The sequence below is a fragment of the Variovorax sp. PDC80 genome (assembly GCF_900115375.1).
Lineage (GTDB): Bacteria > Pseudomonadota > Gammaproteobacteria > Burkholderiales > Burkholderiaceae_C > Variovorax.
The window spans coordinates 733,259-845,450 of the sequence record NZ_FOWG01000002.1 but is presented as its reverse complement, the minus strand read 5'-3'; the positions used below and the strand labels follow the sequence as shown (position 1 = coordinate 845,450).

109 protein-coding genes and 3 tRNA genes (2 of these 112 cut by a window edge) are annotated in these 112,192 nt (G+C 68.4%); 65 read left to right on the top strand and 47 right to left on the bottom strand.

The genetic code is table 11. From position 1 onward, the window contains the following. A protein-coding gene (locus tag BM109_RS09470; RefSeq protein WP_093342313.1) for an adenosylcobinamide-GDP ribazoletransferase crosses the window boundary here: on the top strand, positions 1–106 show its 3' end. 689 nt of this gene lie to the left of the window's left edge; only the last 106 of its 795 coding nucleotides appear in the window; the start codon falls outside the window, past its left edge; it ends in the stop codon at positions 104–106. Next, entirely contained in the window at positions 103–669 is a 567-nt protein-coding gene (locus BM109_RS09465; protein ID WP_371268790.1) for a histidine phosphatase family protein, read from the top strand. Before BM109_RS09470 ends, BM109_RS09465 begins: the two co-directional genes overlap by 4 nt. Before the next feature lie 7 nt (positions 670–676). Here BM109_RS09465 and nth read toward each other — a convergent pair whose 3' ends face one another. Then, positions 677–1,321 (bottom strand): endonuclease III, encoded by a 645-nt coding sequence (nth, locus tag BM109_RS09460; protein WP_093342312.1) that lies wholly within the window; start codon positions 1,319–1,321, stop codon positions 677–679. Positions 1,322–1,428: 107 nt separating this feature from the next. Here nth and BM109_RS09455 point away from each other — a divergent pair, with 107 nt between their 5' ends. Next, entirely contained in the window at positions 1,429–2,616 is a 1,188-nt protein-coding gene (locus BM109_RS09455; protein ID WP_093342311.1) for an aminotransferase-like domain-containing protein, read from the top strand. 9 nt (positions 2,617–2,625) lie between these two features. On the opposite strand, the gene BM109_RS09450 is transcribed toward BM109_RS09455, so the two are convergent. After that, positions 2,626–2,853, bottom strand: a complete 228-nt coding sequence (locus tag BM109_RS09450) for a hypothetical protein (RefSeq protein ID WP_093342309.1) — start codon at positions 2,851–2,853, stop codon at positions 2,626–2,628. A 72-nt stretch (positions 2,854–2,925) separates the two neighbouring features. Between BM109_RS09450 and BM109_RS09445 the strand changes: the two genes are divergently transcribed. Further along, a complete protein-coding gene (locus BM109_RS09445; RefSeq protein WP_093342308.1) occupies positions 2,926–3,261 on the top strand; it encodes a DUF6172 family protein in 336 nt (111 codons plus the stop codon). Here BM109_RS09445 and BM109_RS09440 read toward each other — a convergent pair whose 3' ends face one another. Both BM109_RS09440 and BM109_RS09435 read right to left on the bottom strand, forming a co-directional pair. Continuing rightward, positions 3,262–4,341: an Ldh family oxidoreductase gene (locus BM109_RS09440; RefSeq protein WP_093342492.1), complete on the bottom strand. Its 1,080-nt coding sequence runs from the start codon at positions 4,339–4,341 to the stop codon at positions 3,262–3,264. Between the two features lie 14 nt (positions 4,342–4,355). Then, positions 4,356–5,330, bottom strand: a complete 975-nt coding sequence (locus tag BM109_RS09435) for a Bug family tripartite tricarboxylate transporter substrate binding protein (RefSeq protein ID WP_093342306.1) — start codon at positions 5,328–5,330, stop codon at positions 4,356–4,358. Between the two features lie 143 nt (positions 5,331–5,473). Here BM109_RS09435 and BM109_RS09430 point away from each other — a divergent pair, with 143 nt between their 5' ends. The 7 genes from BM109_RS09430 (at position 5,474) to BM109_RS41175 (ending at position 12,836) form a co-directional block, all read left to right on the top strand. After that, the gene (locus BM109_RS09430) at positions 5,474–6,256 is read left to right on the top strand and encodes an enoyl-CoA hydratase/isomerase family protein (protein WP_093342305.1); all 783 of its coding nucleotides are present in this window, start codon (positions 5,474–5,476) and stop codon (positions 6,254–6,256) included. An 18-nt stretch (positions 6,257–6,274) separates the two neighbouring features. Beyond that, a complete protein-coding gene (locus BM109_RS09425) occupies positions 6,275–7,369 on the top strand; it encodes an acyl-CoA dehydrogenase family protein (RefSeq protein WP_093342303.1) in 1,095 nt (364 codons plus the stop codon). Position 7,370: 1 nt separating this feature from the next. After that, on the top strand, positions 7,371–8,564 hold the full coding sequence (locus BM109_RS09420; RefSeq protein WP_093342302.1) for an acyl-CoA dehydrogenase family protein: 1,194 nt from the start codon (positions 7,371–7,373) through the stop codon (positions 8,562–8,564). Between the two features lie 20 nt (positions 8,565–8,584). Next, positions 8,585–9,802: a CaiB/BaiF CoA transferase family protein gene (locus tag BM109_RS09415; protein WP_093342300.1), complete on the top strand. Its 1,218-nt coding sequence runs from the start codon at positions 8,585–8,587 to the stop codon at positions 9,800–9,802. A 10-nt stretch (positions 9,803–9,812) separates the two neighbouring features. After that, the gene (locus tag BM109_RS09410) at positions 9,813–10,982 is read left to right on the top strand and encodes an acyl-CoA dehydrogenase family protein (RefSeq protein WP_093342299.1); all 1,170 of its coding nucleotides are present in this window, start codon (positions 9,813–9,815) and stop codon (positions 10,980–10,982) included. Positions 10,983–11,007: 25 nt separating this feature from the next. Beyond that, the gene (locus tag BM109_RS09405) at positions 11,008–11,997 is read left to right on the top strand and encodes a Bug family tripartite tricarboxylate transporter substrate binding protein (RefSeq protein ID WP_093342297.1); all 990 of its coding nucleotides are present in this window, start codon (positions 11,008–11,010) and stop codon (positions 11,995–11,997) included. A 68-nt stretch (positions 11,998–12,065) separates the two neighbouring features. Further along, a complete protein-coding gene (locus BM109_RS41175) occupies positions 12,066–12,836 on the top strand; it encodes an IclR family transcriptional regulator (RefSeq protein ID WP_177239289.1) in 771 nt (256 codons plus the stop codon). 4 nt (positions 12,837–12,840) lie between these two features. Here BM109_RS41175 and serB read toward each other — a convergent pair whose 3' ends face one another. The 4 genes from serB to mfd are packed head-to-tail and all read right to left on the bottom strand — an operon-like array spanning position 12,841 to position 17,736. Further along, on the bottom strand, positions 12,841–13,554 hold the full coding sequence (gene serB / locus BM109_RS09395) for a phosphoserine phosphatase SerB (protein WP_093342296.1): 714 nt from the start codon (positions 13,552–13,554) through the stop codon (positions 12,841–12,843). Continuing rightward, complete coding sequence (locus BM109_RS09390) at positions 13,555–13,953, bottom strand: type II toxin-antitoxin system VapC family toxin (protein WP_177239288.1); 399 nt, start codon at positions 13,951–13,953, stop codon at positions 13,555–13,557. Beyond that, positions 13,950–14,201, bottom strand: a complete 252-nt coding sequence (locus BM109_RS40705; RefSeq protein ID WP_143129128.1) for a CopG family transcriptional regulator — start codon at positions 14,199–14,201, stop codon at positions 13,950–13,952. Before BM109_RS40705 ends, BM109_RS09390 begins: the two co-directional genes overlap by 4 nt. A gap of 49 nt (positions 14,202–14,250) precedes the next feature. Then, a complete protein-coding gene (gene mfd / locus BM109_RS09385) occupies positions 14,251–17,736 on the bottom strand; it encodes a transcription-repair coupling factor (protein WP_093342293.1) in 3,486 nt (1,161 codons plus the stop codon). A 122-nt stretch (positions 17,737–17,858) separates the two neighbouring features. Between mfd and ispD the strand changes: the two genes are divergently transcribed. Both ispD and ispF read left to right on the top strand, forming a co-directional pair. Further along, complete coding sequence (gene ispD, locus BM109_RS09380; RefSeq protein WP_093342490.1) at positions 17,859–18,581, top strand: 2-C-methyl-D-erythritol 4-phosphate cytidylyltransferase; 723 nt, start codon at positions 17,859–17,861, stop codon at positions 18,579–18,581. Beyond that, positions 18,578–19,066 (top strand): 2-C-methyl-D-erythritol 2,4-cyclodiphosphate synthase, encoded by a 489-nt coding sequence (gene ispF / locus BM109_RS09375; RefSeq protein ID WP_093342291.1) that lies wholly within the window; start codon positions 18,578–18,580, stop codon positions 19,064–19,066. Before ispD ends, ispF begins: the two co-directional genes overlap by 4 nt. 21 nt (positions 19,067–19,087) lie before the next feature. On the opposite strand, the gene BM109_RS09370 is transcribed toward ispF, so the two are convergent. Together BM109_RS09370 and ompR are read right to left on the bottom strand one after the other, a co-directional pair. Then, the gene (locus BM109_RS09370) at positions 19,088–20,500 is read right to left on the bottom strand and encodes a sensor histidine kinase (RefSeq protein WP_093342290.1); all 1,413 of its coding nucleotides are present in this window, start codon (positions 20,498–20,500) and stop codon (positions 19,088–19,090) included. Between the two features lie 73 nt (positions 20,501–20,573). Further along, complete coding sequence (ompR, locus tag BM109_RS09365; RefSeq protein WP_093342288.1) at positions 20,574–21,305, bottom strand: osmolarity response regulator transcription factor OmpR; 732 nt, start codon at positions 21,303–21,305, stop codon at positions 20,574–20,576. Positions 21,306–21,502: 197 nt separating this feature from the next. Here ompR and BM109_RS09360 point away from each other — a divergent pair, with 197 nt between their 5' ends. Both BM109_RS09360 and BM109_RS09355 read left to right on the top strand, forming a co-directional pair. Further along, a complete protein-coding gene (locus BM109_RS09360) occupies positions 21,503–21,826 on the top strand; it encodes a hypothetical protein (RefSeq protein ID WP_256222452.1) in 324 nt (107 codons plus the stop codon). Between the two features lie 103 nt (positions 21,827–21,929). Continuing rightward, a complete protein-coding gene (locus BM109_RS09355; protein ID WP_177239287.1) occupies positions 21,930–22,640 on the top strand; it encodes an SIMPL domain-containing protein in 711 nt (236 codons plus the stop codon). A gap of 45 nt (positions 22,641–22,685) precedes the next feature. Here BM109_RS09355 and BM109_RS09350 read toward each other — a convergent pair whose 3' ends face one another. Continuing rightward, positions 22,686–23,456, bottom strand: a complete 771-nt coding sequence (locus tag BM109_RS09350) for a 3-hydroxybutyrate dehydrogenase (protein WP_093342285.1) — start codon at positions 23,454–23,456, stop codon at positions 22,686–22,688. A 68-nt stretch (positions 23,457–23,524) separates the two neighbouring features. On the opposite strand from BM109_RS09350, the gene BM109_RS09345 reads away from it, so the two are divergent. From BM109_RS09345 to rimO, 6 genes are all read left to right on the top strand, one after another. Then, on the top strand, positions 23,525–24,475 hold the full coding sequence (locus BM109_RS09345) for an alpha/beta fold hydrolase (protein ID WP_256222451.1): 951 nt from the start codon (positions 23,525–23,527) through the stop codon (positions 24,473–24,475). 37 nt (positions 24,476–24,512) lie between these two features. Further along, positions 24,513–26,717, top strand: a complete 2,205-nt coding sequence (locus tag BM109_RS09340) for a RelA/SpoT family protein (protein WP_371268788.1) — start codon at positions 24,513–24,515, stop codon at positions 26,715–26,717. 67 nt (positions 26,718–26,784) lie between these two features. Beyond that, positions 26,785–26,861: transfer RNA gene (locus BM109_RS09335), tRNA-Val, on the top strand. Positions 26,862–27,288: 427 nt separating this feature from the next. Next, positions 27,289–27,657, top strand: a complete 369-nt coding sequence (locus tag BM109_RS09330) for a hypothetical protein (RefSeq protein ID WP_093342281.1) — start codon at positions 27,289–27,291, stop codon at positions 27,655–27,657. Positions 27,658–27,738: 81 nt separating this feature from the next. Continuing rightward, complete coding sequence (gene phaR / locus BM109_RS09325; protein ID WP_057591651.1) at positions 27,739–28,299, top strand: polyhydroxyalkanoate synthesis repressor PhaR; 561 nt, start codon at positions 27,739–27,741, stop codon at positions 28,297–28,299. Positions 28,300–28,338: 39 nt separating this feature from the next. Continuing rightward, a complete protein-coding gene (rimO, locus tag BM109_RS09320; protein ID WP_093342280.1) occupies positions 28,339–29,745 on the top strand; it encodes a 30S ribosomal protein S12 methylthiotransferase RimO in 1,407 nt (468 codons plus the stop codon). An 87-nt stretch (positions 29,746–29,832) separates the two neighbouring features. On the opposite strand, the gene BM109_RS09315 is transcribed toward rimO, so the two are convergent. Both BM109_RS09315 and BM109_RS09310 read right to left on the bottom strand, forming a co-directional pair. Beyond that, positions 29,833–29,917, bottom strand: a tRNA-Leu gene (locus BM109_RS09315). Positions 29,918–30,135: 218 nt separating this feature from the next. Next, positions 30,136–30,220 (bottom strand) — tRNA-Leu (locus tag BM109_RS09310). Between the two features lie 81 nt (positions 30,221–30,301). On the opposite strand from BM109_RS09310, the gene rnr reads away from it, so the two are divergent. Further along, positions 30,302–32,569: a ribonuclease R gene (rnr, locus tag BM109_RS09305; protein WP_371268787.1), complete on the top strand. Its 2,268-nt coding sequence runs from the start codon at positions 30,302–30,304 to the stop codon at positions 32,567–32,569. A gap of 65 nt (positions 32,570–32,634) precedes the next feature. After that, complete coding sequence (locus BM109_RS09300) at positions 32,635–33,396, top strand: SDR family oxidoreductase (protein ID WP_093342279.1); 762 nt, start codon at positions 32,635–32,637, stop codon at positions 33,394–33,396. A 7-nt stretch (positions 33,397–33,403) separates the two neighbouring features. Here BM109_RS09300 and BM109_RS09295 read toward each other — a convergent pair whose 3' ends face one another. Then, positions 33,404–34,873: an NAD(P)H-hydrate dehydratase gene (locus BM109_RS09295; RefSeq protein WP_093342277.1), complete on the bottom strand. Its 1,470-nt coding sequence runs from the start codon at positions 34,871–34,873 to the stop codon at positions 33,404–33,406. A 32-nt stretch (positions 34,874–34,905) separates the two neighbouring features. Here BM109_RS09295 and BM109_RS09290 point away from each other — a divergent pair, with 32 nt between their 5' ends. Beyond that, complete coding sequence (locus tag BM109_RS09290; RefSeq protein ID WP_093342276.1) at positions 34,906–35,337, top strand: hypothetical protein; 432 nt, start codon at positions 34,906–34,908, stop codon at positions 35,335–35,337. A 3-nt stretch (positions 35,338–35,340) separates the two neighbouring features. Here BM109_RS09290 and BM109_RS09285 read toward each other — a convergent pair whose 3' ends face one another. Then, positions 35,341–36,594, bottom strand: a complete 1,254-nt coding sequence (locus BM109_RS09285; protein WP_093342274.1) for a D-amino acid dehydrogenase — start codon at positions 36,592–36,594, stop codon at positions 35,341–35,343. Positions 36,595–37,039: 445 nt separating this feature from the next. Between BM109_RS09285 and rpsB the strand changes: the two genes are divergently transcribed. The 21 genes from rpsB (at position 37,040) to BM109_RS09180 (ending at position 58,975) form a co-directional block, all read left to right on the top strand. Beyond that, a complete protein-coding gene (gene rpsB / locus BM109_RS09280; RefSeq protein ID WP_093342273.1) occupies positions 37,040–37,792 on the top strand; it encodes a 30S ribosomal protein S2 in 753 nt (250 codons plus the stop codon). Positions 37,793–37,871: 79 nt separating this feature from the next. Further along, positions 37,872–38,795 (top strand): translation elongation factor Ts, encoded by a 924-nt coding sequence (tsf, locus tag BM109_RS09275; protein ID WP_093342272.1) that lies wholly within the window; start codon positions 37,872–37,874, stop codon positions 38,793–38,795. A 102-nt stretch (positions 38,796–38,897) separates the two neighbouring features. Next, a complete protein-coding gene (gene pyrH, locus BM109_RS09270; protein ID WP_057591659.1) occupies positions 38,898–39,620 on the top strand; it encodes a UMP kinase in 723 nt (240 codons plus the stop codon). A 12-nt stretch (positions 39,621–39,632) separates the two neighbouring features. Beyond that, a complete protein-coding gene (gene frr / locus BM109_RS09265) occupies positions 39,633–40,193 on the top strand; it encodes a ribosome recycling factor (RefSeq protein ID WP_093342271.1) in 561 nt (186 codons plus the stop codon). A gap of 8 nt (positions 40,194–40,201) precedes the next feature. Continuing rightward, positions 40,202–40,939, top strand: a complete 738-nt coding sequence (gene uppS, locus BM109_RS09260) for a polyprenyl diphosphate synthase (protein WP_093342269.1) — start codon at positions 40,202–40,204, stop codon at positions 40,937–40,939. Between the two features lie 29 nt (positions 40,940–40,968). Further along, positions 40,969–41,814: a phosphatidate cytidylyltransferase gene (locus BM109_RS09255; protein WP_093342268.1), complete on the top strand. Its 846-nt coding sequence runs from the start codon at positions 40,969–40,971 to the stop codon at positions 41,812–41,814. After that, positions 41,811–43,001 carry a 1-deoxy-D-xylulose-5-phosphate reductoisomerase gene (ispC, locus tag BM109_RS09250; protein WP_093342267.1) on the top strand — a complete coding sequence of 397 codons (1,191 nt, stop codon included), beginning with the start codon at positions 41,811–41,813 and terminating at the stop codon, positions 42,999–43,001. Before BM109_RS09255 ends, ispC begins: the two co-directional genes overlap by 4 nt. A gap of 39 nt (positions 43,002–43,040) precedes the next feature. Further along, positions 43,041–44,471: an RIP metalloprotease RseP gene (gene rseP, locus BM109_RS09245; RefSeq protein ID WP_093342265.1), complete on the top strand. Its 1,431-nt coding sequence runs from the start codon at positions 43,041–43,043 to the stop codon at positions 44,469–44,471. 39 nt (positions 44,472–44,510) lie between these two features. Continuing rightward, positions 44,511–46,961, top strand: a complete 2,451-nt coding sequence (gene bamA / locus BM109_RS09240) for an outer membrane protein assembly factor BamA (protein WP_093342264.1) — start codon at positions 44,511–44,513, stop codon at positions 46,959–46,961. Next, positions 46,961–47,524 (top strand): OmpH/Skp family outer membrane protein, encoded by a 564-nt coding sequence (locus BM109_RS09235; protein WP_093342263.1) that lies wholly within the window; start codon positions 46,961–46,963, stop codon positions 47,522–47,524. Before bamA ends, BM109_RS09235 begins: the two co-directional genes overlap by 1 nt. A gap of 14 nt (positions 47,525–47,538) precedes the next feature. Continuing rightward, positions 47,539–48,516 (top strand): UDP-3-O-(3-hydroxymyristoyl)glucosamine N-acyltransferase, encoded by a 978-nt coding sequence (lpxD, locus tag BM109_RS09230; RefSeq protein ID WP_093342261.1) that lies wholly within the window; start codon positions 47,539–47,541, stop codon positions 48,514–48,516. 23 nt (positions 48,517–48,539) lie between these two features. Next, positions 48,540–48,992, top strand: a complete 453-nt coding sequence (gene fabZ / locus BM109_RS09225; RefSeq protein WP_057591688.1) for a 3-hydroxyacyl-ACP dehydratase FabZ — start codon at positions 48,540–48,542, stop codon at positions 48,990–48,992. Between the two features lie 10 nt (positions 48,993–49,002). Continuing rightward, a complete protein-coding gene (gene lpxA / locus BM109_RS09220; protein WP_093342260.1) occupies positions 49,003–49,791 on the top strand; it encodes an acyl-ACP--UDP-N-acetylglucosamine O-acyltransferase in 789 nt (262 codons plus the stop codon). A gap of 10 nt (positions 49,792–49,801) precedes the next feature. Then, positions 49,802–50,962 carry a lipid-A-disaccharide synthase gene (gene lpxB, locus BM109_RS09215; protein WP_093342258.1) on the top strand — a complete coding sequence of 387 codons (1,161 nt, stop codon included), beginning with the start codon at positions 49,802–49,804 and terminating at the stop codon, positions 50,960–50,962. After that, complete coding sequence (rnhB, locus tag BM109_RS09210) at positions 50,934–51,650, top strand: ribonuclease HII (protein ID WP_093342257.1); 717 nt, start codon at positions 50,934–50,936, stop codon at positions 51,648–51,650. Before lpxB ends, rnhB begins: the two co-directional genes overlap by 29 nt. Before the next feature lie 4 nt (positions 51,651–51,654). Continuing rightward, positions 51,655–52,440, top strand: coding sequence for a TrmH family RNA methyltransferase (locus BM109_RS09205; protein ID WP_093342255.1), 786 nt, complete (start codon positions 51,655–51,657; stop codon positions 52,438–52,440). A 232-nt stretch (positions 52,441–52,672) separates the two neighbouring features. Next, positions 52,673–53,881 carry a glutamine-hydrolyzing carbamoyl-phosphate synthase small subunit gene (gene carA / locus BM109_RS09200; RefSeq protein ID WP_093342253.1) on the top strand — a complete coding sequence of 403 codons (1,209 nt, stop codon included), beginning with the start codon at positions 52,673–52,675 and terminating at the stop codon, positions 53,879–53,881. Then, a complete protein-coding gene (carB, locus tag BM109_RS09195) occupies positions 53,874–57,122 on the top strand; it encodes a carbamoyl-phosphate synthase large subunit (protein WP_093342252.1) in 3,249 nt (1,082 codons plus the stop codon). Before carA ends, carB begins: the two co-directional genes overlap by 8 nt. A gap of 8 nt (positions 57,123–57,130) precedes the next feature. Continuing rightward, complete coding sequence (locus tag BM109_RS09190; protein ID WP_093342250.1) at positions 57,131–58,000, top strand: Kdo hydroxylase KdoO; 870 nt, start codon at positions 57,131–57,133, stop codon at positions 57,998–58,000. A gap of 64 nt (positions 58,001–58,064) precedes the next feature. Then, on the top strand, positions 58,065–58,544 hold the full coding sequence (greA, locus tag BM109_RS09185; protein WP_057591673.1) for a transcription elongation factor GreA: 480 nt from the start codon (positions 58,065–58,067) through the stop codon (positions 58,542–58,544). An 11-nt stretch (positions 58,545–58,555) separates the two neighbouring features. Continuing rightward, positions 58,556–58,975, top strand: a complete 420-nt coding sequence (locus BM109_RS09180) for a DUF4149 domain-containing protein (RefSeq protein ID WP_093342249.1) — start codon at positions 58,556–58,558, stop codon at positions 58,973–58,975. 13 nt (positions 58,976–58,988) lie between these two features. On the opposite strand, the gene BM109_RS09175 is transcribed toward BM109_RS09180, so the two are convergent. Both BM109_RS09175 and BM109_RS09170 read right to left on the bottom strand, forming a co-directional pair. Continuing rightward, on the bottom strand, positions 58,989–59,747 hold the full coding sequence (locus BM109_RS09175) for a glycosyltransferase (RefSeq protein WP_093342248.1): 759 nt from the start codon (positions 59,745–59,747) through the stop codon (positions 58,989–58,991). 2 nt (positions 59,748–59,749) lie between these two features. Then, entirely contained in the window at positions 59,750–60,229 is a 480-nt protein-coding gene (locus tag BM109_RS09170) for a YhbY family RNA-binding protein (RefSeq protein ID WP_093342246.1), read from the bottom strand. Between the two features lie 87 nt (positions 60,230–60,316). Between BM109_RS09170 and BM109_RS09165 the strand changes: the two genes are divergently transcribed. The 5 genes from BM109_RS09165 to BM109_RS09145 all read left to right on the top strand — a co-directional run bounded on the left by BM109_RS09165 (position 60,317) and on the right by BM109_RS09145 (position 65,881). Further along, a complete protein-coding gene (locus BM109_RS09165) occupies positions 60,317–60,979 on the top strand; it encodes an RlmE family RNA methyltransferase (RefSeq protein ID WP_093342245.1) in 663 nt (220 codons plus the stop codon). A gap of 160 nt (positions 60,980–61,139) precedes the next feature. Then, on the top strand, positions 61,140–63,062 hold the full coding sequence (gene ftsH, locus BM109_RS09160; RefSeq protein ID WP_057591678.1) for an ATP-dependent zinc metalloprotease FtsH: 1,923 nt from the start codon (positions 61,140–61,142) through the stop codon (positions 63,060–63,062). Positions 63,063–63,151: 89 nt separating this feature from the next. Then, the gene (gene folP / locus BM109_RS09155) at positions 63,152–63,988 is read left to right on the top strand and encodes a dihydropteroate synthase (RefSeq protein ID WP_093342243.1); all 837 of its coding nucleotides are present in this window, start codon (positions 63,152–63,154) and stop codon (positions 63,986–63,988) included. A 76-nt stretch (positions 63,989–64,064) separates the two neighbouring features. Beyond that, positions 64,065–65,402: a phosphoglucosamine mutase gene (glmM, locus tag BM109_RS09150; protein ID WP_093342242.1), complete on the top strand. Its 1,338-nt coding sequence runs from the start codon at positions 64,065–64,067 to the stop codon at positions 65,400–65,402. Further along, positions 65,399–65,881 (top strand): GNAT family N-acetyltransferase, encoded by a 483-nt coding sequence (locus tag BM109_RS09145; protein ID WP_093342240.1) that lies wholly within the window; start codon positions 65,399–65,401, stop codon positions 65,879–65,881. The genes glmM and BM109_RS09145 overlap by 4 nt, the downstream gene beginning before the upstream one ends. Before the next feature lie 69 nt (positions 65,882–65,950). Here BM109_RS09145 and BM109_RS09140 read toward each other — a convergent pair whose 3' ends face one another. The 9 genes from BM109_RS09140 to lexA form a co-directional block, all read right to left on the bottom strand. Continuing rightward, positions 65,951–67,222, bottom strand: a complete 1,272-nt coding sequence (locus tag BM109_RS09140; RefSeq protein WP_093342238.1) for an acyl-CoA dehydrogenase family protein — start codon at positions 67,220–67,222, stop codon at positions 65,951–65,953. A gap of 172 nt (positions 67,223–67,394) precedes the next feature. Next, the gene (locus BM109_RS09135; RefSeq protein WP_093342237.1) at positions 67,395–68,483 is read right to left on the bottom strand and encodes a phosphotransferase; all 1,089 of its coding nucleotides are present in this window, start codon (positions 68,481–68,483) and stop codon (positions 67,395–67,397) included. 1 nt (position 68,484) lies between these two features. Further along, a complete protein-coding gene (locus tag BM109_RS09130; protein WP_093342235.1) occupies positions 68,485–69,204 on the bottom strand; it encodes a Crp/Fnr family transcriptional regulator in 720 nt (239 codons plus the stop codon). Between the two features lie 77 nt (positions 69,205–69,281). Continuing rightward, entirely contained in the window at positions 69,282–70,061 is a 780-nt protein-coding gene (locus tag BM109_RS09125; protein WP_057596382.1) for an oxepin-CoA hydrolase, alternative type, read from the bottom strand. A gap of 8 nt (positions 70,062–70,069) precedes the next feature. Next, positions 70,070–71,590 carry a 3-hydroxyacyl-CoA dehydrogenase gene (locus BM109_RS09120; protein WP_093342234.1) on the bottom strand — a complete coding sequence of 507 codons (1,521 nt, stop codon included), beginning with the start codon at positions 71,588–71,590 and terminating at the stop codon, positions 70,070–70,072. A gap of 168 nt (positions 71,591–71,758) precedes the next feature. Next, complete coding sequence (locus BM109_RS09115; protein ID WP_093342232.1) at positions 71,759–72,916, bottom strand: MFS transporter; 1,158 nt, start codon at positions 72,914–72,916, stop codon at positions 71,759–71,761. A 4-nt stretch (positions 72,917–72,920) separates the two neighbouring features. Then, positions 72,921–73,928, bottom strand: a complete 1,008-nt coding sequence (locus BM109_RS09110; protein WP_093342231.1) for a D-2-hydroxyacid dehydrogenase family protein — start codon at positions 73,926–73,928, stop codon at positions 72,921–72,923. A gap of 257 nt (positions 73,929–74,185) precedes the next feature. Continuing rightward, positions 74,186–74,569, bottom strand: coding sequence for a hypothetical protein (locus tag BM109_RS09105; protein ID WP_093342229.1), 384 nt, complete (start codon positions 74,567–74,569; stop codon positions 74,186–74,188). Between the two features lie 177 nt (positions 74,570–74,746). Further along, positions 74,747–75,421 carry a transcriptional repressor LexA gene (gene lexA / locus BM109_RS09100; protein WP_057596370.1) on the bottom strand — a complete coding sequence of 225 codons (675 nt, stop codon included), beginning with the start codon at positions 75,419–75,421 and terminating at the stop codon, positions 74,747–74,749. Positions 75,422–75,493: 72 nt separating this feature from the next. Here lexA and BM109_RS09095 point away from each other — a divergent pair, with 72 nt between their 5' ends. Next, positions 75,494–76,456 carry an asparaginase gene (locus tag BM109_RS09095; RefSeq protein ID WP_093342228.1) on the top strand — a complete coding sequence of 321 codons (963 nt, stop codon included), beginning with the start codon at positions 75,494–75,496 and terminating at the stop codon, positions 76,454–76,456. Between the two features lie 73 nt (positions 76,457–76,529). On the opposite strand, the gene adk is transcribed toward BM109_RS09095, so the two are convergent. The 6 genes from adk to BM109_RS09065 all read right to left on the bottom strand — a co-directional run bounded on the left by adk (position 76,530) and on the right by BM109_RS09065 (position 80,561). Beyond that, a complete protein-coding gene (gene adk / locus BM109_RS09090) occupies positions 76,530–77,186 on the bottom strand; it encodes an adenylate kinase (RefSeq protein ID WP_093342226.1) in 657 nt (218 codons plus the stop codon). Between the two features lie 304 nt (positions 77,187–77,490). Then, positions 77,491–78,258: a 3-deoxy-manno-octulosonate cytidylyltransferase gene (kdsB, locus tag BM109_RS09085; protein WP_093342224.1), complete on the bottom strand. Its 768-nt coding sequence runs from the start codon at positions 78,256–78,258 to the stop codon at positions 77,491–77,493. Continuing rightward, on the bottom strand, positions 78,255–78,437 hold the full coding sequence (locus BM109_RS09080; protein WP_057596378.1) for a Trm112 family protein: 183 nt from the start codon (positions 78,435–78,437) through the stop codon (positions 78,255–78,257). Before BM109_RS09080 ends, kdsB begins: the two co-directional genes overlap by 4 nt. Then, positions 78,418–79,359, bottom strand: coding sequence for a tetraacyldisaccharide 4'-kinase (lpxK, locus tag BM109_RS09075; protein ID WP_218159368.1), 942 nt, complete (start codon positions 79,357–79,359; stop codon positions 78,418–78,420). Before lpxK ends, BM109_RS09080 begins: the two co-directional genes overlap by 20 nt. A gap of 88 nt (positions 79,360–79,447) precedes the next feature. Further along, the gene (locus BM109_RS09070; RefSeq protein ID WP_093342484.1) at positions 79,448–79,873 is read right to left on the bottom strand and encodes an ExbD/TolR family protein; all 426 of its coding nucleotides are present in this window, start codon (positions 79,871–79,873) and stop codon (positions 79,448–79,450) included. Between the two features lie 55 nt (positions 79,874–79,928). Continuing rightward, on the bottom strand, positions 79,929–80,561 hold the full coding sequence (locus BM109_RS09065) for a MotA/TolQ/ExbB proton channel family protein (protein ID WP_093342221.1): 633 nt from the start codon (positions 80,559–80,561) through the stop codon (positions 79,929–79,931). Positions 80,562–80,874: 313 nt separating this feature from the next. On the opposite strand from BM109_RS09065, the gene xseA reads away from it, so the two are divergent. Both xseA and BM109_RS09055 read left to right on the top strand, forming a co-directional pair. Then, positions 80,875–82,179, top strand: a complete 1,305-nt coding sequence (gene xseA, locus BM109_RS09060; protein WP_093342220.1) for an exodeoxyribonuclease VII large subunit — start codon at positions 80,875–80,877, stop codon at positions 82,177–82,179. Between the two features lie 59 nt (positions 82,180–82,238). Continuing rightward, positions 82,239–82,820: a superoxide dismutase gene (locus tag BM109_RS09055; protein WP_093342218.1), complete on the top strand. Its 582-nt coding sequence runs from the start codon at positions 82,239–82,241 to the stop codon at positions 82,818–82,820. Between the two features lie 108 nt (positions 82,821–82,928). Here the strand turns inward: BM109_RS09055 and BM109_RS09050 are convergent, their stop codons facing one another. The 3 genes from BM109_RS09050 to BM109_RS09040 form a co-directional block, all read right to left on the bottom strand. Then, positions 82,929–83,399 carry a DUF192 domain-containing protein gene (locus BM109_RS09050; protein ID WP_093342217.1) on the bottom strand — a complete coding sequence of 157 codons (471 nt, stop codon included), beginning with the start codon at positions 83,397–83,399 and terminating at the stop codon, positions 82,929–82,931. A gap of 104 nt (positions 83,400–83,503) precedes the next feature. After that, positions 83,504–83,698 (bottom strand): hypothetical protein, encoded by a 195-nt coding sequence (locus BM109_RS09045; protein ID WP_093342215.1) that lies wholly within the window; start codon positions 83,696–83,698, stop codon positions 83,504–83,506. 167 nt (positions 83,699–83,865) lie between these two features. Further along, positions 83,866–84,189, bottom strand: coding sequence for a hypothetical protein (locus BM109_RS09040; protein ID WP_057594841.1), 324 nt, complete (start codon positions 84,187–84,189; stop codon positions 83,866–83,868). 223 nt (positions 84,190–84,412) lie between these two features. On the opposite strand from BM109_RS09040, the gene icd reads away from it, so the two are divergent. The 9 genes from icd to BM109_RS08995 all read left to right on the top strand — a co-directional run bounded on the left by icd (position 84,413) and on the right by BM109_RS08995 (position 98,115). Beyond that, on the top strand, positions 84,413–85,672 hold the full coding sequence (gene icd / locus BM109_RS09035) for an NADP-dependent isocitrate dehydrogenase (RefSeq protein WP_093342214.1): 1,260 nt from the start codon (positions 84,413–84,415) through the stop codon (positions 85,670–85,672). A gap of 343 nt (positions 85,673–86,015) precedes the next feature. After that, a complete protein-coding gene (gene tssH / locus BM109_RS09030; RefSeq protein WP_093342212.1) occupies positions 86,016–88,721 on the top strand; it encodes a type VI secretion system ATPase TssH in 2,706 nt (901 codons plus the stop codon). Between the two features lie 743 nt (positions 88,722–89,464). Next, complete coding sequence (gene clpS, locus BM109_RS09025) at positions 89,465–89,824, top strand: ATP-dependent Clp protease adapter ClpS (RefSeq protein WP_093342210.1); 360 nt, start codon at positions 89,465–89,467, stop codon at positions 89,822–89,824. A 68-nt stretch (positions 89,825–89,892) separates the two neighbouring features. Continuing rightward, on the top strand, positions 89,893–92,214 hold the full coding sequence (gene clpA, locus BM109_RS09020; protein ID WP_093342208.1) for an ATP-dependent Clp protease ATP-binding subunit ClpA: 2,322 nt from the start codon (positions 89,893–89,895) through the stop codon (positions 92,212–92,214). A gap of 180 nt (positions 92,215–92,394) precedes the next feature. Beyond that, complete coding sequence (cls, locus tag BM109_RS09015; RefSeq protein ID WP_093342207.1) at positions 92,395–93,840, top strand: cardiolipin synthase; 1,446 nt, start codon at positions 92,395–92,397, stop codon at positions 93,838–93,840. Between the two features lie 46 nt (positions 93,841–93,886). Next, on the top strand, positions 93,887–95,329 hold the full coding sequence (gene sbcB, locus BM109_RS09010; RefSeq protein WP_093342205.1) for an exodeoxyribonuclease I: 1,443 nt from the start codon (positions 93,887–93,889) through the stop codon (positions 95,327–95,329). A 64-nt stretch (positions 95,330–95,393) separates the two neighbouring features. Next, positions 95,394–95,789 carry a DUF3574 domain-containing protein gene (locus tag BM109_RS09005; RefSeq protein WP_256222449.1) on the top strand — a complete coding sequence of 132 codons (396 nt, stop codon included), beginning with the start codon at positions 95,394–95,396 and terminating at the stop codon, positions 95,787–95,789. Beyond that, positions 95,776–96,336, top strand: a complete 561-nt coding sequence (locus BM109_RS09000) for a GNAT family N-acetyltransferase (RefSeq protein WP_256222448.1) — start codon at positions 95,776–95,778, stop codon at positions 96,334–96,336. Before BM109_RS09005 ends, BM109_RS09000 begins: the two co-directional genes overlap by 14 nt. A gap of 96 nt (positions 96,337–96,432) precedes the next feature. Further along, positions 96,433–98,115 (top strand): cyclic peptide export ABC transporter, encoded by a 1,683-nt coding sequence (locus BM109_RS08995; RefSeq protein ID WP_093342202.1) that lies wholly within the window; start codon positions 96,433–96,435, stop codon positions 98,113–98,115. 4 nt (positions 98,116–98,119) lie between these two features. Here BM109_RS08995 and BM109_RS08990 read toward each other — a convergent pair whose 3' ends face one another. Further along, on the bottom strand, positions 98,120–98,530 hold the full coding sequence (locus tag BM109_RS08990) for a GFA family protein (RefSeq protein WP_093342201.1): 411 nt from the start codon (positions 98,528–98,530) through the stop codon (positions 98,120–98,122). A gap of 114 nt (positions 98,531–98,644) precedes the next feature. Between BM109_RS08990 and BM109_RS08985 the strand changes: the two genes are divergently transcribed. After that, positions 98,645–99,487 carry an NAD-dependent protein deacetylase gene (locus tag BM109_RS08985; protein WP_093342199.1) on the top strand — a complete coding sequence of 281 codons (843 nt, stop codon included), beginning with the start codon at positions 98,645–98,647 and terminating at the stop codon, positions 99,485–99,487. An 85-nt stretch (positions 99,488–99,572) separates the two neighbouring features. Here the strand turns inward: BM109_RS08985 and BM109_RS08980 are convergent, their stop codons facing one another. Next, positions 99,573–100,853 carry an amidohydrolase family protein gene (locus tag BM109_RS08980; RefSeq protein WP_093342198.1) on the bottom strand — a complete coding sequence of 427 codons (1,281 nt, stop codon included), beginning with the start codon at positions 100,851–100,853 and terminating at the stop codon, positions 99,573–99,575. 58 nt (positions 100,854–100,911) lie between these two features. Then, positions 100,912–101,361, bottom strand: a complete 450-nt coding sequence (locus tag BM109_RS08975) for a hypothetical protein (protein WP_093342197.1) — start codon at positions 101,359–101,361, stop codon at positions 100,912–100,914. Positions 101,362–101,537: 176 nt separating this feature from the next. Between BM109_RS08975 and cysC the strand changes: the two genes are divergently transcribed. Both cysC and BM109_RS08965 read left to right on the top strand, forming a co-directional pair. Beyond that, entirely contained in the window at positions 101,538–102,074 is a 537-nt protein-coding gene (gene cysC / locus BM109_RS08970; RefSeq protein WP_256222447.1) for an adenylyl-sulfate kinase, read from the top strand. Further along, positions 102,071–102,967: a hypothetical protein gene (locus BM109_RS08965; RefSeq protein WP_093342194.1), complete on the top strand. Its 897-nt coding sequence runs from the start codon at positions 102,071–102,073 to the stop codon at positions 102,965–102,967. The genes cysC and BM109_RS08965 overlap by 4 nt, the downstream gene beginning before the upstream one ends. Here BM109_RS08965 and BM109_RS08960 read toward each other — a convergent pair. The 9 genes from BM109_RS08960 to BM109_RS08920 form a co-directional block, all read right to left on the bottom strand. Then, positions 102,946–103,869, bottom strand: a complete 924-nt coding sequence (locus BM109_RS08960; protein WP_093342192.1) for an ABC transporter permease — start codon at positions 103,867–103,869, stop codon at positions 102,946–102,948. The two genes, BM109_RS08965 and BM109_RS08960, sit on opposite strands and share 22 nt — an antisense overlap. Beyond that, positions 103,866–104,930 (bottom strand): ABC transporter permease, encoded by a 1,065-nt coding sequence (locus BM109_RS08955; protein WP_177239300.1) that lies wholly within the window; start codon positions 104,928–104,930, stop codon positions 103,866–103,868. The genes BM109_RS08960 and BM109_RS08955 overlap by 4 nt, the downstream gene beginning before the upstream one ends. Then, the gene (locus tag BM109_RS08950; protein WP_093342189.1) at positions 104,930–106,525 is read right to left on the bottom strand and encodes an ABC transporter ATP-binding protein; all 1,596 of its coding nucleotides are present in this window, start codon (positions 106,523–106,525) and stop codon (positions 104,930–104,932) included. Before BM109_RS08950 ends, BM109_RS08955 begins: the two co-directional genes overlap by 1 nt. Next, entirely contained in the window at positions 106,522–107,253 is a 732-nt protein-coding gene (locus BM109_RS08945) for an alpha/beta fold hydrolase (RefSeq protein WP_256222446.1), read from the bottom strand. Before BM109_RS08945 ends, BM109_RS08950 begins: the two co-directional genes overlap by 4 nt. Next, on the bottom strand, positions 107,250–108,197 hold the full coding sequence (locus tag BM109_RS08940) for a 5'-methylthioadenosine/S-adenosylhomocysteine nucleosidase (protein WP_093342187.1): 948 nt from the start codon (positions 108,195–108,197) through the stop codon (positions 107,250–107,252). The genes BM109_RS08945 and BM109_RS08940 overlap by 4 nt, the downstream gene beginning before the upstream one ends. A gap of 8 nt (positions 108,198–108,205) precedes the next feature. Next, positions 108,206–109,207 carry a BMP family protein gene (locus BM109_RS08935; RefSeq protein ID WP_093342186.1) on the bottom strand — a complete coding sequence of 334 codons (1,002 nt, stop codon included), beginning with the start codon at positions 109,205–109,207 and terminating at the stop codon, positions 108,206–108,208. Positions 109,208–109,335: 128 nt separating this feature from the next. Beyond that, entirely contained in the window at positions 109,336–109,965 is a 630-nt protein-coding gene (upp, locus tag BM109_RS08930) for a uracil phosphoribosyltransferase (RefSeq protein ID WP_093342184.1), read from the bottom strand. Between the two features lie 58 nt (positions 109,966–110,023). Next, positions 110,024–111,454: a URC4/urg3 family protein gene (locus BM109_RS08925; protein ID WP_093342182.1), complete on the bottom strand. Its 1,431-nt coding sequence runs from the start codon at positions 111,452–111,454 to the stop codon at positions 110,024–110,026. Then, positions 111,451–112,192, bottom strand: the 3' portion of a protein-coding gene (locus tag BM109_RS08920; protein ID WP_093342181.1) for a GTP cyclohydrolase II. It continues 611 nt past the right edge of the window; the window shows 742 of its 1,353 coding nt (coding positions 612–1,353); its start codon lies beyond the right edge, outside the window; it ends in the stop codon at positions 111,451–111,453. The genes BM109_RS08925 and BM109_RS08920 overlap by 4 nt, the downstream gene beginning before the upstream one ends.

The window sequence follows — 112,192 nt, the reverse complement described above, 5'->3', positions numbered from 1 at the left end:
GCGGCTCTTTAGCCGTCGGCTGCAGGGCTTCACGGGCGATGGCCTCGGCGCCACGCAGCAGGTCTGCGAGATCGCGATCTACCTCGCGCTGGCGTGGCGGGCATGAGCATGCGCAGGCTCTGGCTGCTACGGCATGCGCCGGTGATCGCCGAGGCGGGGCTGTGCTACGGCGCGAGCGACCTCGAGGCCGAGGCCGAGGCCACGCGCGAGGCGGCAGAGCGCATCGCGCGGGAACTGCCGCCGGGGCTCGCCGTGCTGTCGTCCCCGCTGCGGCGCTGCGCCACGCTCGCTGGCGCGATCGCCGCGCTGCGGCCCGATCTCGCGGTGAGGCATGACGCGCGCATCGCCGAGATGGACTTCGGCGCCTGGGAAGGGCAGTCCTGGTCGGCCATCGCGCGCGCCGAGCTCGATGCCTGGACCGCCGACTTCGCCGACACCCGAGCCGGCGCGCATGGCGAAAGCGTGCGCGCCTTCATGGCGCGCGTGGCCGGCGCCTACGACGAATGGCAGGCCGGGCAGGGCGATGCGCTGTGGGTCGCGCATGCGGGCGTGCTGCGCGCTGTGTCGCTGCTGCACGCCGGCACGCGCTGTCCGCGCGATGCCACCGAGTGGCCGTCGACGCCGCTGCCCTTCGGCGGCTGGCAGGTGGTCGAGCTTCGGCCGGCCTGAGGCAGGCTCAGCGCTTGGGTGCCGGCGTCTTCGGCTTGTAGTCGCAGTACTTCGACACCGCGCAGTCCCAGCAGCGCGGCGTGCGCGCCACGCAGACATAGCGCCCGTGCAGGATCAGCCAGTGGTGCGCGTGCAGCCGGTATTCGAGCGGCACGCGTTTCTCGAGCTTGAGCTCGACCTCCAACGGGTTCTTGCCCGGCGCCAGCCCTGTGCGGTTGCCGACGCGGAAGATGTGGGTGTCGACCGCGATCGTGGCTTCGCCGAAAGCCACGTTGAGCACCACGTTGGCGGTCTTGCGGCCCACGCCGGGCAGCGCCTCGAGCTCGGCGCGCGTGCGCGGCACCTCGCCGCCGTGCTGCTCGACCAGCATGCGGCAGGCCTCGATCAGGTGCTTGGCCTTGCTGCGGTACAGGCCGATGGTCTTGATGTAGCCCTCCAGGCCTTCGACGCCGAGGTCGAGGATCGCCTGCGGCGTGTTGGCCACGGGGAACAGCTTGCGCGTCGCCTTGTTCACGCCCACGTCGGTGGCCTGCGCCGACAGGAGCACGGCGGCCAGCAGCTCGAAGGGCGTGCCGTATTCGAGTTCGGTCTCGGGCGTGGGGTTGGCGGCCTGCAGGACGGCGAAGAAGGGCGCGATGTTTTCTTTTTTCATGGGGCGGGACAAAGGCAGGCGCAATATATCGCTGAAACGGGAATGACCTACGCAACTTAATTTCCCGCGGCTTTCGCCACAATGGCGGCCAGAAAGTGAGACTGACCATGCAATTCGCCTCCCGCCTCGACAACGTCGAAACTTCCGCCATCCGCGAACTCTTCAAGCTGCTGGGCAAGCCCGGCATCATCAGCTTCGCGGGCGGCTTCCCCGACAGCGCGATGTTCGACGTCGAGGGCCTCAAGGAGGCGAGCCAGAAAGTGCTGGCCGAGGAGGCCGGCGGCGCGCTGCAGTACGGTGCCACCGAAGGCTACGAGCCGCTGCGCGCGCAGCTCAGCGCCTTCATGAAGACCAAGGGCGTCGAGGTCGATCCCAGCGGCCTGATCGTCACCACCGGCAGCCAGCAGGCGCTCGATCTGCTGGGCAAGACCATGATCTCGCCCGGCGACAAGGTGATCGTCGAGGGCCCGACCTTCCTGGCCACCATCCAGTGCTTCCGCCTCTACGGCGCCCAGCTCATCAGCGCGCCGATCGACGCCAACGGCGTGAAGACCGACGAGCTCGAGAAGCTGATCGCCGAGCACAAGCCCAAGTTCGTCTACCTGATTCCCACCTTCGGCAACCCCAGCGGCGCGATGCTGAGCCTGGAGCGCCGCAAGAAGGTGCTCGAGCTGGCCGTCAAGTACCAGACGCTGATCGTCGAGGACGATCCCTATGGCGACCTCTACTTCGGCGAGGCGCCGCCGCCCTCGATCCTGGCGCTGAGCAAGGACGTGCCCGGCAGCCGCGAGCTGCTCGCGCACTGCGGCAGCCTCAGCAAGGTGCTGAGCCCGGGCCTGCGCATCGGCTGGATGATCGCGCCGGCCGAACTGCTGGCCAAGGCCACCATGTGCAAGCAGTTCAGCGACGCCCACACCAGCACCTTCTCGCAGGCCACCGCAGCCCAGTACCTCAAGAGCGGCCGCATGCCGGCCACGCTGGCGCATGTGCGCGAGGTCTACGGCCAGCGCGCCAAGGCCATGGGCCAGGCGCTGCAGCGCGAGCTCGGCGACGCGGTGAGCTTCACCCAGCCCAATGGCGGCCTGTTCTTCTGGGCCCGCCTCACGGGCGCCAATGGCAAGCTGGCCAACGCCAACGAACTGGCCAAGCGCGCGATCGAGAAGCTCGTGGCCTTCGTGCCCGGCGCGCCGTTCTATGCCGAGAACCCCGACGTCGCTACCCTGCGTCTGAGCTTCGCGACCGCCGACGTGGCGAAGATCGAAGAGGGCGTCAAGCGCCTCGGCCAGGCGCTGTAAGGCCGGCTGTCAGGGCGAGCGGTGCAGCCGGGGCGCCGCGAGCAGCGCCAGGTTGTCCGCGATGGCCGCATCCACGTTCGGATAGCGGCCTTTCATCTTCGAGAGCGTCATGATGGTCTGCAGCGCCTTCAGGTCCTTGACCGAGGGCGCGACCTTGATCTGCGCGATGGCCGCGGTGGGATTGCCACCGTTGATCAATGCCATCACCTTGCTTGCCCAGTCGTTCGCGCGCGCCATGTCTTTCACCTGCTTTCCGTTGAGCCGCCGACTGTACACAGTGGCGCGGCGGGGCATTGGTTACCATCACCCATGAGAAAAACCTTCCAGCTTCAGGTCGAGGGCAAGCACCCCGACCGCCTCCTCGAAGCCATCAAGCACGAAATCCGCAAGTACATCAAGCGCGAGCGCGGCCATGCACTGCCAGCCGGCGCCGATTTCTGGGACTTCGATTGCCGCTTCGGCACCGCCGCCGACAACGCCGAGACCATCCACCTGTCGGCCATCACCGCCAGCATCGACCACGTGGTGGCCGAGGGCGGCAAGCAGTTCTACCTCGAGATCCTCGCGCGGCCCGCGACGCGCAAGCCGCGGCCCGCGGGCGAGGCCGCCCCGTCCGACGAGGACGGCGACGACGAAGACAACTGATCAGGCCAGCGCCTGCGCCAGCCGCAGGCCGTGCCGCTGCTCCACTTCCTGGAGCGAACGCGCGATCGACGGGTGCAGCCGCACCCCGTCCCTCGATTGCGCCTCCCGACGCTTCAACCCGCCTTCGCCCGGCAGCCGCACCGGCTTCGCCGGGTCGATGGGCGCATTGCCGCGGCAGCGTTCGGCGACCTCGTCCATTTGCCGCAGGAAGGCCGCCTTGCCGCCGAAGGCACGCAGGTCGTGCAGCGTGACGTGCACGGTCGCGCCCCAGCCCTCGGGCGGGTCGGCGCGGCCATGGCCGGCGAGGCCGCCGGTCAGCGCCTCCACCAGCAGCGCCATGCCGTAGCCCTTGTGGCCATGGCTCAGGCCGCCCACCGGCAGCAGGGTGCCGGGCGGGCTGTCGAACAGCACCTGCGGATCGTTCGAGGGCCGGCCCTGCGCGTCGATCAGCCACTGCTCGGCGAAGGTCTCGCCGGCCGCGCGCTTGCGGTTGCTCATGCCGTTGGTGGTGATCGAGGCCGAGATGTCGACCATCACGCCGCCCTGCGAGAGCCCGAAGCCCAGCGCCAGCGGGTTGGGCGTGAACACGGCCTGCGTGCCGCCGAAGGGCGCGACGCTCGCGGTGTTGGGGTCGGAGCAGGCCAGCAGCATCAGCATGTCCTCCTGCAGCGCGCGCAGCATGTAGACCGCGAGGCAGGCGATGTGGTGGCTGCGGCGGATCACCAGCGAGGCGGTGCCGAGTTCTCGGGCGCGCGGGACCAGCAGGTCGAGGCCCTGTTCCATGAGCCAGGGCCCGGGCAGGCGCCGGCCGTCCCACAGCACGGCGGCGGGGCGGTCCGACAGCACCTCGGGCGCACCCTCGCGTGCCATGTCGCCCGCCTCGAGCTCCTTCGCATAGCCCGCGAGCAGCGCGAGGCCGTGGGTGTCGTGGCCCAGCAGATCGCCCTCGACCAGCGTGCGCGCCACGCTCGCGGCCATCGGCGCGGCGAGGCCGCACTTCTGCAGCAGGGCATCGGCATAGGCGACCAGCGCCGGCGCGTTGTAGAGGGGGGCTTCGGACGAGGGGACGGCTTGGTTCATGCCGCCATTCTGGGTCACTCGGGCTTGATGTTGGCGATGGCCGCGATCTTGCGGAAGCGCGCGATCTCCTCGAGGTGGAAGCGCTGCATCTTCTCGGGCGGGTAGGGCATGAGCTCGGCGCCCGACTTGCGCACGAAGGCGCGCGCGTCCTCGGTGGCCAGCGTCTTCTGCAGCGCCTCGGCGAGTTTGGCGGTGACATCGTCGGGCGTCTGCGAGCGCACGTAGAACGACACCCAGCTGTACTGCACGTACTCGTTGAAGCCCTTCTCGCGGATCGTCGGCACGTTGGGCAGGTCGGGGTTGCGCGCCTCGCCCGAGACCGCGAGCGGGCGCAGCTTGCCGCCCTTGATCAGCGGCATCGCGCCGCCGAGGTCGACCAGCGCGAAGTCGAGCTGGTTGCCGATCACGTCGGTCATGATCGGCGCCTGTCCCTTGTAGGGCACGTTGGTGAAGTCGCCGCCGGCCACGTTGGCGAGCCAGGCCGCCGCGAGCTGGTAGCCCGCGGAGTAGGTGCCGACGGTGAGCGACTTGCTCCTGCTGGCGGCCAGCAGCGCCTCGATGCTCGCGAACGGCGAGTCGTTCGAGACCACCACCACGTTCATGCCGCGCGTCAGGCCCGACACCGGCTTGTAGTCCTTCACCGAGTCGTAGCCCAGGTCCTTGATGGTCAGCGGGTTCACGGCCATCGGCGAGTTGCTCGCCAGCAGCAGCATGTAGCCGTCGGCCGGCGCGCTCTTCACCTGCTGCAGCGCGATGATGCCGTTGGCGCCTGGCTTGTTCTCGACCACCACCGCCTGGCCGAGCTGCGCGGCCAGCTGGTCGCCGAAGTAGCGCGCCGAATTGTCCGAGCCGCTGCCGGGCGTGAACGGCACCACGATCTTGATCGGCCGCGTCGGGAAGGCCGTGCCCTGCGCGAAGGCCGGTCCCGCCACCGCCGCGCCCGCCGTACCCACCAATGCCAGCAACAGCCGGCGCCTGCTTGTCTCCATCTTTTTTGCTCCTGAGTTCGTGACTGAACCGGTCGTTCGCCGACCTGCCCGGGCTTCGGGCTGGCCAAATAATAATACATATGTGCTTTTAAAAAATATGTATCTGTTATATCGTTGAAAAAGAACAGCCAGACAGGAGTCCCATGAGCACAGCAGCGAATCCGCCCGACCTCTCGATCCACCGCGCCGGCCACACGGCCACGGTGGAGATGTGCCGGCCCCCTCACAACTTCTTCGACCTCGCGCTGATCTCGGCGCTGGCCGAGGCCTTCGAATCGCTGCAGGCCGACCCGGCATGCCGCGCCATCGTGCTGGCGGCGCAAGGGCGCTCCTTCTGCGCGGGCGCCGATTTCTCGTCGCCCACGCCCGCGGCCGGCGAGCGGCGCGATCCGGGCGAGCTCTACCGGCAGGCGATCCGGCTGTTCGCGGTGACCAAGCCGGTGATCGCGGCGGTGCAGGGCCCGGCCGTGGGCGGCGGGCTCGGGCTCGCGCTGGTGGCCGATTTCCGCGTCGCCTGTGCCGAAGCGCGTTTCAGCGCCAACTTCGCGCGCCTGGGCTTCCACCCGGGCTTCGCGCTGAGCCACACGCTGCCGCGCCTGGTCGGCGCGCAGCAGGCCGCGCTGCTGCTCTACACCGGACGCCGCATCGACGGCGCCGAGGCGCTGCGCATCGGCCTGGTCGACGAGCTGGCGCCGCAGGACCAGATGCGCGAGCGCGCCCAGGCATTGGCCGAGGAGATCGCGATCTCGGCGCCGATCGCGGTCGAGTCGACGCGCGCGAGCCTGCGCGCCGGGCTGGTCGAGGCGGTGCGCGCCGCGGTCGAGCGCGAGGCCGGCGAGCAGCGCCAACACTTCCAGACCCAGGACTTCCGCGAGGGCGTGGCCGCGATGGCGCAGCGCCGCGATCCCGTCTTCGGACGCCATTGAGCCGCGCCGGAGCACGCCATGATCGATTTCGCACTCGATGAAGAACTCGCGCTGGTGGCCGAGACGGCCCAGCGTTTTTCCGACCAACAGCTGCTGCCCTCGCAGCGCGCCTTCGAGGCGCAACGCGCGTTGCCCGAGGCGATGCGGCGCGAGGCGGCCCAGATCGGCTTCGACCGCATCGACTGGCCCGAGTCCGCGGGCGGTGCCGGCCTCGGCGCGCTCGCGCGCGTGCTGGTGACCGAGCGGCTCGCGGCCGGCTGCCCCGGCGCGGCGCTGGCGCTGCAGCCGATCGGCGCGGTCGCGCAGGCGCTGCGGGCCTTCGGCGGCGAGGCGGCGCTGCAGCGCCATCTGCAGCCGCTTCTGGCGCGGCCCGATGCGCGCGCGGCGCTGGTGTTCGATGCGCGCGGCCAGTGGACGAGCGACGGCGATGCGCTGAGCGGCCAGGCGGCCTGGCTGCCGACCGACCGCGTCGACCTGCTCGCGGTGCTGAGCCGCGACGGGCTGCGCCTGGTCACGCAGGGCATCGTGCTCACCGAAGTGCCCGGTGCCGGCCTGCGTGCCGCGGGCGCGAGCGAGCTGCGCGTGGACCGCGCGCCGGTCGAGGCCGCGTGGACCGACCCCGCGGCCGCCGCGCTCGCGCTGGCCCATGCGCGCGTGCAGCTCGCGGCGCTGCTGGTCGGCCAGATGCATGCGGCGGCCGACTACTCGCGCCGCTACGCGCTCGAGCGTGTCGCCTTCGGCAAGCCGATCGCGCACCACCAGGCGCTGGCCTTCCTGATCGTCGACATGCACAGCGCGGTGGATGCCGCGCGCCAACTGCTGCACGAGGCCGCCTGGCGGCTCGATGCCGGCCGGCCCGCGCGCGAGGCCGCGGCCACGGCGCTGATCGAGGCGACCGAGAACGCGGTCTTCATCGGCGCCAACGCGGTGCAGATCCTCGGCGCCGCGGGCTTCATGCGCGACTACCCGGTGGAGAAGCAGCTTCGCGAGCTGCGCGCGCTGGGCCTGCTGCTCGGCGGCGCCGATGCCGCGCGCGACGACGCGCTGCCGGCTTCGTTCGCCGCGCCGATCGACTTTCTTGCCACCACCGACATAACGACCCAGGGAGCCTGAGATGGATTTTTCGATCAGCGCGGACGACCAGGCCCGCCTGCAGACCCTGCGCCGCCTCGGGCGCGACGAGATGCGGCCCGCGGGCTGGCGCGCCGACCGCGCGGGCGCGCCGCTGCCGGTGGACGACCCCTTCTTCGTGCGCATGCTGGCCGAGGGCTTCGGCCGCACGCGCTGGCGCGCGGCCGGCGCGGCGCCCGACGGCACGGATGCGCCCGCGCCCAACAAGGCAGGCTCGGCCGTGGCCCAGGTGCTGCTGGCCGAGGAGGGCGCCTACTGGGACCGCGGCATCGGCGTCGCGCTGCCGGGCCCGGGCCTGGGCGAACCGCCGATCCTCTCGATGGGCACGCCCGAGCAGAAGCAGCGCTTTCTCTCGCCCTTCGTGAATCCGCAGCGCCCGATCTGGGGTGCCTTCGCGATGACCGAGCCCTCGGGCGGTTCCGACGTGGCCAACATCAAGACCCGCGCGCGGCGCGACGGCGAGCACTGGGTGCTCGACGGCGCGAAGTCCTTCTCGGGCAACTCGGGCCGCGCCGAATGGACCGTGGTGTTCGCCACCATCGATCCGGCGCTGGGCCGCGCGGGCCACCGCGCCTTCGTGGTCGAGCGCGGCACGCCGGGCTTCGGCGACTTCCGCATCGAGAAGAAGATGGGCCTGAAAGCCTACGAGTCGACCTCCTTCTTCCTCTCGGGCTGCCGCGTGCCGGCGGCCAACCTGCTCGGCGGCGAGGCCTACTACGAGCAGCGCTCGGGCGGCTTCAAGGGTGCGATGAACACCTTCAACGCGGGCCGTCCGGCCATCGCCGGCATGGCGGTGGGCATCGGCCGCGCCGCGCTCGACGAGGCCGCGGCTTTCATGCAGGCCCAGGGCCTGGCCTCCGACCTGCGGCTGCGCGACCGGCTCGAGCGCTCGCGCCGCAAGCTCAAGGCCGCGCTGCTGATGGCGCTGCGCGCGGCCTGGCTGGCCGACCGGCGCCAGCCCAACATGCTCGAGGCCTCGGCCTCGAAGGCGCTCGCGCCGCCGGCCGCCTTCGAGGCCACGAGCTTCGCGATGGAGGTGCTGGGCCTGGCGGGCGGCCGTGGCGACCACCTGATCGAGAAGCTGTTTCGCGACGTGAAGGCGCTCGACATCGTCGAGGGCACCGGCCAGATCCAGCGCGTGGTGATGGCGCGGCATCTCGTGGGCCTGCCCAACTGAATCCCTCTTCTTTCTTCTCTATGACCGATACAACTTCCAACGCGCCCTCGGGCCCCCTCAAGGGCATCCGCGTGCTCGACCTCACGGCCGTGGTGCTCGGCCCGCTGGCCACCCAGATGCTGGCCGACTACGGCGCCGACGTGATCAAGGTCGAGCCGCCCGAGGGCGACATGATGCGCGCCAACGGCATCTCGCAGCACCCGGGCATGAGCTCGATCTTCCTGGCCGTGAACCGCAACAAGCGCTCGCTCTCGGTCGACCTCAAGTCGCCCGAGGGCGTGGCCGCGCTGCGCGCGCTGATCCCGCAGGTGGACGTGGTGGTGCACAACATGCGCGTGGCCGCGGTCGAGCGCCTCGGGCTCGGCTACGAGGCGGTGGCGAAGCTCAATCCCAAGGTGGTGTATTGCGCCGCCACCGGTTTCGGCCAGGACGGCCCGCACCGCGACAAGCCGGCCTTCGACGACATCATCCAGGCCGCCTGCGGCCTGGTGGGCGTGGGCTCGGCGGGGCGCGAGCAGCCCGACTACACGCCCAGCCTGATCGCCGACAAGACCACCGGCCTCGCGGTCTGCAACGCGGTGCTGGCCGCGCTGCTGCACCGCGAGCGCAGCGGGCAGGGTCAGTACGTCGAGGTGCCGATGCTCGAGACCATGGCGGCCTTCGTGCTGGCCGAGCACATGGGCGGCATGACCTTTCAGGGCTCGGCGGTGAAGGCCGGCTATCCGCGGCTGCTCGAGGGCGGGCGCAAGCCAGCGCGCACGCGCGACGGCTGGATCAGCATGCTGCCCTACACCGAGCGCCACTGGCAGGCCTTCTTCGTCGAGGTCGGCCAGCCCGAGCTGGCCGAGCGCTACAGCATCGCCAACCGGCAGGAGCGCAACGCGCAGGTGCGCGCGCTCTACGGCCACCTGCGCGAGCTGTCGCCGCTGAAGACCACGGCCGAGTGGATGGCGCTGTGCGAGAAGCTCGACATCCCGGCCACGCCGATCTATGCGCTCGACGACCTGCCCGCGCATCCGCACCTGAAGGCGGTGGGCCTGTTCGAGGACGCGCAGCATCCGACCGAAGGGCCGATCCGCCAGCTGCGGCCCACGGCGCGCTTCTCGGCCACGCCGACCCGCGTGTACCGCCAGGCGCCCACGGTGGGGCAGCACACCAGCGAGATCCTGCGCGAGGCCGGCCTCGGCGAGGAGGCCATCGCGCGGCTCAAGGCCAGCCGCGCCGTGGCCGGCGAGTGAGGGGCGGGGCATGAACTTCGAACTCGACGACGAGCACCGCATGCTCAAGGACCTGGTCGCGCGCTTCGTGCGCGACGAGCTGCTGCCGCTGGAGCCGGCGGTGCTCAAGCGCGAAGCCGAGGGCGGGCAGCTGATGCTGAGGCCCGAGGAACACGAGCGACTCGATGCGCTCTCGCGCGAGCTCGGCCTCTGGGGGCTCGATGCGCCGGCCGAACTCGGCGGCTCCGACCTGCCGGTGACGGCGATGGTGGGCGTCAACGAGGAGCTCGGCAAGACCATCGTGCCCTACGACCTGCCGCCCGATTCGCCGAACCTGCGCATGCTGCTGAAGACGGCCGACGCGGCGCAGACCGAGCGCTACCTCGCGCCCTATGCGCGCGGCGAGACGGTCTCGGCGATCGCCATCTCCGAGCCCGGCGCGGGCGCCGACCCGTCGGCGATGGGCACGCGCGCCGAGCGCGACGCGCAAGGCAACTGGGTGCTCAACGGCCGCAAGATCTGGATCAGCCGCGCCGCGCGCGCCGACTGGACCATCGTGATGGCCGTGACCGACAAGGCGCTCGGCTCGCGCGGCGGCATCTCGGCCTTCATCGTCGACAAGGACACGCCGGGCTTCATCGTCGAGCGCCGCATCCCGATGCTCGGCGGCGTGTCGACCTACGAGGTGGTGCTGCAGGACTGCCGTGTCGGCGCCGGCCAGTTGCTGGGCCAGGAAGGGCAGGGCTTCGCGCCGATGCAGGCGCGGTTGTCGAGCCGGCGCGTGCAGATGGCGGCCTGGTGCATCGGCCGCGCCCAGCGCGCGCTCGACATGGTCTGCGAGTACGCGCCGATGCGAAAGACCTTCGGCGCGCTGCTGTCCGACCGCCAGAGCGTGCAGTGGGGCGTGGCCGATGCCGCCACGCGCATCCACGCCTGCCGCCTCATGACCTACGAGGCCGCCGCGCGCATCGACCGCGGCGAGGAGGCGCGCTCGCAGGTCTCGATGATCAAGGTCTACGCCACCGAGATGGCCTGGGACGTGATCGACATGGCGATGCAGGTCTTCGGCGCCATGGGCATGACCAAGGAAATGCCGCTGCAGCAGATGGCCAACGAAACCCGGCTGATGCGCATCTACGAAGGACCCAGCGAGGTGCACCGCTGGGTGGTGGCGCGCGAGCTCTTGGGCTCGCGGCGCTGAGAACGAAGAAACCAGGAGACGAACCATGAGTCATTTCTCTCGCGACCGCCGCCGGCTGCTGCTCGGCACCGGCGCGGCGCTGGCCGGTGCCGCGAGCTTGCCCGGCCGCGCGCGGGCGCAGGCCTTTCCCTCGCACGCCATGCGCTTCATCGTGCCATTCCCGCCCGGCAGCGGCACCGACATCACGGCACGCCTGTTCGCCAAGAGCATCGGCGACCTCTCGGGCCAGGCGGTGACGGTGGAGAACAAGCCCGGCGGCAACGGTTTCATCGGCGTGCAGACGGCGCTGAATCCGCCGCACGACGGCCACACGGTGTTCATCGGCAGCAACTCGACGCTGACCACCAACGCCGCCACCTTCCGCAAGCTGCCCTACGACCCGATCGCCGACTTCGCGCCGATCACGCTGCTGTCGCGCGGCGCCTGCCTGGTCATCGTGCCGGCCGCCTCGGCCCACCGTTCGCTGGCCGACCTCGTGGCCGATGCGCGCAAGCGGCCGGGCAAGCTCAACTACGCGAGCGGCTCCATGTCGTACACGCTCTACTCCGAGTGGTTCAACGAAATGGCGAAGATCAAGACCGCCGGCATCAACTACAAGGGCGCGGGCGAGGCCGTCAACGCGGTGCTCACGGGCGAGGTCGATTTCGCGGTGGTCGACGCCACCGGCGCCAACGAGCTCGCGCGCTCGGGCCGGGTGCGGCCGCTGGCCTTCACCGCGCCCAAGCGCTCGATCGTGCTGCCCGAGGTGCCCACCGTCGGCGAGGCCGGCTACCCCGACTACCTCGCGTTCAACTGGGTCGCGGCCGCAGTGAGTTCGAAGGCGCCGCCGGCCGCGCTCGAGCAGCTCGGCGCGCTGTTCGCCAAGGCCGCGCAGACGCCCGAGATCCAGGCCTACTACCGCAAGCAGGGCACCGAACTGATCATGTCCTCGGCGCCCGAACTGCGCCGCTACCAGGCCGAGGAGATCGAGCGCTGGAAGCGGCTGATGGGCATCACCGGCATCGAGTTGCAGTAGCATCGCGCGCGGTCCGGCCCGGGCGGTCGAGCGCGCAACATGCCGGCTGGGACCGCGGAGAACATGAAGTGGAGCAATCGGTCATCAAGACGGCGGGGCGGGTGTTTCAGGTGCTCGAGTACCTGCGGGAGGTGCGGCGGCCGGTGACGGTGCGCGAGATCTCCGAGCGGCTCGGCTACCCGCTGTCGAGCGCGCAGGTGCTGCTCAAGAGCGTCGCCACGCTGGGCTACCTGCGCTACGACTCCTCGCTGCGCGCCTACCTCGCCACGCCGCGCCTGGCCTCGATCGGCGACTGGGTGATGGACTCGATGTTCCAGGGCGGGCAGCTGCTCACCGTGCTCGGCGACATCGCGCGCGAGACCGGCTTCACCGCCATCCTCGCGGTCGAGAACGACATCTACGCGCAATACGTGCACGTGATCTTCGGCAGCCGCGCGATCCAGTTCAACGTGCAGCCCGGCACGCGCCGGCTGCTGTGCATGTCGGGCACCGGCTGGGCGCTGCTCGCGGCCAGCAGCGACGACCACGTGGCGCGCACCATCCATCGCAGCAATGCGCGCCTCAAGCCCGGCGGGCAGGACGTCGATGCCGACTACGTGAAGGCGCGCGTGCAGGAGACGCGCGAGCGCGGCTATGCGTTCTCGCGCGGCGTGGTCACCGAGGGCATCGGCATCATCGCGCTGGGCTCGGCCTCGAGCGCCTCGGGCGCGCGCTTCGCGGTCGGCGTGGGCGGCCTCGTGGAGCAGCTCGAGCGCGCGGCCGACACCGTGGTGCCGTCGATGCGCGAGCGGTTGCTGGGCACCGCGGCCAAGGCACCCGCGGCCGGCAGCCCGGCCTGACCGGTCAGGGCCGGACGACCTCGAGCAGGCGGTCGAGCCCGCCTTCGTTGATCGCCACCATCGCCTGCTCGCGCACCTTGGGCTTGGCGTGGTAGGCCACCGACAGCCCGGCCTCGCCCATCATCGGCAGGTCGTTGGCGCCGTCGCCCACCGCGATGCATTCCTGCGCCGAGATGCCCATCAGCGAGGCCAACTCGAGCAGGGTGCGGCGCTTCTCGGCGCCGTCGCAGATGTCGCCCCAGCTCTGCATCGCGACCTGGCCCGTGAGCTGGCCGTCGGCCTCGTCGAGCAGGTTCGAGCGCGCGAAGTCGATGCCCAGGCGTTCCTTCACGCGGTTGGCAAAGAAGGTGAAGCCGCCCGAGACCAGCAGCACCTTGAGGCCCGCCGCCTTGCAGGCCGCCACCAGTTCGGCCGCGCCGGGGTTGAGCTTCAGCCGCTCGTCGTAGACCTGCTGCAGCGCGCCGACCGGCACGCCTTTCAGCAGCGCGACGCGGCGACGCAGGCTTTCCTTGAAGTCCTTGATCTCGCCGCGCATCGTGGCCTCGGTGATCGCGGCCACCTCGGCCTTCTTGCCGACCGCGTCGGCGATCTCGTCGATGCACTCGATGCTGATCAGCGTCGAGTCCATGTCGAAGGCGATGAGCTTGAAGTCCTGGAGGGCGAGCGGCGGCGTGAAGCGCTGGAGGACGAGGCCGGGGGAGGAGGGGGCAAGGGTCATTCAGTGATACCAGTTCTCGACGCGCAGGCCGGGCACGCGCGAGAACTCGCTGACGTTGCGGCTGACGACGATCAGGTTGTGCGCCATCGCGATGCCCGCGATGAGCAGGTCATAGGGGCCGATCGGCGTACCGACGTGTTGCAGGTGAGCCTTGATCTGTCCGGCCGATTCCGCGCTCGCGCTGTCCAGCGGCAGGACGCGCAGGCGCTGCACCAGCTCGGCGAGCAGCGCACGCTGCGGGCCCGGGTTGGCGGATTTGGCGAAACCGAATTCGAGTTCGAACAGGTTGATGGCGCACAGATTCATGTCCGCATCGCTCGTGCCATTCATGCGCACGCGCACACCGCCCGTGCCGCGAAAGGCGTAGATGAGGGTGTTGGTGTCCAGCAGGTACTTCACAAGGACTCGCGCGGCGTATCGGGGGGGAGGTCCTTGTGCATGTCCTCGGTCAGGGGGAATTCGTCCCAGGCGGCTTTCTGCTTGTCGGCTTCGGCAAAGAAGCTCTGCCAACCGGTCTTCTTGCCGCGCTGCCCTTCACGCGCCACCAGCAGGGCGAACCAGCGGCTCAAGGGCAGGTTCGCCGCCGCCGCTGCCGCGCGCGCTGTTTTCTCGGACTCTTCGTCCAGGTAGATCGTGATTTGGGACATGGCGGATCTCCCGAAAAATTACATCGGCAATTATATAAGTGGCTGGCACTTATACGACGGCCGCAGGGCTTTCCTTGACCAACGGCTGCCCCAGGCTGCGCAACACATCGCGCACCATCTGCGCCCGCTCCTTCGGCTCCTTGAGCTCGCGCTCGATGCGCAGCTTCTCGTTGCCCGCCAGCTTGATGTGCTTGTTCTTCTGGATCAGGTGGATGATCGCCATCGAATCGACCGGCGGATCCTTCTTGAAGGTGATGTTGATGACGCCCGGCGCCGCATCGACCTTGACAACGCCGTAGGGCCGCGCGAGCACGCGCAGGCGGTGGGTGTCGATCAGGGTCTGGGCCTGCGGCGGCAGCTTGCCGAAGCGGTCGACGATCTCCTCCAGCAGGGTGTCGATCTGGTCGGGGTTCTTCGCGGTGGCGAGCTTCTTGTAGAACGACAGCCGCAGGTGGACGTCGCCGCAGTAGTCGTCGGGCAGCAGGGCGGGGGCGTGCAGGTTGATCTCGGTCGTGACCGACAGCGGCGACAGCAGGTCGGGCTCCTGCCCGGCCTTGAGCGAGCGCACGGCCTCGCTGAGCATCTCGTTGTAGAGCTGGAAGCCGATCTCCATCATGTTGCCGCTCTGGTTCTCGCCGAGCACCTCGCCGGTGCCGCGGATCTCGAGGTCGTGCATCGCGAGGTAGAAGCCCGAGCCCAGCTCCTCCATCTGCTGGATCGCATCGAGCCGCTGCGCCGCCTGCTTGGTCAGGCCCTCGGTGTCGGGCACCATGAGGTAGGCATAGGCCTGGTGATGCGAGCGGCCGACGCGGCCGCGCAGCTGGTGCAGCTGCGCCAGGCCGAACTTGTCGGCGCGGCTCATCACGATGGTGTTGGCGGTCGGCACGTCGATGCCGGTCTCGATGATGGTCGAGCACAGCAGCAGGTTGTAGCGCTGGGCCACGAAGTCGCGCATCACGCGCTCGAGCTCGCGCTCGGGCATCTGGCCGTGGGCGACGGCGATGCGCGCCTCGGGCAGGATCTCCTCGAGCTTCTGGCGCCGGTTCTCGATGGTCTCGACCTCGTTGTGCAGGAAGTAGACCTGGCCGCCGCGCTTGAGCTCGCGCAGCACGGCCTCGCGGATCACGCCGGTGCCCTCGTTGCGGACGAAGGTCTTGATCGCGAGCCGGCGCTGCGGCGCGGTGGCGATCACGCTGAGGTCGCGCAGGCCCTCGAGCGCCATGCCCAGCGTGCGCGGGATCGGCGTGGCCGTGAGCGTGAGCACGTCGACCTCGGCGCGCAGCGCCTTCATGGCCTCTTTATGGCGCACGCCGAAGCGGTGCTCCTCGTCGATGATCAGCAGCCCGAGGTTCTTGAACTTGACCGACTCCGAGAGCAGCTTGTGGGTGCCGACCACGATGTCGACCGTGCCCTCCGCCAGCCCTTTGGCGGCGGTCGTGATTTCCTTGGTCGAACGGAAGCGGCTCATCTCGGCCACCTTCACCGGCCATTTGGCGAAGCGGTCCACCAGGGTCTGGTAGTGCTGCTCGGCCAGCAGCGTGGTGGGCGCGAGGAAGGCCACCTGCTTGCCGCCGGTGACCGCGATGAAGGCGGCGCGCAGCGCGACCTCGGTCTTGCCGAAGCCGACGTCGCCGCAAACCAGGCGGTCCATCGGCTGCGGCGAGATCATGTCCTGCACCACGGCATGGATCGCGGCCTTCTGGTCGGCGGTTTCCTGGAAGCCGAAGTCGTTGGCGAACACCTCGTAGTCGGCCGGCGAATAGCGGAAGGCATGGCCCTCGCGCGCGGCGCGGCGCGCGTAGATGTTGAGCAGCTCGGCGGCCGAGTCGCGCACCTGCTCGGCGGCCTTGCGCTTGGCCTTGTCCCATTGGCCCGAGCCGAGCTTGTGCAGCGGCGCCTCGTCGGCGCTGACGCCGGTGTAGCGGCTCACCAGGTGCAGCTGGCTCACGGGCACGTAGAGCGTGGCCTTGTCGGCGTACTCCAGGTGCAGCATTTCCTGCAGCAGCGGCTTGCCCTCGGCATCGCTGCCCTGGCCCAGGTCCATGTGGATCAGGCCGCGGTAGCGGCCGATGCCGTGCGCGGAGTGCACCACCGGGTCGCCCACGTTGAGCTCGGACAGGTCCTTGATCAGCGCCTCGACGTCGCTGACCTGTTCCTGCTTCTTGTTGCGGCGCCGGCCGGTGCTGCCGGTGGCGAACAGCTCGGTCTCGGTGACGAAGTCGATGCCCTGTTCGCGCCAGGCGAAGCCGGCCGCCAGCGCGGCGGTGGCGATGCCGACCTTCTCGTCGGTTGCGGCCTCGAACTCGGCCAGCGAGTCGAAGGCCGGCGGGCTCACGCCGCTGGCGCGCAGGAAGTCGAGCAGGCTCTCGCGCCGGCCGTCGCTCTCCGCGATCATCAGCACGCGGTGTGGCGTGGCGGCGATGTGGGCCTTGAGCCGCACCAGCGGATCATCGGCGCCACGCACCACCGAGAAGGCGGGCAGGGTGTCGAACTCGGCGAAGGGCGCGGCGTCGGCGGTCGAGCGGATCGAGAGCTGCGCATGCGGCTTCACGCGCTGGTAGAACTGCTCGGCGTTGAGGAACAGCGCCTCGGGCGGCAGCGCCGGGCGCTCGGGATCGCCGCGCACCAGCCGGTAGCGCTCGCCCGTGTCCTGCCAGAAGTGCTGGAAAGCGGGCTCGAGCTCGCCATGCAGCACCACGGTGGTGTCGGGGCCCAGGTAGTCGAACACGGTCGCCGTCTCGTCGAAGAACAGCGGCAGGTAGTACTCGATGCCGGCGGTGGCCACGCCGTTGCCCATGTCCTTGTAGATGCGGCTCTTGGTCGGGTCGCCCTCGAGCAGCTCGCGCCAGCGGCCGCGAAAGCGCGCGCGCGCGTCGTCGTCCATCGGGAACTCGCGGCCCGGCAACAGCCGCACCTCGGGCACCGGGTAGAGGCTGCGCTGGGTGTCGGGGTCGAAGGTGCGGATCGAGTCGATCTCGTCGTCGAACAGGTCGACCCGGTAGGGCACCGGCGAACCCATCGGGAACAGGTCGATCAGGCCGCCGCGCACCGCGTACTCGCCCGGGCTCACCACCTGCGTGACGTGGGTGTAGCCGGCCAGCGTGAGCTGCGCCTTGAGCTTGGCGTCCTGCAGCTTCTGCTTGGTCTTGAAATGGAAGGTGTAGCCCGCGAGGAAGGACGGCGGCGCGAGCCGGTAGAGCGCGGTGGTGGCCGGCACCAGCACCACGTCGGCTTCCTTCTGGCTGATGCGCCACAGCGTGGCCAGGCGCTCGCTGATCAGGTCCTGGTGCGGGGAGAAGCTGTCGTAGGGCAGCGTCTCCCAGTCGGGAAACAGCGCGCAGCGCAGCTCGGGCGCGAAGAAGGCGATCTCGTCGATCAGGCGCTGGGCGTCGTTGGCATCGGCCGTGAACATGGCCGTGGCGCGGCCCGCGGACTTTTCGCGCCGCGCGAGCTGGGCCAGCAGCAGCGCATCGGCCGACAGCGGGGGGCGCGGCAGCGTGAAGCGCTTGCCCGCCGTGAGATGGGGGAGGTCCATAAAGGCTTGCTGGAAATGCACAACACCCCGCGCCGACTGGCGAGGGGTGTGCAATGGGGTCGATTCTAGAATGGCGGCCCTTCTTCTGCTTGTCGGCGCACTGGCCGACCGTCTGCCGCACCATGTCTTCTTCCCGCCTCTTCGTGCTGATCCCGTGCGCCGGTTCCGGCCACCGTGCCGGCCATGCGCAGTCCCCGCAGCCGAAGCAGTACCGGCGGCTGGCCGGGGCGCCGATGGTGGCGCACACGCTGGAGGCCTTCCGCGCGCTGAACGGGCGCTTCGCCGGCATAGCGCTGGTGGTGGCGCCCGAGGACCGCGACGTGGACGCCGCGCTGCCGCTCTTTCCGCTGCAGGACGAGCACCTGCTGCGCGTGGGCGGCGTGACGCGCGCGGCCTCGGTGCGCAACGGCCTGCTGGCGCTGCGGCAGAAGGGGGCCGGCGCGCACGACTGGGTGCTGGTGCACGATGCGGCGCGCTGCCTCGTGACGCCGAGCCAGATCGAGGCGCTGATCGCGGCCTGCGAGCACGATGCCGTCGGCGGCCTGCTGGCGCACCGGCTGGCCGACACGCTCAAGGTGTCGACGGCCGACAGCCGCGTGGCGCAGACCCTGCCGCGCGCCGACAAGTGGCTCGCGCAGACGCCGCAGATGTTCCGCATCGGCATGCTGCTCGACGCGCTCGAGCGTGCCGGCGACGCGGTGACCGACGAGGCCGGCGCGATCGAGGCGGTCGGGCTGACGCCGCTCTTGGTACCGGGCAGCGCGCAGAACTTCAAGGTCACCTATCCCGAGGACTTCGCGCTGGCCGAGGCGCTGCTGCTGGCGCGCAAGAAGGTGCTCGCATGAGTGGCGCCTTCAACATCCGCGTCGGCGAGGGCTGGGACGTCCATCAGCTGGTGGCGGGGCGCAAGCTGGTCCTCGGCGGCATCGAGGTGCCGCATGTCACGGGCCTGCTCGGCCATTCCGATGCCGACGTGCTGCTGCATGCGATCACCGACGCGCTGCTCGGCGGCGCGGGCCTGGGCGACATCGGCCGGCATTTTCCGGACACCGACGCGCAGTTCCGCGGCGCCGATTCGGCCGTGCTGCTGGCCGAGGCGGCGCGCCGCGTGCGCGCCGAGGGCTGGCAGATCGGCAATGTCGACAGCACCGTGATCGCGCAGGCGCCGAAGCTGGCGCCGCACATCCCGGCCATGCGCGAGCGCATCGCGCAGACGCTGGGCATCGCGGGCGAGCAGGTCAACGTGAAGGCCAAGACGGCCGAGAAGCTGGGCCCGGTGGGCGAGGGCCGCGCGATGGAAGCGCGCGCCGTGGTGCTGCTGCACCGCTGAGCGCGCGACTTCTTCTTTCTCTCAGAGTTTGCGCACCGGCGGCTGCACCGGCCGCGGCGGCACCGGCATCGCGCGCGGCATGCGGATGTGCGCCGCGAGGCCGCGTCCCGGCGTGCTGGTGAGCGCGAAGGTGCCGCCCATGCGCTCGATGTTCTTCGCCACGATCGACAGGCCCAGGCCCGCGCCCGCGGCCGAGGTGCGCGCCGCGTCGCCGCGAAAGAAGGGCTTGGTGAGCTGCGCGAGCTGGGCCGGCTCTACGCCGGCGCCGCGGTCGCGCACCTTGATCAGCACCGCATCGTTGCTCGCCTGCGCCTGGATCACCACGTCGGCGATGCCGGTGGCGGGCGTCTTGCCGTAGCGGCGCGCGTTCTCGACCAGGTTGGAGATCACGCGCGTGAGCTCGACCTCGTCGCCCATCACGCGCAGGTCGGGCGGCACGTCGACCGTGATGCTCATCTCCTCGTAGTCCTGCACGGCGTAGGTGCAGGAGTCGACCACGTCGCGCAGCAGCACCGGCTTGGGGTCGACATGGTCGGGCCGCGCGTAGTCGAGGAACTTGTCGATGATCGCGTCGAGCTGCGCGATGTCGGCCGCCATGTGGTCGCGCGCGTCTTCATCGGCCACGCTCATCTCGGTCTCGAGGCGCAGCCGCGCGAGCGGCGTGCGCAGGTCGTGCGAGATGCCGGCCAGCATGATCGCGCGGTCCTGCTCGATCTTGGCGAGCTGGTCGGCCATGCGGTTGAAGCCGATGTTGACCGCGCGGATCTCGTTGGTGCGCGCGCGCTCGTCGAGTCGGTGCGCTTCGTACTCGCCCTCGCGCACCTGCATGGTGGCGCGCGAGAGCTGCTTGAGCGGCAGGTTGATGAGCCGCGTGATCAACGCCGCGCCCGCGAGCGACAGCGCCATGGCGGTGCTGAGCCAGACCAGCCAGGTGCGCCCGCCCACGCGGCTGAAGCGCGTGGGGTCGAGCAGCAGCCAGTAGGTGTCGCTCTCGATCGTGAAGCCGATCCACAGGCCGGCCTCGTCGTTGACGCGGCTGGCCACCGTGGTGCCGGCGCCGAGCTGGTCGATCAACTCCTCGGTCACGCGCTGGTCGAGCGCGCCGCTGGTGTAGGGCTGCACGCGGTCGTTGGGTTCGCGCGGCAGGATGCGCACGCCTTCCTGGTCGGCCAGCGTCTTGATCAGCGACACGCGCGTGATCGCGTCCGAGTACACCAGCGCCGCGCGCGTGAGGTTCACGAGCGAGGCGATCTGGTGCGCGGTCTGGATCGCGCGCGGTTCGTATTCGAGCGAGCGGAAGGTCTGCAGCCAGGCGACGGTGCAGCCGATCAGCAGGAGGGCGAGCAGGAAGAAGGTGCGCCAGAACAGGCTGAAGCCGAGCTTGAGCCCGGGGCGCCGGTCACGCTGCGCCGCGCCCTCGAGCGGGCTGGGCATCGTGACCTGGGCGCCGTCCTCCTGGGGGGCTTCTCTTGCGGAGGGGAGGCCGATGGCCACCGCTGGTGCCGCGTCAGGCCGTGCCGTCCGGCACGAAGACGTAGCCCACGCCCCACACCGTCTGGATGTAGCGCGGTGCCGCGGCGTCGGACTCGACCAGCTTGCGCAGGCGCGAGATCTGCACGTCGAGGCTGCGGTCGAAGGGCTCGAACTCGCGGCCGCGCGCGAGCTGGGCCAGCTTCTCGCGCGACAGCGGCTGGCGTGGGTGGCGCACCAGCGCCTTGAGCATCGCGAACTCGCCGGTGGTCAGCGAGAGTTCCTCGCCGTCCTTCTTGAGCGTGCGCGAGCCGAGGTCGAAGGTGAACGGGCCGAAGGTGACGGTCTCGTTCTCGGTCGAGGGCGCGCCGGGCGCCTCGAGCGGCGGACGGCGGCGCAGCACGGCGTGCACGCGCGCCAGCAGTTCGCGCGGGTTGAAGGGCTTGCCGAGGTAGTCGTCGGCGCCGACCTCGAGACCGACGATGCGGTCGACGTCTTCGCCCTTGGCGGTGAGCATGATGATCGGCGTACGGTCGTTGGCGGCACGCAGGCGGCGGCAGATGGACAGGCCGTCTTCGCCGGGCATCATGAGGTCGAGCACGATCAGGTCGACCGTGTCGCGCAACAGGATGCGGTTGAGCGCCTTGCCGTCCTCGGCCACGATCACCTCGAAGCCTTCCTGGGTCAGGTAGCGGCGAAGCAGGTCGCGGATGCGGGCGTCGTCGTCGACGATCACGATCTTGTCGGTGCGAGCGGGAACTTGAGTCATTTCTACAACGTCGAATTTGTAACAGCGCCGATTCTGAAGGTGTTGGAAGCCGGTTGAGCCGGATTTGCTTTGAGACTGACACTAAGTTACAAAACTTGCGACCGCTCGCGGTCCAGTCATCCGATGTAAGCGCGGCGGTGGCACAGTGCCTCTGCCCTATGACTTTTGCGCAGAGATTTCTTTCATCCGCCACACCCTTGCTGCTGCTCGCGTGTGCCTGTGTGCCGTCGATCTCGGCGGCCGAGTTCCTTCGGGTGGCCGATGGGCGCCGCTACGATCTGCGGGCCGCGGTGGCTGCGCACCGCGCTGCACAGCGCGACGAGATGCGCCGCGGCGAAGCCATCGCGGGACGGCGCCTCACGCCGGCCGAGCTGTACGAATTGCGGCAGCAGGTGCGCGGGCAGTGGAGCACGCCGGGCATCTCCGCGCATTCGGCAGAATCGCAGCCGGCCGAACGCATCGTGCCGGCGCCGATGCCGGCCGCGCGGCTCCTGCCCGCGCCGCGCAGCCAGCGACCTTGAGCGCAGTGCGCGAGCCACGGCTCGCGCCGCGAGGGCGGGTGCACCGAGTGCCCGCCTTCTTCTCGTACGTCATCGACGTACCTACAACCTGGGAGAGCCAATCTTGAAAAGAACCATCACCTTGATCGCCGCGTGTGCCGCATGGGCCGGCCTGGCCGGCGCGGCCATGGCGCAGAACGCCGTCGTGGCGCCGCCGCAGAACGTGCTGCAGCTCAGCGCCAACGGAACCGTCGAGGTGCAGCAGGACCTGCTGAGCATGACGCTCGTGACCACGCGCGATGGCACCGACGCCGGCAGCGTGCAGGCGCAGCTGAAGACCGCGCTCGACGCGGCGCTGACCGAGGCGCGCAAGAACGCGCAGGCCGGCCAGCTCGACGTGCGCACCGGCAACTTCAGCCTGTCGCCGCGCTACACGCGCGAAGGCAAGATCAACGGCTGGCAGGGCACGGCCGAACTCGTGCTCGAGGGCCGCGACTTCCCGCGCATCGCCCAGACGGCCGGCCGCATCACGACGCTGACCGTCGGCAACGTGGGCTTCGGCCTGAGCCGCGAACAGCGCGCGAAGACCGAGACCGAGGCGCAGACCCTCGCGATCGACGCCTTCAAACAGAAGGCGATCGAGCTCTCGAAGAACTTCGGCTTCGCGGGCTACACGCTGCGCGAGGTGTCGGTGAATGCGAACGACGGCGGACCGATCCGTCCGCGCATGATGGCGGCGTCGGCCAAGTCCTTCTCGGCCGACGCGCAGGTGCCGATCGAGGCGGGCAAGACCAGCGTGGTGGTCAACGTCTCGGGATCGGTGCAGCTCAAGTAAGGGCTGCGGGGCGGGGCGCCTGGCGCGCTCCGCCCGTGTTTCTTCCTATTGCGCGGTCCAGCCGCCGTCCATCTGCCAGGCCACGCCGCGCACCTGGTCGGCCGCGGGCGAGCACAGGAACACGGCGAGCCCGCCGAGCTGTTCCACCGTGGTGAACTGCAGCGAGGGCTGCTTCTCGCCCAGCAGGTCGTTCTGCGCCTGCGTGGCGCTGATGCCTTCGCGGGCCGCGCGGTCGTCGATCTGCTTTTGCACCAGCTGCGTCAGCACCCAGCCCGGGCAGATCGCGTTGCTCGTGATGCCGGTGGTCGCGGTCTCGAGCGCCACCGACTTCGTAAAGCCGACGATGCCGTGCTTGGCCGCCACATAGGCCGATTTCTGGGCCGATGCCACCAGGCCGTGGGCCGAGGCGATGTTGATGACGCGGCCCCAGTTGGCTTCGCGCATCGCGGGAATCGCCAGCCGCGTGGTGTGGAAGGCGCTCGTGAGGTTGATTGCGATGATCGCGTCCCAACGTTCGGGCGGGAAGTCCTCGACCTTGGCCACGTGCTGGATGCCGGCGTTGTTGACCAGGATGTCGACGCGGCCGAACCTGGCGGCGGCGAACTTCATCATGTCCTCGATCTGGTCGGGCTTGCTCATGTCGGCGCCGTGGTACTCGGCGCGCACGCCGAGCGCGGCGATCTGCGCCTTGGGCGCCTCGGCGTCGCCGAAGCCGTTGAGCACGATGTCGGCGCCTTGCTGGGCGAGGGACTGGGCGATGGCGAGCCCGATGCCGCTGGTGGACCCCGTGACAAGAGCGGTTTTGCCTTTGAGCATGAAGATGAATCTCCGGATGAATTAGGATGCGACGAGAAGATTATCCGCACCAGAACGGCCCTGTTTCCATGACCGAACCGACGCTTCACCACGTGGCGTGCAACGACACCCACGGCGGCCACCGCATGGCCTATTGGCAGTGGGGCGACGCGGGCAGCCCGCACGTGGTGCTCTGCGTGCACGGCCTGACCCGGCAGGGCCGCGATTTCGATGCGCTGGCCCGTGCGCTCGTGGCGCGCGCCCAAGGCCGGGTGCGGGTGGTCTGCCCCGACGTGGCCGGCCGCGGCGCCAGCGACTGGCTGCGCGACCCGGCCGCCTACCAGGTGCCGCTGTACGCGGGCGACATGGTGGCGCTGCTCGCGCAGCTCCAGCAGCAGCATCCGATCCAGACGCTCGACTACGTGGGCACCAGCATGGGCGGCCTGATCGGCTTCGTGCTGGCCGGGCACAAGGAACTGCCGCTGCCGGCGCCGGTGCGGCGCTTCGTCGTCAACGACGTCGGCCCGACCATCGAGGCGGCGGCGATCCAGCGCATCGCGGCCTACGTGGGGCAGGGCGGCCGGTACGACAGCCTGCAGCAGGCGGCCGACGCGCTGTGGGCGATCTCCACCAGCTTCGGTCCGCACACGCCCGAACAATGGCTCGAACTGACGCGGCCCATGGTCGTGCCGGCCTCGCAGCGCAGCGCCGATGGCACGGCCAAGGTCGATGCGCCGGCCGGCACGGACGGCCCGTGGATGCTGCACTACGACCCGGCGCTCGCGGTCGGCCTTCGTGCCATCACGCCCGAAGCCGCGGCACAGGGCGGCGCCATCATGTGGGGCCTGTACGACGCGATCACGGCGCGCGTGCTCGTCACGCGCGGCGCCCAGTCCGATCTGCTGTCGCGCGAGACCGTCACCGCGATGACGCAGCGCGGCCCGCAGGCGGCGCTGGTCGAGTTCGAGGGTGTCGGCCATGCGCCGACCTTCGTCGATCCCGCGCAGGCCGCGGTGGTCGTGGACTTCCTGTTCGATTGAGGGCGGCGTGAAGCGCGAGTCTTCCAGCCTTCAGGGGATGCCGGCTTCGGACGGCATCGTCGTCGACTATCCGTTGTCGGCCGCCACCGCCGAGCGCTCGCCGGTGATGGAGAACATGCTCGCGCGCGCACGCGCCTTCGCCGAGCCGCTGATCGTCGACGAACTGCTCGACACCGGCGAGAACGCGCTGGCGCACGCCGACGCGGTGGCCGCCATCGTCAAGAAGATGGGCGGCTCCGAGGCCATGCAGGGCGCGAGCTACCTGGTCTATGCCTGTTCGCACCTCAACCGTCCGCAGGAAGTCATCGCCAAGGTCTTCGGCGACAACTTCGCGGCGCTGGCGGTGGAAACCACCAAGCTCGTGCGCGTGCAGGAGCAGGCCCGCGCGGCGGCGCGTGCCCACCAGAACGAGGGCGCGGGCGCCCAGACCGAGAACGTGCGCAAGATGCTGCTGGCGTTCTCGCGCGACCTGCGCGTGGTGATGCTGCGCCTGGCCTCGCGCCTGCAGACCCTGCGTTATGCGGCCGCCAGCAAGAAGCCGGTGCCCGAGGGCGTGGCGCGCGAATCGCTGCAGGTGTTCGCGCCGCTCGCGAACCGGCTCGGCATCTGGCAGGTCAAGTGGGAGATCGAAGACCTCTCGTTCCGTTTTCTCGAGCCCGAAACCTACAAGCTGATCGCGCGCCTGCTCGACGAGAAGCGCATCGAGCGCGAGAGCTACGTCGAGCAGTTGCGCTCGCGGCTCGAAAGCGAGCTGCACTCCGAGGGCATCCGCGCCGTCGTGCAGGGGCGGCCGAAGAACATCTACAGCATCGTCAAGAAGATGCGCGGCAAGTCGCTCGACTTCGCGCAGGTCTTCGACATCCTCGCGCTGCGCGTGGTGGTGCCCGACGTGAAGGACTGCTACGCGGCGCTGGCCTGGGTGCATTCGCACTTCCAGCCGATCGACGAGGAGTTCGACGACTACATCGCACGGCCCAAGCCCAACGGCTACCAGTCGCTGCATACCGTGGTGCGCGCGCTGGTCGACGGCCAGGTGGGCAAGCCGATCGAGATCCAGATCCGGACCGAGGAAATGCACGACCACGCCGAGCACGGCGTGGCGGCGCACTGGGCCTACAAGGAAGCCGGCCACAAGGGCTACGCGGGCGTGTGGGCCAGCGGCGAGTACGACGCCAAGATCGCGGTGCTGCGCCAGCTGCTGGCGTGGGAGCGCGACTTGTCGGGTGGGCTGCAGGGCCAGGGCCTGTTCGACGATCGCATCTACGTGCTGACGCCCGATGCGGCGATCGTCGAGCTGCCGCAGGGCGCGACGCCGGTCGACTTCGCCTATACGGTGCACACCACGCTGGGCCACCGCTGCCGCGGCGCGCGCGTCGACGGCGCGATGGTGCCGCTCAACACGCCGCTGTCGAACGGGCAGACGGTGGAGGTGATCGCGGCCAAGGAAGGCGGGCCCTCGCGCGACTGGCTCAATGCGGAGCTCGGTTATCTCGCGAGCCATCGCGCGCGCGCCAAGGTGCGCGCCTGGTTCAATGCGCAGATCACGCACGAGACGGTGGCGCGCGGCCGCGAGGCGGTCGAGAAGCTGCTGCAGCGCGAAGGCCGCACGGCCATGCGGCTTGAGGACCTCGCATCGCAACTGGGTTTCAAATCGGCGGACCAGCTGTTCGAAGTGGTCGGCAAGGACGAGTTCTCGCTGCGTAACATCGAGACGCTGCTGCGTCCGCCCGAGCCGCCGGCGAATCCCGACGACGGCGTGCAGATCAAGAAGCCGCGCGCGAGCGAGAAGGCGGGCAAGGGCGGCGTGCTCGTTGTCGGCGTGTCTTCGCTGATGACGCAGCTCGCGAAGTGCTGCAAGCCGGCACCGCCCGATGCCATCGCGGGCTTCGTCACGCGTGGCCACGGCGTGAGCGTGCACCGCGTGGATTGCAGCAACTTCCGCACGATGGCCTCGCGCGACGGCGAGCGCGTGATCGACGTGGAGTGGGGCGCGACCAAGGGCGAGGCCCCGGTCTATGCGGTCGACGTTGCCGTGGAGGCGGCCGACCGGCAGGGCCTGCTGCGCGACATCTCCGATGTCTTCGCGCGCGAGAAGATGAACGTGATCGGCGTGCAGACGCAGTCGGTCAAGGGCACGGCATGGATGACCTTCACCGTGGAGATCGCCGATGCGGCGCGTCTCGCGCAGGTGCTCAACGTGGTCACGGCGGTGGCTGGCGTTCGATCTGCGCGACGCCGATGAAAAAGGGGCGGGCTGCCCGAAAACGGCCATTTCTCCTGCTATACTTTCAGCTTCTCGAAACAATCGCAGGCGCGTAGCTCAGCTGGTTAGAGCACCACCTTGACATGGTGGGGGTCGTTGGTTCGAGTCCAATCGCGCCTACCAAATCTCCCTCTGAAGAAAACCAGTCTTCAGGCACAACGGGAGATTTTGGGGAGATTCTTCTCCCCCTTGCAGTGAAGTCCGAAGCTTCATCTCCTGCCTCTTCATCCCATCCGTGATTCCGGCGTGACGTTGATGCGTCCTTCGTGGATTAGGGTTTGGGCGCTCGAGGCGAGCTGTGGCTAGTGGGGCGAAAGAGGATCCTACCGGTGGGTAGAATCGTTTTCGCAGAGATGCCCAGGTCCGACCGAGCGCTATTCCCTGGATCGGCCATTCGCCGGACTGGCGAACCGGACATCCGGCCGGCTTCCCGCCGTGGCAATCGCCCATTCGGATGGCCGCCGCAGGCAACCACCGGGCCATTTTCTTGTGCTAACTTGGCTGCCGTGCAGAGCCTTTTTTCTTTTCATTTCCCCTCGGGGATCATCCGATGAGCGCGCGACCGATCGTGGTGGATCGCGAGCGCGCGCAGGCGCGGTTGGCCGCGCTGATGAAGCAGGCGCCGATCGAGTTCGCGCGGGCCGTCTACGGCATCAACGACCGTGCGGGTGGCCGCCTCGACACCATGGCGGCGCGGGAGGTCGAGCGTGCGGCGCGGCAGGGCATGCCGGTCACACAGGAGCGCGCCGAGCAGCGCGCCCGCGCCTACCTGCCGACGGCTGGCCACGAGCATTGCCCGCGCTGCTGGGTCGTCTACGGGCACAAGAGCCCGTTGCGCTTTCGCGAGGAAACGGCGGAGCGGCCCGAATCGGCTGCCTGCGCGGCTTGCGGCGCGGAGTACGCCACGGCCGCCGAGTGAAAGCGCGGCCGGCGGTTGCGCGCGGTCAGGGTAAACCTTGTCGCGATGCAGCAAAACCGCTCCCTAGAATCATCCGATGACATGGGCGTCCATGTGAAGGAGTCCGCAGTGCAGAGCAAGAAGTCCGGGGTCAAGCCGGTACAGCGTGTGATCAAGAAGTACCCGAACCGAAGGCTCTACGACACCGAGACGTCCACTTACATCACGCTGACCGAGGTCAAGCAACTGGTGATCGAGCGCGCCCAGTTCGTGGTGCGCGATGCCAAGACCGGCGACGACCTCACGCGCAGCATCCTGCTGCAGATCATTCTCGAAGAAGAGGCGGGCGGTGCGCCGATGTTCACCGAACAGGTGCTGGCCAACATCATCCGCTTCTATGGCCAGGCCATGCAGAGCTACATGGCGCCCTACCTCGAGAAGAACATCCAGGCCATGACCGAGGTGCAGGCGCAGCTCGCCGAGAAGGCCGAGGGCCTGACGCCCGAGATGTGGTCGCGCTTCATGAGCATGCAGTCGCCGATGCTGCAGGGCCTGATGGGCAACTACGTGGAGCAATCGAAGAATGTCTTCCTGCAGATGCAGGAACAGATGCAGAAAAGCACCGAGCAGGTATTGGGCGCCTTTGGCATCAAGCGTCCCTGAAATACCTGTAGTCCCAGATAGCTGGGACAATAGGAGGCTATGAGCGAAGTTGCCTCCCACGAACGAACAGCCACGACGGCCGCCCCCAAGGTCGGCTTCGTGAGCTTGGGCTGTCCCAAAGCCCTTACCGATTCCGAATTGATCCTCACGCAGCTGAGCGCCGAGGGCTACCAGACCGCCAAGTCCTTCGAGGGCGCCGACCTGGTGATCGTCAACACCTGCGGGTTCATCGACGATGCCGTCCGGGAAAGCCTGGACACCATCGGCGAGGCGCTGGCCGAGAACGGCCGGGTGATCGTCACCGGCTGCCTGGGTGCCAAGACCGGCGACCAGGGCGGCAATCTGGTCAAGCAGATGCACCCCAGCGTGCTGGCCGTCACGGGCCCGCATGCCACGCAGGAGGTGATGGATGCGGTCCATGCCAACCTGCCGAAGCCGCACGATCCCTTCGTCGACCTGGTGCCCAACAGCTTCGGCGTGGCGGGCCTCAAGCTCACGCCGCGCCACTATGCCTATCTGAAGATCAGCGAGGGCTGCAACCATCGCTGCACCTTCTGCATCATTCCCTCGATGCGCGGCGACCTCGTGTCGCGGCCCGTGGGCGACGTTCTGAGCGAGGCGAAGGCGCTGTTCGAGGGCGGCGTGAAGGAGCTGCTGGTGATCAGCCAGGACACCTCGGCCTATGGCGTGGACGTCAAGTACCGCACCGGGTTCTGGGACGGCAAGCCGGTCAAGACCCGCATGCTCGAGCTGGTGCGCACGCTCGGCGAGATCGCCGAGCCCTATGGCGCCTGGGTGCGGCTGCACTATGTCTACCCCTATCCGAGCGTGGACGAGGTCATTCCACTGATGGCCAGCGGCAAGGTGCTCCCTTACCTCGACGTGCCCTTGCAGCACAGCCATCCCGATGTGCTGCGCCGCATGAAGCGTCCCGCCAGCGGCGAGAAGAACCTCGAGCGCATTGCGCGCTGGCGCGAGGTGTGCCCGGAACTCGTGATCCGCAGCACCTTCATTGCCGGTTTTCCCGGCGAGACGGAAGAGGAATTCGAGCACCTGCTCGACTTCATCCGCGAAGCGCGCATCGATCGCGCGGGCTGCTTTGCCTACAGCCCGGTCGAGGGTGCCACCGCCAACGACATTCCCGGCATGCTGCCCGAGGCCGAGCGCGAGGCGCGCCGTGCGCGCTTCATGGAAGTGGCCGAGGCGGTGTCGATCGCCAAGCTGCAGGAGCGCGTGGGCGCGACGATGCAGGTGCTGGTCGATTCCGCGTCGGCGATGGGCCGCAAGGGTGGCGTGGGACGCACCTACGCCGACGCGCCCGAGATCGACGGCACCGTGCGGCTGCTGCCGCCCGAGAAGATCAGCAAGACGCTCAAGGTGGGGGAGTTCACGCGCGCGCGCATCGTGGGCGCCGAGGGGCACGACCTGATCGCGTTGCCCGTTTGATGATTCGAACGGACAAGAAAAAAGCCACCGTGAAACGGTGGCTTCATTCGAAGAATCTCAAGAACCTTTTGAAGCTGCTCTTGGATCTGGTGCCCAGAAGAGGACTCGAACCTCCACGATGTTACTCGCTAGTACCTGAAACTAGTGCGTCTACCAATTCCGCCATCTGGGCATTTCAGGAAAGCCTACGAGTATATCAAATCAAAAACGATTTTCTCGCGGCCTCGCAATTTTGTGCGCACGATGATGCGTTCACGACACAGGCACCGATGCGCGGACTGACCGCGCGCGCGCCGACGTCGATGACGACCATGATCGGAGCGGGCAAGAAAAAAGCCACCGGAGACCGGTGGCTTGAATCGAAGGACTCGATGAGAGTCTATTTAAACTTGGTGCCCAGAAGAGGACTCGAACCTCCACGATGTTACTCGCTAGTACCTGAAACTAGTGCGTCTACCAATTCCGCCATCTGGGCCCGCATACTTGCCGAAGCAGGTACGCTTTGAATTTCAGTAAAGAAGGAGATCATATCAAAAATAATGTCACTTCCAGCGGCTTGCTGGATGAATTCGAAGGCTCGGTTCAGGGCCATCGCGACGGACATGGCTTCGTGCAACGCGACGACGGCGAAGCCGACATCTATCTGCCCCCCAACGAGATGCGCGCGGTCCTGCACAAGGACCGCGTCAAGGCGCGCGTGGTGCGGCTCGACCGCCGCGGACGCCCCGAAGGGCGCGTGGTCGAGATCATCGAGCGCCCCGAGCAGCCGATCATCGGCCGCCTGCTGCACGAGGGCGGCATCTGGCTCGTGGCACCGGAGGACAAGCGCTACGGCCAGGACGTGCTGATTCCCAAGGGCGCGACCGGTCCCGCCAAGGTGGGACAGGTGGTCGTGGTGCAGCTCACCGAGCCGCCCGCGCTCTTCGGCCAGCCCGTGGGCCGGGTGAAGGAAGTGCTGGGCGAGATCGACGACCCCGGCATGGAGATCGAGATCGCGGTGCGCAAGTACGGCGTGCCGCACGAGTTCTCCGAAGCGTGCCTGGCCGAGGCCAAGGCGCTGCCCGAGAAGGTGCGTCCGGCCGACAAGAAGGGCCGCGTCGACCTCACCGACGTGCCGCTGGTCACGATCGACGGCGAGGACGCGCGCGACTTCGACGACGCCGTGTACTGCGAACCCGCGAAGGTCGGCCGTGGCAAGGGCTGGCGCCTCCTGGTTGCGATTGCGGACGTCAGCGCCTATGTGCGCACCGGCTCGGCGATCGACATCGATGCCTACGACCGCGCCACCAGCGTTTACTTCCCGCGCCGCGTGATTCCGATGCTGCCCGAGAAGCTCTCGAACGGCCTGTGCTCGCTGAACCCCGAGGTCGAGCGCCTGTGCATGGTCTGCGACATGCTGGTCGCTGCCGATGGCGAGATCTACGCCTACCAGTTCTATCCGGCCGTGATGTTCAGCCACGCGCGATTCACGTACACCGAGGTAGCTGCCATCCTCGGCAACACGCGCGGCCCCGAGGCGGCCAAGCGCAAGGAGCGCGTCAAGGACCTGCTGAACCTCGCCGATGTCTACAAGGCGCTGCTCAAGCAGCGCGGCAAGCGCGGCGCGGTCGACTTCGAGACCACCGAAACGCAGATCATCTGCGACGACGCCGGCCGCATCGAGAAGATCGTGCCGCGCACCCGCAACGAGGCGCACCGCCTGATCGAGGAAGCGATGCTCGCGGCCAACGTCTGCAGCGCCGACTTCATCGCCGAGGGCAAGCACCCGGGCCTGTACCGCGTGCACGAGGGCCCGACGCCCGAGAAGAAGGAAATCCTGCGCGGCTACCTGAAGGCGATGGGCGTGGGGCTGAGCATCACCGACGATCCGGCGCCCGGCGAATTCCAGGCCATCGCCGAGGCGACCAAAGAGCGCCCCGACGCGCAGCAGATCCACACCATGCTGCTGCGCTCGATGCAGCAGGCGATCTACACGCCGATCAACAGCGGCCACTTCGGCCTGGCCTACGAGGCCTACACGCACTTCACGAGCCCGATCCGCCGCTATCCCGACCTGCTGGTGCACCGCGTGATCAAGGCCATCCTCGGCAAGACGCGCTACCAGCTGCCGATGCTGCCGACGCCGGGCGAGGCGCACGCCAAGCTCGCCAAGCGGCTGGCCTCGCGCGTGAAGGCTCCGACCACCAAGCCGCAGAAGGCCACGGTCGCGCCGACCAAGGAAGTGCAGGCCTGGGAAGCAGCCGGGCTGCATTGCAGCGCCAACGAGCGCCGCGCCGACGAGGCCAGCCGCGACGTCGAGGCCTGGCTCAAGTGCAAGTACATGCGCGAGCACCTCGGCGAGGAGTACGGCGGCGTGGTCACCGCGGCCACCACCTTCGGCATCTTCGTCACGCTCGATGCGATGTACGTCGAGGGCCTGGTGCACATCACCGAGCTCGGCGGCGAGTACTTCAAGTTCGACGAGATGCGCCAGGAGCTGCGCGGCGAGCGCACCGGCATCCGCTATGCCATCGGCACGCGGGTGCGGGTGCAGGTCAGCCGCGTCGACCTCGATGGCCGCAAGATCGATTTCCGCCTGGTGCGAGAGGGCGAGGAGCTCACCGCGCGCGCCATGAAGGACAAGGGTGCCGCGTCCGGCGGCGTGCCGGTCAAGGCCTCGGCCAAGCGCAGTTCGCGCCAGAAGGCCGAGGCGCCGAGCGGCGGCACGCGCGCCGCCGGGCGGGAACCGGCCGCGGGCGGTCCGCAGTCCGCGATGCAGGCCTTCAAGTCGGCGGTCAAGAAGGCCGCCAACAAGATGAAGGGGCGCAAGACGCGCCGCGGCTGAGTGCCCCTTTCATCGACATCCATTCCATTCGAATCCATGAACACGCCGAGAAGGAGACAACGGGCATGAGTACAGAGAAGAACAAGGGCATCGCGATCGTCACGGGGGCCGGCACCGGCATCGGCCGCGCCGCGGCGCTGGCCCTTTTGGGCGACGGCTGGAGCGTGGCCCTGGCGGGCCGCCGCCTCGAGCCGCTCGAGCAGGTGGCCGAGGAATCGGGCGCGGGTGCGCGCGCCTTCGCGGTGCCCACCGACGTGGCCAGCGCCGAGTCGGTGCAGGCGCTGTTCGGCGCCACCGTCGAGCGCTTCGGTCGCGTCGACCTGCTGTTCAACAACGCGGGCGTCGGCAACCCGCCCGGTTCCTTCGAGGACTGGACGCCCGAGCAATGGCGCGGCGTGGTCGACATCAACCTCAACGGGATGTTCTTCTGCATCCAGCAGGCCTTCCGCACGATGAAGGCGCAGACGCCGAAGGGCGGCCGCATCATCAACAACGGCTCGATCTCGGCCACCGCGCCACGGCCGAACTCGGCCGCCTACACGGCGACCAAGCATGCGGTCGAGGGCCTGACCAAGACGGCGTCGCTCGACGGGCGCAAGCACGACATCGCGGTGGGCCAGATCGACGTTGGCAATGCCATGACGGAGCTGGCCGCGCGCATGGCCAAGGGCGTGCCGCAGGCCAATGGCGAGCTCGCGGTGGAGCCGCTGATCGACGTGAAGATCGTCGGCCAGTCGGTGCTCTACATGGCGAACCTGCCGCTCGAGGCCAACGTGCTGTTCCACACGGTGATGGCGACGAAGATGCCCTTCGTCGGCCGCGGCTAGAAGCCCGTCAGCGGGAGGACTGGCGCGCGAGCGCGCCGGCCGTCAGCGGCGGCGCGTCGGCCGGCCAACTGTCGGCCAGGTGGCCGTGATGCCAGGCCGCTTCCCAGGCGGCGTCGAAGGCGCCGCGGCCCGCCGCCAGTCCCGCCCCGACCATGCCGGCGAGCACGTCGCCGGTGCCGGCGCTCGCGAGGCGGGCGTTGCCGGTCGGATTGAGGACGGGCACCGTGCCCGCGTCGTCGGCGACGATCGTTCCCGATCCCTTGAGCACCACGACGGCGCCCGTCTGCGTCGCCAGCCGGCGCGCGGCCGCCAGGCGGTCGGCCTGCACCTCGCCGGCCGTGCCGCCGAGCAGGCGCGCCGCCTCGAGCGGATGCGGCGTGAGCACCGTGGGCCGACCGCGTTTCGTGCGCGCCTTCAACTGAGTCTGCAGACCTTCGTCGCTCGCGATCGCGTTGAGCGCATCGGCATCGAGCACCAGCGCGCGGGCGGTCGACAGCACGCGCGGCAGCAGCTCGCGCACCGCGGTGCCGCCGCCACAGCCGCAGACCACGGCCATCGCCGAGAGATCGAGCGAACGGGCGTCGCGCAGCATCAGTTCGGGTTGCGCGAGGTCGACCGGCGCCGCGCCCGGATCGAGCAGGCCGACGAAGGTGCGGCCCGCGCCCGCATGCAGCGCGGCAGAACCGGCCAGCAATGCCGCGCCGGCCATGCCCGATGCGCCGCCGATCACGGCCACGTCGCCGTAGCTGCCCTTGTGGGAGGCGTGGGCGCGCGGGGCGAGCGATGGGGCGCCCGGCAGGCGCGCCACGGGCGGTTCGCTCGTCGCTCCGCAGCCGAGGTCGTCGAACCAGATCTCGCCGGCCGCGTCGCGGCCCTGGGCGGTGAAGAGACCGGGCTTCAGGGTCAGCAGGCTCAGGCAGATGCGCCGCGATGCCGCGCTTTGTGCCAGAAGATCGTCGCCGTGCGAAAGCGTGCCGGTGTCCGCATTCAGGCCCGATGGCACGTCCACCGCGAGCACGGGATGCGCCTCGCCATGCATGCAGCGCAGCCACTCGGCCATCGCGCCTTGAGGCGGGCGGGTGGCGCCGATGCCGAGCAGTGCGTCGATCGCGAGCTCGTAGCGCGCGGGCGGCTCCGGGGCGAAGGTCACGCCCGCATCGCGAGCCCGCTGCAGCGAGGCTTTCGCGTCGGCCGGCAGGCGGGCCTCGTCGCCCGCGAAGCTGACGACGACCTCGACCCCGCGCTGCCGCAACTGCGCGGCCGCCTCGAAGCCGTCACCGCCGTTGTTGCCCGGCCCGCAGGCCACCCAGACGGTGCGGGCGTGCGGCGCGATCGCCATTGCGAGCCGTGCCACCGCCAGCCCGGCGCGCTGCATCAGCGCGTGAGCGGGCAGGGCGGCCGCGGCGGCCTGTTCGATGCGGCGCGTGGCAGCAAGGTCGAACAGGTCGGCTGCGGTGGCGGAGGTGATGCGGTGCATCGGGCGATTCTGCCCCTGCCTATGATCGCGCGATGAAACGTCTCGGGCTCCTCGGCTGGCTGATCGTGCTGCTGCTTGCGTGGTTCGTGGCCTTCGTTGTCACCAGCATGGCGTTGAGCGAAGGACTGGCTTGGGCGCTGGGGTGGCTGGCCATCGTCTGGGCTGTGTTCCTGCTGGCCGAATCGCTGCGATGGGTGCCGCTGCGCGACCTGGCCTGGGCCGCGAGCGTGGGCTGGGGCTTCGGGCTGATCCGCTGGCTCGATCCCATGATCGATGGCGCCGCGGGTGTGTGGCGCTGGCTGCTGATGGCGGCGGACCTGCTGTGCCTGGCCGTGTGCGTGCTGGTCGCGCCCGCGTTGCTGTCCTGGCTGGCCCGGCGTATGCGGTCGCCGGAGCCGCCGCCGCTGCCGGTCGAGCGGCCGGCTACTCACCCGCGCCAGTGGGGCCCGAAGGACGAGGCCTGAATCTCAGGACCCGAGCCGTTCGACGCCCAGGCCCTCAAGGTCCACGCCGGGGTCCTGCCCGGCGATCAGGTCGGCCACCACGCGCGCGCTGCCGCACGACAGCGCCCAGCCGCTGGAGCCATGGCCGAGGTTGAGCCACACCCCCGGGATGCCGCTCGCGCCGAGCACCGGCGGCCCGTCGGGCAGCATCGGCCGTGCGCCTTTCCACTGCTGCACGCCCGACTGCAGGGTCGCCGCGCCCGGGAACCAGTCCTGCAGCACCTTGTAGAGCGTGAGGATCGCGGGCTGGCTCAAGGTGTCGGCCGAGCCGCCGATCTCGGCGCTGCCGGCCACGCGCACGCGCTGGCCGAGGCGCGAGATCGCGACCTTGTAGCGTTCGTCCATGATCGCGCTGCGCGGCGCGTTGAGCGGCTCGCGCACCGGCGCGCTCACCGAATGCCCGTAGACCGGCGCCATCGGGATCCGCAGGCCGAGCGGGCGCAGCAGCGAGGCCGAGCCGAGCCCGGCGCAGACCACCACGGCATCGAAGTGCAGCGCATCGGAACCGCTGGCCAGCGACAGCGAGGTGGGCGCGGCGCGGCTCAGCGGCGCGATGTCGCAGTTGAAGTGGAACTGCGCGCCGAGCGACTCGGCCTCCCACTTGAGCAGCAGCGCGAACTGGCGGCAGTTGGCGACCTCGTCCTCGGGCAGGTGGATGGCGCCGGCCAGTGGCGTGTCGGGATTGAGGGCGGGCTCGATCAGCCGGGCCTCGTCGGCATCGACCTCGCGGAACACGCTGCCCGCGCTGCGCAGCACCTCGAGGCCGGGCTGGACCAGCTTGCGCTCGCGCTTGGAGCGCAGCAGCACCAGGTAGCCGTCGCTGCGCTCGTAGCTGAGTTCGCGGGCCTCGCTCACCTCGTGCAGCCGGGTGCGGCTGTAGAAGGCCAGGCGCTGCATGCGCGCGCGGTTCGCGAGGTAGGTTTCGAGCTTGCAGGCCTTCTGCCAGCGCGACATCCAGCCGAGGTCGCGCGAGGACAGCGGCCAGCGCAGCTTGATGGCGCCGTGCGAGGACAGCAGCGAGCGCAGCACCTTCAGGCGCATGCCGGGCGCTGCCCAGGGCGTGACGTAGCCGGGCGCCACCACGCCGGCGTTGGCGAAGCTGGCTTCCTCGGCGGCGGCGCCCCGGCGTTCGAAAACGGTCACTTCATGGCCGTCGGACGCCAGCTCCCAGGCGGTGGTGACACCGATGATGCCGGCGCCCACGATCGCGATTTTCATTGAGATTCAGGATAAAAAAGAGTGCTGACGTCCATCTGACGAAGGTGCCTAGCTATTGTTTTTGCAGCAGCCATGCCGTCTCGTCGTGCAGCGCAGCATGCCAGAGCATTGGCGCCCCGGGGCGTTCCCCGGGTACACGGCGGGGCATCGAGGGCGCGCATCCGTCGAACGGCGTCCGACGGGCGGCTGGAAGGTGGGGCTTCGGGATCTGGCAAGGCGTGCGGGGCAGGGGTGTCCGAGGTGCGTGCTATACTCTTTGGGTTTCGCTCACGCGGTACTTCATCTGTCAAGACGGAGCGCCACACCGACGAAACACATTCGCAAACCAGCCCAATCAAGGTGTTGCGACCTCGCTGATGCAGCGTTGCCGGCCAAGCCGGCATGCAGTGTCCAGCGGAGTGCAAAAACGGGCTGGATTTTAGACCCAACCTTCGGAGTAACTTCAATGTCCGTCACCATGCGCGAAATGCTGGAAGCCGGTGTCCATTTCGGTCACCAAACCCGCTTCTGGAACCCCAAGATGGCCCCGTTCATCTTCGGTCATCGCAACAAGATCCACATCATCAACCTGGAAAAGTCGCTTCCGATGTTCCAGGATGCGGCCAAGTACGCCAAGCAGCTGACGGCCAATCGCGGCACGATCCTGATGGTCGGCACGAAGCGCCAGGCGCGCGAAATCGTCGCTGCCGAAGCCCGCCGCGCCGGCGTGCCCTTCGTCGACACCCGCTGGCTCGGCGGCATGCTGACCAACTTCAAGACCGTCAAGACCTCGATCAAGCGTCTGAAGGACATGAAGGCCCAGCAGGAAGCCGGCCTCGACAGCCTGAGCAAGAAAGAGCAGCTCACCTTCACCCGTGAAATCGAGAAGCTCGAGAAGGACATCGGCGGCATCCAGGACATGGCTGCGCTGCCCGACGCCATCTTCGTGATCGACGTGGGCTTCCACAAGATCGCCGTGGCCGAAGCCAAGAAGCTCGGCATTCCGCTGATCGGCGTGGTGGACTCCAACCACTCGCCCGAAGGCATCGACTACGTGATCCCCGGCAACGACGACTCGTCGAAGGCTGTCACGCTGTACGCCCGTGGCATCGCCGACGCGATCATCGAAGGCCGCAACAGCGCGACCAGCGACGTGGTCAAGGCCATCGCCGAGGGTAGCGACGAATTCGTCGAAGTCGAAGAAAGCGCTTCGGCCTGAGCTGCGCGTCCCCGCGCCTGAAGAAGGGGCTTCGTTGCCCCTTTTTTTTAATCTGATTTTCTGAATACGGAGAGAAACAATGGTTGCAATCACCGCAAGCATGGTCGGCGAACTGCGCGCCAAGACCGACGCGCCGATGATGGAGTGCAAGAAGGCTCTGACCGAGGCCGACGGCAACATGGAAAAGGCCGAAGAGCTGCTGCGCATCAAGCTCGGCAACAAGGCCGGCAAGGCATCGAGCCGCATCACCGCCGAAGGCGTGGTGGCTGCCTATGTCGACGACGCCGCCGGCGCGATGATCGAGATCAATTGCGAAACCGATTTCGTCACCAAGAACGACAGCTTCCTGGCGCTGGCCAATGCCGCCGCTAAGCTGGTCGCGCAGAACAACCCGGCCGACATCGCCGCGCTGGGCGCGCTGGCCTACGAGCAGGACGGCTTCGGCCCCACGCTCGAGGACGTGCGCAAGGGCCTGGTCGGCAAGATCGGCGAGAACATGAGCTTCCGCCGCTTCAAGCGCTTCGCCGGCAACGGCAAGCTGGCTTCGTACCTGCACGGCACGCGCATCGGCGTGGTGGTCGAGTTCGAAGGTGACGACGCTGCCGCCAAGGACGTCGCGATGCACATCGCCGCCATGAAGCCGGTGTCGGTTGCCGCGTCGGACGTGCCGGCCGAGCTGATCGAGAAGGAGCGTGCCGTGGCCGCGGGCAAGGCGGAAGAAGACCGCAAGACCGCCGAAGCCGAGGGCAAGAAGCCGCAACCCGCCGACATCGTTGCCAAGCGCATCGAGGGCGGCGTGCAGAAGTTCCTCAAGGAAGTCTCGCTGCACAACCAGCCGTTCGTGAAGAACGACAAGCAGACCGTCGAACAGATGCTCAAGGCCGTCAACACCACCGTCAAGGGCTTCACCCTGTACGTGGTCGGCGAGGGCATCGAGAAGAAGGTCGACGACTTCGCTGCCGAAGTCGCGGCCCAGGTCGCAGCCGCCAAGGCCGCCGCCTGAGACCGTCCCCCGCCAGAAGGCGACAGCGTGCAGGTGCATGCTGTCGCCTTTTCACCGCCAAGCTCTACACTCGCCCCCGCTCACTCTTAAAGGAAATTGCCCATGTCTGATCCCCGCCCAGCCCACAAGCGAATCTTGTTGAAGCTGTCGGGAGAGGCACTGATGGGCGACGACGCCTTCGGCATCAACCGCGCCACCATCGTTCGCATGGTCGCGGAAGTGGCCGAGGTCGTGAACATGGGCGTCGAGGTGGCGGTCGTGATCGGCGGCGGCAACATCTTCCGCGGCGTCGCGGGCGGCTCGGTCGGCATGGACCGTGCCACGGCCGACTATATGGGCATGCTGGCCACGGTGATGAACTCGCTGGCGCTGGCCGATGCCATGAACAAGCAGGGGCTGGTGGCGCGCGTGATGTCCGCCATCGCCATCGAGCAGGTGGTCGAGCCCTACGTGCGGCCCAAGGCGCTGCAGTACCTCGAGGAAGGCAAGGTCGTGGTGTTCGCCGCGGGCACCGGCAATCCCTTCTTCACCACCGACACCGCCGCGGCGCTGCGTGGCGCCGAGATCGGCGCCGAGCTGGTGCTCAAGGCGACCAAGGTCGACGGCGTCTACAGCGCCGACCCGAAGACCCATCCCGATGCAACGCGCTACGCCAGCCTGACCTTCGATCAGGCCATCGCGCAGAATCTCGGCATCATGGACGCGGCAGCCTTCGCGCTGTGCCGCGACCAGAAGCTGCCGATCAAGGTGTTCTCGATCTTCAAGAACGGCGCGCTCAAGCGCGTCGTCATGGGCGAGGACGAGGGCACGCTGGTGCATGCCTAGGAGTATTTGAGAATGACCATTGCCGATATCCGCAGCACGACCGACGCGAAGATGAACCAGTCGATCGCTGCCTTCCAGAACAACCTCACCAAGATCCGCACCGGCCGTGCCAACGCCGCGCTGCTCGACTCGATCCATGTCGAGTACTACGGTTCGCAGGTGCCGCTGAGCCAGGTGGCCAACGTGTCGGTGCTCGACTCGCGCACGCTGAGCGTGCAGCCCTGGGAAAAGGGCATGGGCGCCAAGATCGAGAAGGCCATCCGCGAAAGCGACCTGGGTCTCAACCCGGCCTCGATGGGCGAGCTGATCCGCGTGCCGCTGCCGGCCATGAGCGAAGAGCGCCGCCGCGAGATGACCAAGCTGGTGCGCAACGAAGGCGAAAGCGCCAAGGTCGCGACGCGCAACCTGCGCCGCGATGCCAACGAATCGGTCAAGAAGCTGGTCAAGGACAAGCTGGCTTCGGAAGACGACCAGAAGCGTGCCGAAGCCGAGATCCAGAAGGTGACCGACCGCCACATCGCGGAAATCGATCGCCTGATCGCGGCCAAGGAAGCGGAGATCATGGCCGTTTGAGGCTGCCCATGGCCGCCTCCAAGCCGCAGACCATTCCCCATCACATCGCCATCGTCATGGATGGCAATGGCCGCTGGGCCACGCGGCGCTTCCTGCCCCGCGTGGCAGGGCACAAGCAGGGCGTGGAGTCGCTGCGCCGCTGCGTCAAGGCCTGCGTCGACCGCGGCGTGCGGGTGCTGACCGTGTTCGCCTTCTCCTCGGAGAACTGGAACCGCCCACCCGAGGAGGTCTCGGGCCTCATGGACCTGATGGTCGGCGCGCTGGCGCGCGAAGTGCCCAAGCTCGGCCGCGACGGCGTGCAGCTGCGCTTCGTCGGCGAGCGCGGCGGCCTGTCGCCGAAGATGGTGAAGGGGCTGATCGACGCCGAGAACGCCACGGCGATGAACGAGCGCCTGGTGCTCAACGTGTGCTTCAACTACGGTGGCCGCTGGGACATTGCCCAGGCCGCCGCCAAGCTGGCCGAGCGCGGCGAGCCGCTGACCGAGCTCAACCTCGACCGTGCGATGGCGCTCGCCCACGTGCCCGATCCCGACCTGTTCATCCGCACCGGCGGCGAACAGCGGCTGTCGAACTTCCTGCTCTGGCAGAGCGCCTACGCCGAGCTGTTCTTCAGCGACAAGCTCTGGCCCGAGTTCGACGAGGCCGCGCTCGACGAGGGCATCGCCGCATTCCAGAATCGCGAGCGCCGCTTCGGCAAGACATCGGCGCAGGTCACGACCAGCGCCAGACCCCGCCAGACGGCCTGAACCTCTCTCTCCCGGACGAACCCCGCTGCATGCTCAAGCAACGCATCCTCACGGCGATCGTCCTGCTGGCGATCCTTCTGCCGGCGCTTTTCTATCCTTCCTACGTTCCTTTCGGCTGCGTGATGCTGGTGCTGATCGGCGCCGCGGCCTGGGAGTGGGGGCGCCTCAACGGCTATGGCCAGCGGGTGTCCGTGTTCCTCGGCCTCGAGATGGTGGTGTTGTGCGCGCTCTCGTGGTGGCTCGGACTGCTCGAGCGACCGCTGCTGCTGCTGTGGACGCTCGCCAGCGCCGCCTGGGTGCTCGGCGGCGCGGCGCTGCTGCGCGCCGCGGTGCCGGGCTGGCCCAAGGTGCCGCGCGGCATCCGCCTCGTGGGCGGGCTGCTGGCGCTGTGGGTGGCCTGGCTGGCCGCGGTGCAGGCACGCCTGATCGGGATCAACTTCCTGCTCTCGATCCTGGTGCTGGTCTGGGTCGCCGACGTCTTCGCCTATTTCGCCGGCCGCGCCTTCGGCCTCAAGTTCACGCGGCGCAAGCTCGCGCCCGCGATCAGTCCCGGCAAGAGCTGGGAAGGCGTCTGGGGCGGCATGGCGGGCGTGGTGGTGCTGGCGCTGGCCTGGGTCTGGGCCGATGCCTCGGCGCAGGCCACGGTGGCCAGCCTCTACAGCCGGCTGGCGACGCGCGGCTGGTGGCTGCTGCTGCTCGGCGTGGTCTTCCTGGCGGCGATGAGCGTGGTCGGTGACTTGGTCGAATCTCTAATCAAGCGCAGCGCGGGCGCCAAGGACAGCAGCCGGCTGCTGCCCGGCCACGGCGGGGTGCTCGATCGGGTGGATGCCCTCTTGCCCACGCTCCCCATTGCAATGATGCTGGCTTTTCTGTGAACACTTCTCCCAGACAACGCGTGACGGTGCTCGGCTCGACCGGTTCGGTCGGCGTCAGCACGCTCGACGTCATCGCGCGTCATCCCGAGCGCTTCGAGGTCTTCGCGCTCTCGGCCGCCACCAAGGTCGACGAGATGCTCGCGCAGTGCGCGCGCTTCTCGCCGCGCTTCGCGGTCATGGCGAGCGAGGCCCATGCGGCCGCGCTGGCCGAAAAGCTCCAGCAGAACAATCTGCCGACCCGGGTCCTGTCGGGTGCCGGCGCTATCGAAGAGATAGCGTCGCACGACGAGGTCGATGCCGTCATGGCGGCCATCGTCGGCGCCGCGGGCCTCGGCCCCTGCCTGGCGGCCGCGCGCGCCGGCAAGCGCCTGCTGCTCGCCAACAAGGAGGCGCTGGTGGTCGGCGGCGACCTGTTCATGCGCACGGTGCGCGAGGGCGGGGCGACGCTGCTGCCGATCGACAGCGAGCATTCGGCCATCTTCCAGTCGCTGCCCGAGGATCCCGCCACCTGGGCGCGGCGCATCGACAAGATCATCCTCACCGCCTCGGGCGGCCCGTTCCGCACCCGTGCGCCCGACACCCTCGGCAGCGTCACGCCCGAGCAGGCCTGCGCCCATCCCAACTGGGTCATGGGGCGCAAGATCTCGGTCGACTCGGCCACCATGATGAACAAGGCCCTCGAGGTGATCGAGGCGCGGCACCTGTTCGGCGTGGCACCCGAGCAGATCGAGGTGGTGATCCATCCCCAGAGCGTGGTGCATTCGATGGTGCAGTTCACCGACGCATCGATCCTCGCCCAGCTCGGCACGCCCGACATGCGGGTGCCGATCGCCGTCGGCCTGACTTGGCCCGAGCGCATCGAGAGCGGGGCGGCGCGGCTGGATTTCCGCCAGTTGGCCGACCTGAGCTTCGATGCGCCCGACGCGGCGCTCTTCCCGGGCCTGGACCTGGCCTGGCAGGCGCTGCGCGCGGTGCCCGGCACCACGGCCGTGCTGAATGCCGCCAACGAGGTCGCGGTCGAGGCCTTCCTGGCACGCCGGCTGCGCTTCGATCGCATTCATGCGGTCAACATGGAAACTTTGGAGGCGGTCGCGCCCTCCAAGCCGGCGTCGCTGGCCGATCTGCTGGCCATCGACGCCAGCGCCCGCGCTGCCGCGAATGCCGCGGCGCTGCGCCTTTCCGCCTGACGCCTCGCGCGTCACCGATTTCAAGAAGCAAGGTTCCGGATGCTCACCCTCGTTGCATTCATCGTCGCGCTCGGCCTGCTGATCACCGTTCATGAATACGGCCACTACCGGGTCGCGGTCGCCTGCGGGGTGAAGGTCAAGCGCTTCGGCGTGGCCACGCTGCCGTTCGGCAGCCCCGACAGCCCCTCGCTGCTCGGCCGCATCCTCTGGCGCGTCAGCAAGCCCGTCTACGCCTGGAAGCCGCGGCGCCAGCATCCGGGCCAGGACACCGAGTTCGCCATCGGCCTGTTTCCCTTCGGCGGCTACGTGCAGATGCTCGACGAGCGCGAGGCCCCGGTGGCGCCCGAGGAGCGGCATCGCGCCTTCAACACCCAGCCGCTGCGTTCGCGCGCGGCCATCGTCGCGGCCGGTCCGATCGCCAACCTGCTGATGGCGGTGGTGCTCTACACGGCTGTGAACTGGATCGGCGTGCAGGAGCCGGTCGCAACTCTGGCGCGGCCGGTGGCCGCTTCGCTGGCCGAGCAGGCCGGGCTGCGCGGCGGCGAGCACATCGCCCGTGCCGGCTTCGAGGGCGACGACCTGACCGAGGTCCAGTCCTTCGAGGACCTGCGCTGGCGCATGACCCGCGGCGCGCTCGACGGCCACGACCTGACGCTCGAGGTGGCGGGGCAGGGCGGCCAGTCGGCCCGCACGCTGGTGCTGCCGCTGAGCCGCATCGAGGCCAAGGACGCCGACGCCCAGATGTTCCGCAAGATCGGCGTGCTCGCGCCCATGACCCGTCCCGAGATCGGCGAGGTGATGGCCGGCGGCGCCGGCGAGCGTTCGGGCCTGCGTCGCGGCGACCTGGTGCGCGCCATCGGCGACACCGCCATCGTCGACGGCCAGCAGCTGCGCGAGGCGATCCGCGCTTCGGTCAAGGAGGGCAAGGCGCTCGCGCTGCCCTGGCAGATCGAACGCGAAGGCCGCGTCCAGACGCTCGAAGTCACGCCCGAGGTGCGCGACGAGGGCGGCCTGAAGGTCGGCCGCATCGGCGCCTACGTGGGGGCGCCGCCCGACATGGTGACCGTGCGGCAGGGCCCGGTCGACGGCGTCTGGCGCGGCGTGGTCCGCACCTGGGAGGTCTCGGCGCTGACCGTGCGCATGATGGCCAAGATGGTCATCGGCCAGGCCTCAATCAAGAATCTCAGCGGCCCGATCACCATTGCCGACTACGCCGGCAAGTCCGCCAGCCTCGGTTTCACGCAGTACCTGGTGTTCCTCGCGCTCATCAGCGTGAGCCTGGGCGTGCTGAATCTGCTCCCGCTGCCGGTCCTCGATGGGGGGCACCTGATGTATTATCTTTGGGAGGGCCTGACCGGTAAAAGCGTCTCCGACGTCTGGATGGACTGGCTTGGGCGCGGTGGCGTTGCCCTGCTCCTGGTCATGATGTCGATTGCCTTGTTCAACGACACATCGCGGCTCTTTGGTTAACTATCTTGCCGGCCCTTTCCGCGCCGGATCAATTCACAGATGAACAAAAACTTCAGTCGCTTTCGCCTGCGTAGCGTTGCCGCACTGGTGGCCAGCACGCTCGCGGCCACGGCAGCCTGGGCCGTCGAGCCTTTCACCGTGCGCGACATCCGCGTTGAAGGCCTGCAACGCGTGGAGCCCGGAACCATCTTCGCGTCGCTGCCGCTGCGCGTGGGCGACACCTACAGCGACGATCGCGGTTCGGCCGCCATCCGCGCGCTGTTCGATCTGGGGTTGTTCAAGGACGTGCGCATCGACGTCAACGGCAATGTGCTGGTGGTGATCGTCGAGGAGCGCCCGACCATCGCCGACGTCGACTTCGTCGGCACCAAGGAATTCGACAAGGCCGCGCTGCAGAAGGCGCTGCGCGAAGTGGGCCTGACCGAAGGCCGGCCCTACGACAAGGCCCTGGCCGACCGCGCCGAGCAGGAGCTCAAGCGCCAGTACGTGAGCCGCAGCCTCTACAACGCGCAGGTCGTGACCACCGTCACGCCGATCGAGCGCAACCGCGTGAACCTGACCTTCACGGTCACCGAAGGCGATTCGGCACGCATCCGCGAAGTGCACATCGTCGGCAACAAGGACTTCAGCGAGAGCACGCTGCTCGACCTGTTCGACCAGGACAGTGGCGGCTGGCTCAGCTGGTACACCAAGTCGAACCAGTACTCGCGCGCCAAGCTCAATGCCGACCTCGAGACGCTGAAGAGCTACTACATCACGCGCGGCTACCTCGAGTTCCGCGTCGACTCGACCCAGGTCGCGATCTCGCCCGACCGCCAGGACCTGACGGTCACGGTGAACATCACCGAAGGCGAGAAGTTCGTCGTCGCGGGCGTCAAGCTCGACGGCAACTTCCTCGGCCGCGACGAGGAATTCAAGACCCTGGTCACGATCAAGCCGGGCGAGCCCTACAACGGCGAGCAGGTCACGGCGACCACCAAGGCCTTCACCGACTACTTCGGCACCTTTGGCTACGCCTTCGCACGCGTGCAGGCCAAGCCCGAGATCGACCGCACCAACAACCGCGTGACGCTGGTGCTGCAGGGCGAGCCCTCGCGCCGCGTCTACGTGCGCCGCGTGAACGTCGGCGGCAACACCCGCACGCGCGACGAAGTGATCCGCCGCGAATTCCGCCAGTACGAGGCTTCCTGGTACGACGGTGACAAGATCAAGCTCTCGCGCGACCGCGTGGACCGCCTGGGCTACTTCACCGAGGTGAACGTCGAAACCCAGGAACTGCCGGGTTCGCCCGACCAGGTCGACCTGCTGATCACCGTGGCCGAGAAGCCCACCGGCTCGCTGCAGCTGGGCGCCGGTTACTCGAGCGCGGAGCGGGTCTCGCTGACCTTCGGCATCCAGCAGGAAAACGTGTTCGGCTCGGGCAACTACCTGGGCCTGCAGGTCAACACCAGCAAGTCGAACCGCACGATCTCGGTGACCACCACCGATCCGTACTTCACCAAGGACGGCATCTCGCGCACGATCAGCGTCTATCACAACACGACCCGCCCGTACAACACGGCGGTCGACGGCGACTACCAACTGGTCAACCAGGGCGCCTCGATCCGCTTCGGCGTGCCGTTCAGCGAACTCGACACCGTGTTCTTCGGCATCGGCGTGGAGCGCTATGCCTTCAACGCCAAGAACACCTACGCGTTCCTGACCCCGAACTCCTACCGCAACTACTTCGGTTGCACCACGCGTCCGATTCCCAGCCTCGTGCCGGGCCTCAATTTCGACGTGATCGACGGCTGCTCGAACGACAGCGTCTGGGGCATCCCGCTGACCGTGGGCTGGGCGCGCGACGACCGCGACAGCGCGCTGGTCCCGACCAAGGGCCGCCTGCAACGTGCCAACCTCGAGGTTGGCATCGGCGGCGACATGCGGTACTTCAAGACCAACTACCAGTACCAGCAGTTCTTCCCGATCAACAAGCAGTACACCTTCGCGATCAACTCCGAAGTCGGCTACGGCAAGGCGCTCGGCGGCAAGGTCTACCCGATCTTCAAGAACTTCTACGCCGGTGGCCTGGGCTCGGTGCGCGGCTTCGAGCAGAACTCGCTCGGCCCGCGCGACGTGCCGCTGCTCGGCCAGACCGAAGGCGCCGCGCTCGGCGGTACCAAGAAGGCCATCTTCAACGCCGAACTCAGCACGCCGTTCCCCGGCGCTGGCAACGACCGCACGCTGCGCCTGTACGGCTTCTTCGACGCCGGCAACGTGTTCGGCTCGCGCTCGGCGGGCCTCACCGACGAGCAGTGGAAGGCTTCGAAGAAGATCCGCGCGTCGGTCGGCCTCGGCATCAGCTGGATCTCCCCGCTCGGCCCGCTGCGGATCGCCTACGCCGTTCCGGTGCGCCAGCAGAAGGAAGTGCAGGACCCGAACACGGGCGTCATCCTGATCCCGAAGGATAGAATCCAGCGCCTGCAATTCCAGATCGGAACTTCTTTCTAATGACGCATTTGATTCGCGCCGCGGCAGGCGCGTTGCTGATTCCCGCGATGACATGGATCGCGGCGCCTGCATGGGCGCAGGCGCAGGAAACATTTCGTATCGGCTTCGTCAATCCCGACCGCGTGCTGCGCGAGGCGCAGCCCGCGAAGGCGGCGCAGGCCAAGCTCGAGGCCGAGTTCCTCAAGCGCGAGAAGGACCTGACCACGCAGGGCGATGCCCTGAAGGCCGCGTCCGAGAAGTTCGAGCGCGAGGCCGCGGCCCTGCCCGAGAGCCAGCGCAACGCACGCCAGCGCACGCTGATCGAGCAGGACCGCGACTTCCAGCGCCGCCGCCGCGAATTCCAGGAAGACCTCAACGCCCGCAAGAACGAAGAGCTCCAGCAGGTCTACGACCGCGCCAACCGCGTGGTGAAGCAGGTCGCCGAAGCCGAGAAGTACGATGCGATCCTGCAGGAAGCGATCTACATCAACCCGAAGCACGACATCACCGACAAGGTGATCAAGGCGCTCAACGCCTCGGTGAGCACGCCGTCGTCCGCTTCCTCGCCCACGGGCGGCAAGTAACGCCGCGTACCGGCGTGGCACTGCAGCTAGGAGCCATCGTTGACGCCCTCGGGGGCGAGCTTCGTGGCGATGCGACGCTGTCCATCGAGCGCTTGTCCCCGCTCCAGAATGCACAGCCCGATGCGCTCAGCTTCCTGAGCCATCCCAAATACCAGCAGGAACTCGCGGCCTCCAGGGCCGGCTGCGTGATCGTGTCGCCCGCGATGAGCGATGCGGCGGCCGCGCGCGGCGCCTGCATCGTCACGCCCGACCCCTACCTGTACTTCGCGCGGCTCACGCAGCTGTGGAAAGCGAGCCATGCGCGGCCCGAGGCCGAGCGCATCCATCCCTCGGCCGTGGTTCATCCCGAAGCGCTGGTCGATCCCACGGCCCGCATCGGCGCGCTGTGCGTGATCGAGCGCGGTGCGCGCATCGGTGCCGGCACGGTGCTGAAGTCGCGCGTCACCGTGAGCGAGGACTGCTCGATCGGCGAGCGCTGCCTGCTGCATCCGGGCGTGGTCATCGGTGCCGACGGCTTCGGCCTCGCGCCGAGCAAGGAGGGCTGGGTCAAGATCGAGCAGCTCGGTGCGGTGCGCATCGGCAACGACGTCGAGATCGGCGCCAATACCTGCATCGACCGCGGTGCGCTCGACGACACCGTGCTCGAGGACGGCGTGAAGCTCGACAACCTGATCCAGATCGGCCACAACGTGCGCGTCGGCCGCAACACCGCGATGGCGGGCTGCGTCGGCGTGGCCGGCAGCGCGACCATCGGCGCCAACTGCACCTTCGGCGGCGGCGCCATCGTGCTGGGCCACCTGAGCGTGGCCGACAACGTCCACGTGTCCGCCGCCACCGTGGTGACACGCTCCATCCGCAAGGCCGGCCAGTACACCGGCATGTTCCCCATCGATGACAATGCGACCTGGGAAAAGAACGCTGCAACGCTCAAGCAGTTGCACAGCCTGCGCGAACGACTGAAGGCGCTGGAGAAGGCTCCCTCCCAACAATGAAGACGATGCAGGAACAGACCACCATGACGACGACGCTCGACATCCATCAAATCCTCAAGCTGCTGCCGCACCGCTATCCTTTTCTGCTGGTCGACCGCGTGCTGGACATGGAGAAGGGCAAGCGCATCACGGCGCTCAAGAACGTGACCATGAACGAGCCGTTCTTCAACGGCCACTTCCCGCACCGCCCGGTGATGCCTGGCGTGCTGATGCTCGAAGCCATGGCGCAGGCCGCGGCGCTGCTGTCGTTCCGTTCGCTCGACATCGTGCCCGACGACAACACCGTCTACTACTTCGCCGCGATCGACGGTGCGCGCTTCAAGCGCCCCGTGGAGCCGGGCGACCAGCTCACGCTGGAGGTCGAGATCGAGCGCATGAAGGCCGGCATCTCGAAGTTCAAGGGCCGGGCGCTGGTGGGCAGCGAGCTGGCCTGCGAGGCATCGCTGATGTGCGCGATGCGCCAGATCAACGCCTGACGATCGGCGCATGACGCAGGTTCATCCGACGGCCATCGTCGATCCCAAGGCCGAGCTCGACCCGTCGGTCGCGGTCGGTCCCTATACCGTGATCGGCCCGCACGTGCGTATCGGTGCGGGCACGACCATCGGCCCGCACTGCGTGATCGAGGGGCGGACCACCATCGGCCGCGACAACCGGATCTTCCAGTTCGCCTCGCTCGGCGCGATCCCGCAGGACAAGAAATACGCCGGCGAGCCGACCGAGCTGGTCATCGGCGACCGCAATCTCATCCGCGAGTTCTGCACCTTCAACCTCGGCGTGCCGGGGGCGGGTGGAGTGACCCGCGTGGGCCACGACAACTGGATCATGGCCTACACCCACATCGCGCACGACTGCCATGTCGACAACCACACGACGCTGGCCAACCAGACCACGCTGGCCGGTCATGTGCACCTAGCCGACTGGGTCACGATCGGCGGGTTGACGGGCATTCACCAGTTCGTTTCGATCGGTGCCCACGCGATGGTCGGCTTCGCCAGCGCGGTGTCGCAGGACGTGCCGCCTTTCATGCTGGTCGACGGCAATCCGCTGGCGGTTCGCGGCTTCAACATCGTGGGGCTGCGTCGGCGCGACTTCTCGGCCCAGCGGCTCGCGGCGGTCAAGCAGATGCATCGCCTGTTGTACCGCCAAGGCAAGACGCTCGACGAGGCACGCGCGGGCATCGCCGCGCTGGCCGCAGAGATGCCGGAAGCGGCCGAGGACATCGCGTTGATGGAATCCTTCATCGCCAACTCGACGCGCGGCATCGCGCGCTGAGGTGAGGGCGATGCAGAAGGACGCACAGCGGCCCGAACCGCGCCGTTTTGCGCTGGTCGCGGGCGAGGCTTCGGGCGACCTGCTCGCGGGTCTGCTGCTCGACGGCCTTCAGGCGCGCTGGCCCGATCTGCAAACCGCCGGCATCGGCGGCCCGCGCATGCTGGCGCACAGTTTCGAGAGCTGGTGGCCGCAGGAAAAGCTCGCGGTGCGCGGCTACATCGAGGTGCTGCGCCACTACGCCGAGATCGCCGGCATCCGGCGCCAGCTCAAGGCGCGGCTCTTGCGCGAATGGCCGGAGCTCTTCATCGGCGTCGATGCGCCCGATTTCAACCTCGACCTCGAGGCCGGCCTGCGCGGCCGCGGCATGAAGACGGTGCACTTCGTCTGCCCGTCGATCTGGGCCTGGCGGCCCGAGCGCATCGAGAAGATCCGCGCCGCGGCCGACCACGTGCTGTGCATCTTCCCGTTCGAGCCCGAGCTGCTGGCCTCGCAGGGCGTGCAGGCGAGCTACGTCGGGCATCCGCTGGCCAATGTGATTCCCATGACGGTCGACCGCGCGGCGGTGCGTGCCTCGCTGGGCCTCGCGCCCGACGCCCAGGTGGTGGCGCTGCTGCCGGGCAGCCGGCGCTCCGAGGTCCGCTACCTGGCGGCCCGCTTCTTCGAGGCCGCCGCGCTGATGCGCAAGGCGCGGCCCGCGCTGCGCTTCGTGGCGCCGATCCTGCCGGGGCTGCGCGCCGAGGTCGAGGCGCTGCTGAAGGCCAGCGGCCTGGGCGATGCGGTGACGCTGCTCGACGGGCAGTCGCATGCCGCGCTGTCGGCCTGCGACGTCACGCTGATCGCCAGCGGCACCGCCACGCTCGAGGCGGCGCTGTTCAAGCGGCCGATGGTCATCGCCTACAACATGAACAGCCTCTCGTGGCGGATGATGCAGCGCAAGCAGCTCCAGCCATGGGTCGGGCTGCCCAACATCCTGTGCCGCGACTTCGTGGTGCCCGAATTGCTGCAGGAGGCCGCGTCGCCCGAGGCGCTGGCCCAGGCCACGCTCGAATGGCTCGACGCCCCCGAGCGGGTGCGCGCGCTCGAGGCGCGTTTCGCCGAACTCCACGTGCAACTGCAGCGCGATACGCCGACACTGTGCGCCGATGCGATCCAGAAAGTTCTTGAAGGCTGAACAGGCGCCCCTGGCCTGGGACGCGCCCGGCCTGCTGGCGGGCGTGGACGAAGCGGGACGCGGTCCGCTGGCCGGGCCGGTGGTGGCCGCGGCCGTGATCCTCGACGACCAGCACCCGATCCGCGGCCTGGCCGACTCCAAGACCCTGACCGCGCTGCAGCGCGAGCGCCTGCACGACCAGATCATGGCCCAGGCGCTGTGCTGCTCGATCGCGCAGGCCAGCGTGGAGGAGATCGACACCCATAACATCCTGCAGGCGACCATGCTGGCGATGCGCCGCGCGGTCGAGGGCCTGCGCCTGAAGCCGACCAAGGTGCTGGTGGACGGCAACCGGCTGCCCCAGCTCGACGTGCTGGCCGAGGCCATCGTCAAAGGCGACGCGCGCGTGAAGGCGATCTCGGCCGCGTCGATCCTGGCCAAGGTGCACCGCGACCGGCTCTGCGAGCAATTGCACCAGGAGTTTCCGCACTACGGCTTCGCGGGCCACAAGGGCTACGGTACGCCCGAGCATCTCGAGGCCCTGCTGCAGCACGGCGCCTGCGTGCACCACCGGCGCTCGTTCAGTCCGGTGGCGGCTGCGCTGGCGCGCATGGCGCCGACCGTGCCGGTCGTCCAGGTCGAATCGCCGCTGCCCGCTGTGTCGGTGCAGGCCCAGGTCGTGGCCATCGAACTGCGCCCGGCGCCCTGATCCGATGACCACGCCCGCCGGCCCGAGCCGCATCAGCTCGCGCGACAACCCATTGCTCAAGGACCTGCGCAAGCTGGCGCAGGATCCGGGCGCCTACCGCAAGCTGGGTCGCATCTGGCTCGAAGGCGACCATCTGTGCCGCGCGGCGCTGGCACGCGGCGTGACGCCGGCGGTGGCCGTGTTCTCGCTGTCGTTCTGGCCGCAGGCGCCCACCGAATGGTCGCGCGACGCCGCCAAGACGGTGGTCGTCGACGACGAACTGCTGAAGGCGGCGAGCGGGCTGGAATCGCCGGCGCCGATGGGCTTCCTGCTTGAGCTGCCCGAACGGCCCGCGGTGCTGCCCGAGGCGCCGACCGTGGTGCTCGACCGGCTGCAGGATGCCGGCAACGTCGGCTCCGTGCTGCGCAGTGCCGCGGCCTTCGGCTTCCAGCAGGTGATCGCGCTCAAGGGCACGGCGGCGCTCTGGTCGCCCAAGGTGCTGCGCGCTGGCATGGGCGCCCATTTCGGCCTGCGGCTGATCGAGGGCGTCGATGCCGCGGCGCTCGAGGCGCTGGCGGTGCCGCTGGTCGCCACCAGCTCGCACCGCGGCGACTGGCTGCACGAGGCGAAGCTGCCGCATCCCTGCGCCTGGCTGCTGGGCCATGAAGGGCAGGGCGTGTCGGCCGCGCTGGAGGCGCTGGCCACGCACCACATCCGCATCGCGCAGCCCGGGGGCGAGGAGTCGCTCAACGTGGCCGCGGCCGCCGCCATCTGCCTGCACGCCAGCGGCGCGGCCACCCTGAAAAGATAAGAAACATTCTCAGTTGCCCGCCGGGTTCATGCCATTGACGCATGGCTGGTGTACGGGCAAGCGAATCTTCATGCCCCGCGAGGCAAGAGGCGACGGCCGCCGGGCTACAATCGGGGGCTTACTCGCAAATCAGCGTCGCCCGGCCGCATTCCACGCCATCTTCCCCTTAAGCAGCAGTCCCAAGGCTTCAAAGCCCTGGATGCCGGGCGACCGTAACCATCCGGAGAACCCAGTGCTTTTGTCTCTCAAGGGAAGTTTCCCGCCCGCCATCCTGGCGCTCGCAGACGGCACGGTCTTTCAAGGCAACTCGATCGGAGCCACCGGCTCCACCGTCGGTGAAGTGGTGTTCAACACCGCGATGACCGGCTACCAGGAAATCCTCACCGACCCGAGCTACTGCCAGCAGATCGTGACGCTCACGTATCCGCACATCGGCAACTACGGCGTCAATCCCGAGGACATCGAAGCCGACAAGATCCATGCCGCGGGCCTCATCATTCGGGACCTGCCGCAGATCGCCTCCAACTTCCGCCATACCGCGACGCTGTCGCAGTACCTGGTGGAAGGCAAGACCGTCGCCATCGCCAACATCGACACCCGCAAGCTGACCCGCCACCTGCGCACGCACGGCGCGCAGAACGGCTGCATCCTGGGACTGGCCGAAGGGGAAGCGGTCACCCAGGCGCTGATCGACAAGGCCATCGCCGCCGCCAAGGCCGCGCCGAGCATGGCCGGCCTCGACCTCGCCAAGGTGGTGTCGGTGCAGCAGACCTACGAGTGGACCGAGACCGAGTGGAAGCTCGCCAACTCGAACGGCAAGCCGGGCTATGGCGTGCAGATCACGCCGCGCTTCCACGTCGTGGCCTTCGACTACGGCGTCAAGAAGAACATTTTGCGCATGATCGCCCAGCGCGGCGCGCGCATCACCGTGGTGCCGGCCCAGACGCCCGCGGCCGACGTGCTCAAGCTCAAGCCGGACGGCATCTTCCTGGCCAACGGTCCCGGCGACCCGGAGCCCTGCGACTACGCGATCAGCGCGGTCAGGGAACTGATCGAAACCGGCATCCCGACCTTCGGGATCTGCCTGGGCCACCAGATCATGGCGCTGGCCTCGGGCGCGAAGACCTTCAAGATGAAGTTCGGCCACCACGGCGCGAACCACCCGGTCAAGGACCTCGACAGCGGCCGCGTCAGCATCACGAGCCAGAACCACGGCTTCGCGGTCGACGAGAAGTCGCTGCCGGCGAACCTGCGTCCCACGCATGTGAGCCTGTTCGACAACACGCTGCAGGGCCTGGCCCGCACCGACAAGCCGGCGTTCTGCTTCCAGGGCCACCCCGAAGCCTCGCCCGGCCCGCACGACATCGGCTACCTGTTCGATCGCTTCACGGCACTCATGGAAAAGAACAATACGGAAAAGACGGAGAAAGAGCATGCCTAAGCGGACAGACCTCAAATCGATCCTCATCATCGGCGCCGGCCCGATCATCATCGGCCAGGCCTGCGAGTTCGACTACTCCGGCGTGCAGGCGTGCAAGGCGCTGCGCGAGGAGGGCTACAAGGTCATCCTGATCAACAGCAACCCCGCGACGATCATGACCGACCCGGCCACGGCCGATGTCACCTACATCGAGCCGATCACCTGGCAGACGGTCGAGAAGATCATCGCCAAGGAACGCCCCGACGCGATCCTGCCGACCATGGGCGGCCAGACCGCGCTGAACTGCGCGCTCGACCTCTGGCGCAACGGCGTGCTCGACAAGTACCAGGGCGCGGCCACGGGCAAGCCGGTCGAGCTGATCGGCGCCACGCCCGAAGCCATCGACAAGGCCGAGGACCGCCTGAAGTTCAAGGACGCGATGACCAAGATCGGTCTCGGGTCGGCGCGCTCGGGCATCGCGCACACGATGGACGAAGCCTGGGCCGTGCAGAAGACGCTCGGCTTCCCGACCGTGATCCGTCCCAGCTTCACGCTCGGCGGCACCGGCGGCGGCATCGCCTACAACCCGGACGAGTTCGAGACCATCTGCAAGCGCGGCATCGAAGCCTCGCCGACCAACGAGCTGCTGATCGAGGAATCGCTGCTCGGCTGGAAAGAGTACGAGATGGAAGTCGTGCGCGACAAGGCCGACAACTGCATCATCGTCTGCTCGATCGAGAACCTCGACCCGATGGGCGTGCACACCGGCGACTCGATCACCGTGGCACCCGCGCAGACGCTGTCCGACAAGGAATACCAGATCCTGCGCAACGCCTCGCTGGCCGTGCTGCGCGAGATCGGCGTCGACACCGGCGGCTCGAACGTGCAGTTCTCGATCAACCCGAAGGACGGCCGCATGGTCGTCATCGAGATGAATCCGCGCGTGTCGCGTTCGTCGGCGCTGGCCTCCAAGGCCACCGGCTTCCCGATCGCCAAGGTCGCGGCCAAGCTGGCCGTGGGCTACACGCTCGACGAGCTGCGCAACGAGATCACCGGCGGCGCCACGCCCGCGTCGTTCGAGCCCTCGATCGACTACGTGGTCACCAAGATTCCGCGTTTCGCCTTCGAGAAATTCCCGCAGGCCGACTCGCGCCTGACGACGCAGATGAAGTCGGTGGGCGAGGTGATGGCCATGGGCCGCACCTTCCAGGAATCGTTCCAGAAGGCCCTGCGCGGCCTCGAGGTGGGCGTCGACGGCCTGAACGAGAAGACGCAGGACCGCGAAGTGCTCGAGAAGGAACTGGGCGAGCCCGGACCCGAGCGCATCTGGTACGTGGGCGATGCCTTCGCGATGGGCCTGAGCGTCGACGAAGTGTTCGCGCTGACCAAGATCGACCCGTGGTTCCTGGTGCAGATCGAGGAGATCGTGAAGATCGAGCTCGAGCTAGAAACCAAGTCGCTCGACGACATCGACAAGGACACGCTGCTCGCGCTGAAGAAGAAGGGCTTCTCCGACCGCCGGCTCGCCAAGCAGCTGAAGACCACGGACACGGCCATTCGCGAGAAGCGCCGCGCCCTGGGCGTGCGCCCGGTCTACAAGCGCGTCGACACCTGCGCGGCCGAGTTCGCGACCAACACCGCCTACATGTACTCGACCTACGAGGACGAGTGCGAGGCCGATCCGACGGACAAGAAGAAGATCATGGTGCTCGGCGGCGGTCCGAACCGCATCGGCCAGGGCATCGAGTTCGACTACTGCTGCGTGCACGCCGCGCTCGCGATGCGCGAGGACGGCTACGAGACGATCATGGTCAACTGCAATCCCGAGACCGTGTCGACCGACTACGACACCTCGGACCGCCTGTACTTCGAGCCGCTCACGCTCGAGGACGTGCTCGAGATCGTCGACAAGGAAAAGCCGGTCGGCGTGATCGTGCAGTACGGCGGCCAGACGCCGCTGAAGCTCGCGCTCGACCTCGAGGCCAACGGCGTGCCGATCATCGGCACCTCGCCCGACATGATCGACGCGGCCGAAGACCGCGAGCGCTTCCAGAAGCTGCTGCACGAACTGCAGCTGCTGCAGCCGCCCAACGCCACCGCGCGCACCGAAGCCGAAGCCCTCGAGAAGGCCGCGGCCCTCGGCTATCCGCTGGTGGTGCGCCCGAGCTACGTGCTCGGCGGCCGTGCAATGGAAATCGTGCACGAGCAGCGCGACCTCGAGCGCTACATGCGCGAGGCGGTCAAGGTCAGCAACGACTCGCCGGTGCTGCTCGACCGCTTCCTCAACGACGCCGTCGAATGCGACGTCGACTGCCTGCGCGACGCCGAGGGCCAGACCCTGATCGGCGGCGTGATGGAGCACATCGAACAGGCCGGCGTGCACTCGGGCGACTCCGCCTGCTCGCTGCCGCCCTACAGCCTGTCGGCCGAGACCGTGGCCGAGCTCAAGCGCCAGAGCGCCGCGATGGCCAAAGCACTGAACGTGGTCGGCCTGATGAACGTGCAGTTCGCGATCCAGCAGAAGGACGGCAAGGACGCGATCTACGTGCTCGAAGTCAATCCGCGCGCTTCGCGCACCGTGCCCTACGTCAGCAAGGCCACCGGCATCCAGCTCGCCAAGGTGGCGGCACGCTGCATGGCGGGCCAATCGCTCGCGTCGCAGGGCGTGACGAAGGAAGTCACGCCGCCGTACTTCAGCGTGAAGGAGGCCGTGTTCCCGTTCGTCAAGTTCCCGGGCGTGGACACCATCCTCGGCCCCGAGATGAAGTCGACCGGCGAGGTGATGGGCGTGGGCAAGACCTTCGGCGAGGCCTTCGTGAAGTCGCAGCTCGGCGCCGGCACGCACCTGCCGAAGTCGGGCAAGGTCTTCATCTCGGTGAAGAACAACGACAAGACGCGCGCGGTCGAAGTCGCGCGCGGCCTGTCGCAGCTCGGTTTCGTGCTGATCGCGACCAAGGGCACGGCCGCGGCCATCAATGCAGCGGGCATCGAATGCGCGACGGTGAACAAGGTGACCGAAGGCCGTCCGCACATCGTGGACATGATCAAGAACAACGAGATCGCGCTGGTCATCAACACGGTCGAGGAACGCCGCAACGCGATCACCGACTCGCGCCAGATCCGCACCTCGGCGCTGCTGGCGCGCGTGACCACCTTCACCACGATCTTCGGTGCCGAAGCCGCGGTCGAAGGCATGCGCTACATGGACGACCTCGACGTGATCTCGGTGCAGGAGATGCACGCGCAGCTGGCCACGGCCTGAGCCTCGCCATGGAAACGCAGCTCGTCGAACTGGCGCTGAACGACTGGAGCGCGGCCACGCCCAACGAGGCGTGGATCGCGGAACTCGAGGCCGGCAAGGTGCTGTACTTTCCGCGGCTGGGCTTCGAGCTGCTGCCGCAGGAACGCGCGCTGCTCACGCCTGCGCTGCTGTCGCCCGACGTGCGCAACATCAGCCTCGATGCCAACGGCAAGCTCAAAGGCGCCGTGGGCGACGAGGCGGTGCAACGGCTTGCGGCCGGCATGGTCGGGCGCTTTCGCGCACAGGCGCAGCAGCTCATCCATGGGCTGCTGCCGCACTACGTGCCCGCGCTGCGGCTCGCGCCCACCAGCTACCGCCCGGCGCAGGTCGAGACGCGCGTGCAGTCGTGGCGCGCCGACGACCGGCGGCTGCACGTTGACGCCTTTCCCTCGCGGCCCAACTACGGCGAGCGCATCCTGCGCGTGTTCACCAACGTCAATCCCGATGGCGCGCCGCGCGTGTGGCGCGTGGGCGAGCCCTTCGAGGACATCGCGCGCCGCTTCCTGCCACGCGCCAAGCCCTATGCGCGCTGGCAGGCCAGGCTGCTGCAGGCGCTGCACGTGACCAAGTCCTTCCGCAGCGAATACGACCACCTGATGCTGCAGCTGCACGACGGCATGAAGTCGGACCTCGACTACCAGAAGACCTCGCCGCAGGAGAACGCCGAGTTCCCGCCCGGCTCGGTCTGGGTGTGCTTCTCCGACCAGACCTCGCACGCGGTGATGGCCGGGCAGTACATGCTCGAACAGACCCTGCACCTGGACGCGGCGAAGCAATACAATCCCGCTTCGAGCCCGCTCGCCATCCTGAGCCGGCTGACCGGACGACCTCTCGTTTGAGAGCCTTCCCCCATCGACCGCCGAACGGCAGCGTTCGGCGGTTTCGCTTTATGGAGAACGATATATGGCGACAACCATCCCCATCACCAAGCGCGGCGCGGAGAAGCTGCGCGACGAACTGCGCCGCCTCAAGACGGTGGAGCGGCCCGCGATCATCAATGCCATCGCCGAGGCACGCGCCCAGGGCGACATCAGCGAAAACGCCGAGTACGAAGTCGCCAAGGACCGCCAGGGCTTCATTGAGGGCCGCATCATCGAGATCGAGGGCAAGCTCTCGGCCGCGCAGGTGATCGACCCGACCGAGCTCGATGCCGGCGGCAAGGTGGTGTTCGCCTCGACGGTCGAGCTCGAGGAAGAGGACAGCGGCGATCCGGTCAAGTACCAGATCGTGGGCGAGGACGAAGCCGACCTGAAGCAGGGCCTGATCAACGTGTCGAGCCCGATCGCGCGCGCGCTGATCGGCAAGGAAGAGGGCGACAGCGTCGAGGTGCAGACGCCCGGTGGCCTCAAGCGCTACGAGATCGTGGCGGTCAGCTACCTCTGAGCGGCATCGCGATGAAAGACCGTGTCGCGCTGATGCTGGCCGCCCTCTGGTGGGGCAGCCTCACGACCATCGGCTTTCTCGTCGTGCCGATGCTGTTCGCGCGGCTCGGCAATCCCTCGGTGGCGGGCAACTTCGCGGCGCAGTTGTTCGAGGCCCAGAGCTGGATCGCGCTGCTGTGCGGACTCATCCTGCTGATCCATTTCCGCGCCAAGGCCGACGACGGCATGACCCCGCCGGTGCTGACGGCCCTGTTCCTGGTGCTGGCCGCCATGCTGCTCGCGCTGCTGCAGCAGTACGCCGTGGCGCCGCGCATCGTGGCGCGCGACAACCTCAAGCTCTGGCACTCGGTGGGCAGCGGGATGTACCTGGTGCAGTGGCTGTGTACCAGCGTGCTGCTCTGGCGCATGAGCGGCGGCCAGCGGCCGCGCTGAGGCCAGGAAGGACCTATTCGGTCCAGTGCTCGGCGACCCAGTGCGCCGGGCGGATGTAGCGAAAGCGTCGGTTGCGCCGGCCGGCCAGCGCATCGGGCGGGTTGACCTCGCCGTGAAACACCATGATCCGCGCGTCCTGCGGCACGAACGGCGCCTTCCAGTAGTTGGAGGGCCAGGCCGGGATGCCGTGGTACTTGAAGCTCGGGCACCAGCCGTCGGGCCAGTAGGCCAGCTTGCCCTGCTTGTGCAGCACGTCGGACAGGTAGGTCTGTTCGTTGCGGTACTCGGCCTGGACCTTGTCGAGGTTGGCGCGGAAATAGCCGAGCACGTCGGCGTGCGCGCCGAGTTCGAAGCGGTAGACCGACGAGTTGCCGGTGATGCGGCCGCGCCGCCAGAAGCGGTCGTAGTCGCGGATGATGAGGAAGTCGCCGGGGTGCTCGAAGAAGGCATCGAGGCTGCCGACGATCACCACGTCGAGGTCGAGGAAGAGGGCGGTGCCGCGCAGTCCGTGCAGGTCGGCCTCGAAGGTCGTCAGCTTCTTCCAGGCGCCGTCGCGCTGGCCCGGCGCCAGGTGCAGGTTCAGCGGCGGGATCGGCAGGCAGCTGACCTCGGGCCGCACGCCCTGGCCGTCGTCGGTCAGGCAGACGAAGCGGAAATCGCCGCTCAGGTGGCGGCGCACCATGGCGTAGAGGCGGTTGACGTACTCGGGGCCGTACTTGGTGCCCCACTTCATGCAGAGGATGTGGCGCGTGGCGCCCTGTGCTGGCGCCAAGCTCAGTCCGCCTGGTTGCGCTTCTTGGCCGACAGCGGCCGCTTGGCCTTGGCGCGCTTGATCGTGCCGCCGGGCGTGAGCCGCTGGTTGCCGAGCACGCGCAGGGTCTTGATCTCGGGGCGCTGGCCGCCGCGCTTGCTGTACTTGACGATCTTCACGTCGCGCGGGCCGGGCATGCGGTCCTCGTCGACGACGCGTTCCTTCTCGGGCTTCGGACGCCACAGCACCAGCAGCTTGCCGATGTGCTGGATCGGGGCGGCATCGAGCTCGTCGGCCAGCTCCTGCAGCATCGCTTCGCGCGCGGCGCGGTCGTCGGAGAAGACGCGCACCTTGATGAGGCCGTGGGCCTTGAGGGCCGCATCGGCCTCTTTCTTCACGGCAGGGGTGAGCCCGTCGCCACCGACCATGACGATCGGATCCAGGTGGTGAGCTTCGGCGCGGTGCACCTTGCGCTCGGCAGGGGTAAGTTGAATGGCGGGCATCCCCGTATTATCGGACGTAGATCAGCACCTCCACGAGCCGAGCCGCCGACCCCCGAAGAAACCGGGGCCCGGCACCCAGGCCAATCCATGAGCACCAAGGCGAAGCCCAACAAAGTCAACAAGGCGTGGTTGCACGACCACATCAACGATCCCTACGTGAAACTGGCCACGAAGGAGGGCTACCGCGCCCGCGCGGCCTACAAGCTCAAGGAAATCGACGAGGCGCTGGGCCTCATCAAGCCCGGTCAGCTGGTGGTCGACCTCGGATCGGCGCCCGGCGCCTGGAGCCAGTACGTGCGCCGGCGCATGTCGCCGGGCGGGGCCGCCACGGGGGCGCTCGAGGGCACCATCGTGGCGATCGACATCCTGCCGATGGAGCCGATCGAGGACGTGAACTTCCTGCAGGGCGACTTCCGCGAGGACAGCGTGCTGGCGCAGCTCACCGAGGCGCTCGGCGGCCGGAAGGCCGACGTGGTGGTGTCGGACATGGCGCCCAACCTCTCGGGCATCGAGTCGGCCGACGCGGCGCGGATCGCCCACCTGATCGAGCTGGCCATCGATTTCTCGCAGCACCACCTCAAGCCCGAGGGGGCGCTGGTGGCCAAGCTGTTCCACGGCAGCGGCTACGACCAGCTCGTGAAGCTGTTCAAGGCCCATTTCCGCATCGTGAAGCCGTTCAAACCGAAGGCTTCGCGCGACCGATCGTCCGAGACCTTCATGGTCGGAATCGGCCTGAAAACCGGCGTCTGATACGCGTTGATACCGAAAACCGCCCAAACCCTTGTCAGGCTATGGCTGCTTTAGGGAAATCCGAGCTTTTCGCAGCTTGAAAAGCCTAAAATGGGGCGCAACTGCGTACCCAAGCGCGTATTTTCATCTTCCCGTCACGCGCTTTCGACTGGAGCTTCGTTTGAACAATCAGTGGTTTTCCAAGGTTGCCGTCTGGCTTGTCATCGCGATGGTGTTGTTCACTGTGTTCAAGCAGTTCGACACCCGCGGCGCCGCCGGCGCAGGCAATATCGGTTATTCGGACTTCCTCGAGGAAGTCCGCGGCAACCGCATCAAGAGCGCCACGATCCAGGAAGGCCAGGGCGGCAGCGAGATCGTCGCGATCACCAACGACGACCGCAAGATCCGCACTACGGCCACCTACCTCGACCGCGGCCTGGTCGGCGACCTGATCGCCAACAACGTCAAGTTCGACGTCAAGCCGCGTGAAGAGGGCTCCCTGCTCATGACCTTGCTGGTCAGCTGGGGCCCGATGCTGCTGCTGATCGGCGTGTGGGTCTACTTCATGCGACAGATGCAAGGCGGCGGCAAGGGCGGTGCCTTCAGCTTCGGCAAGAGCAAGGCGCGCATGATGGACGAGAACAACAACACCGTCACCTTCGCCGACGTCGCGGGCTGCGACGAGGCCAAGGAAGAGGTGCGCGAAGTCGTCGACTTCCTCAAGGACCCGCAGCGCTTCCAGAAACTCGGCGGCCGCATTCCCCGCGGCCTGCTGCTGGTCGGCCCGCCCGGCACCGGCAAGACCCTGCTGGCCAAGTCGATCGCCGGCGAAGCCAAGGTCCCGTTCTTCTCGATCTCGGGTTCCGACTTCGTCGAAATGTTCGTCGGCGTGGGCGCGGCCCGCGTGCGCGACATGTTCGAGAACGCCAAGAAGAACGCGCCCTGCATCATCTTCATCGACGAAATCGATGCGGTGGGCCGCCAGCGCGGTGCCGGCCTCGGCGGCGGCAACGACGAGCGCGAGCAGACCCTCAACCAGATGCTGGTCGAGATGGACGGCTTCGAAACCAACCTCGGCGTGATCGTCGTGGCCGCGACCAACCGTCCCGACATCCTCGACGCCGCGCTGCTGCGTCCGGGCCGTTTCGACCGCCAGGTCTATGTCACGCTGCCCGACATCCGCGGCCGCGAACAGATCCTCGGCGTGCACATGCGCAAGGTCCCGCTGGGCCAGGACGTGAACCCGAGCGTGATCGCGCGCGGCACGCCCGGCATGTCGGGTGCCGACCTGGCCAACCTCTGCAATGAAGCCGCCTTGATGGCCGCCCGCCGCAATGCGCGCGTGGTCGAGATGCAGGACTTCGAGAAGGCCAAGGACAAGATCTTCATGGGCCCCGAGCGCAAGAGCATGGTCATGCCCGAGGAAGAGCGCCGCAACACGGCCTACCACGAGTCCGGCCACGCCCTCATCGGCAAGCTGCTGCCCAAGTGCGACCCGGTCCACAAGGTCACGATCATTCCACGCGGCCGCGCCCTCGGCGTGACCATGAGCCTGCCAGCGCAGGACCGCTACAGCTACGACCGCGAGTACATGCTGAACCAGATCAGCATGCTGTTCGGTGGCCGCATCGCCGAGGAAGTGTTCATGCACCAGATGACCACTGGCGCGAGCAACGACTTCGAACGTGCCACCAACCTGGCGCGCGACATGGTCATGAAGTACGGCATGAGCGATGCGCTCGGCCCGATGGTCTATGCCGAGAACGAAGGCGAAGTGTTCCTGGGCCGCTCGGTCACCAAGACCACCAACATGAGCGAGCAGACCATGGAAAAGGTCGACTCCGAGGTGCGCCGCATCATCGACGACCAGTACGCGCTGGCGCGTCGCCTGATCGAAGAGAACAGCGACAAGATGCATGCGATGGCCAAGGCCTTGCTCGAATGGGAAACCATCGACTCCGAGCAACTCGACGACATCATGGCCGGCAAGGAGCCGCGCCCGCCCAAGGACTGGACGCCGCGCACGCCCCCCTCGGGCAGCAACGGTGGCGGCAACGGCGGCACGCCGGCCGTGAATCCGGAACCTTCGCCGACCGCCGCCTGAGAAGTGCGTCTGGCATCAAACAGCAACGGGGCCTCAGGCCCCGTTTTCCATGTTCGGGCCGTCGCAGCCGCATGACGACGCTCCCAACCATGTCCGCCTGGCAGACCTCCCGCTTCACGATCGACCTCGCGCAGCCGCGCGTGATGGGCATCGTGAACGTCACGCCCGACTCCTTCTCCGACGGCGGCGCCCATGCCTCCACCGCGGCCGCGCTGCGCCACTGCGAGCAGTTGCTGGAGGAGGGCGCCGACATCCTCGACATCGGCGGCGAATCCACCCGGCCCGGCAGTCCCGCCGTGCCGCTGGAGGCCGAACTGGCGCGCGTGCTGCCGGTGGTGCGCGAGGCGGTGAAGCTCAACGTACCGGTCTCCATCGACACCTACAAGCCCGAGGTCATGCGCGCGGTGCTCGATCTCGGCGCGGACATCGTCAACGACATCTGGGCGCTGCGCCAGCCCGGCGCGCGCGAGGCGGTCGCCGCGCATCCGTCGTGCGGCATCTGCCTGATGCACATGCACCGCGATCCGCAGACCATGCTGGCCGCGCCGATGGACGGCGAGGTCGTGCCGCAGGTGCTGGACTTCTGGCGCACGCAGCTCGACGCCCTGGCCGTGCTCGGCATTGCGCCCGAACGCATCACGCTCGACCCCGGCATCGGCTTCGGCAAGACCGTGGCGCAGAATTTCGCGCTGCTCGAACGGCAGCGCGAGTTGCTCGGCGCTGGCCATCCGCTGCTGCTGGGCTGGTCGCGCAAGTCCTCGATCGGCGCCGTCACCGGCATCGAGCAGGCCGCGCAGCGCACGGTGCCCAGCGTGGCAGCCGCCGTGCTCGCGGTCGATCATGGTGCTGCCATCGTGCGCGTGCACGATGTGCGCGACACGGTTGCCGCGCTCGCGGTCTGGCGCGCGATGAAGGCCGCCGCATAGCCATCGGATCGCCACGGCAGCCGGGCCAGGTTTCCCCAGAAATATTCCTTCAAACATCCAAAGCAAAGACAAGAACATGACTCGCAAGTACTTCGGCACCGATGGCATCCGTGGCACCGTCGGTCGTTCGCCGATCACCGCCGACTTCGTGCTGCGCCTCGCGCATGCGGTGGGGCGCGTGCTCAAGAAGACCGAGGCCCGGCCCACCGTGCTGATCGGCAAGGACACCCGCATCTCGGGCTACATGCTCGAGTCGGCGCTCGAATCGGGCTTCAACTCGGCCGGCGTCGACGTGGTGCTGCTCGGCCCGCTGCCGACCCCAGGCGTGGCCTACCTCACGCGCGCGCAGCGCGCCAGCCTCGGCGTGGTGATCAGCGCGAGCCACAACGCCTACCCCGACAACGGCATCAAGTTCTTCAGCGCGCAGGGCACCAAGCTCAGCGACGAGTGGGAGCTCGCGGTGGAAGCCGCGCTCGAGGAAGACCCGGTATGGGCCGAGTCGGCCGGCCTGGGCAAGGCGCGCCGCCTCAACGACGCGGCCGGCCGCTACATCGAGTTCTGCAAGAGCACCTTCGTCAACGACCTCACCTTGCGCGGCCTGAAGCTGGTGGTCGACGCGGCCCATGGCGCGGCCTACCAGGTGGCGCCCGACGTGTTCCACGAGCTGGGTGCCGAGGTGCAGAGCATCGGCTGCACGCCGGACGGCCTCAACATCAACGACGGCTTCGGCGCCACGCACCCCGAAGCCCTGATCGCCGCCGTGACGGCCCAGAAGGCCGACTACGGCATCGCGCTCGATGGCGATGCCGACCGGCTTCAGCTTGTCGATGCCAGTGGTCGCCTCTTCAACGGCGACGAGCTGCTCTACCTGATGGTGGCCGAGCGCATCGCGCGCGGCAACAAGCCGGCCGGCGTGGTCGGCACCTTGATGACCAACAAGGCGGTCGAGGTGGCGCTGCGCGGGCAGGGCATCGAGTTCGTGCGCGCCAAGGTCGGCGACCGCTATGTACTCGAAGAGCTCGAGAAGCACGGCTGGCTGCTGGGCGGCGAGGGCTCGGGCCACCTGCTGGCGCTCGACTGCCACACCACCGGCGACGGCATCGTGAGCGCGCTGCAGGTGCTGCAGGCCTGCGTGCGCAGCGGCAAGAGCGTGGCGCAGCTGCTCGACGGCGTGACGCTGTTCCCGCAGACGCTGATCAACGTGCGCCTGGCGCCCGGCCAGAACTGGAAGGACAACGCGGCCCTGGCCAGCGAAACGAAGCGCATCGAGGCCGAGCTCGGCGACGCCGGCCGCGTGCTGATCCGTGCCAGCGGCACCGAGCCGCTGCTGCGCGTGATGGTCGAGGCACGCGACGCGCAGGTGGCCGAGGCCAGCGCCAAGCGCCTCGTGGCCACGGTGGAAGGCGCGAAGTGACGATCGAGGTCGTGCTCGCCGACTACCGCGACGCCGCGCAGGCCGCGGCGCTCGTCGAACTGCTCGACGGCTATGCGCGCGATCCGGCCGGTGGCGGCACGCCCCTGAGCGCGCAGGTGCGCGCCGACCTGCCGGCCGCGCTCGCGGCCCGGCCGCAGGCCTTCAGCGTGCTCGCCTACGACGACGGCCAACCGGTCGGACTGATCAACTGCGTGGAAGGCTTCTCGACCTTCGCCTGCCGCCCGCTGGTGAATGTGCACGACGTGGTCGTGGCGCCCAGCCACCGCGGCCAGCGGCTCGCGCAGCACATGCTCGAAAAGGTGGAGCAGGAGGCCCGCGCGCGCGGCGCCTGCAAGCTCACGCTCGAGGTGCTGTCGGGCAACGTGTCCGCGCGCAAGGCCTACGAGCGCGAAGGCTTCGCCGACTACCAGCTCGACCCGGCCTTCGGCAGCGCGCTGTTCATGCAGAAGAAGCTCTGAGCCTTCTTCACGGGCAGCAGAAAGAAAGGGCGCGAAGATCGCGCCCTTTGCTTTTGGGGAAGCGCTCGCTCAGAAGCGCGTGACCGGCATCTCCGCCTCGGCCTTGCCCGGCGCGTACTTGCCCAGCTCCCACTTGGCGATCGCGTTGCGGTGCACTTCGTCCGGACCGTCGGCGAAGCGCAGCGTGCGCGCGCCGGCATAGGCGTAGGCGAGCGGGAAGTCGTCGCACATGCCGCCGCCGCCATGCACCTGCATGGCCCAGTCGATCACCTGGCAGGCCATCGAAGGCGCCACCACCTTGATCATCGCGATCTCGTTCTTCGCGACCTTGTTGCCGGCCACGTCCATGAGCCAGGCGGCCTTGAGCGTGAGCAGGCGGGCCATGTCGATCTTGCAGCGCGCCTCGGCGATGCGTTCCTGCGTCACGGTCTGCGAGGCCACGGTCTTGCCGAAGGCCACGCGCGACGAAGCGCGGCGGCACATCAGCTCGAGCGCGCGCTCGGCCAGGCCGATCAGGCGCATGCAGTGGTGGATGCGTCCGGGGCCGAGGCGGCCCTGGGCGATCTCGAAGCCGCGGCCTTCGCCGAGCAGGATGTTGTCGACCGGCACGCGCACGTTCTCGAAGTACATCTCGACGTGGCCGTGCGGCGCGTCGTCGTAGCCCATCACGTTGAGCGGGCGCACGATGCGGATGCCCTTGGCATCGGCCGGCACGATCACCATGCTCTGCTGCGAATGCTTGGGTGCCTCGGGGTCGCTTTTGCCCATGGTGATGAACACGGCGCAGCGCGGATCGGCGGCGCCCGAGATCCACCACTTGTGGCCGTTGATGACGTACTCGTCGCCTTCGCGCGTGATGCGCGTCGAGATGTTGGTCGCGTCGCTCGAGGCCACGTCGGGCTCGGTCATCGCGAAGGCCGAGCGGATCTGGCCCTCGAGCAGCGGCTTGAGCCAGCGTGCCTTGATGGCGTCGGAGCCGTAGCGCGCGATGGTCTCCATGTTGCCGGTGTCGGGCGCGGAGCAGTTGAAGGCTTCAGACGCCCATGGCACCCGGCCCATGATCTCGGCCAGCGGCGCGTATTCCTGGTTGGTGAGGCCGGCGCCGTCATAGCCCGAGGCGGCCGCGCTGTCGACCGGCAGGAACAGGTTCCACAGGCCCTGGGCCTTGGCCTTGTCCTTGAGCTTCTCGACGGTCTTGAGCGCGGTCCAGCGCTTGCCGGCTGCCGTATTGGCGGCGAGTTCGGCGCTGTATTCGGCTTCGGCGGGATAGATGTGCTCGTCCATGAAGGCGCTGACGCGCTTCTGGAGGTCTTTGGTCTTGGCCGAGTATTCGAAATCCATGGGGGTCTCCGTTGGGGGTGAAGGGCGGGCGGCTTGGGTGGTGCCTAGCCGCCGGTACGGCCGTGTGCGCACAGGGTGCGTTGTGCGTTTCGTGAGCGCACGAGCGGGCCGGGCCTCCCCCGCGAGGGGCGGCGGATCACATGCCGGGGGGCGACGTGAAAGGCCGGGAGGCTCATGCTCGCTGCGCGAATTGCCAGGCCATTTCGGCCATGGGACGGGCACCGCGGCCCGAGGCCACGGCTTGCTCGCTCGATGCGGTGCCGGCCTCGACCCGCTTGGCAATGCCTTGCAGGATCGCGGCCATGCGGAACAGGTTGTAGGCCTGGTAGAAGTTCCAGTCGGGCGCCAGCGCCTCGGGCGTGGTGAGGCCGGTGCGCTCGCAGTACTTGCGGATGTATTCGCTCTCGGTCGGGATGCCCAGGCTCGCGTGGTCGAGGCCCGCGATGCCGCGGAAGGTCGCGCCCGAGATGTGCCAGGACATGCAGTGGTAGCTGAAGTCTGCCAGCGGATGGCCCAGCGTCGACAGCTCCCAGTCGAGCACCGCGATCGCGCGCGGCTCGGTGGCGTGGAACATCAGGTTGTCGAGCCGGAAGTCGCCATGCACGATCGAGGTCATGTTCTCGTCGCGCGCGCTCGCGGGCATGTGCGCCGGCAGCCACTCCATGAGCTTGTCCATCTCGGGGATGGGCTGCGTGATCGAGGCCACGTACTGCTTGCTCCAGCGGCCGATCTGGCGCTCGAAGTAGTTGCCGGGCTTGCCGTAGTCGGCGAGACCGCGCTCGGCGTACTTCACCGTGTGCAGCGCCGCGATCACGCGGTTCATCTCGTCGTAGATGGCGCCGCGCTCGGCATTGCCCATGCCCGGCAGCGACTGGTCCCAGAGCACGCGGCCCTGCATGAACTCCATCACGTAGAAGGCGCGGCCGATCACGGCCTCGTCCTCGCACAGGCAGTGCATGCGCGGCACGGGCACGTCGGTGCCGGCGAGGCCGCTCATCACCTTGAACTCGCGCTCCACCGCATGGGCGGAGGGCAGCAGCTTGGCGACCGGGCCGGGCTTGGCGCGCATCACGTAGCTCTGCGTGGGCGTGACCAGCTTGTAGGTCGGGTTGGACTGGCCGCCCTTGAACATCTCGACCGTGAGCGGACCCTTGAAGCCCTCGAGGTTCTTCTCGAGCCAGGCCGATAGCGCGTCGACGTCGAAGGCGTGCTGCTGCGACACCGCGCGGGTGCCGACGAAGTTCGAAAAATCCTGGCTCATGCTATCGATCCGATTCCGAGACGCGCATCAATGCCGCGCGATCGAGCACCACCAGTCCGGCCGGCTCGATGCGGATGATGTCCTCGCGTTCCATGGTCTTGAGTTCTTGATTCACGCGCTGGCGCGAAGCGCCCAGCAGCTGCGCGAGTTCTTCCTGCGCCAGCTGCAGGCCGATGCGCATCTGGCTGCCGTCGTCCAGGTTGGGCACGCCGTAGCTGCGCACCAGGTGGATGAGCTGCTTGGCGAGCCGCGCGCGCAGCGGCAATGTGTTGAGGTCTTCCACCAGCCCGAACAGCGTGCGGATGCGCCGTGCCTGCAGGCGCATCAGCGCCTCGTAGAGCTCGACGTGCGCGGCCAGGATCTTCTGGAAGTCGGCGCGCGCCACGCACAGGATGGTGCTGTCGCCATGCGCATAGGCATCGTGCGTGCGCCGGTCCCCGTCGAACATCGCCACGTCGCCGAACCAGATGCCCGGCTCCACGTAGGTCAGCGTCACCTGCTTGCCCGAGACGGCCGTGGAGCTCACGCGCACCGCGCCCCTGGCACAGGCGATCCAGTGCTCGGGCGGATCGCCGCGCGCGGCGATCAGGTCGCCGTCCTTGTACCGTCTGACGAATGCGCATCGGAGGATGTCGTGCCTGAGCGAAGGGGAGAGGGAAGAGAACCAGCGACCACTGTTGATCGCTTCACGTTCTTCGATGGTAAGAATGGGGTCGTCCATGGTCTGTCCTGTCGGCGACTGAAAGGCGTAGGGTTGTCACGGGAGCGACGCGAAGCGCCGCCGCCCGTCACGCGTACTCACTCGTACTGGGGCTTCTTCTTCTCGAGGAAAGCGGCGATGCCGATGCCGGCATTGGCGTGGTGCAGGTTGCGCACGAAGTGGTCGCGCTCCTGGCTCAACTGCGACGAGAGCGTGGCACCGCGGCCTTCGCTCAGCAGTTCCTTGATGCTCGCGAGCGAGTTGGGCGCACGTTCGTTGAGCTTGGCGGCCAGCGCGAGCGCACCGGCCAGGGCCTGGCCCGGATCGCTCAGCGTGTTCACGAGGCCCAGCGCATGCAGGCGCTCGGCGCCGATGCGCTCGCCGTTCATCAGCCATTCGCTCGCGAGCTGCCGCGGCAGCATCTGTGCGAGATGCCAGCTCAGTCCGCCGTCGGGCGACAACGCGACGTTGCTGTACGAGGCGGCGAACACCGCGTCGCGCGCGGCCACCACGAAGTCGCAGGCCAGCGCGAGCGAGAAGCCCGCGCCCGCGGCCGGGCCCTCGACGGCCGCGATCACCGGCTTCGGAAAGGTGCGGATCGAATCGATCCAGTTGTGCAGCCCCTCGATGCTCTCGGCCTGTACCGAGCGCTCGCGCTGCCGGTTGGCCTGCAGCCGCTGCAGCGAACCGCCGGCGCAGAACCACGGGCCTTCGCCCACGATGACCACGCTGCGGATCTCGCTGCTGTTCTCGGCGCCGTTGAGCGCCTCGATGCCCGCGGCATAGATCTCGGGACCGAGCGCATTGCGCTGGCTGGGATTGGCGATCGTCAGCACCATGGTGCGACCTTCGCTCGTGCTCTTGAGTTCGGCGGTCATGTCGCGGCTCACTCTTCCTCGTGCAGCAGGCTCAGGCCCAGCGCGCCGCGGCGGCGCAGCCACGGGCTCGGGCGATAGCGCGGATCGCCGTAGACGGTCTGCATGTTGAACAGTACCTCGAGCATGTTGGTGGGGCCGTAGAGGTTGCCCATGGCCAGCGGGCCGCGCGGATAGCCGAGTCCGAGCTGCACCGCGGTCTCGAGGTCGCCCGGCGTGCACACGCGCTGCTGGCACATGTCGGCCGCGATGTTGACGATGGTGCCGATCACGCGCTGCGTGACGAAGCCGCCGCTGTCGCGGATCACGCTCACGGCCTTGCCGTCGCGCGCGAACAGGGCATGCGCGGCGTCGCGCATGTCGCGCCGGGTGGCCGGGTTGGTGGCGAGCACGCGGCGCTTGCTGGCGGCGTCGTCGATCAGCATGTCGATGCCGACGGTGCGCGTGGCGTCGAGGCGGTCGACGGCCGCGACCGTGGTCACGTCGAAGCCCAGCGGCGCGACCAGGATCAGCGACTGCGGCGCGGCGGAGGCGCCGCTGTCGATCTGCGCGCCCAGCGTGTTGACCAGACGCAGCAGTTCGGCGCGGCGCGCGGCGCGCGGCGAGACCCACACCGCGGGCAGCGTCTCGAGCTTCGGCGCCGGTGCCTCGGGAGCCTGCTGCATCGCGCCGTCCTCGTAGCGATAGAAGCCTTCGCCGGTCTTGCGGCCCAGCGCGCCGGCTGCGAGGCGCTGCGCGGTGATCACGCTCGGGCGGTAGCGCGGCTCGTCGTAGTACTGGCGGTAGATCGATTCCATCACCGGATGCGAGACGTCGAGCGCGGTCAGGTCCAGCAGCTCGAAGGGGCCGAGGCGGAAGCCCGCCTGCTCGCGCAGGATGCGGTCGACGGTCACGAAGTCGGCCACGCCTTCGCCCACGATGCGCAGCGCCTCGGTGCCGTAGCCGCGGCCGGCGTGGTTGACGATGAAGCCGGGCGTGTCCTGTGCCTGCACCGCGCTGTGGCCCATCTGCGCGGCATAGCCCGCGAGCCGGCTGCAGACCTCGGGCGCGGTCTTGAAGCCGGCCACCACCTCGACCACCTTCATCAGCGGCACCGGGTTGAAGAAGTGGAAGCCGGCGAAGCGCTCGGGGTGCTCGAGGCCGGACGCGATCGCGGTCACGGAGAGCGAGGAGGTGTTGGTGGCCAGCGTGGCGCCGGGCGTGACGATGGCTTCGAGTTCGGCGAACAGCTTGCGCTTGACCTCGAGGTTCTCGACCACGGCCTCGATCACGAGGTCGCAGCCGGCCAGCGCTTGCGCCGACTCGGCGATCCGTACGCGCGCGATCTGGGCGTCGCGCGTGGCCTCGTCGATGCGGCCCTTCTCGTGCAGCTTGTTCCATTGGGCGACGATGGCATCGCGCCCGCGCGCCGCGGCGCCCTCGAAGCTGTCGAGCAGCAGCACCTCGCTGCCGGCCTGGGCCGCGATCTGGGCGATGCCGCGGCCCATGGCACCGGCGCCGACGACGCCGATCCGGGTGTAGTTCACTGTCATGTGTGGCTGGGTTTTTTCAAAGGTTGAGAGGTATCGGGCGGGCCGCTGGCGCGTGCGCGCACGCCGGCCGCTGCAGCAGCGATTTTGCAGTCTGGCGGGAGAAGGGTTTCCCCGGTGTTTCTCGGGGAGGCATGCGGGCGCCGGCGCGACGGGGTTTCGCCGCGCCGTTCAGGCCGGCCGGCGGCTGCGGTCGATGCTCACGCTGAGCACCATGGCGACCAGCAGCAGCGCGAGCCCGACCCAGCTCATCCAGTGCATGGCGTCGCGCGCGAGCAGCCAGCCGCCGAGCGCGGCGCCGAAGGCCTGGCCGATGTAGATGGCCGAGCTGTTGAGCGCCACCGAGCCCGGCGCCAGCGCGGGCGCGAGGCCCACCAGCCGTGCCTGCTGGGCCGAGTTGGTCGAGAAGCAGCCCAGTCCCCAGGGAGAGACCACCACCGCGATCCAGAACAGGCTGTCCGCCAGCGGCCAGAGCGCCAGGCTCAATGCGATCAGGCCCGTGGTCGCCAGCACCATGCGACCGGCACCCGCGCGGTCGATGATGCGGCTCACGACCATGTTGCCCAGCAGGCCGCAGACGCCGAACCAGCCCCACATCAGGCTCAGCGCCGTGGCATCGGCGCCGAAGCGCTGCTTGAGGATCGGGCCGAAGTAGCTGAACAGCACGAACTGGCCCGCGCCTTGCAGCGCGGTGATCGACACGATACCCATCAGCACCGGGCTGCGCAGCACGCGGGCCCAGGCCGCGGCCGTGAGCGCAGCCGGCCGGATACCGCCGGGCAGCGTGAGCCATACCGAGACCGCGCTCACGACGCTGAGCGCCGAGATCGCGAGGAAGGCCGCGCGCCAGCCGAAATGGCCGCCGATCAGCGCGCCGATGGGCAGGCCCAGCACCGAGGCCATCGACCAGCCGAGGAAGACGAAGGTGACCGCGCGCCCGCGCTGCTCGGGCGGCACCAGCATGCCGGCGCAGGCGGCGGCCTGGGGCGTGAAGATGGCCGGTGCGATCACCGCGAGCATGCGCACGGGCAGCAGGGCGCCGAAGCTCGGCATGAAGACCGACACCGCGTGCCAGGCCGCGTACCAGAGCATCGTGAGGGCCAGCAGCCGACGCCGGTCCCAGCCGGCCACCGCGGCCGCGAGCAACGGTGCGCCGAGGCAGGTGACGAAGGCCGCGGCCGTGATCAGTTGCCCCGCGGTGGCGGCACTGACCTCGAGCGAAACACTGATTTCATTGAGCGTGCCCGGCACCACCATCACCCCGGTGCCGATCACGAAGTTGCCGGCGAGCAGCGCCCAGAGTGCGCCCCTCGGCGCCGGCTGGCTCACGGCTTCACCGCCGGACCTGCAACGCGCCGGGGTTGACGATGTTGGTGGGGTTGCCCTTGATGAAGCTCACGACGTTGTCGAAGGCCTGGCCGAAGTACATCTCGTAGCTCTCCTGCTCCACGTAGCCGATATGCGGCGTGCAGATGCAGTTCTCGAGGCGCAGCAGCGCATGGCCCTGCAGCGGCGGCTCGCTCTCGAACACGTCGATCGCCGCCAGGCCGGGGCGGCCGCGGTTGAGCGCGGCGAGCAGCGCATCGGGCTCGACCAGCTCGGCACGCGAGGTGTTGACGAACAACGAGGTCGGCTTCATGCGCGAGAGGTCCTCGAGCGTGATCAGGCCGGTGGTTTCGTCGTTGAGCCGCAGGTGCACGGACAGCACATCGGCCATCGCGAAGAACTCCTGGCGGCTCTGCGCCACCTGGAAGCCGTCGGAGCGCGCCTTGGCGCAACTCGCCTCGCGGCCCCAGATCACGACCTGCATGCCGAAGGCCTGGCCGTAGCGCGCCACGAGCTGGCCGATGCGGCCATAGCCCCAGACGCAGAGCGTCTTGCCCTTGAGCACCGAGCCGAGCCCGAAATTGGGCGGCATCGAGGCCGACTTGAGTCCCGACTGCTGCCAGGCGCCGTGCTTGAGGTTGCTGATGTACTGGGGCAGCCGGCGCATCGCCGACATGATCAGTGCCCAGGTCAGTTCGGCCGGCGCCTGCGGCGAGCCCGAGCCCTCGGCCACCGCCACGCCACGCTCGGTGCACGCGGCCACGTCGATGTGGCTGCTGACGCGGCCCGTCTGCGAGATCAGCTTGAGCTTGGGGAGTTTCTCGATCAGCTGGCGCGAGATCTGGCTACGCTCGCGGATCAGGACGATCACGTCGGCGTCTTTGAGTCGCACCGAGAGTTGACCGATGCCCTTGACGGTGTTGGTGTAGACCTTGGCTGCGTAGGCATCGAGCTTCGAAGCACAGTGCAGCTTGCGCACCGCATCCTGGTAATCGTCGAGGATCACAATATTCATGGCATGCCATTGTGCCTCGCAGCATGGAATCGGCGCGCCGTTGAACGTTTGGATACGGCCCCTGGGCCCCGAAAGGGGTGAAAACGGGGGCAAAGGCAGGAGAAGCAGGGGCAAAGGCGGGCAAAGGGGCGAGGTCGGCACCGCCTTCCCGACAGGGTGTGAACAAACCGGCTGCTATGGTTTCTTCACACCCCTGAGCCTAGACCTCGCGCGTCCACGCAATCGAGCGACCGCGTGAAACGCCGAGGCCGGCGCCCTCAGTGCAGGTGCACGGGGCGGGGCGACGCGGCGGCGGTTTCGAGTGCCTCGAGCGCGGCGAGGCGGTCGAGTTCAGCGCACACATCCGCCATCCGGCCCGAAATCACCACGCGGTTGCTGTTGCGCGCGCCGCCCTGCTGGCGGTCGACGACGCGCACCACTCGCAGCGGACGCGACGGCGCCTGGGCGACGGCTGCGGCCGTGACGGCGTTCTGTCCGCTGTCACCGCGTGCCGTGCACGACGGCCGTACCGCGACATAGCGCAGCTCGCTGGCACACAGGTCGTCATCGCGACGGTGTGCGGGGCGGGCGGGCAACCAGCGGCTCGCGAGCGACTGCAGCGGCATCCAAAGATCGACGAAGGTGAGGAGGGCGATTCCCATGTGAACTCCAAGAAGGTTTGAGGTTGAACACAGGCAGGATTCGTTGTCATCGGGCGCAGCAGGGTGATGGCGACAAAGCGCCATACGCCCGCCACCTGCGGCGACCGGATGGGGGATGCGTGATGCGGATCCGCGAAGCGGCTCGGCGATGCAGACCGCCGGGCCGGCTCGGCAGGCCTACATCAGCATGGTGTTTCGGATCAGGCCGACCGCGAGGCCTTCGATTTCGAAGGGCTCGCCGGGTTGGACCACGATGGTCGGGTAGTCGGGGTTCTCGGCATGGAGCTCGATCACCTGCTTGTTGCGCTTGAGGCGCTTGACGGTCACTTCGTCGCCGAGGCGCGCCACCACGATCTGGCCGTTGCGCGCTTCCTTGGTGGCCTGCACGGCGAGCAGGTCGCCGTCCATGATGCCGGCGTCGCGCATCGACATGCCGCGCACCTTGAGCAGGTAGTCGGGCTGGCGCTGGAACAGCGTGTTCTCGACGTAGTAGGTCTGGTCGACATGCTCCTGCGCGAGGATCGGCGAACCGGCCGCGACGCGGCCGATGAGCGGCAGCGCGAGTTGCGCCATGCCGGGCAGCGACAGCGAGAACTGGCTGTTGCGCGATTCGGCCAGTGAGCGCAGTGCATCGCCCTTGAGGCGGATGCCGCGCGAGGTACCGCTCACGAGCTCGATGACGCCCTTGCGGGCCAGCGCCTGCAGGTGTTCCTCGGCGGCATTGGCGGAGCGAAAGCCCAGCTCGCTCGCGATTTCGGCACGAGTGGGCGGCGCCCCGGTACGGGCAATGGCGCTCTGGATCAGATCGAGGATCTGCTGCTGGCGGGCGGTAAGCTTCACGGCGAACTGCATGGTGGTTCCTTGCGGCACTGGCTGAACATCCAGTACCTGTATTTTTAACCAGTTTTTCAAAGTTGGCAAGTCATGGTGACTTCATCCCTTTCGAATCCGCGGCGCGTGGTGGTGCTCGGCACCGGCGGCACCATCTCGGGCCGCGCGACGAACAGCGGCGACAACATCGGCTACACCGCCGGCGAGGTTGGCGTGGCCGACCTGCTCGGCGGAATCGAAGCGCCCGTAGGCGTGACGCTGGCGGCGGAGCAGGTGGCGCAGATCGACAGCAAGGACATGTCCTTCGCGATCTGGCGTGCGCTGGCGCTGCGCTGCGCCCACTGGCTGGCGCAGCCCGACGTGGCTGGCGTGGTGATCACCCACGGCACCGACACGCTCGAGGAGACCGCCTTCTTCCTCCAGAGGGTGCTGGCGCCGCGCAAGCCCATCGTGCTGACCTGCGCCATGCGCCCGGCCTCCGCGCTGTCGCCCGACGGTCCGCAGAACGTGCGCGATGCGATTGCCGTGGCCGCGACGCCGGGCGCGCAGGGCGTGACCGCGGTATGCGCGGGCACGGTGCTCGGTGCCTTCGACGTGCAGAAGGTGCACACCTATCGGCTCGATGCCTTCGACGCGGGCGACGCGGGGCCGGTGGGCTACGTGGAGGAGGGCGAGGTACGGCGCGTGCGCGACTGGCCGGCTTCGGAAGCAGGCGCAGCCCTCGGCCGTCTTCCCGAGGACGAGGCCGCATGGCCGCGCGTGGAGATCGTGATGAGCCACGCGGGCGCGAGCGGCGCGTTGATCCATGCGCTGCGTGCCGATGGCACGACGGCGTCGCCTCTGCGTGGCCTCGTGCTGGCGACCACCGGCAACGGCACGCTGCACCATGCGCTCGAGGTGGCCGCGCTCGAGGCGCAAGAGGCCGGCATCGCGGTGCTGCGCGCCACCCGCTGCACGCAAGGGCGCATCCTGCCCAAACCGGGTGACCGCCTGCGCGATGCGGGCGCGCTGACACCCGTCAAGGCGCGCATCGCGCTGACGCTCGAGTTGCTCTGAAGGTCGGGCGCCAAAGAAAAAGCCGCGTCGCGGGCCTCGAGGCCCGCACGCGGCTTGCGATTCGAGTCGGGGATCAGCTGCTCAGTGCGGCCAGTGCACGTTGCGTGATCTCTTCGACCGTGCCCACGCCCTGGATGGCGCGGTACTTCGGCGCGGCGGCCGGATCGGTCTTGGCCCAGGCCGAGTAGTAGTCGACCAGCGGACGCGTCTGCTGGCTGTAGACGTCGAGCCGCGTGCGCACGGTCTCTTCTTCGTCGTCCTTGCGCTGGATCAGTTCCTCGCCGGTCAGGTCGTCCTTGCCTTCGACCTTGGGCGGGTTGAACTTGAGGTGGTAGGTGCGTCCCGAGGCCGGGTGCGAGCGGCGGCCGCTCATGCGTTCGATGATGTCGCTGAAAGGCACGTCGATCTCGAGCACGTAGTCGAGCTTGACGCCCGCGGCCTTCATCGCGTCGGCCTGCGGAATGGTGCGCGGGAAGCCATCGAACAGGAAGCCTTCGGCGCAGTCGGGCTGGGCGATGCGTTCCTTCACGAGATTGATGATGAGGTCGTCGCTGACCAGCGCACCCGCATCCATCACGGCCTTGGCCTGCAGGCCCAGCGGGGTGCCGGCCTTGACGGCGGCGCGCAGCATGTCGCCGGTGGAAATCTGCGGAATGCCGTACTTCTGGCAAATGAAGGCCGCCTGCGTGCCTTTGCCCGCCCCGGGCGCGCCCAACAAAATCAGTCTCATGGTGTCCTCGGAGGGTTCTTGGATTTGTGTCACGTCGCGCAGGCACCCTTCGATGAAGACAAAGTGCCACGGACGGAGTTGCGTCGAGGATAGCACGCGGCCCCGTGAACAATTTCGCCGGGCACCTGCGATGGCGATGGCCGGAAAGCGATGATCGAGACTCCTTGCGCTCCGAAGCCGGCTCTTCGTGGATGGATCGGGCAAGTTGGACGAAGATTGGACTGCCGTTCGAAGCCTGGAACTTCCAGGCCTGGATGGCATCCGCGTGACTGATTGCAGTGGCCGGCCGCCGCTAGGCCAGCGCTCAGTTCGCGGCGCCGAACAGTGCTCGCACCCGCGCCAGGTCTTCCGGCGTGTCCACGCCCGGTCCCGGCGCCGCATCGCTCACATGCACCGCGATGCGATGCCCATGCCACAGCGCGCGCAGTTGCTCGAGCGCCTCGATGGTTTCGAGCGGCGAGGGCGGCAGCGAGGGGAACCGGCGCACGAAACCCGCACGGTAGCCGTAGATGCCGATGTGGCGCAGCGGTGCGGGCGAAGGCAGTTGCGTCGGAGGCACGCCCGGCGCGGCACCATCGCGCCACCAGGGAATCGGCGCGCGGCTGAAATAGAGCGCATTGCCCTGCGCGTCGAGCACGGCCTTCACGACGTTCGGATTGAGATAGTCGGCCACCGAATCGATCGCATGCACCGCGGTGCTCATGGCGGCATCGGGCCGCGCGAGCAGCGCCGCGGCCACGGCGTCGATCAACGCCGGGTCGATCAGCGGCTCGTCGCCCTGCACGTTGACCACCACCGCGTCGCCGTCGATGCCGAGCTGTTCGCAGGCCTCGGCGAGGCGGTCGCTGCCGCTCGGATGGCCCTGACGGGTGAGGATCGCCTCCACCCCGTGGGTCTGGCAGGCCGCGAGGATCGAGGCATGGTCCGCCGCCACCACCACGCGCGCCGCGCCGGACTGCGCCGCGCGCTGCGCCACGCGCGCCACCATCGGCACGCCCGCAATGTCGGCCAGCGGCTTGTCGGGCAACCGCGTCGACGCCAGTCGGGCCGGCACCAGAACCGTGAAGCTCACAGCCCGAGCTCGTCGTCGGACAGGGTGCGGGCCTCGTTCTCGAGCAGCACCGGAATGCCGTCGCGCACCGGATAGGCCAGGCGCGCACTGCGCGAACAGAGTTCCTGCTTCTCCGGATTCCAGGTCAGGGGGCCCTTGGTGACGGGGCAGACGAGCAGTTCAAGCAGCTTGGTGTCCATCGGTCGATGATAGCTTTGCGTCGAGCGCCGCAAGGAAGGCTTCGGAGGGGGCGAACAGCAGCGGCACGGCTAGCGCACGAGGCTCCTTGCGCCAGAGCTTGACCGCGTCCTTCTCGGTGCACAGCAGCAGGTGGCCGGCGGGCAGGTCGTCGTGCCAGTCGGCGAAATCGTGGTGATCGGGCAGGGCGATGGTTCGTTCGGGTTCGATGCCTTGCGCGCGCAGCATCTCGAAGAAGGCTTCGGGCCGCGCGATCGCCGCCAGCGCCGTGATGGGGCGTGCAGCCAGCGAGGCCAGTGGCGTTCGGGTGCCGTCGCTCGTCACCGCGTAGGTCGCCAGTTGGCGCGTGGCGGTGAAGCCACCGGGAAACGCCGGGTGCTCGCCGCTGTGCAGCACCAGGTCGCAATCGCGCGGCCAGGGTTCGCGCAAGGGGCCGGCCGGCAGCAGCCAGCCGTTGCCGATGCCGCGGTCGTCGAACACGCAGATCTCGATATCGCGCGCCAGCGCCAGGTGCTGCAGGCCGTCGTCGCTGACGACGACCTGCGTGGCGGGGTGGGCGGCGAGCAACGTTCGCGCGGCCTCGGCGCGGCGCCGCGCCACGAACACCGGCGCGCCGGTGCTGCGCCGGATCAGTGCCGGCTCGTCGCCGACCTCGCGCGGATCGCTGTCGGGCAGGACTTCGCGGCAGTCGTCCGTGTGCCGGCCGTAGCCGCGCGACACCACGCCGACCTGCCAGCCGCGCGAACGCAGATGTTGCACCACGGCCATCACCACCGGCGTCTTGCCCGCACCGCCGGCGATCACGTTGCCGACGATCACCACCGGTACCGGCATGCGCTCGGTACGCAAGCAGCCGAGGCGATAGAGCAGCGCGCGCAGCGCCACCAGGGTGCGAAAGAGCAGTGACAGCGGCCACAGCAGCATCGCCAGCGGGCCGCGCCGCAGCCAGGCGTGCCGAAGCCGCGAGGCGGTTGCGCCGGCGTCGGTGCCGTTGCGCCCCTGCGACGGCAACTCAGTGCCCGGCTTGCGCCGTCGACTGGGCGGCGAAGGTGATCTGCATCAGGCCCGCGCGGCGCGCGGCCTCCATCACCGTCACCACCGCCTGATGCGGGCTGCTGGCATCGGCGCTGATGATCACCACGCTGTCCTTGCCGCCGGTGGCGGCCGCGGCGAGCGCCGCCGCCACGGTGTCCACGCTGCGGTCGGGCATGGGCGTCTTGTTGATCGAATAGCGTCCGTCGGCCGACACGCCGACGATCACTTCCTTGGGGTAGTCGCGCTGCGCGTCCACGTCGGCCGTCGGCAGCCGCAGTTGCATCTCGGTGAACTTGCTGTAGGTGGTCGACAGCATCAGGAAGATCAACACCACCAGCAGCACGTCGATGAACGGGATCAGGTTGATCTCGGGCTCGTCGCGCGCGCCGTGGCGAAACTGCATGCGGCCGCGGCTCACCGGGCGCTCCCGGTGGCGGCCATGAAGGCGGGGAGCGCCCTCATTTGCGCATCGCGTTGAGATGGCGCGCGAAGCGCTCGCCCGAGAGTTCCAGATTCAGCAGGTACTCGTCGACGCGGCTGCGGAAGTAGCGCCAGAAGATCAGGGTCGGGATCGCGACGATCAGGCCGAAGGCCGTGTTGTAGAGCGCAATCGAGATGCCGTGCGCAAGTTGCGCCGGGTTGCCCGAGCCGACCGCGCCGCTGGTCGGCGACTGCGAGCCGAAGATCTCGATCATGCCGATCACCGTGCCCAGCAGTCCGAGCAGCGGGGCGGCCGAGGCGATGGTGGCGAGGGCGGGCAGGTAGCGTTCCAGCCGGTGCGCCACGGTGCGGCCCGAGGCTTCCATGGCGGCGCGCAGGTCGTCCTCGGTGCAGCGCGGATTGGCGTTCAGCGCCCGCAGGCCGGCGGCCAGCACCTGGCCGAGCATCGAGTTGTTCTCCAGCTTGGTCACCACATCGGGGCCGGGTACCGCGTTGTGCGACACGGTGATGGTTTCGTCGAGCAGTTTGGGCGGAAGCACCTTCACTGTCTTGAGACTTGTGAAACGTTCTATAACGAGTGCGAGTGCAATCACCGAGCAAGCGAGCAGCGGCCAGATGGGCCAACCTGCAGCAACTATGATGGAAAACAAGGAATCCTCCGGCCCCGTAGGCTGTCAATGCGCGGCGATTATCCACTGAGCCCACCATCGCCACACGGCTTGTTTGCGTGTCGGCCAAGACGCACAGATTCTGTGGATAACTTTGTGATTAACCCGCTGCGCAAGTCGCCGCGAGCCGCGCCAACTGGGCTTTCCATTAGATCGATTGAATTTTGGGCACCGCTTTTTTAAATGAAATCAACAACTTGCACGAGAAACCGTGCAATTGTCCGACCCCGGGGCCCTGGCGCCCGAGCCACGGCACCCGTTGTGGAAGAGTGCCAAATCACGATTCGGCGGTTTTGTGAACTTGCGTGACCCCAATCCGGTTTCCGGACCGCGCGTCTGGGCCGTCGGCGCGTTGTGCCGCGCGGTCGCCGATGCGCTCGATGCCCGCTTCAATCCGGTGTCCGTGCGCGGCGAAATCTCCGGTTTTTCGCGTGCGGCGAGTGGACATTGTTACTTCTCGCTCAAGGACGAGTCGGGCCAACTGCGCTGCGCCATGTTCCGCCGCGCGGCCGGCCTGCTCGATTTCTCGCCGCGCGACGGCGACCAGGTCGAGGTGCGCGGGCGTCTCGCGGTCTACGAGCCGCGCGGCGATCTGCAACTGGTGGTCGAAAGCCTGCGCCGGGCCGGGCAGGGCGCCCTGTTCGAGCAGTTCCTTCAGCGCAAGGCGCGTCTCGAGGCCGAGGGGCTGTTCGACCCGGCGCGCAAGCGCGCGCTGCCGGTGATGCCGCGCGCGATCGGCGTCGTCACCTCGCTGGGCGCCGCGGCGCTCCATGACGTGGTGACCGCGTTGCGCCGGCGTGTGCCCCACATTCCCGTGACGGTGGCGCCCGCGGCGGTGCAGGGCGCGGCTGCACCTGGCGAACTGGTGCGCGCGCTGCAATCGCTCTACGCGATGCAACCGGCGGTCGACGTCATCCTGCTGGTGCGCGGCGGCGGATCGATCGAGGACCTCTGGGCCTTCAACGACGAGAGTCTGGCACGCACCATCGTGCAGAGCCCGGTGCCGCTGATCAGCGGCGTGGGCCACGAGACCGACTTCACCATCGCCGACTTCTGCGCCGACCTGCGTGCGCCGACGCCTACCGCCGCGGCCGAGCTGGTCAGCGCGCCGCAGGCGCTGTGGCTCGATGCCCTGACCTTGCTCGAGGAGCGGCTCGACGACGCCATCGGCGCGCGGCTCGACGTGCTGGGCCAGCGGCTCGACCAGGCCGCGGGCCGGCTCGGCCGTCCCTCGTCGCTGGTCGCGCGTCAGCAGTTGCGGCTCGCGCACCATGCGCAGCGCCTGCACTATGCGGTGCTGTCGAGGACGCAGCGGCAATCGCAGGCGGCCCAGGCGTTGGCCGGCGATTTCCCCGCGAAGTTCGAGCGCGCGCTGGTGCAGCGCCGCGAGCGCCTGGAACGCGTCGCGCTGCGGCTGCGCCTGCTCGATCCCGCGCTCGTGCTGCAGCGCGGCTATGCCTGGATCACCGACGCCGACGGGCGCGCCGTGGTCAGCGCGAAGGCGCTCGCACCCGGCGATGCCGTCGTTGCCCGCCTGGCCGATGGCTCCGTCGATCTGACCGTCGGGTCACGCGGCGCGACGGGAACACGTCCGACGTGAGTGCCACGATTCCTTTCTAGAATCATTGATTCCCCACAACCAACCCACGAGAAAAAACCATGGAACATGTGCTCCCACCCCTGCCGTACGCCCTCGACGCGCTGGCACCCGAGTACTCGAAGGAGACCCTCGAGTACCACTACGGCAAGCACCACAACGCCTATGTGGTGAACCTCAACAACCTGCAGAAGGGCACCGAGTTCGAGTCGCTCACGCTCGAAGAGATCATCAAGAAGTCCAGCGGCGGCATCTACAACAACTCGGCCCAGATCTGGAACCACACCTTCTTCTGGAACTGCATGAAGCCCCAGGGCGGCGGCGCTCCGAGCGGCGCGCTGGCCAAGGCCATCGATGCCAAGTGGGGCAGCTTCGATGCCTTCAAGGAAGCCTTCGTGAAGTCGGCCGTGGGCAACTTCGGCTCGGGCTGGACCTGGCTGGTGAAGAAGCCCGACGGCAGCGTGGACATCGTGAACACCGGCGCCGCCGGCACGCCGCTGACGACCGCCGACACGGCGCTGCTGACGGTCGACGTCTGGGAACACGCCTACTACATCGACTACCGCAACCTGCGTCCCAAGTTCGTCGAGACCTTCCTGGCCAAGCTGGTCAACTGGGACTTCGCCGAAAAGAACTTCGGCTGAGATCGACGAGGGGCACCATCGCGGTGCCTTCATGAAAAAGCCCCGCGACGCGGGGCTTTTTGTTGGGCCAACCGAAATCGGTCGGCGGTGCGCGGCCTGCGAGGGGACTCAGCGCTTGCCCGCGGCGAACAACTCGCCGGTGATCTTCGCGCCCTTCTTGATGTTCTTCTTCTTGAACCAGCCCTGGTTCATTTCGAGCACGTACTTCACGGGCTCCTCGGAGCAATGCGAGTCGTCGGTCTGCGGCTTCATGTCGGCCAGGTTGACGATGCGGCCGTCCTCGGCCACGAAGGCGGCCGTCAACGGCAGCAGCGTGTTGCGCATCCAGAAGCACTGGGTGGCGGGCTGCTCGAACACGAAGATCATGCCTTCGGCCTGCGGCATCTCCTTGCGGAACATCAGGCCGACCTGGCGCTCGACCGGCGCCTGGGCGATCTGCGCATCGATGGTGTACAGGCCGATCGACAGCTTGGTGCGGGCGAGGTTGGTTTGGGGTTCCTGCTGGGCGTGGGCCGGAGCGAGCAGGGCGGCGGAAGCGGCGACGGAGAAGGCCAACAGGGCGGCAAAACGCTGGAGCATCGGGGTTCTTTCAGACTCTTCCATACAAAGAAGGCCGTGCCCGGCCCCATGAAAAAAGCCCGCGGAAGCGGGCCTGGCGGGCATGGCCTGTGAAGGCGGCTAGCTTACGCCTTCTTGGTGGCGACGTGGGCCTTGGCGACCTTGCGAGCCTTGTGCTTCTTGGCGGCGGCGTGCTTCTTGGCCGGCGCCTTGGCCTTGGTGGCGGCAGCGGCGGGAGCTGCTGCGGCGGGTTCGGGTTGTTGGGCAAAGGCACCGAATGCGACAAGACCGGCGACCAGGGCAGCGAACAGCTTCTTCATGACAAATCCTTTGAGATTGTTAGATATGGACCACCTCCCTGTGGAGGTGCATGTTCAACGGAAAGCATTCGTTGCGGTTGACAGTGCGGGCTCCGGAAGAATGAGCAAAAAATGAGGGCGAAAAAAAAGCGCCCCGATGGAGCGCTTTCTTTCAAGAGGACGAATCCTTAGTTGGGCGTGCCGCCTTGGGTCGACTTGCGCTTCACGCTGCCGTCCTTGTTGCGACGACGTTGGTCGCGGGTTTCAGCGCGCTTCTCGCCGGAGGTAGCAGCCTTGTCGGTGCCGATGGCGCCGCCTTCGGGCGTCTTGGCGATGTCGCCGGCCGGAGCGGCCACCTTGCCAGCGGGACGTGCGTCCTTACGGGCTTCAGCGCGTTGTTGCGCCTTGCTGTTGCTGGCGTTCCCTTGTTCGGGGGTGGTGCCAGCCGGGTTTTGGGCATAGGCGCCGGCTGCGAACAGGCCAGCGATCATGACTGCGAGAAGTTTGCTCATTGATGGATTCCTCTATCGAGAATTGGTTGGAAACGCCTCCCGGCGAGCAGAAGGTCAGGCACTAACGAGGCCGGCGGCCCGCAGGTTGACAAACGCCCACTGATGGGTTGCGTCTAAAATGTACAGCGATTTGTTCGCGGGCTGTACAGCGAATCCCCCTCGCTGTCTGAATTCGCAGACAGTCGTCACCGAATTACTTCCACTCCGGAGTCTTCCTCCCCTCATGTCCAGCTACCAGCACATCAAAGTCCCGACCGAAGGCCAGAAGATCACGGTCAACGCCGACAACTCGCTCAATGTGCCCGACCAGCCGATCATTCCCTTCATCGAAGGCGACGGGACTGGACTGGACATCACGCCCGTGATGCTGAAGGTGGTGGATGCGGCGGTAGCCAAGGCCTACGGCGGCAAGAAGAAGATCCACTGGATGGAAGTCTATGCCGGCGAAAAGTCGACCAAGGTCTACGGTCCCGATGTCTGGCTCCCCGAAGAAACGCTGCACGCCGTGCGTGACTACGTCGTTTCGATCAAGGGCCCGTTGACCACCCCCGTCGGCGGCGGCATCCGTTCGCTGAACGTCGCGCTGCGCCAGGAGCTCGACCTCTACGTCTGCCTGCGTCCCATCCAGTACTTCGAAGGCGTGCCCAGCCCGGTGCGCGAGCCGCACAAGACCAACATGGTCATCTTCCGCGAGAACTCGGAAGACATCTACGCCGGCATCGAGTTCGAAGCCGAGAGCGACAAGGCCAAGAAGCTCATCAAGTTCCTGCAAGAGGAAATGGGCGTCAAGAAGATCCGTTTCCCCGACACCTCGGGCATCGGCGTCAAGCCGGTGTCGAGGGAAGGCACCGAGCGCCTGGTGCGCAAGGCGCTGCAGTACGCGATCGACAACGACAAGTCGAGCGTCACGCTGGTGCACAAGGGCAACATCATGAAGTTCACCGAAGGTGGCTTCCGTGACTGGGGCTACGCCCTGGCCCAGAAGGAATTCGGCGCGGAACTCATCGATGGCGGCCCGTGGATGAAGTTCAAGAGCCCGAAGAGCGGCAAGGACATCACCGTCAAGGACAGCATCGCCGACGCGTTCCTGCAGCAGATCCTGCTGCGTCCCGCCGAGTACAGCGTCATTGCCACGCTCAACCTCAACGGCGACTACGTGTCCGACGCGCTGGCCGCGCAGGTCGGTGGCATCGGCATCGCCCCGGGCGCGAATCTGAGCGACACCGTCGCCATGTTCGAAGCCACCCACGGCACCGCGCCCAAGTACGCCGGCAAGGACTACGTGAACCCCGGTTCCGAAATCCTCTCCGCCGAAATGATGTTGCGCCACATGGGCTGGAAGGAAGCCGCCGACCTGATCATCAGCGCGATGGAAAAGTCGATCGCCAGCAAGAAGGTCACCTATGACTTCGCCCGCCTGATGGACGGCGCCACGCAGGTGAGCTGCTCGGGCTTCGGCCAGGTGATGATCGACAACATGTGATCCCGCCCTTGGCGTCCTCGAACGCCGAAGCGACAGTCACAAGCCCCCGAGGTTCTCGCGAGCCTCGGGGGCTTTTTCTTTGCCGCGCGGGTCTCTTTTGACGGTCCGGAAAGACTCGTTGGAGGCAAAGATCACGGACAGGGTGATGCCCGTGCGCATTTAACTATTGCTGAAAACTGGGGACGAAAAAACACGCTATCGCCTCGACAGAATCGTGCGCATCGAGGATCAGGGAGCGCACGATGAGGGGCAGGAAAAAGTCGCGATCGATGCCGCCATGCGCGCAAGCCGCGCATCGCTTCGCGCAGGCATGCATGCAGCGTGAGCGAGGGGATGGCCAGCCATGATCTTGTCTCGGCGAGCACTGTTCCTGAAGCTCGACCCCACGCTGTTTCGCGCGATCGAATCGGCGACGGCGTTCGCGAAGCTGCGCGGCAATCCGCATGTCGAACTCGTGCACTGGCTGCACCAACTCCGGCAGGCCGGCGATGGCGACCTGCATCGCCTGTGCCATCACCATCGCATCAGCCTGCCACTGCTCGACAAGGGTTTTGCCGCGGCCTTGTCGTGCCTGCCCGCCGGTACTTCGTCGTTGAGCGACTTCTCGCACCACATCGAAGCGGCGATCGAGCGCGCCTGGCTCTTGTCCAGTCTCGAGTTTGGCAGCCGTTGCATCCGCGGAGTGCAACTGATGAGCGCGCTGTTGCAGACCCCCGAGCTTCGGCGTGTGCTGTTCGAGATCTCGCCCGCATTTCGCGCCCTGGCGATCGAACGGCGACCCGATGAACTGTTGGCGCTCGTGAAGGGGTCACCCGAAGAAGCGGAAGGACCTCGCGATGGCTCGGACACCGTGCCGGTGTTTCCCGGCGAAGCTGGTCTCGCGATGGCAGCCGCTGCCTCGGCCGGCTCCGCGCTGGCCGCCTACTGCACCGATCTCACGGAGCATGCACGTGCCGAGCGGACCGATCCCGTCATCGGCCGTGGCCAGGAGATCGGCGCCATGGTCGACATCCTGCTGCGTCGGCGTCAGAACAACCCTTTGCTCACCGGCGAGGCCGGCGTGGGCAAGACGGCGGTCGTCGAGGGGCTCGCCCAAGCGATCGCCGGGGCCGAGGTCCCACCGAAGTTGCGTAATGCACGGCTGCTGAGCCTCGACGTCGGCGCACTGTTGTCTGGTGTCGGCGCGCACGGCGAGTTCGAGCACAGGCTCGAGGCGCTGCTGCGGGAAGCGACGCAGTCGACTCGGCCGGTGATCCTGTTCATCGAGGAGTTGCATGCGTTGGTCGGCGCAGGTGGCCGGGATGCAGCGGGAGATACCGCCAATCTCCTGAGGACAGTTCTCGCGCGCGGTGCGTTGCGCGTCATCGGCGCCACCAATCGGCGCGAATGCAGGCGTCACGTCGAACAGAATCCTGCGCTCGCGCGCCGCTTCCAGGTGCTGCAAATCATGGAGCCGCAGGCGGCTGACGCCATCGACATGGTGCGGGGATTCGCCACCACCTTCGCGGTGCACCATGGCGTGACCGTGCTCGACGAGGCGGTGCGCGCCGCTGTCGTGCTGTCGCATCGCTACCTGCCTGCGCGGCAGTTGCCCGACAAGGCCATCGGCCTGCTCGACACGGCCTGTGCGCGCGTGGCCATGTCGCTGCATGTGCCGCCACCGGCCGTGACGGGCCTGCGGCAGCGGATCGCGGCGCTCGCCGTCGAGGTCGGGCTGCTGCGCGACGAAACCAGGATGGCCCGGGGGTGCGAGACCCGGTTGGCACGGCTGATCGCGGTGCGCGATTCGCTCGAGCAGATCCGCGATGAGCTCAGGGCGCAGAAGAACAAGTGGCGGGGGGAGAAGGCGCTGGTCCGGCAGATCCAGGCGCTGAGGGTAGAAGAAAGAACGGAGGGGGAGGGTGAGCCGGACCATCTTCCGCACCTCGATTCATCGGTGCTCGAGCAGGAGCTTCAAGGCCTTCAGCAAGACACGCCGCAAGTCTTCCTTCAGGTCGACGAAGCGGTGGTTGCGAAGATCGTCGCCGAGTGGACCGGTATCCCCACCGGGCGGTTGCTCACCGACGAGGCCCTGGCCGTGCTTCAGCTGCGGCAGGTGCTCGAGCAGCGCGTGCTCGGCCAAGCGGGTGCGCTCGACATCATCGCGCGGCGCATCCAGGCGGCGCACGCGCGATTCACGGATCCGTGCAAGCCCGCTGGCGTGTTCCTGCTGGTTGGGTCTCCCGGTGTTGGCAAGACCGAAACGGCGCTGGCCTTGGCCGAGGCGATGCACGGCGGCGAGCAGAGCCTCATCACCCTGAACATGAGCGAGTTTCGGGAGCCGCACAGCGTGGCGATGCTCCGGGGCGCGCCTTCGGGCAGCGTCGGATACGGGGAGGTCGGCGTGCTCACGGAGGCCGTTCGCCGCCGGCCCTATGGCGTCGTGCTGCTGGCCGAGGTCGAGAAGGCCCATCCCGATGTGCACGAACTCTTCTGCCAGGTGTTCGACCAGGGATGGCTGGAGGACGGCGAAGGACAACGCGTCGACTTTCGCCACACCACGATCCTGCTCACCAGCAGCGTCGGCTCGGCCTTCATCGAGCACGCCTGCAGGAACCCGGCGGCGATGCCCTCGGCCGACGCCTTGTGTTCAGGCCTGGCGGTACCGTTACGCCGCGTCTTTTCCGCCGCCTTTCTCGACCGCGTGACGGTGGTGCCGTACCTGCCGCTGTCGACGCCGGTCATGGCCGGCATCGCCGCGCTGCATCTGCAGCGCATCGCGGACCGGATGGGCGAGCAGCATGGCATCGATCTGAGCTACGCGGACGATCTCGTCGCTCATGTCATCGGGCGATGCCGGGTCCACGACACCGGCGCGCGGCAACTCGTCGCGTTCATGGAGCAGCAGCTGTTGCCGGTCCTGTCGGGGCACTGGCTCGACGCACTGCGGGACAAGCGCGAGATCGTCCGCATGCATGTGAGCCTCCGAAGCCATGGCGCCGAGATGCTTGCGGACGGATCGCCAGGCGGTGCCGGGAAACGCATCGCCTGCCACATCGAGTACGCCTGAGGTGTTTTTCACCTGTGACCATCCCCTGGCTTGAATTTCAACCAGGCATGGCATACATCTGCAGGCGGATTGCTACGGATTTCCGTTGAAAACGGATGCCTGAACCCAGGCGGCTGTCAGGTGGCGACCCGAGGCGGCGTCGAATCGGTTGGCGAGCGCTGCGCCGACGCACCCGAACCGCGTCAGTTGGAACAGTTTGGCAAGCCATTTTCGTCTTCGACGGGGCGCCGCTGCAGGGGGCATTCCGCTGGCGCACCTCGCCGGTGCCGGCCGTGCGGCCTGCCGAAGTTGTTGCAAGTGCACCCCCGGGGCTTGTCAATGCTCTGGCCGATGGGTGAGAGGGCGAGCTTGCCGGGGTGATGTTTGAGGACAGGACGCAAGGAGGCGAGGGCCGCGAGGCAGGTGGTGGAAGAGGTCATTCGGCCCGATAGGCGCGGCGAAAAACGCGCAAGCGCTCCCGGGCTGTGGAGCCCATTCCGGCCCAGAACCCCGGCTGCAAGACCTCGGCGTCAAGGAAATTACCGATCTCCCAACGGAACCGCCGCCCGCCGAACACGCCCAAAGGCCCAAATTGCCAGTCCCCCGAAAGCCTGTTCTGTGGAATATCCGCGCTGGATATCGTCAAAATCCGTTGAACGGATTTTTAACGGCGTATGAGACGCAAGCCTCTTGATTTGTCGAATTCTCGCCACCAGCTTTTCCCGAGCCGGCACGGCGCTTGCACGCTCTATAGAATCTTTTTCATGGCAACGAGAATTCCTTCGACCCCTCCCACGCCACCGGTGCGCAAACCGGCGCGAGACGACGGAGATTCGGTCGTCCTCGAGCGGCGTCCGCAGAAAACGGCGCCTCCCCAGATGTACCAGGTGGTCATGCTCAACGACGACTACACGCCCATGGAGTTCGTGGTCGTCGTCTTGCAGGAGTACTTCAGCAAGGACCGCGAAAGCGCCACCCAGATCATGCTCAAGATCCACCTCGATGGCCGCGGCGTCTGTGGGGTCTATTCCCGCGACATGGCGGCCACCAAGGTCAACCAGGTGATGGAGGCGGCCAAGCAGGCAGGGCATCCTTTGCAATGTGTCAGCGAACCCGTGGAATGAACCTGTTGATTTAGGCAAGCTCCAACCCATCTGAGAACTTATTTACAGCAAGGCAAAAAGGAAATCACATGATTGCCCAGGAACTGGAAGTCAGCTTGCACATGGCCTTCGTCGAGGCCCGGCAACAGCGCCACGAGTTCATCACCGTGGAGCATTTGCTGCTCGCTTTGCTGGACAACCCGAGCGCCGCGGAAGTTCTGCGCGCCTGCTCGGCCAACGTCGACGACCTGCGGGCGTCGCTCACCAACTTCATCAAGGACAACACGCCCCAGGTGGCGGGTACCGACGATGTGGACACCCAGCCCACGCTGGGCTTCCAGCGCGTGATCCAGCGCGCCATCATGCACGTGCAGTCCACCGGCAACGGCAAGAAGGAAGTCACCGGCGCCAACGTGCTGGTCGCGATCTTCGGCGAGAAGGATTCGCACGCGGTCTACTACCTGCACCAGCAGGGCGTGACCCGCCTCGACGTGGTGAACTTCATCGCCCACGGCATCAAGAAGAGCGATCCGCCGGAAGCCGTCAAGGGCAACAGCGAAGCCTCCTCGAACGAGAGCGAAGAGGGCGGCGGCGAGAAGAACGAGAAGGCCTCGCCGCTCGAACAGTTCACGCAGAACCTCAATCAGATGGCCAAGGACGGCAAGATCGATCCGCTGATCGGCCGCGAGTACGAGGTCGAGCGCGTGATCCAGATCCTGTGCCGCCGGCGCAAGAACAACCCGCTGCTGGTCGGCGAGGCCGGCGTGGGCAAGACGGCGATCGCCGAGGGCCTGGCATGGCGCATCACGCAGGGCGACGTGCCCGAGATTCTGGCCGAGTCGAACGTGTTCTCGCTCGACATGGGCGCGCTGCTCGCGGGCACCAAGTACCGCGGCGACTTCGAACAGCGCCTGAAGGGCGTGCTCAAGTCGCTCAAGGACAAGCCGAACGCGATCTTGTTCATCGACGAGATCCACACCCTGATCGGTGCCGGCGCGGCCTCGGGCGGCACGCTCGATGCGTCGAACCTGCTGAAGCCGGCGCTCTCGAGCGGCCAGCTCAAGTGCATCGGCGCGACCACCTTCACCGAATACCGCGGCATCTTCGAGAAGGATGCGGCCCTGTCGCGTCGTTTCCAGAAGGTCGACGTGGTCGAGCCCTCGGTGCAGGAAACCGTCGACATCCTCAAGGGCCTGAAGTCGCGCTTCGAGGAACACCATGGCGTGAAGTACGCGGTGGCCGCACTGCAGGCCGCGGCCGAACTGAGCGCCAAGTACATCAATGACCGTCACCTGCCCGACAAGGCGATCGACGTCATCGACGAAGCGGGCGCGGCCCAACGCATCCTGCCGGCGAGCAAGCGCAAGAAGACCATCAGCAAGACCGAGGTCGAGGAAATCGTCGCGAAGATCGCGCGCATTCCCCCGGCCAACGTCAGCAACGACGACCGCGGCAAGCTGCAGACGATCGAGCGCGACCTCAAGAGCGTGGTGTTCGGCCAGGACAAGGCACTCGAAGTGCTGGCCTCCGCGGTCAAGATGGCGCGTTCGGGCCTGGGCAAGGGCGACAAGCCGATCGGCTCGTTCCTGTTCTCGGGTCCCACGGGCGTCGGCAAGACCGAAGCGGCCAAGCAGCTCGCCTACATCATGGGCATCGAGCTGATCCGCTTCGACATGTCGGAGTACATGGAGCGTCATGCGGTGAGCCGCCTGATCGGCGCGCCTCCGGGCTACGTCGGTTTCGACCAGGGTGGTCTGCTGACCGAAGCCGTCACGAAGAAGCCGCACTCGGTGCTGCTGCTCGACGAAATCGAGAAGGCGCACCCGGACATCTTCAACGTGCTGCTGCAGGTCATGGACCATGGCACGCTGACCGACAACAACGGGCGCAAGGCCGACTTCCGCAACGTCATCATCATCATGACGACGAACGCGGGTGCCGAGACCATGAACAAGGCGACCATCGGCTTCACCAACCCGCGGCAGGCCGGCGACGAAATGGGCGACATCAAGCGCCTGTTCTCGCCCGAATTCCGCAACCGGCTGGATGCCATCGTCAACTTCAAGGCGCTCGACGAGCAGATCATCCTGCGCGTGGTCGACAAGTTCCTGCTGCAGCTCGAAACGCAGCTGGCCGAGAAGAAGGTCGAGGTCACGTTCACCGACAAGCTGCGCAAGCACCTGGCGAAGAAGGGCTTCGATCCGCTGATGGGCGCACGGCCGATGCAGCGCCTGATCCAGGACACGATCCGTCGTGCACTGGCCGACGAACTGCTGTTCGGCCGCCTGACCGAAGGCGGGCGCCTGGAAGTCGATCTCGACGAGAAGGACGAGGTGCTGCTCGACATCCAGCCGCTGCCGAAGAAGGAAGGCAAGTCCAAGCCCGAGGCCGAGGAAGCCGCGACCGGCTGATCCCCGCCGATCGACGGGGCATTCGCCCTCAAAAGGCCGGTAGCATCGCGCTGCCGGCCTTTTTTCTTTTCCTCGGGCGGGCGCTTCAGGGATGGAAAGCGGCGTGCGGCCAAGCCGATCGCGCCTTTTCCCGATGCCTGCGGCGTCCTCGGGCCGGCCCCGACGTCCGATCGCTTCGCCTTGATCCTCCCCGAACTCAGTCCCGAATGGAAAACCGGCCTCTCCCTGGCATGGAGCGGCTACATCGCCGTGCTGTCGGTCTGGATCGTGATGCAGAAGCGCGCGCCGGTGTCGACGATGAGCTGGATCCTGTCGCTGGCGCTGCTGCCGTTCGCGGGCTTCGTCATCTACTACTTCCTCGGGCCGCAGCGCCTGCGCAAGCAGCGGCTCAAGCGCCTGCGCACCCGCGCGAACGCCAATGCGCAGGCCGACCTGGCGCGGCTACGCGACGCGGCCGAGCATGCGCCACCGGCGCTGCAGCAGATGGCGCGGCTGGGCACCGCGACCTGCGGCATCCCGGTATCGAGCGCCACCGGCGTCGAACTGCTTTCGGGCGGGGCGCGCACCTTCGACGCGATCTTCGAGGCGGTGCGCGCGGCGCGCGACCACGTGCATCTCGAGTACTACATCTTCGAGCCCGACACCATCGGCACCGCGCTGCGCGACCTGCTGGTGGCGCGCGCGGGCGAGGGCGTGAAGGTGCGGCTGCTGATCGACGCGCTGGGCTCCCAGCGCATCGGCCGCAAGTTCATGGCGCCGATGCTGGCCGCGGGCGTGCAGGTGGCGCTGTTCCACGACACCAAGATCGGCCGCCGCCTGCGCCCGGTGACCAACTACCGCACCCACCGCAAGATCGTGGTGTGCGACGGCCGCGTGGGCTTCACCGGCGGCGTCAACATCACGGACGAGGAAGACAAGCGCACCCGTCCCGACGCCTACCACGACGTCCACCTGCGCGTGGAAGGCAGTGCCGTGCGCTGGCTGCAGACCACCTTCATGGAGGACTGGACCTATGCCACCGGCGAGGACCTGCACAGCTTCGGCGACGGGCTCGACGCCATGCTGCCCAAGGTGGAGGCCGGCGAGATCCCGGTGCAGATCGTCACCAGCGGGCCCGACAACACGCTCGAGGCCATCCACCGCATGCACGTCGAGGCGATCCACAACGCCAACCATCGCGCCTGGCTCACCACGCCGTACTTCGTGCCCGGCGAGCCCGCGCTGATGGCGCTCACCAGCGCCGCGCTGCGCGGCGTCGACGTGCGGCTGCTGGTGCCGCGGCGCAGCGACTCTGCCATCGTGAGCGCCGCCGCGCGCTCCTACTTCGACGAACTGATCGCCGCCGGCGTGAAGGTGTGGGAGTACAAGGCGCGCATGCTGCACTCCAAGACGCTGGTGGTCGACGACGACTGCGCGATGATCGGCACCGCGAATTTCGACAACCGCAGCTTCCGGCTCAACTTCGAGGTCTGCGCCGTGGTTTATGGTCCGGCCCTGGCCCGACCGCTGGCGGCGCAGTTCGAGACCGACCTGCACAGCTCGGCCGCCGTGCGCGCGCACCGGCCGCAGCCTTTCTGGCAACGGCTCGGCGACTCGATCGCGCGGCTGTCGTCGCCGCTGCTCTGAGGCCGGGCGCCGCACCCGGTATCCGCTTTCGCTTTCCCACAACGACATGACCGCTCAAACCTTCCTCTGGCACGACTACGAAACCTTCGGCGCCGTGCCGCGCCGCGACCGGCCCTCGCAGTTCGCCGCCATCCGCACCGACGCGGCGCTCAACGAGATCGGCGAGCCGCTGATGATCTATTGCAAGCCCGCGCCCGACTACCTGCCGAGTCCCGAGGCCACGCTGATCACCGGCATCACGCCGCAGCTGTGCCTCGAACGCGGCCTGCCCGAGCACGAGTTCGCGGCGCAGATCGAGCGTGCCTTCTCGCAGCCCGGCACCATCGGCGTGGGCTACAACACCATCCGCTTCGACGACGAGGTCACGCGCTTCCTGTTCTGGCGCAACCTCATCGATCCCTATGCGCGCGAGTGGCAGAACGAATGCGGCCGCTGGGACCTGCTCGACGTGGTGCGCCTGACCTATGCGCTGCGGCCCGACGGCATCCAGTGGCCGAAGAAGGAGGATGGCAGCGCGAGCTTCAAGCTCGAGGACCTCGCCAAGGCCAACGGCCTGCTGCACGAATCGGCGCACGATGCGCTGTCGGACGTGCGCGCCACCATCGCGCTGGCGCGGCTGATCCGCAACGCGCAGCCCAAGCTGTTCGATTTCGCCTTCGCGCTGCACCGCAAGGACCGCGTGGCCAGCGAACTCGGCCTGCCGGCGGTGCGCGAGACCGCGAAGCCCTTCCTGCACGTCTCGGGCATGTTCCCGGCCGAGCGCGGCTGCCTGGCCGTGATGTGGCCGCTGGCCAGCCATCCCACCAACAAGAACGAGCTGCTGGCCTGGGACCTCGCGCACGACCCGAGCGAGCTGCGCGACCTCGACGCCGACACCGTGCGCCTGCGCATGTTCACGCGCGCCGCCGAGTTGCCCGAGGGCGTGGTGCGGCTGCCGATCAAGGGCGTGCACCTTAACAAGTCGCCGATGGTGGTGGGCAACCTGCGCACGCTGGCGGCGCCCATGGCCGAGCGCTGGGGCATCGACCTCGACACGGCCATGCGCCATGCCGCGATCGCGCGCGACCTGCCCGACATGAGCGCGATCTGGGCCAAGGTCTACGAACGGCCGAAGGAGGCCACGCCCGATGTCGACGAGGACCTCTACGGCGGCTTCGTCGGCAACGGCGACCGGCGCCGGCTCAATCAGCTGCGCGCGCTCTCGCCGGCCGAGCTCGCGAAGGACCGTACCGGTTTCGACGACGGGCGGCTCGAGGAGATCGTGTTCCGCTACCGCGCGCGCAACTGGCCCGAGATGCTGAGCGAGGAAGAGACGCAGCGCTGGGAAGAGCACCGCGCGGCGCGGCTGTTCGAGGGCGAGGGCGGTGCCCGCACGGTCGAGGGCCTGTTCGCCGAGATCGATGCGCTGTCCGAGACGGTGGACGAGCAGGGCGAGGAACTGCTGGGCGCGCTCTACGACTACGCGGACGCGATCGCGCCGTCGCGCTGAACCTGCGGGGTCGTTCATGCCGATGCCATCGACGCGACGATTCCCACGCGGGCTCGCAGCCACGATGCTGGCGCTGTCGCTGTCGGGATGCGGCTCGCTCCCCGCATCGCCAGGCGCAGCGGCCTGCGCCCCAGGCCTCTCGCCCTTCGAGCGCGACACCCTCTATTTCGGCCGTGCCATCCCCACCGGCGGCCAGGTGTCCGAGGCCGAGTGGCTGCGCTTCCTGGACAGCACCGTGACCCCGGCCTTCCCGCAGGGCCTCACCGTGATCGACGCCGTGGGCCAGTGGCGCGGCGAGGCGGGCGCGGTGGTGCGCGAGCCCTCGAAGATCGTGGTGCTGCTGCATCCGCGCGACGACAAGGCCGACGCGGCCGTCGCCCAGGTCATCGCGGCCTACCGCCAGGCTTTCGCCCAGGAGGCCGTGCTGCAGGAAAGACAGGCCGTCTGTGTCCGGTTCTGAACAGAAGACCGCAGCGGATGTCGTCCGGCGGCTGGTGCCGGCCGACGCGGTGGCCTATCGCGCGCGCATGCTCGATGCCTACGAGCGGCATCGCAGCGCCTTCACCTCGACGGCGGCCGAGCGCGGCGCCTTGCCGTTGCGCTGGTGGGAAGAGCGGCTGGCGCCGGGCGACGACACGGCCGACGTGGTCTACGGTGCCTTCGACGCCGGCGGGCTGGTCGGCGCGGCCGGCCTGAGCTTCGAGCGGCGCGAGCGCGCACGGCACAAGGCGACGCTGTTCGGGATGTCGGTGGCCGAATCGGCCCGGCAGGCGGGCTTCGGCCGCCGGCTGGTGCTGGCGCTGCTGGACCACGCCCGCCAGCGACCGGGCCTGCGCCTGGTGCAGCTCACCGTGACCGAAGGCAACGATGCCGCCCAGCGGCTCTACGAACGCTGCGGCTTCCGGCCCTTCGGCATCGAGCCGCTGGCGATCGCGCTCGACGGCCAACTGCTGGGCAAAGTGCACATGTGGTGCGACTTGCTGCAGCCCGGCCACTCGCAAGGCTGAGCCCGGGGCAGGGCGGCTTCGCCCGGCTGCTACGATCCGCGGCCTTCTCGCTGCCGGACCGCGCCATGCGGCCTTCGTTTCGCCGAACCAGCCCGAATGCCCCAAACCTCCACCACCGATCTCTTCCTGGGCCCGAACGGCCTGCTGCGCCGCCACGCGCTCGGCCTTGGCGTGGCGACACTCGCGGGCGTCGGCGGCAGCGCCGCGACGGTCGCGCTGCTCGCGCTCATCAACCGCATGCTGCACGCCGAAGGCGGACTGGCCTCGGGCCTGGCGCTGGCCTTCGTGGGCCTCGCACTGCTCACGCTGGCCGGGCGCGTGCTCTCCGACGCACTCACCAACCGCATCGGGCAGGACATCCTGCGCAGCCTGCGGACCCGGCTCGCGCAGCGGATCCTCGCGGCGCCCATCGACGAGCTCGAGCGCTTCCGCACCCACCGGCTGACACCGGTCTTGACGCACGACATCGGCATGGTGAGCGGCCTGTGCCTGGGCCTGCCGATGACGGTGGTCTCCGCGACCATTGTGCTCGGCTGCCTGGGCTGGCTGGTCTGGCTCTCGTGGCAGCTCGCGGCGCTGCTGGCCGTGGTGATGGCGGGCGGCATCGCGATCCACCGGCTGGCGCTCGAACGCGCCATCGCCGGCTTCGACGCGGCGCGCGAGGGCGAGGACGCGTTGCACAAAGCCTGGCGTCGGCTCGGCGACGCGGCCAAGGAACTGCGCCTGAGCCGCGGCCGTCGCGCGCAGGTCTACCAAGGCGAGATCCTGCGCAGCGTCGACGACATCCGCCAGGCCAGCGTGAAGGCCGGCGATGCCTTCTCGTTCGCGCACGAGGCCGGCTCGGCGCTGTACTTCCTGTTCATCGCCGTGGTCTTCGGCGCGGCCCGGTTCTGGAACCTGTCGGCCGAGGCGCTCAGCGGCTTCGTGCTGGCGCTGCTCTACCTCAAGGGGCCGATGGACCAGGTGCTGGGCTTCCTGCCGTTCTTCGCACGGGCGCGCGTGGCGCTGGGCCGGGTCGCCGAACTGACCGAGCGCTTCGAGAGCCCGGAACCCGGGCTGGCCGATGCGGTCGTTGGCACGGGCGCGCGCCCGGCCTTCGCCGAGGCCATCGCGCTCAGCGGCGTTCGCTACGCCTTCGCGCCCGCGGAAGCCGAGGAGGGCGCGCAAGCCGCGCAGGTCGCCGCGCCGTTCCTCTTCGGCCCGATCGACCTGCGCATCGCGCGCGGCGAGATCCTCTTCATCGCGGGCGACAACGGCTCGGGCAAGACCACCTTCCTCAAGCTGCTGACCGGCCTCTACCTGCCGCAGTCCGGCACGCTGACGGTCGATGGCGAGGCGGTGACCGACGCCAGCCGCGACACCTACCGTCAGCTGTTCTCGCCGGTGCTCTCGGACTTCCACCTGTTCGAGGCGCTGACCGACGAGCCCGGCCTCACGCACGCGCAGCGCGACGACCTCGCGCGCGCTGGCCTGGCGCGGCTCGCGCTCGAGGGCAAGGTGGCGGTCAACGACGGCGCCTTCAGCACCATCGACCTCTCGACCGGCCAGCGCAAGCGGCTCGCGCTGGTGCATGCCTGGGTCGAGGCGCGGCCCGTGATGGTGTTCGACGAATGGGCGGCCGACCAGGATCCGAGCTTTCGCCACCAGTTCTATACCGAGCTGTTGCCGGAGCTGCGCGCCAAGGGCCACACGCTGGTCGTCATCTCGCACGACGACCGCTACTTCGGCGTGGCCGACCGCGTCGTGCACTTCCGCGACGGGCGCATCGCCGCCGCCTGAGATTTCAGGTGGCCTGGCCCTCGACCGCGGGCAGCGCGCTGAGGTCTTGCGACCAGTCGAGCGCCGAGCGGCACCATTGCCGGCGCCGCGGCGGCAGCAGCGCGCGCTGCGCCAGCGGGCCGATGCGCAGCGAGTAGGCCGGCGGCGTGTCGCTGTCCGCGCTCGAAGCGATCGGCGTGCCGCAGTGTTCGCAGAAGCTCTGGCGCCGCCGCGTGCCGCTCTCGGCCGTCTTCACGTAGACCTTCGGCGTTCCCGCGAGCAGCCGGAAGCTCGCGGCTGGCACGGTGGCCGACACGCGGTAGGCGGTGCCCGAGAGCACCTGGCAGTCGGTGCAGTTGCACAGCGCGACCTTCTCGGGGTCGACCTCGGCTTCGTAGCGGATGCGGCCGCAATGGCAGGCGCCCTGGACTTTCATGCGAGCTCCTCGTGGGGGATGCCGGCATCGTAGGAAGGACGGCGCGCGGCCGCAACGGCGGCCCCGATTTCCCCCGTGCGCACGGCCCTGGCCCGGCCCACGTATGCTTCCCGCATGGACGCCACCGCCGCCGCGCTCGCCGACTTCGCCACGCGCCATCGCAAGCTGTTCGTGCTGACCGGCGCGGGCTGCAGCACCGAATCGGGCATCCCCGACTACCGCGATGCGCGCGGCGAATGGAAGCGGCCTTCGCCCGTAACCTACCAGGCCTTCATGGGCGAGGAGGCGACCCGACGCCGCTACTGGGCGCGCAGCCTGATCGGCTGGCCGACCATGGCGCTGGCCCGGCCGGGTGCCGCGCACCATGCGCTGTCGCGGCTCGAGGCGGCCGGCCGCGTCGGCCTGCTGCTGACCCAGAACGTCGACGGCCTGCACGAGGCCGCCGGCAGCCGCGCCACCATCGACCTGCACGGGCGCATCGACACCGTGCGCTGCATGGGCTGCGAACGCCGCCTGCCGCGCGCTGAACTGCAGCGCGAACTGCGCGCGCGCAATCCGCGCTGGGCCGCGCTCGAGGCGCGCGCGGCACCCGACGGAGATGCCGATCTCGAGGGCCACGACTTCTCTGCCTTCGACGTGCCGGCCTGCGCCCACTGCGGCGGCCTGCTCAAGCCCGACGTGGTGTTCTTCGGCGAGAGCGTGCCGCGGGAGCGCGTCACCGCGGCCTTCGCGGCGCTCGAGGCCGCCGATGCGGTGCTGGTGGCGGGCTCGTCGCTGATGGTCTATTCGGGCTTCCGCTTCGTGCAGGCGGCTGCGGCGGCCGGCAAGCCGGTGGCCGCGGTGAACCTCGGGCGCACGCGGGCCGACGAGCTGCTGGCGCTCAAGGTCGAGCGGCCCGTGGGCGAGGCGCTGGCGGCCCTGGCCGAGGCGCTGGCGCCCGAATCGCGCGCGGCCTAGCTAGCTATCGCAACGAGCGGATGAAGCCATCCACCGCCGTGGTGCAGCCACCCGGCCGGCGGAGTTGCGCAAGCGACGCGAAAGCTCAGGCCTTCGGCAGGCTCCAGCTCGTCGCGTCGCCGCGGCCCGGCAGGTGCAGCGAGGCCGTCGCCGCCGGCGTCTCGGCCAGCAGCCGGCCCTTGCGGAACACCTTCAGGCGCGTGGCGCGCAGCCGGATCGCCTCGACGGGATCGCGCGCCTGCAGCAGCACGAAGCTCGCATCGCAGCCGGCCTCGAGGCCGTAGTTCTCGAGGTGCATCACGCGCGCGGCGTTGGTGGTCACGGCCTCGAAGCACTGGTGGATGCCGGCCTGGCTGGTCATCTGCGCCACGTGCAGGCCCATGTGCGCCACCTCGAGCATGTCGCCCGAGCCCATGCCGTACCAGGGGTCCATCACGCAGTCGTGGCCGAAGGCGACGTTGACGCCGGCGGCCAGCAGCTCGGGCACGCGCGTCATGCCGCGGCGCTTGGGATAGCTGTCGTGGCGGCCCTGCAGTGTGATGTTGATCAGCGGGTTCGAGACCACGCTCACGCCGGCCTCGGCGATCAGCGGCAGCAGCTTGCTCACGTAGTAGTTGTCCATCGAATGCATCGAGGTGCAGTGCGAGCCCGTGACCCGGCCCTGCAGGCCCAGGCGCTGCGTCTCGAAGGCCAGGGTCTCGATGTGGCGCGACAGCGGGTCGTCGGATTCGTCGCAGTGCATGTCGACCAGCTTGCCGCGCTCGGCCGCGATCTCGCACAGCCGCTTCACGCTGGCCGCGCCGTCGGCCATGGTGCGCTCGAAGTGCGGGATGCCGCCGACCACGTCCACGCCCTTGTCGAGCGCGCGCTCGATGTTCTCGAGCCCGCCCGGGATGCGCAGCGCGCCGTCCTGCGGGAAGGCCACCAGCTGCAGGTCGAGGTACGGCGCCACGCGGCGCTTGACCTCGAGCAGCGCATCGACCGCCAGCAGGCTGGCATCGCTGGTGTCGACATGCGAGCGCACCGCGAGCAGCCCCTTGGCCACGGCCCAGTCGCAGTAGGCCAGCGCGCGCTCGATCAGCGCCTCGGCCGTCAGCAGGGGCTTGAGCTCGCCCCACAGCGCGATGCCCTCGAGCAGCGTGCCGCTCTGGTTGACGCGCGGCAGGCCGTAGCTCAGCGTGGCGTCCATGTGGAAGTGCGGGTCGACGAAGTGCGGCGCGACCAGCTGGCCGGTGGCATCGAGCGTGTCGTGCGCCGGCGCGGCCAGGCCGGCCGTGACTTCGGCGATGCGGCCGTCCTGCACGGCGATCGACATGCCGGTGCGGCCGTCGGGGAGGGTGGCGTTGGTGAGGAGGAGGTCGAGCATCGTGGGGCTTGGGGATCGTTGTGGGGAGATTCGGCCTGGCGTGGCCGGTTGGCTGGCCTCAGCGCGTGCGCTGCGGCCGGAAGCGGTACTGGCCCGGTGCCGGGCCGACCTCGATGGTCACGCGCCGCAGCTTGTCGTCGTGCCCCGAGTCGGCCTTGGCCGTCAGGACGATGCCGCGCGGCGTGGCGCGGCAGGTCAGCTCGCTGAGCGCGATCTCGGCATGGTCGTTGTCGAGCTCGGCGATGGGGACCGTGTGCGCGGCCTGCAGGCTGCCGTTGGCGTCGCGCGCCATCCATTGCACATAGAGAAAAGACTGCGCGTACTGCTCGGCATGCACCACGCGGTAGGTGCCCTGGTGGTTCGGTCCCCAGGTGCCGCAGAGCTGGACCCAGGTGACGGCATCGGGCGTCTGGAAGCGGTCGTAGCCATAGTCGGTGCCCAGCGCATGGGCGGCCGTGCCGCACGCGAGCACGGCGGCGATCGAGGCGGATTGGAGGAAGTTCGGCATGGTGTGTGGAGGGCGATGGCGGGCCGTCGTAATTCTCTACTCAGAATTTTTTACCTTGCAGAGACAAAAGTCCGAGGGGTGCCGCTTACGCTTTGAAAACAATGAAGCGCGATGACCTTGACTTCGGACCTGGCGTCCTGGCACTGCCGGGGCATCCCGGCGGTCCATCATGCGTCATGTGGATGACCGGGCTGTCCGGCGCGGGCAAATCCACCATCGCGCAGGGCCTGCGGGCCCGTCTGCAGAGCGAGCAGGTGGCCAGCGTCGTGCTCGACGGCGACGAGGTGCGCGCCGGCCTGAGCCAGGGGCTGGGATTCAGCCAGGCCGACCGCAGCGAGAACATCCGCCGGATGGCCGAGGTCGCCCGGCTGCTGAGCCGGCAGGGCATGGTCGTGATCGTCGCGGCCATCACGCCGTTGCAGGCGCAGCGCGCGATGGCGCGCGAGATCGTCGGCGAGGCCTACCGCGAGATCCACGTACATGCGCCGTTCGCGCTGTGCGAGCAGCGCGACGTGAAGGGGCTCTATGCCCGGGCGCGCCGCAACGAGATCGCGGCGTTCACCGGCATCTCCGACAGCTACGAGCCGCCCGTGGCGCCCGACCTGGTGATCGACACCTCGGTCTGCCGGCTGGCCGACGCCGTGGAATCGCTGATGCTGGCTTTCGGCACGGCCCCGCGCGCGGCCGGTGCGCCGATCGGCGTGCACGCATGAAGCACCACCTGCTGATCGCCGGCACGGGCCGCGCGGGCACGACATTCCTGGTGCAGTACCTTGCCGAATGCGGCCTGGACACCCACATCGCGCGCGACCAGTACCGGGGCTACGACGAGGACGCCAACGCGGGCCTCGAGGACCTGCCGCTGAACGACCCCGACGCGCCCTACGTGATCAAGTCGCCCTGGCTGTTCGAGTACGTGGAGCGCGTGCTGGCTGACGAGCAGACGGTGGTCGACGCCGTCGTCATCCCGATGCGCGGCATCGTCGAGGCGGCCGCCAGCCGCACCGTCAACGAGCTGCGCGCGCGCCATGCCATGCCCGGCCTGCACGATGACTGCAAGCAATGGGAGACCTGGGGCACGACGGCTGGCGGGGTGGTCTATTCGCTCAACCCGATCGACCAGGCGCGCCTGCTCGCGCTCGGTTTCCACGAGCTGCTGCATGCGCTGGTGAAGCGGAACGTGCCGATCGTGCTGCTCGACTTCCCGCGTTTCATCGAGGACCCGGACTATCTCCACGATGCCTTGAGCGCCACGCTGGGCGACGGCGTCGACCGCGCTTCGGCCCTGCGCGCCCATGCCCGCGTCGCGGAGCCGTCGAAGGTGCGCATCGGACGCGAGCTGGCCGAGCCGGCCGCCGATGCCGAGGCCGTGGGCACGCCGCGTCTCGCGTTCCCGAACCATGCCGCGCTGGACCGCAGCGCGCTCAAGCGCGAACTGGCCAACGCGAGCCGCCGCGTCGCGCAGCTGGAACGGCAGATCGCCGAGCTGCGCAACTCGCGTTCATGGCGCATCACCGCGCCACTGCGTGCACTGGTGCAGCTGCTGCGCCGCGGCGGCGAACCGGCGCTGCCGGCCGCCACCCCTCAGCGTTCGCCCTTGCGGTAGGGCTTCATCAACGCCTGCGGATAGCTGGCCTTGCGGGCCACGAGCACCAGCGCGAGGATCGACAGCAGGTAGGGCAGCATCAGGTACAGCTGATACGGCAGGAAGGCATCGCCCGATTGCTGCAGGCGAAGCTGGAGCGCATCGAAGAAGGCGAACAGCAGCGCGCCCAGCAGCGCCTTGCCCGGCCGCCACGAGGCGAACACCACCAGCGCGACGCAGATCCAGCCGCGGCCGTTGACCATGTTGAAGAAGAAGGCGTTGAAGGCCGACAGCGTGAGGAAGGCGCCCGCCACGCCCATCAGCGCCGAGCCGGCCACGATGGCGCCGGTGCGCGTGGCCGCGACCGACACGCCCTGGCTCTCGGCCGCCTGCGGGTTCTCGCCGACCATGCGCAGCGCCAGGCCCAGCGGCGTGCGGTAGAGCAGCCAGGCCACCGCGGGCACCAGCGCCAGCGCGAGCAGGGTCAGTGGCGTCTGGGCGCCGAGCACCGGGATGTGCAGCCACTCCATGGGCGCGAAGGGCACGATGGTCGGCGGCGTGTTGACCTTCGGGAAGCTCACGCGGTAGCCGAAGTAGCTGAGCGCGGTCGCGAGCATGGTGATGCCCAGCCCCGACACGTGCTGCGAGAGCGCCAGCCCCACGGTCAGGAAGGCATGCAGCAGCCCGAACACGGCGCCCGTGAGCGCCGCGATGCCCACGCCCGCCCACAGCGGCGCGCCCAGGTACACCGCGAGCCAGCCGGTGAAGGCGCCCGCGACCATGATCCCCTCGATGCCGAGGTTGAGCACGCCGGCGCGCTCGCACAGCAGCACGCCGAGCGTGCCGAGGATCAGCGGCGTGGCGATGCGCAGCACCGCGACCCAGAAGGCCGGGTTGGCGAGGATGTCGAGCAGGTCGGTCATCGGCTCCTCCGCACGCGGTACTGGGTCAGCAGGGTCGCCACCAGCACCGCGATCAGCGAGGCCGCGACGATCACGTCGGCGATGTAGGTCGGCACGCCGACGGCGCGGCTCATGGTGTCGGCGCCGACCAGCACGCCGGCCACGAACACGCCGGCCGCGATCACGCCCAGCGGATGCAGGCCGGCCAGCATCGCGATCACGATGCCGGTGTAGCCATAGCCGGGCGACATGTCGAGCGTGACGTAGCTGGTGCGGCCCGCGACCTCGATCGCGCCCGCCAGCCCGGCCAGCGCGCCCGACAGCAGCGCCACCGAGACCACGGTGCGCGTCACCGGCACGCCGGCGAAGGCGGCGGCGCGCGCATTGGCGCCGACGGCGCGAATGTCGAAGCCCAGCACGGTGTACTTGAAGACCGCCCACACCATCACCGCGAGCGACACCGCCCACAGCAGCCCCGTGTGGACGCGGGTCTGGGCGATCAGCTTGCCGAGCTCCAGGTCCGACTGCAGCGACACGCTCTGCGGCCAGCCCATGGCGGTCGGGTCCTTCATCGGCCCGTCGAGCAGCGCCGACACGCCCAGCAGCACGATGAAGTTGATCAGCAGCGTGGTCACGACCTCGTCGACGCCGAGCCTGTTCTTCATCAGCGCCGGGCCCAGAAGCATCAGCGCGCCGGCCACGGCGGCGGCCAGCATCATCAGCGGGAACAGCAGCCAGGGCGACAGCTCGAAGCCGGTGCCGCCGTGCATGCCGCCCACGGCGACCGCGGCCAGCGCACCCGCGTAGAGCTGCCCCTCGGCGCCGATGTTGAACAGCCGCGCCTTGAACGAGACCGTGGCGGCCAGCCCGGTGAGGATCAGCGGGATCGCGCGCGTGAGGGTCTCGCTCCAGGCGAACACCGAGCCGAAGCCGCCCTGCAGCAGCAGCGCATAGGTGCGGCCCACGGGCGCGCCGGCCCACAGCACCAGCAGCGCGCTGATCGCGAGGGTGAAGGCGACCGCGCCGATGGGCGCCAGGACCAGCGCGGTGCGCGAGGCCTGGTGGCGTCGTTCGAGCCGCATCATGGCGTGGCCTCCTTCGCGGCGGTGGAAGCGGTGGCGCCGGCCATCGCCAGGCCGATCGCCTCGCGCGTCCAGGCCGAGGCGGCGCGTGCCTCGCCCAGGTGGCCGCCGTGCATCACCGCCACGCGGTCGCCGAGCGCCAGCACCTCGTCGAGGTCGTCCGAGATCACGAGCACGGCCGCGCCGGCATCGCGCGCGGCGATCAGCTGCTGCTGCACATAGGCCACGGCGCCGATGTCCAGGCCCCAGGTCGGCTGGTGCGCCACGATCAGGCGCGGAGCCTGGGTCGGGTACCTGCGTTCCTCGTCGCGGCCGGGCTCGGGCTGCTCGGGCGGCAGCAAAGCGCGGCCGAGGATCAGCTTCTGCATGTTGCCGCCCGACAGCGAGCGCGCCGGCGCCATCAGGCCGGCGCCGCGCACGTCGAAGGCCTGCTCGATGCGGCGCGCATGCAGCCGCGCGGCCGCGCGCTTCACGAACATCGCGCCGCGCGAGAACACCGGGCTGCGCAGCCGCTCCGACACCGCGTTCTCCCACACCGGCAGGTCGCCGACCACGCCGACCGCATGCCGATCCTCGGGAATGCGCGCCACGCCACGCTGCACCAGGCGCGCGGGCGAGGGCGGCAGGGCGCGGCCCATGAGCTGCGCGCGGCCCGCGGTGGCGCGGCGGGTGCCGCACAGCAGCTCGGCCAGCGCGACCTGCCCATTGCCCGAGACGCCCGCGATCGCGGTGATTTCGCCCGCGCGCAGCGTCAGCGAGACCTCGCGCAGCCGGTCCTGCCCGCCGCTCTTCGAGGCCGCGGTGCTCACGCGGTCGAGCACGCAGACCGCGTCGCCGACCGACTTGGCGGGGCGGCGCTGCGGTGCCTCGACCGCATGCCCGACCATCCACAGCGCGAGCTGCGCCTGCGTGGTGTCGGCCGTCGCGGCCTCGGCCACCAGCTTGCCGCCGCGCAGCACGGCCACGCGGTGCGACACGCGCAGCACCTCGCCGAGCTTGTGGCTGATGAAGATCACCGACAGGCCCTGCGCCACCATCTGCGAGAGCGTGGCGAACAGCGCCTCGCTCTCCTGCGGCGTGAGCACGGCGGTCGGTTCGTCGAGGATCAGGATGCGCGCGCCGCGGTACAGCGCCTTGAGGATTTCGACCCGCTGGCGTTCGCCCACCGACAGGCTGCCGATGGTCGCCTCGGGCCGCACCGGCAGCCCGAAGCGCTGCGCCACCTCGAGCAGCCGGGCCCGCGCGGTCGCGCGGCGCGACAGCGGGCGCCACAGCGGCTCGGTGCCCATGGTCACGTTGTCGAGCACGCTGAGGTTGTCGGCCAGCGTGAAGTGCTGGTGCACCATGCCGACGCCCGCGGCCAGCGCGGCCTTGGGGTTGCCGGGCGCGAGCGGCGCGCCGAAGACCTCGATGCGGCCTTCGTCGGCGACGTAGTGGCCGAACAGGATCGACATCAGCGTCGACTTGCCGGCACCGTTCTCGCCGAGCAGCGCCAGCACTTCGCCGGCACGCAGGTCGAGGGAGATGGCATCGTTGGCGACCAGGCTGCCGAAGCGCTTGGTGATGCCCTCGAGCCGGAGCACGTTGGGATTCATGGTGTGGCGGGCGCGGACAGGGCGCGCTCGCGGCAGAAATTGTCGATGACCCGGGCCGCGGCGGCGGGCGAGGCCTGCAGCAGTCCGTGCGGCCCGTCGAGCCGGACGATGCGCAGCGCCGGCAATGCGCGCTCGATGATCGCGGCCGCCTTCGCAGGCACCAGTCGATCCTGCAGCGCCTGCAGGTACAGCGCGGGCACGCGGATGCGGGGCAGCAGCGCGGTCACGTTCACGCGCTGCACCGCCTGCAGGCGATGCGTCATCACGGCCGTCGAGACCTTGCCGAGCGCGGCCTGCAGTTGCGCGCGCAGGCGCGGGTCGGCGCCGCGCCCCAGCAGCATGCGCTGCATGGGCGCCCGCAGTGGTGCCGCGTGCAGGAACTTCATCGCCAGCCCGAGCAGGCCGCCGCGCAGCAGCGCGAGCCCGGGCGCGGGGGCTCGCGCGAAGCTGCAGCACAGGATGAGGCCGCGCAGGCCCGGCGGCGGCGTGGCCGCGATCGCGATGGCGAGCGGGCCCGAGAAGGATTCGCCGAGCAGCACGAAGGGTTCGTCGGCCGGCAGCTGCGCGCGGATGCGGGGCTCGAGTTCGTCGTAGCCCTGCGGCTCGGAACCCGGGTAGCGCACGATGTCGACCCGCGTGTGCGGGTCGAGGGCTTCCTGCAGCGGTTCGAACAGATCGCCCGTGCCATCCATGCCGGGCAGCAGAACGAGGCGGATCGGCGCCGTCACTTCCAGGCAGCCAGGAACGCCAGCATGACCTTCGCGGAGTTGTCGGCCGCGATATTCATGAAGGTGCCCATCTCGTTCTCGCCATCGCCGCCGCCGGCCAGATCGCTGAGCGAGCGGAAGGCGATGTAGGGCACGCCGTTGCTGTAGGCCACCATGCCCACGGCCGCGGTCTCCATGTCGAGCACGTTGGCCTGGAAGGTCTTGAAGGTGTATTCGCGATAGGCCTTGTTGTCCATGAAGGCCTGGCCCGAGACGCCGTTGCCGCCCACCACGAGCTGGGGCTTGCGCGCCAGGCACTTGCCGGCGCTGCAGCTCGCGAGATCGACGTTGCGGATGCCGCGCGCCACCTCGAGCATCTTCGGGTCGGCCTCGAACCAGAACTTGCGCTCGATGCCGGGCCGCGCGGCCGAGCGCACCTCGACCGGGCGCGGGAACATCATGCCGAAGTTGGGCAGGGTGGCGTCGGTGATGAAGGGCGGGGCGGCGTACTTGCCGGGCGCGGTCTCGCGTGCCATCAGCACCTCGAGGTACTGGCCCCACTGGGCCGGCACCGTCACGTCGCCGACGTGCAGCGCGGGGTTCACGCCGCCCGCGATGCCGCTGAACACGATGTTCGTGACGCGGAAGCGGTTGAGCGCGAGCTGCGTGTTCATGGTCGCGTTGGTCATGCTGATGCCCGAGAGGAACAGCACGACCGGCTTGCCCTCGAGCGTGCCGGTGGTGAACTCGACCCCGTTCACGCCGTGCTTCGCCGCGCCCTGCAGGCGCGCGAGCAGCAGCTTGAGTTCGGGCTCGAAGGCCGAGATGACCGCGATGCGCGGCGTGTCGTCGAGCCGGGTGCCGCTGTTGATGCTGACGCCGGTGCCCTTGTAGACACCGACGCAGCCCGCGAGGCCGAAGGCCAGCACGCCGGCCGCGAGCAGGGAACGCCAGCGCAGGGTCATCGGGCGGCTCATTTCGCGGTGGACTTGGGTTGGCCGTCGTCCACCTTCACGGTGAACTTGCCGGCGAGGATGTCGGCCTGCTTGGCTTTGACCTTGGCGACGATGTCGGCCGGCACCTTCTTCTCGAAGGTGCCCAGCGGCGCGAGCTCGGAGCCCTTGTATTTCATCTGCGAGTAGATGCCGTAGTCCTCGGCGGCGAACTTGCCTTCCTTCACCAGCTTGATCGCGCGGTCGGCCGAGGGCTCGAAGTTCCACAGCGCCGAGGCGACCACGGTGTCGGGATACTGGGCCTGGGTGTCGATCACGTTGCCGATCGCGAGCTTGCCCTTTTCCTTGGCGGCATCCGAGACGCCGAAGCGCTCGGCGTACATGATGTCGGCGCCCTTGTCGATCATCGCGAAGGCCGCTTCCTTGGCCTTGGGCGGGTCGAACCAGCTGTTGATGAAGCTCACGCTGAACTCGACCTTCGGATTGGTCTCCTTGGCGCCGGCCATGAAGGCGTTCATCAGGCGGTTGACCTCGGGGATCGGGAAGCCGCCGACCATGCCGATGCGGTTGCTCTTGGTCATGCCGCCGGCGACCATGCCGCTGAGGTAGGCCGGTTCCTGGATGTAGTTGTCGAACACGCTGAAGTTGGGCGCCTGCGGCTTGAGCGAGGAGCCCATCAGGAAGGCGACCTTCGGGAAGTCCTTGGCGACCTTGCGCGCCGCGGCCTCAACGCCGAACACCTCGCCGAGGATCAGCTGGTTGCCGCCGGTGGCGTACTCGCGCATCACGCGCTCGTAGTCGGCGTTGCTGACGTTCTCGGTGGCCTTGTACTCGATCTCGCCGCGCGCCTCGGCGGCCTTCAGCGCCTTGTGGATGCGACCCACCCATTGCTGCTCGAAGGGGACGGTGTAGACCGCCGCCACCTTGAGCTTGGCCTGCGCGAGGGCGAGGCCGGGAAGGCCGGCCGCGAGGGCCGCGGCGATGGCGATGGAACGAACGATCAGGGGGCGGCGTGCTGTCACGGTGCTTCTCCTCGGGTGATGGATCTGGTGGAACTGGTGCGGGCTCGGATCGTCCCACCGCGCCCTGCGCGGGGCGGTGGACCGATGCTGCGAAGCAGGAACCGGGCCGCTTCTCTTCTTGTCTGCGTTTACTTGGTGCCGAAGATGCGGTCGCCGGCGTCGCCCAGGCCCGGCAGGATGTAGCCGTGGTCGTTGAGCTCGCGGTCGATGGCGGCGGTGTAGATCGGCACGTCGGGGTGCGCCTTCTGCATGGTCGCCACGCCCTCGGGGCAGGTCAGCAGGCAGACGAACTTGATCGACTTGGGATTGAGTTCCTTGAGCCGCTCGACCGCCGCCACCGCCGAGTTGCCGGTGGCCAGCATCGGGTCGACCACGATCACGTCGCGGCTGTCCATCTCGCCGGGCATCTTGAAGTAGTACTCGACCGCGGTCAGCGTCTTCGGGTCGCGGTACAGGCCGATGTGGCCGACGCGCGCGCCGGGCACCACGGTGAGCATGCCGTCCAGGATGCCGGTGCCCGCGCGCAGGATCGACACCAGCACCAGCTTCTTGCCGTCGATGACCTTTGCCTGCATGGTCTCGAGCGGCGTCTCGACCTCGACGTCCTGCATCGGCATGTCGCGCGTGACCTCGTAGGCCATGAGCATGCTGATCTCGTTGAGGAGCCGGCGGAAGCTGTTGGTGGACGCGTCCTTGCGGCGCATCAGCGTGAGCTTGTGCTGGACGAGGGGGTGGTCGAGGAGGTGGACGTTGCTCATTGGAATTCTTCGATTCGTTCTGCGTTGGCGAAACCCGGAAGTCTAAGAGACTGGCGAACTAGAAAACGGTGCCGTCGCTCTCGATCTGCAGTGGTGGCGCACCGTCACGCAAGCGCTGTGCCAGTGCCCGGCCCGCGGCCCAGGTGCCGCCCTCGAGCACGCAGGCCAGCGGCAGCTGTTCCTCGGTGCGGCCGAGCACCTTGCGCACGCGCGGCGCCAGTTCGTCGAGCAGGGCCACGGTGAGCGCGCGCCACTCGACGATGAACTCGTCGCCGGCCTTCCAGCGCCGTTCGAGCAGCGCCGCGTCCTTGGGCACGATCACGCCGCTGTCGATCAGCAGGCCGCCGTTGCGGTACTCGGGCAGCGCGGTCAGGGCCTCGAGGTGGCGCACCTTCACGCCGGCCCACTCGAAGGGCTCGAGCAGCGAATAGGTCAGCCACTGCGAGAGCTTGTGGAAGGGCATCCAGCCGTTGGTGAGGCCCGGGCCCGGCACCGCGCTGTGGCGCCAGCAGTCGCCGAGCGCCAGCGCGGGATCGCCCGAGCCGATGCCGCCGGGGTTGTCGCTGCCGTCGGCCGCGATGCTGTCGACCGCATTGGCCGAGGGCCAGATGCGCGAGAGCGCATCGAGCAGCAGCGACAGGATCGCGTGCGCGCCGATCTCGGCGGTGGGCGGCGCGGCCGGGCCGAAGGGGCCGACCAGCGCGTCGAACAGGTTGCCGGGCCGGCCGTCCTCGCCGAACACCTCGGGCTGCTCGGCCAGCGCCTCGCCGAGCCGGCGCAGCAGCGTGGCGCGGCCCGCGAGGCCGACCAGCGGATTGACCTCGCTGACCTGGAAGGCAGCGCCGAGCCGGTCGGTGACCAGGCCGCGCAGGCCGGCGGCATCGGCCTGCAGCGGGCGCTCGGGATCGGAGGAGAACAGGCCGCTGGTGAAGGCGTGGAAGCTCGCCACGCCCAGGCCCTCGGAGCGCGTGAAGCGCTCGCCGCTGGCCGGTTCGGTGTAGTGCCAGTCGGGGCCGGCACCGGCATCGAGCAGCACGCTGACCAGCACCAGGTCGATGTGGGCGCGCGCGCGCTGCCGCCCGTCGGCCTCGCCGAGCAGCTCGTCGAGCTGGGCCCGGCGATCGACGCCGCCGGCCTCGAAATGGCGCCAGCGGCTGTGATACGGGATGGTGTCCCAGGGATAGCGCTCGCGCGTGACCTCGGCCACGGTGCGCGCGGCATCCTCGAGCGCGTTGTCGTCGCCGATGCGGAACCAGCGCGATTCGCCTTGGCGCGCGCGCGCCAGCAGGCCGGCGGCACGGCGGCGCACTTCGGCGGTGCTGCGCAGCAGGCGCGCGGCGCCCGCGGGATGGCCGGCATCGACCGCGAACTCGATCGCGGGGTCGACCCGGCCCTCGTCGCCGGGCCGCAGGCTGCCCGAGCCGTCGACCGGCAGGTGGTCGCGGAAATCGTCGTTGCCGTTGCCGTTGTTGTTGCTGTTGCTCGTCATTCGTTCAGTCCCCGGCCCTTGGCCTTCTTGAGTTCCTCCGCGTCCGGCACCGGTCCCGGCGTGAAATAGCCGGCGGCCATCTTGGCGTCCATCTCGACGCGTGCGTCGGCGGGGATCAGTTCGTCCGGAATGTTCACGCGTTCGCCGATCTCGATGCCCGAGCCGACGATGGCGTCGAACTTCATGTTGCTCATCGACACCAGCCGATGGATCTTGCGGATGCCCAGCCAGTGGAAGACGTCGGGCATCAGCTCCTGGAAGCGCATGTCCTGCACGCCGGCCACGCATTCGGTGCGCGCGAAGTACTGGTCGGCGGTGTCGCCGCCGACCTGGCGCTTGCGCGCGTTGTAGACCAGGAACTTGGTGACCTCGCCGAGCGCGCGGCCTTCCTTGCGCGAGTAGGCGATGAGGCCGACGCCACCGCGCTGCGCGCCCTGGATGCATTCCTCGATCGCGTGCGTGAGGTAGGGCCGGCAGGTGCAGATGTCGGAGCCGAACACGTCGGAGCCGTTGCATTCGTCGTGGATGCGCGCCGTGAGCTCGACCTCGGGATTGGCGAGGTCGCGCGGGTTGCCGAAGATATAGAGCGTCTGCCCGCCGATCGGCGGCAGGAACACCTCGAGGTCGGAGCGCGTGACCAGCTCGGGGTACATGCCGCCGGTTTCCTCGAACAGCACGCGGCGCAGGTCGGTCTCGGAGCAGCCGAAGCGCCGCGCCACCTCGGGCAGGTACCAGACG

What these genes read in the sequence shown, in the direction of transcription:
- BM109_RS09465 (WP_371268790.1), top strand. Translation starts at nt 103, where the DNA reads ATGAGCATGCGCAGGCTCTGGCTGCTACGGCATGCGCCGGTGATCGCC.
- nth (WP_093342312.1), bottom strand. Translation starts at nt 1,321, where the DNA reads ATGAAAAAAGAAAACATCGCGCCCTTCTTCGCCGTCCTGCAGGCCGCC.
- BM109_RS09455 (WP_093342311.1), top strand. Translation starts at nt 1,429, where the DNA reads ATGCAATTCGCCTCCCGCCTCGACAACGTCGAAACTTCCGCCATCCGC.
- BM109_RS09450 (WP_093342309.1), bottom strand. Translation starts at nt 2,853, where the DNA reads ATGGCGCGCGCGAACGACTGGGCAAGCAAGGTGATGGCATTGATCAAC.
- BM109_RS09445 (WP_093342308.1), top strand. Translation starts at nt 2,926, where the DNA reads ATGAGAAAAACCTTCCAGCTTCAGGTCGAGGGCAAGCACCCCGACCGC.
- BM109_RS09440 (WP_093342492.1), bottom strand. Translation starts at nt 4,341, where the DNA reads ATGAACCAAGCCGTCCCCTCGTCCGAAGCCCCCCTCTACAACGCGCCG.
- BM109_RS09435 (WP_093342306.1), bottom strand. Translation starts at nt 5,330, where the DNA reads ATGGAGACAAGCAGGCGCCGGCTGTTGCTGGCATTGGTGGGTACGGCG.
- BM109_RS09430 (WP_093342305.1), top strand. Translation starts at nt 5,474, where the DNA reads ATGAGCACAGCAGCGAATCCGCCCGACCTCTCGATCCACCGCGCCGGC.
- BM109_RS09425 (WP_093342303.1), top strand. Translation starts at nt 6,275, where the DNA reads ATGATCGATTTCGCACTCGATGAAGAACTCGCGCTGGTGGCCGAGACG.
- BM109_RS09420 (WP_093342302.1), top strand. Translation starts at nt 7,371, where the DNA reads ATGGATTTTTCGATCAGCGCGGACGACCAGGCCCGCCTGCAGACCCTG.
- BM109_RS09415 (WP_093342300.1), top strand. Translation starts at nt 8,585, where the DNA reads ATGACCGATACAACTTCCAACGCGCCCTCGGGCCCCCTCAAGGGCATC.
- BM109_RS09410 (WP_093342299.1), top strand. Translation starts at nt 9,813, where the DNA reads ATGAACTTCGAACTCGACGACGAGCACCGCATGCTCAAGGACCTGGTC.
- BM109_RS09405 (WP_093342297.1), top strand. Translation starts at nt 11,008, where the DNA reads ATGAGTCATTTCTCTCGCGACCGCCGCCGGCTGCTGCTCGGCACCGGC.
- serB (WP_093342296.1), bottom strand. Translation starts at nt 13,554, where the DNA reads ATGACCCTTGCCCCCTCCTCCCCCGGCCTCGTCCTCCAGCGCTTCACG.
- BM109_RS40705 (WP_143129128.1), bottom strand. Translation starts at nt 14,201, where the DNA reads ATGTCCCAAATCACGATCTACCTGGACGAAGAGTCCGAGAAAACAGCG.
- mfd (WP_093342293.1), bottom strand. Translation starts at nt 17,736, where the DNA reads ATGGACCTCCCCCATCTCACGGCGGGCAAGCGCTTCACGCTGCCGCGC.
- ispD (WP_093342490.1), top strand. Translation starts at nt 17,859, where the DNA reads ATGTCTTCTTCCCGCCTCTTCGTGCTGATCCCGTGCGCCGGTTCCGGC.
- ispF (WP_093342291.1), top strand. Translation starts at nt 18,578, where the DNA reads ATGAGTGGCGCCTTCAACATCCGCGTCGGCGAGGGCTGGGACGTCCAT.
- BM109_RS09370 (WP_093342290.1), bottom strand. Translation starts at nt 20,500, where the DNA reads ATGCCCAGCCCGCTCGAGGGCGCGGCGCAGCGTGACCGGCGCCCCGGG.
- ompR (WP_093342288.1), bottom strand. Translation starts at nt 21,305, where the DNA reads ATGACTCAAGTTCCCGCTCGCACCGACAAGATCGTGATCGTCGACGAC.
- BM109_RS09350 (WP_093342285.1), bottom strand. Translation starts at nt 23,456, where the DNA reads ATGCTCAAAGGCAAAACCGCTCTTGTCACGGGGTCCACCAGCGGCATC.
- BM109_RS09345 (WP_256222451.1), top strand. Translation starts at nt 23,525, where the DNA reads ATGACCGAACCGACGCTTCACCACGTGGCGTGCAACGACACCCACGGC.
- BM109_RS09340 (WP_371268788.1), top strand. Translation starts at nt 24,513, where the DNA reads ATGCCGGCTTCGGACGGCATCGTCGTCGACTATCCGTTGTCGGCCGCC.
- BM109_RS09330 (WP_093342281.1), top strand. Translation starts at nt 27,289, where the DNA reads ATGAGCGCGCGACCGATCGTGGTGGATCGCGAGCGCGCGCAGGCGCGG.
- phaR (WP_057591651.1), top strand. Translation starts at nt 27,739, where the DNA reads ATGGGCGTCCATGTGAAGGAGTCCGCAGTGCAGAGCAAGAAGTCCGGG.
- rimO (WP_093342280.1), top strand. Translation starts at nt 28,339, where the DNA reads ATGAGCGAAGTTGCCTCCCACGAACGAACAGCCACGACGGCCGCCCCC.
- BM109_RS09300 (WP_093342279.1), top strand. Translation starts at nt 32,635, where the DNA reads ATGAGTACAGAGAAGAACAAGGGCATCGCGATCGTCACGGGGGCCGGC.
- BM109_RS09295 (WP_093342277.1), bottom strand. Translation starts at nt 34,873, where the DNA reads ATGCACCGCATCACCTCCGCCACCGCAGCCGACCTGTTCGACCTTGCT.
- BM109_RS09290 (WP_093342276.1), top strand. Translation starts at nt 34,906, where the DNA reads ATGAAACGTCTCGGGCTCCTCGGCTGGCTGATCGTGCTGCTGCTTGCG.
- BM109_RS09285 (WP_093342274.1), bottom strand. Translation starts at nt 36,594, where the DNA reads ATGAAAATCGCGATCGTGGGCGCCGGCATCATCGGTGTCACCACCGCC.
- rpsB (WP_093342273.1), top strand. Translation starts at nt 37,040, where the DNA reads ATGTCCGTCACCATGCGCGAAATGCTGGAAGCCGGTGTCCATTTCGGT.
- tsf (WP_093342272.1), top strand. Translation starts at nt 37,872, where the DNA reads ATGGTTGCAATCACCGCAAGCATGGTCGGCGAACTGCGCGCCAAGACC.
- pyrH (WP_057591659.1), top strand. Translation starts at nt 38,898, where the DNA reads ATGTCTGATCCCCGCCCAGCCCACAAGCGAATCTTGTTGAAGCTGTCG.
- frr (WP_093342271.1), top strand. Translation starts at nt 39,633, where the DNA reads ATGACCATTGCCGATATCCGCAGCACGACCGACGCGAAGATGAACCAG.
- uppS (WP_093342269.1), top strand. Translation starts at nt 40,202, where the DNA reads ATGGCCGCCTCCAAGCCGCAGACCATTCCCCATCACATCGCCATCGTC.
- BM109_RS09255 (WP_093342268.1), top strand. Translation starts at nt 40,969, where the DNA reads ATGCTCAAGCAACGCATCCTCACGGCGATCGTCCTGCTGGCGATCCTT.
- rseP (WP_093342265.1), top strand. Translation starts at nt 43,041, where the DNA reads ATGCTCACCCTCGTTGCATTCATCGTCGCGCTCGGCCTGCTGATCACC.
- bamA (WP_093342264.1), top strand. Translation starts at nt 44,511, where the DNA reads ATGAACAAAAACTTCAGTCGCTTTCGCCTGCGTAGCGTTGCCGCACTG.
- BM109_RS09235 (WP_093342263.1), top strand. Translation starts at nt 46,961, where the DNA reads ATGACGCATTTGATTCGCGCCGCGGCAGGCGCGTTGCTGATTCCCGCG.
- fabZ (WP_057591688.1), top strand. Translation starts at nt 48,540, where the DNA reads ATGACGACGACGCTCGACATCCATCAAATCCTCAAGCTGCTGCCGCAC.
- lpxA (WP_093342260.1), top strand. Translation starts at nt 49,003, where the DNA reads ATGACGCAGGTTCATCCGACGGCCATCGTCGATCCCAAGGCCGAGCTC.
- lpxB (WP_093342258.1), top strand. Translation starts at nt 49,802, where the DNA reads ATGCAGAAGGACGCACAGCGGCCCGAACCGCGCCGTTTTGCGCTGGTC.
- rnhB (WP_093342257.1), top strand. Translation starts at nt 50,934, where the DNA reads ATGCGATCCAGAAAGTTCTTGAAGGCTGAACAGGCGCCCCTGGCCTGG.
- BM109_RS09205 (WP_093342255.1), top strand. Translation starts at nt 51,655, where the DNA reads ATGACCACGCCCGCCGGCCCGAGCCGCATCAGCTCGCGCGACAACCCA.
- carB (WP_093342252.1), top strand. Translation starts at nt 53,874, where the DNA reads ATGCCTAAGCGGACAGACCTCAAATCGATCCTCATCATCGGCGCCGGC.
- BM109_RS09190 (WP_093342250.1), top strand. Translation starts at nt 57,131, where the DNA reads ATGGAAACGCAGCTCGTCGAACTGGCGCTGAACGACTGGAGCGCGGCC.
- greA (WP_057591673.1), top strand. Translation starts at nt 58,065, where the DNA reads ATGGCGACAACCATCCCCATCACCAAGCGCGGCGCGGAGAAGCTGCGC.
- BM109_RS09180 (WP_093342249.1), top strand. Translation starts at nt 58,556, where the DNA reads ATGAAAGACCGTGTCGCGCTGATGCTGGCCGCCCTCTGGTGGGGCAGC.
- BM109_RS09170 (WP_093342246.1), bottom strand. Translation starts at nt 60,229, where the DNA reads ATGCCCGCCATTCAACTTACCCCTGCCGAGCGCAAGGTGCACCGCGCC.
- BM109_RS09165 (WP_093342245.1), top strand. Translation starts at nt 60,317, where the DNA reads ATGAGCACCAAGGCGAAGCCCAACAAAGTCAACAAGGCGTGGTTGCAC.
- folP (WP_093342243.1), top strand. Translation starts at nt 63,152, where the DNA reads ATGTCCGCCTGGCAGACCTCCCGCTTCACGATCGACCTCGCGCAGCCG.
- glmM (WP_093342242.1), top strand. Translation starts at nt 64,065, where the DNA reads ATGACTCGCAAGTACTTCGGCACCGATGGCATCCGTGGCACCGTCGGT.
- BM109_RS09140 (WP_093342238.1), bottom strand. Translation starts at nt 67,222, where the DNA reads ATGGATTTCGAATACTCGGCCAAGACCAAAGACCTCCAGAAGCGCGTC.
- BM109_RS09135 (WP_093342237.1), bottom strand. Translation starts at nt 68,483, where the DNA reads ATGAGCCAGGATTTTTCGAACTTCGTCGGCACCCGCGCGGTGTCGCAG.
- BM109_RS09130 (WP_093342235.1), bottom strand. Translation starts at nt 69,204, where the DNA reads ATGGACGACCCCATTCTTACCATCGAAGAACGTGAAGCGATCAACAGT.
- BM109_RS09125 (WP_057596382.1), bottom strand. Translation starts at nt 70,061, where the DNA reads ATGACCGCCGAACTCAAGAGCACGAGCGAAGGTCGCACCATGGTGCTG.
- BM109_RS09120 (WP_093342234.1), bottom strand. Translation starts at nt 71,590, where the DNA reads ATGACAGTGAACTACACCCGGATCGGCGTCGTCGGCGCCGGTGCCATG.
- BM109_RS09110 (WP_093342231.1), bottom strand. Translation starts at nt 73,928, where the DNA reads ATGAATATTGTGATCCTCGACGATTACCAGGATGCGGTGCGCAAGCTG.
- BM109_RS09105 (WP_093342229.1), bottom strand. Translation starts at nt 74,569, where the DNA reads ATGGGAATCGCCCTCCTCACCTTCGTCGATCTTTGGATGCCGCTGCAG.
- lexA (WP_057596370.1), bottom strand. Translation starts at nt 75,421, where the DNA reads ATGCAGTTCGCCGTGAAGCTTACCGCCCGCCAGCAGCAGATCCTCGAT.
- BM109_RS09095 (WP_093342228.1), top strand. Translation starts at nt 75,494, where the DNA reads ATGGTGACTTCATCCCTTTCGAATCCGCGGCGCGTGGTGGTGCTCGGC.
- adk (WP_093342226.1), bottom strand. Translation starts at nt 77,186, where the DNA reads ATGAGACTGATTTTGTTGGGCGCGCCCGGGGCGGGCAAAGGCACGCAG.
- BM109_RS09080 (WP_057596378.1), bottom strand. Translation starts at nt 78,437, where the DNA reads ATGGACACCAAGCTGCTTGAACTGCTCGTCTGCCCCGTCACCAAGGGC.
- lpxK (WP_218159368.1), bottom strand. Translation starts at nt 79,359, where the DNA reads ATGCTGCTGTGGCCGCTGTCACTGCTCTTTCGCACCCTGGTGGCGCTG.
- BM109_RS09070 (WP_093342484.1), bottom strand. Translation starts at nt 79,873, where the DNA reads ATGCAGTTTCGCCACGGCGCGCGCGACGAGCCCGAGATCAACCTGATC.
- BM109_RS09055 (WP_093342218.1), top strand. Translation starts at nt 82,239, where the DNA reads ATGGAACATGTGCTCCCACCCCTGCCGTACGCCCTCGACGCGCTGGCA.
- BM109_RS09050 (WP_093342217.1), bottom strand. Translation starts at nt 83,399, where the DNA reads ATGCTCCAGCGTTTTGCCGCCCTGTTGGCCTTCTCCGTCGCCGCTTCC.
- BM109_RS09045 (WP_093342215.1), bottom strand. Translation starts at nt 83,698, where the DNA reads ATGAAGAAGCTGTTCGCTGCCCTGGTCGCCGGTCTTGTCGCATTCGGT.
- BM109_RS09040 (WP_057594841.1), bottom strand. Translation starts at nt 84,189, where the DNA reads ATGAGCAAACTTCTCGCAGTCATGATCGCTGGCCTGTTCGCAGCCGGC.
- icd (WP_093342214.1), top strand. Translation starts at nt 84,413, where the DNA reads ATGTCCAGCTACCAGCACATCAAAGTCCCGACCGAAGGCCAGAAGATC.
- tssH (WP_093342212.1), top strand. Translation starts at nt 86,016, where the DNA reads ATGATCTTGTCTCGGCGAGCACTGTTCCTGAAGCTCGACCCCACGCTG.
- clpS (WP_093342210.1), top strand. Translation starts at nt 89,465, where the DNA reads ATGGCAACGAGAATTCCTTCGACCCCTCCCACGCCACCGGTGCGCAAA.
- clpA (WP_093342208.1), top strand. Translation starts at nt 89,893, where the DNA reads ATGATTGCCCAGGAACTGGAAGTCAGCTTGCACATGGCCTTCGTCGAG.
- sbcB (WP_093342205.1), top strand. Translation starts at nt 93,887, where the DNA reads ATGACCGCTCAAACCTTCCTCTGGCACGACTACGAAACCTTCGGCGCC.
- BM109_RS09005 (WP_256222449.1), top strand. Translation starts at nt 95,394, where the DNA reads ATGCTGGCGCTGTCGCTGTCGGGATGCGGCTCGCTCCCCGCATCGCCA.
- BM109_RS08995 (WP_093342202.1), top strand. Translation starts at nt 96,433, where the DNA reads ATGCCCCAAACCTCCACCACCGATCTCTTCCTGGGCCCGAACGGCCTG.
- BM109_RS08990 (WP_093342201.1), bottom strand. Translation starts at nt 98,530, where the DNA reads ATGAAAGTCCAGGGCGCCTGCCATTGCGGCCGCATCCGCTACGAAGCC.
- BM109_RS08985 (WP_093342199.1), top strand. Translation starts at nt 98,645, where the DNA reads ATGGACGCCACCGCCGCCGCGCTCGCCGACTTCGCCACGCGCCATCGC.
- BM109_RS08980 (WP_093342198.1), bottom strand. Translation starts at nt 100,853, where the DNA reads ATGCTCGACCTCCTCCTCACCAACGCCACCCTCCCCGACGGCCGCACC.
- BM109_RS08975 (WP_093342197.1), bottom strand. Translation starts at nt 101,361, where the DNA reads ATGCCGAACTTCCTCCAATCCGCCTCGATCGCCGCCGTGCTCGCGTGC.
- cysC (WP_256222447.1), top strand. Translation starts at nt 101,538, where the DNA reads ATGTGGATGACCGGGCTGTCCGGCGCGGGCAAATCCACCATCGCGCAG.
- BM109_RS08965 (WP_093342194.1), top strand. Translation starts at nt 102,071, where the DNA reads ATGAAGCACCACCTGCTGATCGCCGGCACGGGCCGCGCGGGCACGACA.
- BM109_RS08960 (WP_093342192.1), bottom strand. Translation starts at nt 103,869, where the DNA reads ATGACCGACCTGCTCGACATCCTCGCCAACCCGGCCTTCTGGGTCGCG.
- BM109_RS08955 (WP_177239300.1), bottom strand. Translation starts at nt 104,930, where the DNA reads ATGCGGCTCGAACGACGCCACCAGGCCTCGCGCACCGCGCTGGTCCTG.
- BM109_RS08950 (WP_093342189.1), bottom strand. Translation starts at nt 106,525, where the DNA reads ATGAATCCCAACGTGCTCCGGCTCGAGGGCATCACCAAGCGCTTCGGC.
- BM109_RS08940 (WP_093342187.1), bottom strand. Translation starts at nt 108,197, where the DNA reads ATGACCCTGCGCTGGCGTTCCCTGCTCGCGGCCGGCGTGCTGGCCTTC.
- upp (WP_093342184.1), bottom strand. Translation starts at nt 109,965, where the DNA reads ATGAGCAACGTCCACCTCCTCGACCACCCCCTCGTCCAGCACAAGCTC.
- BM109_RS08925 (WP_093342182.1), bottom strand. Translation starts at nt 111,454, where the DNA reads ATGACGAGCAACAGCAACAACAACGGCAACGGCAACGACGATTTCCGC.